Raw genomic sequence first — 115343 nt, 5'->3', positions numbered from 1 at the left:
CGCTACGCGCGCGTCAACACGTCGGTCGGCGAGCTCGACACCGTCCGCAGCATCAGCAACCCCGACCAGGTCGTGCAGACCGGTGAGGGTGCCTACCTCTTCAGCGACAGCTACAGCACCGTCACCCGCATCGACGAGTCGATGCCCGCCGACCTGGACGAGGAGACGCTGCAGTCCTCGCAGAAGACCCCCGCGGGCACGACCGAGGTCGTCACCGCGGGGGACTATGCGGCCTACCTCACCGACTCCGGCGCGGTCTACGCCGGACGCCTGTCGGGCGGCGACGCCACGAAGCTCGACCCGTTCCCGTCCGATGACGAGAACGCGCCGCAGTACACCGCCGACGCCATCGCCGTCGACACCCGCGGCATGCTGTTCGCATACTCCCGCGCCGACGGCTCGGTGCTGCGCTACGAGATCGGCGAGGCCGATGTGCGCGGTCGCGACGCGTTCGACCCCGAAGGTCTGTCGGCTCCGGCGATCACCGCCGCCGGCGACACGTGGGCGGTCGTCGACACCGAGGACGGCGACGTCTGGCTGCGGGGCCAGGATGCCGTCACGCAGGCGCCGATGACGAGCACCGTGGTGGTCGGGGCGCCCGACGCGCGCGGCTCGGACATCTACCTCGCCGATGACACCACACTCGTGCGGGTGCCGGTCGACGGGTCCGACATGCAGGTCGAGGTCGGCGGCGGCACCGGTGCCGTCGTGGGCACGCCCGCGCAGCCGATCACCCACGACGGCGTGACCTACGCGGCGTGGCTCGGCCAGGGCGACACCGGCGGCCTGCTGTGGCGCTCGGACGGAGGCACCGTCCCGCTCGACTACGACGGTGAGACGATGGGCGACGCCCGCCGCCCCGCCTTCGTCGCCGGCTCGTCGGCCGTCATCCTCAACGAGACGCGATCGGGCTGGGCATGGTCGGTGCCCGACGGCGCGCTGATCACGTCGAGCCAGGACTGGACGCTGGACGACCGCACCGACCCCGACGCCGTCCCCAGCGACGACCAGCTGCAAGTGGTCCTCGACCCGAAGCCGCCCATCGCCGAGCCGGACGCCTTCGGCGTGCGCCCCGGCGCGCTGGCGACCCTGCCGGTGCTGCTCAACGACCACGATCCGAACGAGGACGTGCTGACGATCGACCCGTCATCGGTCACGGGTCTCGACCCCGGGTTCGGCGCGGTGTCGGTCACCGACGACGGCCAGCGGTTCGCCGTGCAGGTCGCACCTGACGCGAGCGGGTCGGCGACCTTCTCGTACGCCGTCACCGACGGCACTGCCGAGAGCGGGCTGAACTCCGAGCCCACGACCGTGACGCTCACTGTCGCGGGCGCCGGCGCGGAGTCCGCACCGCAGTGGTGCGGCGTCGAACGCTGTCTCGTGGAGTGGCCTCAGCCGGAGGTCGCGCTCGGCGGCACCGTGACGGTGCCCGTTCTGAACGGCTGGGTCGACCCGGAGGGCGACCCGCTGCTGCTGCTGTCGGTCGAGAACCCGATGGGCGTCGGCAGCGTCGCGGCCACACCGGGCGGCGACGTCGTCTACCAGCACAGCGACGACGGCCAGACCGGCGAGCAGATGATCGAGCTGTCGGTCACCGTCGCCGATACGCAGGGGCAGACGGCGGTCAAGTCGCTCGTGGTGCGGGTGTCGCCGCAGCCGAAGCTCGCCGTCCAATCGTTCGCCGTCACCGACACGGTCGCGTCGAGCATCACCGTCGACGTGGCGGACCACGTCACAGGCACGGCGGGCACGCTCTCGCTCGACTCGGTGCGCGTGCTCGACGACGCGGCGGCGACCGCGACGGTCGTCGGCGGCTCGACGTCGTTCGACTTCACGTCCAAGAGCCCCGGAACCTACCGGATCGACTTCACCGTGACCGACGGCACGAGCGAGGCGACCGGCACGGCGCGGATCACGCTGCTGCCCGCCGATGCGCCCGCCCAGCTGGCGACGTCGCCGGTGGTGGCGTTCGTCCACCCGCAGGAGGACGCGACCCTCGAGGTCTTCGACGCCGTCTCGAACCCGACGCGACGCGTGCTGCTGCTGAGCGACGTGGTCGCCCGCGCCGACGACGGCGCCACCCTGTCGGTCGACGCGGTGGGGCAGAACCATCTGCGCGTGTCGGGCACGACGGCGGACGGCAGCCCCGGCCGGCTGGGCACCGTGACGTACCTCGTGAGCGACGGAACCGAGGACACCGGCTCGAGCGTGGAGGGCCAGGCGACCGTGTATCTCCTGCCGCCGGCTCCCGAGCTCGCGCCCATCGCCGTCGACGACACCGTGGTCGTGCGCGCCGGAGCCCAGATCGACATCCCCGTCCTCGACAACGACATCTCACCCGCGGGCGGACGCCCGACGCTCAACCCGGCGTCGGTGGCGTCGTCGACGCCCGACGCGCTCGCCTTCGCCTCGGGCGACGTGCTGCGCTATCTCGCCCCCGACGAGCCTGGGGAGTACGGCGTCGACTACTCGGTCTTCACCACCGGTTCGCCCTCGCTCGCCGACGCCGCGACCGTGCGCGTGCAGGTGATCGACGACGACGCCAACCGGGCGCCGACCGCCGACACGATGGAGGGGCGCGTGCTCAGCGGCCAGTCGGCCCAGATCGAGTTCGACGGCTTCGGCATGGACCCCGACGGCGACGTCGTGACCCTGGACCGCATCGTCGAGCAGCCGCAGCGGGGTGCCGCGACGATCGCGGCGGACGGGGCATCCATCATCTACACGAGCGTTCCGGGCGACAAGGGCCAGATCTCGTTCCGGTACCGGGTGGTCGATTCGTTCGGCGAGAGCGCCGAGGGCACGGTGCGCATCGGCGTGCTCGACAGCCAGGCGAACCCGAGCCCCATCACCTACACCGACTACGTGCAGGTGCAGGCCGGCGAGGGCAACACGATCCGCGTGAGCCCGCTGTCCAACGACGTCGACCCGACCATGGGCACGCTGGCGGTCACCGACATCCGCCCCGACGCGCCCACCACGCTGATGGATGGCAGCGAGAACCCCGAGTACGCGCGCCTGAACGACCGGATCCTCGACGTCGACGACGCCACTGTGGTGATCGCGGCAGGCGACGAGCCGGCGACGATGTCGTTCCTGTACGACGTCGAGTCGTCGTCGGGCAACACCGGTCGCGGACTCGTCGTCGTGCGCGTCGTGCGTGAGAGCGTGCCCGACTTCCCGGTGGTCGCCGACACGAACCTCACCGTGGAGACGCGCGACGACTTCCCGCGCGGGGTCGACGTGCTGGACGGCAAGGTCACGTGGTCCGGCGGCGACGTGAAGGACCTGACGCTGTCGCTGTGGGGCGAGCCCGACGACGTGTCGGTGCAGGGCTCCGAGCTGCGCGGCGAACTGCCCGAGAAGACCCGTCTGATCCCGTTCGCGGTGACCGGCACGAACTCGTCGGGCGACGAGGTCACGTCGTACGGCTTCCTGCGCGTGCCCGGCGACGACGACCTCGCCCTGACAATGCGGGCCGGCGCGCAGACGCCCGAGGTCACCGAGCAGGAGTCGACGTCGTTCGACATGGCGGACCTCGTGGCCCGTCCCAAGGGCACGCAGCTGGAGGTCGGCGCGGAGGTCAAGGCGTCCGGCGCCCGCCCCGAGGCGGTGTGCACGGTCGAGTCCGGCACGACGGTGCGCTACGACGCCGGCACCGGGGCCCCCTGGGTGGACGCGTGCCAGGTGCCGGTGCGCCTCGACGGCAAGACCGACTGGACCTACCTGTCGGTGCCGATCACGGTGAAGCCGCGCGACCCGCAGCCCGAGCTGCGCCCCGCATCGATCACCGTCGGCCCCGGTGAGACCGCGACCTACGACCTGAAGACCATGACGACCTGGCAGCTGCGGGCCGACTGGGACGGCATCGTCTACGCGACGGACCACTCCGGCGGCGCGTTCGAGGTCAGCCAGAACGGCTCCACCCTCACCGTCACCGGCGCCGACCGGGCCGTGCCGGGGTCGGAGGAGGTCGTCATCGTGTCGGTGACGAGCCACCCGGCCGTCGCTCCGGCGCGTCTCATCCTGCGCGTCGGCGCGGCGCCGTCGACGCTCCCGCAGGGCGGGTCGGTCGTGCAGCAGTGCACGCAGGCGTCGGGCTCGTCGTGCGGCATCCCTGTGATCGGCGCGAACGGAGAGGTCAATCCGCTGCCGGGCACGCCGCTCGAGCTCGTCGACGTACGGCCCACCGGCGCGTGCGCGGGTGTGAGCTTCGCCGTGGCGTCGGTCACGTCGGTCACCGCGACCTGGACGGGCGACGCCCCCGGTGCGACCTGCACGGCGTCGTTCTCGGTGCGGGACGCCCAGGGCCGCATCACCAACTCCGAGCGCGACGGGCGTGTGCTGCTCGACCTGCTCGGCTACCCCAAGGCGCCCGCGAGCGTCGCGCAGGCCTCCTATGCGAACGGCAGCGCGACGCTGCGCGTCGACCCGGGCGAGGCGCGACTCGCGTATCCGGCGCTGACCGGCTTCGTCATCCGCACGAACGGGCAGGAGGTCGCCCGCTGCACCGCCGACGGCGCGTGCCCGGCGATCCCCGCGCCCAACGGCGAGCAGCGCACGTACGAGGCATGGGCGGTCAACGCGGTCGGCGAGTCGAAGTCGAGCGTGCGCACCGTGGCGTGGGCGTACGACGCGCCGCCGGCGCCGCAGAGCGTCACGGCCGAGCCTGTCGTGACCGGCGACGGTCAGGGCGGCATCGTGTCGCTGATGATCGACGGCATCGACACCGGATCCACCGGCAGCCTCGAGATCACGAGCGACACCGGCGAGACGGTGCGAGTGCCGGTGAACGGCAACCGCCCGTCGGTCGAGGTGCCCTCGTACCGCGTCGGCACGAACCACGCGGCCCTCGTCAGGGTGACGCCGTTCTCGAAGTTCGACCTCCCGCCGGGACTCGGCGGCAGCACGTCGGGCGGCTCGGTCACCCTGCAGACGAACGGCGTCGGAACCCCGCAGTCGCCGCTGCTCACGCTGACGTCGGCGTCCAACGGCGACGGCACGTCGACGATCACCGCCAGCGCGTCGTCGATGATCAACGGCGACGGCTCGACGCGTCGCTACGGCGTCGTGCCGGACGGCCAGCGCTGCGTCGCCGAGAACCAGGCAGCGGGCACGTACACGACGACCTTCACGGTCAACGACGGCGACGAGTACACCTACCGCATGTGCGTCGAGTCGTTCTGGGGCGGCCGGTCCTACGGTCGCGCCGAAGACACTGAGAGCACTCGGGCCCAGCAGTCCGGCAGGACGCCGAAGGGGTGGACGTTCGCGGTGGATGCCACACCCAACGTCGACGCGAACGCCCGCCGTGCCGACTGGATCATCCGCGAGCAGCCCTCCACCACCGAGAAGATCCCGAACCGCAACCACGTCGAGTTCTCGGGCTGGAACAACGGCACGTCCGTCGTCGGCCAGGACCCCGGCATCCGGGTCCGCTACGTCCACGACTGGTGGGGGACCGCGACGGACTGGGCGACGGTGACTCCCAAGGCGGGCAGTGCGCCGTACCAGGTGCAGGCGACGTGGGGGATCACCTCGTGCGTCGGCGGTGGCCGGATCGCTGCGGCCGGGCAGTCCTCGGGCGGCGGAGCGACGATCACGTTCGACTACTCGGCGGCCCGCTACTTCAACAAGCGCGGCAAGGACATCACCGACACCGCCGACCGGACCGCGGTGCCCTTGGGCGCGGCCCGTGTCGAAGGCGTCGTGGTGACCGTCGACTGGAGCGCGCAGGGGTGGGGGCTGTCATCGGCGGGCGCCACGGTGCCGTCGTCCGGGTGCAGCTCCGTCGAGCCCCTTCCCACCGGGGTCGAGGCCGGATCACCGGGCCGCTTCATCTCCGACTACGACCGCATCCCCGGCAACCTCAGCGAGCTGCGCTCGATGGGCAGCCTCAGCCAGAGCGCCGCCTGGGCCGAGGGCCAGTACGTCGTGCTCGGCGACGGCAGCGAGGCCTACTGGGATGCCGCCGCCTGGCAGGCCGGCCGCGCTCCGGCGCCGCCGCCGGCGACCACCCCCTGAGCCCTGCCGCCGGGAACCCCCGTCCGCCGGCATCCACTCTCCCTCCCCGACCCCAAGGAACGACATGACCATCACGCAGGAGCAGGCCGACTGGTTCGCGCAGACGTTCGGCCAGATCGCCGACAACGTCGAGCGCGCGGTGCTCGGCAAGCGCCACGTCGTGGAGCTGGTGCTCACCGCCATGCTGAGCGACGGGCACGTGCTGCTGGAGGACGTGCCGGGCACGGGCAAGACGTCGCTCGCCCGCGCCATGGGTCAGTCGGTGCAGGGCACCAACACGCGCATCCAGTTCACGCCCGACCTGCTGCCGTCCGACATCACGGGCCTGAGCGTGTACGACCAGAAGGAGGGCGTGTTCGAGTTCCACGCGGGCCCGATCTTCGCCAACATCGTGCTGGCCGACGAGATCAACCGCGCGAGCCCGAAGACGCAGTCGGCGCTGCTGGAGGTCATGGAGGAGGGGCGCGTCACGATCGACGGCGTCTCGCGTCCGGTCGGCGTGCCGTTCCTCGTGCTGGCGACGCAGAACCCCGTCGAGCAGGCCGGCACCTACCGCCTGCCCGAGGCGCAGCTCGACCGCTTCATGATGCGCACGTCGCTCGGCTACCCGGACCACGCGGCGACCGTCCGCATCCTCGACGGCGCGGCCGTGGCGACCGACGAGCTCACGCCCATCATCACGCCGCAGGCCCTCGTGGGCATGGCCGATCTCGGCGCCCAGGTCTACGTGGACGCCCTCGTGCTCGACTACATCGCACGCCTCGTCGACAGCACGCGCACCGCCGACGAGGTGCGCCTCGGCGTCAGCATCCGCGGCGCGCTGGCGCTCACCCGGGCCGTCCGCACGCGCGCGGCGTCGCAGGCGCGCACCTACGCCACCCCCGACGACGTCAAGGCGCTCGCCGTGCCCGTGCTGTCGCACCGGCTGATCCTGCACCCCGAGGCCGAGTTCGACGGCGTCACGCAGGAGACCGTGGTCGGCCAGGTGCTGCTCGACGTCGCCCCGCCCTCACGACGCGAGACCGTATGACGCTCGAAGAGTCGCGGCTCACCCGCACCGTCCACTCCACCGGCACGGCCGGGCGCACGCACGTCACGGCGACGAGCACGGCGTTCGGCACCACGGGCCGGTCCCGGCGATCGCGCGCGTTCGTGCGCGCCGCCGTATGGTGGACGGGCGTGTGGCGTGCCACCGGCTCGGGCGTCCGGACCGCGGCTGACTGGGCCGCCGAGACCATCCGCCCCGCGGGCGCGCTCGTCGCGTTCGCGGCGAGCATCGGGCTCGTGCTCGGGATGCTGTTCGGCTGGGTCGAGTGGATGGTCGCGGGGGCGGCATCCCTTCTTCTCCTCGTCGCGGCGGTCCCGTTCCTGTTCGGTGCACGCTCGTACGACGTCGACCTGACGCTCACGCACGAGCGGGTCGTGGCGGGCGACGACGTCGCGGGCGAGATCGTGGTGCGCAACGACGGGCACCGGCTGTCGCTGCCGGGCCGCATCGACATCCCGGTCGGCGCGGGCCTCGTCGAGTTCGGCGTGCCGCTGCTGCGTCCCGGGCATCACATCTCGCAGCCGCTGGACATCCCCGGCATGCGCCGCGGGATCGTGACGGTGGGGCCGGCGACGACGGTGCGCAGCGATCCCATCGGTCTGCTGCGGCGCGAGCACGCGTTCGAGGACGTGCACGAGGTGTTCGTCCACCCGCGGACCGTGTCGCTGCCGTCGACGAGCGCGGGGCTCATCCGCGACCTCGAGGGCAGCCCGACGCGGCGGCTCGTCGACGCCGACATGTCCTTCCACGCGATCCGCGAGTACGCCCCGGGCGACTCGCGCCGGCAGATCCACTGGAAGTCGACCGCCAAGACCGGACGACTGATGGTGCGGCAGTACGAGGAGTCCCGGCGGTCGCGCATGGCCGTCGTGCTGGGGGTGTCCGAGGCGGAGTACGCCGACGCGGACGAGTTCGAGCTGGCCGTCTCGTGCGCCGCCTCGCTCGGCCTGCGTGCGGTGCACGACGCGCGTGACGTGCAGATCGTCGTAGGCTCCGAGATCCCGCGGGTGGTGCGCGGCCGGCTGCGCGCGATCCGCCACATCCCGTCGGCGGCGCCGCGCCCGATGCTCGACGGCTTCAGCGGCGTCGACCTGCTTCCGAGCACGATGCCGGTGGGCGACGTCTGCCGCCTGACCGCCGAGTCGGGGGAGCGGCTGTCGATCGCGTTCGTCGTGGTGGGCTCGCGCGTTCCGCTCACGCGGCTGCAGCAGGCGGCGCTCGCGTTCCCGGCGGACACCGAGGTCGTGGGCCTCATCTGCGACGAGCGCGCACACCCGCGCATGCAGCCGGTGTCGGGCATGACGGTGCTCACCGTCGGCACGCTCGACGACCTGGCGGGCCTGCTTCTGCGGGGAGCGACCTCGTGAGCGCCGGCATGGTCCCGGGCGCGGGCGCCCCGGGCACCGGAAAGGTGCCCGTCGTGGGCGGGCGAGCGGATGCCGCACCGCCTGCCGCGCCGTCGGACGGCCGCTCCACCCCTCGTCGCTTCGTGCCGCGCATCGCCGCCGGCGCCGTGTTCGCACTGGTCATCGTCGTCGTGGCAGCCGTGGCGGCGTGGCCGATCTATCACTCGGGGAGCTTCCTGCTGCTGGTGGGCGTCGGCTCCATCCTCGGCGGCGTCATCGCGACCGCCGCGCGGTGGCGCCGCTGGAACGCCGCGATCGTGGCGGGCGTGCTCGCGGTCACGGTGATGCTGGTCGGCGTGCCCCTCGCGGTGCCGTCGCGGCTGGGCGGCCTGCCCGAGCTTGCGCGCGGACTCGGCGAGCTCGCCAACGGCCTCGTGTTCGCCTGGAAGGACCTCGTCACCGTCGAGCTTCCGGTCGGCTCGTATCGCAACCTCCTGGTGCCGGCGCTCGTGGTGTTCCTCCTCGGCACGTGCCTCGTCCTGCTGCTGGCCTGGCGCGACGACCGCGCCGCCTACCTCGCGGTGCCGGTGGCTCTCGGCATGGTCTCGTTCGGCCTGTTCTTCGGGCGCACGTCCGTGAGCGCGCCGTGGCAGGTCGGGCCGGTCACGCTGTACGCGCCGGTAGAGACCGCCGTCGGGGTCGCCGGGCTCCTCGCATGCCTGCTGTGGCTCGCGTGGCGCACGCACGACCAGCGCATCCGCGCGCTGCAGCGGGCCGCGGCATCCAGCGGCGTCCGCATCTCGCGCAAGCCGACCGCGGCCGACCGTCGTCGCACGGTGCTCGGCACGGGCATGATGGTCGGGGCGCTCGTCATCGCGATCGCCGTCGTCCCGTACGCCGCGCGGGGCGCCGACCGTGACGTGCTGCGCTCGGCGGTCGGTCCCGACATCGATCTGTCGGCCGAGGTCAGCCCGCTCGCGCAGTACCGGTCCCTGTTCGCCGACGACCGCGCGGGCGACGTGCTGTTCACCGTCTCGGCGACGTCGGGAGACCTGCCCGAGCGCGTGCGCATCGCGACGCTCGACGCCTACGACGGCGAGGTGTTCCGCTCGGGCGGCGAGGGCGCCGTCGACGCCGGGCGCTTCGTCCGCGTGCCGTCGACCCTCGACGCGGGCCAGGGCGATGAGGTGGCCCTGACGGTGAAGATCGGCGCGTGGGACGAGATCTGGATGCCGACCGCGGGGCGGCTGCAGTCCGTGGACTTCGAGGGCGACCGGTCCGCGTCGCTCGCCGACCGCTTCTACTACAACGCGGCGGCGGCGGCCGGCGTGCAGACCGCCGGCGGCGGTCTCGCCGCGGGCGACGAGTATGTCGTGCATGCGGTCGCGCCGGCCGCGGCCGAGCTGGAGGGTCTCGACGCCCCCGGCAGCCCGGGCGGCGTCGCGGCCCCCGACAGCCTGCGGGCGTGGATGGATCAGCACGCCACCGGCTCGGGCGGCGCCGAGCTCGCCGGCCTCGTGAAGCTGCTGCGCGAACGCGGCTACCTGAGTCATGGGCTCGACGAGGGCGAGAGCGCGCCGGTGTGGACGCAGACGCTCGGCGACTACTCGTTCCAGCCGAGCGCGTCCGGCCATTCGCTCGCGCGCATCGACACGATGTTCTCTCGGCTGCTGGAGCGCGAGAGCGATCCGCGTGCCGCGGCCTCGGGCAACTACGTCGCCGCGATCGGCGACGACGAGCAGTTCGCCGTCGCGGTCGCGCTCATGGCCCGCGAGCTGGGCTTCCCGTCGCGTGTCGTGCTGGGAGCGCGGCTGGCGACGGCCGAGCCCGGGCTGTCGGCGTGCGACGACGGCGCGTGTCGCGCCGAGGACCTCACCGCGTGGACCGAGGTGCAGTCGGCCGACGGCGGCTGGACCGCGATCGACGTGACGCCCCAGTACCGGCAGAGCCCCAGCCTCGACGTGACGGAGCAGCGCGACCCCGAGAACGTCACCGAGGTGCGCCCCGACACCGTCCAGGAGGTCGTGCCGCCCGACCCGACGCAGGAGGACTCCGCGTCGGACGATCAGGACGAGCAGCAGACCGCGCTCGACCTGGCGTGGCTGTGGCCGATCCTGCGCGTCGGCGGCATCTCGCTCCTGGTGCTGCTGCTCGCGTTCGGCCCGTTCCTCGCGATCCTGTGGGCGAAGGCCTCCCGTCGTCGCCGCCGGCGGCGCACGGGCACCCCGGCGACTCGCGTCGCGGGTGGCTGGGACGAGTACGTCGACGCGGCCATCGACACCGGCCGCCCGGCGGGCCGCACCCTCACCCGCAGCGAGCTCGCCGCGTCGTTCGCGACGCCCGCCGGTGCGGACCTCGCCCGCGAGGCGGACCGCGCCGTGTTCTCGCCCGCGACGATGTCGGACGGCGACGCGGAACGCTACTGGCGTGCCGTCGATGCGGAGCGACGCGGGCTCCGTCGCGAAACAGGGTTCTGGCGCGCGGCCCGCGCGACCGTATCGTTGAGATCGTTGCTCCGCCCGCTGACGCCCGAAGCGGGCTCCCGCGCCCGATCCGCTGATCAGGCCCGACTTGCCGAAAGGGGGAGACGACGGGCCGAGCCCGTGCGTCCCACGCCATGAACGCCACCGATCCCACCGCCGCCCTCGTCGGGTCGCTGATCAGTCTGCTGCTCTCCGCGGCCGTCTACGTCTGGATCGCGCTCGCGCTGTCCGCGGTGTTCCGCAAGTCGGGTGTCGAGTCGTGGAAGGCCTGGGTGCCGATCCTCAACGCCGTCGTGCTGCTGCAGCTCGCGGGGCTGTCGGGCTGGTGGCTGCTGCTCATCTTCTTCCCGGTGCTGGGCGCCATCGCACTCGTCGTGGTGTTCGTGTTCGCGGTGTACCGCGTGAGCGTCGCGTTCGGCTTCGGCGTCGGCATGACCGTGCTGGGCGTGCTCGTCTTCCCCGTCTGGGCGTCGGTGATCGGCTGGGGCAGCGCCCGCTGGGTCGGACGAGAACTGGTCCCTTCGCCGTCGTCGCGCGGGGCCTCCGGGCGCGCCGCCGACGAGACCGCGGGGCTTCCGCCGCTTCCGCCGTTCCCCACCCCCGTGTCGCGCTCGGGCGCGCCTGCCGCGTTCCCCGCACCGGGTGCGGCGGATCCCGCGCTGAGCGGCTTCGCGCCGCCGCCCGCCTACACGCCGCCCGCGGCGCCGGCGCCGGCCGCTGCCGTGCCGGTCGCTCCGGAGACCCCGCCGGCTCCGGTCGCTGCCGCACCTGCCGAGGCCGCACCCGCCTCCGCCGTCCCGGCCGAGACTCCTGCCGCCGCTGCGGCGCCCGTGGTCGTCCCGCCCCCCGGCGGATGGACGCCGCCGCCGCTGCCGGGACGCCCCGTGTCGGCCGCGGCCGCTGAGGCGGCGCTGGACGGCGAGCCGGTACGGGCGGCATCCCCGGCTCCGGCCGGCGACACCGACCCGTGGCAGGGGTTCGGCCTCGACACCACCGACCGCAGCGCCGAGGTCACCGGCGCGTTCCCCGGCGCGCCCGCGCCGATCTCGGCCGTGCCGGCCGCCGGCCCCGAGTCGATCCCCGCGGTCCCCGCCGCCTATGACGTGCCCGAGGTGTACGCGCCGAAGCCGTCGTCGCCGATCACCCCCGGCGAGGGCATCACGCGCCCGCCGGTGACCGACGTGCCGCTCCCCGCGATCACGGGCGAGGACCGCGAGCCGTGGGCGCCCGCGCACTCGCCGATGGCCGAGGCGGACGCGTTCCCCGAGGCGTCGGGGCCCGTCTCGGCCGTGGCGGGTGTGGCAGGTGCCGGCATCCCGTTCTCGGCGCGGTCGTCGGTGTCGGCGCAGCACAGCCGCCCCGAGATCCCGGACGAGGACCCGGAGGTGTTCGACGAGACCGTCATCGCACGCCGCAAGCGCACCGAGTGGACGCTGCTGCCTCCGACAGGCGACCCGGTGGCGCTCACCTCGGACGTCGTGATCCTCGGCCGCCGTCCGTCGGCCGATGCCGCCTTCCCGACCGCGCAGCTCGTCCCCATCCAGGACGGCACGGTCTCGAAGACCCATGCGCGGCTGCAGCTGCGCGAGGACCGCTGGTACGTCGTCGACCTCGATTCCACCAACGGCGTGCTGTTCGCGACCGTCCTGGGCACCGAGGTGGAGGCGACGCCGGGCGTCGAGGTCGAGGCGGGTGACCGCTTCCTGCTCGGCGACGCCGAGGTCCGGCTGCAGCGGAGCGACGGGTGAGCGTCCCCGAGCCTCCACTCGCCGCTGGCGCGTCGAACGGAGCCTCCGACAGGGTGGGCCCACCCGACGACGCGCAGACGCCCCCCGCGTCGCCGGCGCCCCCTTCCGACCTGCCGGATGAGGCCACCGTGCTGTCGGCGCGCCGGCACCACGGAGACGACGTCGACGACGCCACGGAGCTCTCCGCGCGCCGTACCCCGCTCGGCGCTCCGGCGGACGATCTCGACGAGCACACCGTGCTGTCGACGCGACGGGCGCCCGGGACCGACGAGCTCGACGACCACACCGCGCTCGCGCCCCGGCGTGTCGAGGAGCCGGCCGACCCCGACGACCTCGACGCCACCTCGATCGCCCGACGCCGCCCCACGGCGCCCGAGCCGTTCCCGGGAACGTCCGCGCCGTCGGACACCCACACCGCCGGCGGGACGACGATCGAGGACCGCACCGACGAGACCGTGCTGCGCTCGGTGCGCCGCGCAAGACCGGCGGCGCCCCCTGCTGGGCTCGACGCCACGTCGGCCGCCGCGCGCCGCACCGCCTACGTGCCCGGCGAGGAGACATCCGATCGCCGCGCGCCGCGGTCGTCCGGGCCGGTGGTCGCGAGCAGGACGCCTGTCGCGCCGCCGTCGTCTGCCACACCGCCCCCCGCCCGCGACGGCGCCGCGTCGCGTCGTCGGCGCGACCGCCGCCGGCTGCTGGTCGCCGCCGTCGTGGCGGTCGTGGTGATCGTCGCCGCCGTCGTCGCGCTCGTGCTGCTGCTGACCTGATACCGAGGATTCCGATGACCCTCCCCGCATCCGCCCCGCCCCCGACCCTCCACGACTCCGGCCTCGACGAGGCGGCCGCGCTCGGCGTCGTGCCGGCGGCTCCCGGCATCCGCTCGCTCGCGTTCGCGATCGATGCGGGGATCTGGCTGCTCCTCGCGTCTCCGGCCGTCGTCGGGGCCGTCATGCTCGCGCTCGGCGACACCTCGTTCGTCGGCCTGCTGCTCGTGGTCATCGGCACCGCGCTGCCTCTGCTGTTCGGTCTGCTGCAGCTCGTGCTGCACGGGCGCCGCGGTGTCACCGCGGGCAAGGCCGCCATGCGGCTGCGCTCGGTCGCCGTCGACGACCTCGGCCGCGCCGGGTTCTGGCACGTCGTCCTTCGCGCGCTCGTGCTGTGGGCGAGCGGCATCGTGCCGCTCGTCGGCCCGGCGCTGATGTTCGCGTCGGGGCTGTGGGACCCGCAGGGCCGGGGACGCAGCATCCTGGACCGCGTCGGTGGATGCTGGGTCATCGACGCCCGCGCCGGCCTCGACCCGTTCGACGCCAAGGCCGTGCGCCACGCGCGTCGCGCCGCGGCCGGCCGCCCCGAGCAGAGCGAGGACCTGCCGTCGATGGCGAGCGACGCCGACGCGGCCACCGCGCTGCGGATCCCCGGCGCCCGCTCGCGCGCGGGCGTCGTCGGGCCGGGCAGCACCGGCGCCCAGTGGGAGGCCGTCGCCGACGGGATCGATGCCGGCGTCATCGCCCAGGTCCCCGGCGGAGCGGCCGCCGCCCACGCCGCCACCGGCCTCGTGACCGGCGCCCCGGGTGCCGCCTCTCCCGCGGCGACTCCGGTCGCATCCACGGCCGCGCCCGCGCCGGCCCCCCTCCCGGTCCCGGCGCCTGCTGCGGCGCCCGTGCGGACCCCGGCTCCGGCCGCCGCTCCGGCCCCGGCCCCGGCCCAGGCCGCCGCTCCTGCCCCGGCCCCCGCGCCCGCCGCGGCGTCCCCCGGCACCGGGCCGGTCGGCTCGCGCCGCGCGCAGGCGATGATCCGGTTCGACGACGGCTCGATCGTGCGCGTGCCGGCCCGCGGTCTCATCGGCCGCGACCCCGAGCCCGCCGCCGGCGAGCAGGTCGAGGCGCTCGTGCGCCTCGAGGACCCGCAGCGGCTGATGTCCAAGACCCACGCGGCGTTCGGGCAGGACACCGACGGCCTGTGGGTCGCCGACCGCGGCTCCCGCAACGGGACCCAGCTGGTGTCGCCCGGTGGCGACGTGGTCGACGTGCCCGCCGACCAGGCGGCGCGTGTGCCGATCGGCTGGTCCGTGCAGGTGGGCGGAAGGTCGTTCGAACTCGTGGCGAGAGGTGCCGATTCGTGAAGCTGAAGCTGAGCCTGCGTCGAGGCGTCGGGTCCTCCGTCGACGTCCTCGTGACCGCCGACGCGACGGCGACGGTGCAGGACGTCGCCCGCGCCCTGGCCGACGGCGATGCGCTCGCGGCGCCCGGCGGCGTGAACGCGAGCGACGTGCCGACCCTGCTGGTCGCGTCGCCTGCCGGTCAGCCGGTCCACCTGAACCCCGCCATGCCCATCGCCGATGCGCCCATCGGCTCAGGCTTCGACGCGTCCGTCGTCCCCGCGATCGCGACGGGGATGGATGCCGCAGCCACCGCCGCCGTCATGCGCATCCACAACGGGCCCGACGCGGGGCGGACGATCCCGCTGCCGGCGGGATCCAGCGTCATCGGCCGCGTCGCCCCGGCGCAGGTGCTGATCGATGACCCGCAGGTGTCGAAGCGGCACGCCCGCGTCGACATCGACCAGGGCATCGACCTCATCGACCTCAACTCCGCCAACGGGCTCATCGTCGACGGCGGGCTCGTGCAGCGCGTGCGCGTGCTGCCGGGGCAGCGCATCACGATCGGCTCGACCGAGGTGTCGTTCGCCCTCGCGCCGCGCGTGCAGACAGACGACTCGCTCGTGCTGGAGCGCGGCGGGGCGCTGATGTTCAACCGCTCGCCGCGGGTCGAGGACCGCTACACGGGCCGCGAGTTCCGGCATCCGATCATCCCCAACGAGGCCGACCCTCGCATCTTCCCGTGGCCGATGATCATGGCGCCGGTGCTGCTCGGGCTCGGGATGTTCGCGTTCACCGGCCGGGCCACGTCGCTGCTCATCGTGGTGATGGCGCCGCTCATGATGCTGGGCAACTTCATCGGCCAGCGCACCCAGCAGGGCAAGAAGCTCGAACTGGAGATCGAGACGTTCGAGACCCAGATCGACGAGCTCGAGGTGTCGCTCGAGGAGGAGGAGCGGCTCGAACGCGAGCGGCGACGGGCGGAGGCGCCCGCGACGGCGACCATCTACGAGAACGCGATGTCGCTCGGCCCGCTGCTGTGGACGCGTCGGCCCGAGCACTGGAACTTCCTCGGCCTGCGTCTCGGCGTCGGCACCGCCGACAGCCGCAACACCGTGCAGGAGCCCAACGACCAGCGCGGCATCGCACAGTACGCGCAGCAGGTGCGCGGTCTGCGCGAGCGGTTCACGCAGATCGACGACGTGCCCGCGATCGAGCTGCTGCCCTCGGCGGGCGCCATCGGCATCGCGGGTCCGCGCGAGCTCGCCGCCGACGTGGTCCGCGGCCTCGGGGTGCAGCTGTTCGGCCTGCACGCGCCGAACGAGGTCGTCACCGCCGCCATCATCGACCCGGCGTGGACGGGCGACATGGAGTGGATGAAGTGGCTGCCGCACACGACCAGCCCGCGGTCGCCGTTCGCCGAGATGGCCCTCGCCGACAGCCAGTCGGCGGGCACCGCGCTGCTCAACGGCCTGGAGGAGGCGATCCTCGAGCGACTCTCGGGCTCGGCGACGCGTCGAGGCCCGGTGGCCGAGGCCGACACGTCGATGGCGCTCGGCAAGAGCGTCGGCGAGGGGCGCGACGCCTCCGCCGTGAGCGATGTGTCGCTCGTGCTGTTCGTCACGCACGACGCGCCCGTCGACCGCCCGCGGCTGACGCAGGTCATCGAGCGCGGTCCGGATGCCGGCGTCTACACGATCTTCGTCGCCCCGACCGTCGAGTCGCTGCCGGCCGCGTGCCGCACGTTCATCGACGTCTCGGGAGGTCTCGACGACGCGATGGTCGGCTGGGTGCGCGCAGGGCATCGCGCCCGCACTGTGCAGATCGAGGGCGTCTCGCGCGGATACTCCGAGATCTTCGCGAAGCGGCTCGCGCCCGTGGTCGACTCCAGCTCGGTCGCCGCCGACTCGTCCGACCTGCCCGCCAACGTCTCGATGCTGCGCCTCATCGGCACCGACATGGCTGCGGAGCCGCAGGCCGCGATCGAACGGTGGCGGCAGAACAACTCGATCATCGACCGCCGTCGCGGGCCGCGTCCGCGGCTCAAGCGCGCCGGCACTCTCAAGGCCTACATCGGGCAGGGGAGTCCCGACGCGATGTCGCTCGACCTGCGCACGCAGGGTCCGCACGCGCTCGTCGGCGGCACGACCGGCTCGGGCAAGTCCGAGTTCCTGCAGGCGTGGGTGCTGGGCATGGCGGCCGAGTACAGCCCCGACCGCGTGACGTTCCTGTTCGTGGACTACAAGGGCGGCTCGGCGTTCGCCGATTGCGTCGACCTGCCGCACACGGTGGGCCTCGTGACGGACCTGTCGCCGCACCTGGTGCGGCGGGCGCTCACGAGCCTGCGCGCGGAGCTGCATCACCGCGAGCACCTGTTCAACCGCAAGAAGGCGAAGGACCTGCTCGAACTCGAGAAGCGGCAGGATCCCGACACGCCGCCGGCGCTCATCCTCGTCATCGACGAGTTCGCGGCGCTGGCCACCGAGGTGCCCGAGTTCGTGGACGGCGTCGTCGACATCGCCCAGCGAGGCCGGTCTCTCGGCATCCACCTGATCATGGCCACCCAGCGGCCCGCCGGTGTCATCAAGGACAACCTGCGCGCCAACACGAACCTGCGCGTGGCGCTGCGCATGGCCGACGCGGCGGACTCCAACGACGTCGTCGGCGATGTCGTCGCCTCGACGTTCAACCCCTCGCTGCCCGGCCGCGGCATCGCCAAGACCGGCCCTGGCCGTCTCGTGCCGTTCCAGTCCGGTTATGCCGGTGGCTGGACGACCGAGGAGCCCGACCGCGCGCAGGTGCGGGTCGCCGAGCTGCGCTTCGGCTCGGTGACGCTGTGGGAGGCCGACGGCGAGGGCGACTCCGAGACGCACGACGAAGACCTCGGTCCCAACGACCAGAAGCGCCTCGTGGCGAACCTGGTCTCGGCGGCGACGGATGCCGGCATCCCTGCTCCCCGTCGCCCGTGGCTCGACGACCTGGCGACGACCATCGACCTGCGGGATCTGCCCATGTCGGGCGACGAGCGCATCCCGCTGGGGCTCGCCGACATCCCGCAGCGGCAGCTGCAGGAGGCCGTGTTCTTCAGCCCCGACACCGACGGCCACATGCTCGTCTACGGCACGAGCGGAGCGGGCAAGTCCGCGACGCTGCGCTCCATCGGCATCGCCGCCGGCGCCCGGCCGCAGTCCGGCCGCGTCGCGGTGTACGGCATCGACTTCGGCACCGGCGCGCTGCGCTCGCTCGAGATCATGCCCCAGGTGGGTTCGGTGGTCTCAGGCGACGACGTCGAGCGCGTGCAGCGTCTGCTGCGCACGATCCGGCAGATGCTCGACGACCGCGGCAAGCGGTTCTCCGAGGTCAACGCCGCGTCGCTCACCGAGTACCGCACCATCACCGGCGACGCGAGCGAGCCCCGCATCATCCTGCTTCTCGACGGCTTCGGCGTCTTCAAGCAGGACTGGGAGACCACGTCGGCGCGCGCCGCGTACTACGCGATCTTCATGCGCATCCTCGGCGAGGGCCGCCCGCTCGGCATCCACGTCGTCGCCACCGCCGACCGCTACGGCGCGGTGCCCACCGCGGTGAGCGCGAACGTCACCAAGCGCGTCGTGCTGCGCATGTCGGACGAGGGGGCGTACTCCATCCTCGGCGTGCCGAAGGACGTGCTGAACGAGCGCAGCGTCCCCGGCCGCGCGATCGTCGACGGCCTCGAGACGCAGATCGCGGTCATCGGCGGCACCACCAACGTGGCCGAGCAGAACGCCGCCGGCGAGCAGTTCGCCGCGGCGCTGCGGGCCGCCGGCGCGGTGGAGGCGCGCAACATCGGCTCGCTTCCGACCGAATTGGATGCCGCCACCCTGCCCGCGAGCATCGACGCGCTCCCCGTGCTCGGCATCGGCGACGACACGCTCGGCCCCAAGGGCTTCGAGCCGGTGGGCACCTTCGTCGTGGCCGGTCCGCCGCAGTCCGGCAAGACGACGGCCGTGCGCGGCATCGTGCGGGCCCTGCAGCGGTTCGACCCGAAGGTGGAGCTGTTCCACTTCGGCGGACGCCGTGCGGTGCTCCGCGACGAGACCGCCTGGCGACGCTCGGCGATCGGCATCGAGGATGTCCGGACCCTCGCCAAGGAGCTGAAGGACATCGTCGCCGATGAGGCCGTGGGCGGTCGCATCGCGATCGTGGTGGAGAACATCACGGAGTTCGGCGACACCGATGCCGAGCGGCCGCTGAAGGAGCTGTTCCAGGCGGTCAACCGCAGCGATCACTTCCTCATCGCCGACGGCGACGTGACGCAGCTCTCGGGCGGCTACGGACTGATCGGCGAGCTCAAGGCCGGCCGGCACGGCATCGCGCTGCGCCCCGAGAGCTACGACGGCGAGTCGCTCTTCAAGGTGCCGTTCCCCAAGGTGCAGCGCCACGAGTTCCCGGCGGGCCGAGGCCTGTTCGTCGAGAACGGGCGCTTCGTCACGGTGCAGCTCCCGCTGGTCGGGTGACCATGGGGAATGGTCCCCATGTCGGTGTGAGCTCACGGTTGGTTAGCCTGTGCGAGGGCCTGATCGGGTCCGTGGGTTTTGACAAAGGGACGGATCATGGCTGATTTCAAGGCTTCTTACGGCGAGATGGAGTCGATGGCGGGCAAGCTCGACTCGGGTCGTGAGGAGATCGGCGACGTGCTGCGTCGCCTGAAGAGCGACGTGGACCGTCTGCTCGGCGACGACTTCAAGACGCAGCACGCGTCGGGCAAGTTCGGTGAGGGCTACAACGAGCTGACCACCGGTCTGGAGAAGGCCATCGAGGGCATCTCCGACATGGGCGAGTCGCTGCGCAAGATGATGCAGGCCATCAAGGACACCGACCAGGCCCTCGCCGGCAACTGACACCGATGCTGAGGGATGCCGGCGGCCGCGGCCGCCGGCATCCACCTGTCCATCTCGAGAGGGGAAACGCGCATGGCCGGTGACGGAATGGACGTCGACCTCGACGACCTGCGGACGATGGTGACACGACTCGGAGCGTTCAAGACCGAGTTCGAAGAGATCGGCGGCAACACCGACGACGTGTCGGGGGCGGTCGGTCGTCCGGCGGGGCGCTCGGAGCTGCGCGACAAGGTCGACGAGTTCCAGGGCGGCTGGGACGGCAACCGCGAGGTCGTCGTGGAGGACCTCGACAAGGTGTACCAGCACCTCAAAGGCTTCGTCGACACCATCGGCGACCTCGACGTAGAGATGGCGAAGGACCCGGAATGACCTACTCACCGAACCGTCACTTCCGCCTCGAGGCGCTCGACGGCGACCCGGGCGACATCCAGGCCGCCGGGCAGACCTACACCCACGTGGGCCAGCGCATGGAGTGGACCTCGGGCGAGCTCAAGAAGCTGTCGAGCGAGGAGCGCTACAAGGCCGAGGGTCTCGACGCCATCCGCGAGGACGCGGGGGAGCTGTCGCACCTGCTCGGCCAGGTGGCCAAGCGCTACACCGCGTCGGGCCCCGTGCTCGTGACCTACGCGGGCGCACTGCTGACCGCGCAGACCCGCACGGTGAACCCGCTCATCGACGACATCTGGCGCGCGATCGAGCGTCACGACGCGGCCGTCGCGGCGCGCGAAGAGGCCGAGGGCACGGCGCACGACCTGCGCCATCCGTGGCCGTGGCAGGACGACGCCACCGACCAGCAGCTCGCGAACGCCGACGACGCCGTCTCCGACACGCGCTACACCGAGGGCCTGCGCGAGGGCGAACTGGACGGCCTGTGGACGTCGTTCGAGTCGGGCTACGGCATCTGGGAGGACGCGTACGAGGCCGCCGTCCGCGACCTCGAGAGCGCGTACACGACCTCGGGCATCGACGACAACCCGTGGGAGGACGCGTTCGACTTCATCGCGCAGGCGCTCACGATCATCGGCACCATCGCCGTCATCGTGGCCATGTGCATCCCCGGTGTCGCCGCGATCGCCCTCGTCATCGCCACCGTCGCGGCAGTGCTCACCCTCGTCATCCACCTCAGCATGATGGCCGCGGGCTCCAAACGTGTCAGCGTCGGCGATCTCATCTTCGACGTCGTCGCCGTGCTGCCGTTCGCGGGCGGCGTGTTCAAGGCGATGCGCGGCGGAACCGCGTTCTTCCCTGCCCTGCGTGCCGCCGCCGGAATGGGGACGGCCACCCAGGGCACCATCAGCGCCGGCCGCAACGCCGTCGAGGACGGTCTGCGGACGATCGCCGGTGCCGGCGGCCGCGCGGGCGGGCAGGCGACGCGCGCGCAGAACGCGGTGGGCCTGGCCGACGACTTCCTCCGCAACAGCATCGGCAACTGGGGCCGCGGGGCGTGGAACGCGATCCGTTCGGGCGGGTCGGCTCTGGACGGGCAGGCCCTCTCGATGTCTGAGAGGATCTTCTCGGCGTGGCCGACGAGTGGCGTGCCGCGAGTCGCGGCGGTCAACTGGGTCACCCAGGTCGCCGCGCCCGGGCGGTTCTTCCAGGGCGTGAACGCGTTCAACCTCGGCTACGGCATCGAGCAGTCGGCGAGCGTCGGAGTGGGCTGGGCGGGCGGCGAGCTGCCGACGCTGTCGGACCTGCCGTTCTTCAACATCACCCGCTAGGAAGGCCCCATGCCAGATCTGGAATCGACCGTCCGCGCCGAGATCGACCGGCGGTCGCCCGAGCTCACGAAGGCCAAGCGCCTGGATGCCGTCGTCGACGCCTCGCGTCAGGCGCTGCTGGCTGTCGTGCCGCGTCTGCAGCCGGGTCTGGCGGCCGCGACCGCGCGGCAGGCAGAGCTTCCTCCGCGTCCTGCCGACACCTCCCGCGGTCATGTCACCCTGGTGGTCTTCGCCCTGCTGTTCGGCGCCTTCGCGCCGGCGATGGTGCTGCCGTCGCCTCGCAACGGACGCCCGGTGATCGATGTCGACCAGGGCGCGCTCTGGGTGGGGATCTGGGCGGTCGCGTCCCTTGTCTGCTTCGCCCTGCTCAGCCGCAGGCAGCTGACGTCGAAGTACCTGAACCCCCGTGTGAAGGGCTCGCGAATCTTCATCGTGTTCGCGGTCATCTGGATCGTCACCCTCGTGTACATCCTCTTCAACTGGGACGAGGTCGACATGTGGGAGCCGTTCCTGCCGATCCTCGGAACGGTCATGCTCGTCCTGTCGATCGTCGGGATGATCGTGCTGTGGGTGCGCGCCAAGGGCGTCGAGAAGCGGTACTGGGCAGAGGTGGCAGCGGCCGGAGGCGTCGACCCGGCAGCAGAGGGTGACCCGGTCGCCGAGTGGTGGGCGGGCGTTGCGGCTCAGCTGACCCCGGCCGAGCGGGGCGCGGGAGACACGTCGTACGGCGTCACGCTCCGGGCTCTGGAGGAGCGGGGCATCATCCGCGCGCAGGATGCCGCGCGCCTGCGTCGCAAGAATCCTCCGGTGGTGTGGGCGGGCGACGCCTCATGACGCTCGTCGATGTCGAGTACGACTCGAACCGCTGGATCCGCGTGCCACTCGACTACGTCGACACCCGATGGCCGGACGCGGCGGCATGGGCGGACTGGCTCGCCGACGAGGCGACGCGCGGCCGCCCCGACGCCGACACCGTCGCGCCGCTCGTCCGCGACAGCGCCCACGCGGTGGCGCTGTTCCCGGCCGCGCACGTCTGGGGCCGCTTCTGGCACTACCCCATCGACGACATGCCGACCGGTTTCGTCGACGTGTACCTCGAGACCCGCACACCGGACGGGACGCATGCCGCCGACCTGCTGCCCGACGCCGGGTTCACGGCTGTGACCCCGGTGCTGGAGCGGCTCGAAGTCCCCGGGTTCACCACCGCGGTGCGTCGGCGCAGCCTCGTGCTCGTGCTGCGCGACGAGGCCGACGAAGACCCGATGCCGATGCCGCGCGTCGAATGGCTCGGCGTCGGCCCCCAGTGGGTCTGCTACATCATCACGAACGACCACGACCCGGCCGCCGCGAACGCCCGTGCCGTCGACACCGACGCGCTGTTCGCCGCGGTCGGCGCCGAGGCGCACGCCGCCGCCTCGTCCGCCGGATCCGACGGAGGCCGCTGATGTCGCTGCGAGACGAGCTGCTCGGTGTCGAGAAGCCGCCGACCGCGGCGACGCCGTACCGCCTCCTGTGCCCGGCCGGCTGGCGGCGTGTGCCGACCTCGGTGCTCGCCGACGAGCTCGCCGAGTCCGTCGTCGCACAGTTCAAGGAGGCCGGGCGTCCCGACCTCGTGCTGCAGATGCGTGGCCTCATCTCCCAGCTGCGGTCGGCGCTGCGCGCGTCGCGTGCGTTCGACGCGTATCTTCCGCCGCTCATCCAGGGCCAGCCGCTGCCGGCCGTGCTCACCGTGGCGCCCCTCGTGCGTCCGGTCGACGTCTCGTGGGATGCCGCGATCGGCCGCCTCGCCCGCCACGCACCGGTCGACGTGCCGGAGTTCACCGAGACCCGCATGTGGCGGTGGACACGTGACGAGCAGATGGAGGGCGAACCGGGGGAGCCGGCGCTGCGCACCCGCGTGCGACACTACGTGGTGCCCGTCGTGGGCGAGGACGACACCCGGCGCGCGCTGCATTTCGTCTTCACCGTCATGAACCTCGACGGGGTGTCGCTGCCCGGCGAACCCGCCCGCGACGACGCGGCGGCGATCACCGAACTCCTGCTGGAGACGGGCGACGTGATCCTCAGCACGATGCGCTGGCTGCCGCCGAAGGCGTGACCCGCGTCGTGGATCGGGGGCCCAGGGGGGTGCCGGGGCGCCGGCATCCACCCCGCGTTTGCCCGACCCCCGAAACCCACGTATCATAGAGCGGGTGTGCGCTCACGCGCGCCGTCCGACGCGCCTCGGCGTGTCGGCGGACGGGTGGGCGCCGCATTCCGGGAACGGCCTGCGAACAGGCCACCCCCACGGCATACCCACCAAGAAACGCACGGCAGGTTCCTGTCGCGCCGGTGGGTTTGTGGTGAAACCACGACGCTGTCACCGTGCAGCACAATGAGGAGAGAACGTGCCAACTATTCAGCAGTTGGTTCGCAAGGGTCGCTCGCCCAAGGTCTCGAAGACCAAGGCGCCGGCGCTCAAGGCGAACCCGCAGCAGGCGGGTGTCTGCACCCGCGTGTACACGACCACGCCCAAGAAGCCGAACTCGGCGATGCGCAAGGTCGCCCGTGTCAAGCTCCGCAACGGCACCGAGGTCACCGCGTACATCCCCGGTGAGGGTCACAACCTGCAGGAGCACTCGCTCGTGCTGGTCCGTGGCGGCCGTGTGAAGGACCTTCCGGGTGTCCGCTACAAGATCGTCCGGGGTGCGCTCGACACCCAGGCTGTCAAGAACCGTAAGCAGGCTCGCAGCCGCTACGGCGCGAAGAAGGGCTGAGTCAGATGCCTCGTAAGGGTCCCGCCCCCAAGCGTCCCGTCGCCAACGACCCGGTCTACGGCGCTCCGATCGTCAGCCAGCTGGTGAACAAGATCCTCGTCGACGGCAAGAAGTCGCTCGCCGAGTCGATCGTCTACGGCGCCCTCCAGGGCGTCGAGGCGAAGAACGGCCAGGACGCCGTCGCCACGCTCAAGAAGGCGCTCGACAACGTGCGCCCCACGCTCGAGGTCAAGAGCCGCCGCGTCGGTGGTTCGACCTACCAGGTGCCGGTCGAGGTCAAGCCTCACCGCGCCAACACGCTCGCGCTCCGCTGGCTCGTGAGCTACGCGAAGGGTCGTCGTGAGAAGACGATGACCGAGCGTCTCCAGAACGAGATCCTGGACGCCTCGAACGGCCTCGGTGCCGCGGTCAAGCGCCGCGAAGACACCCACAAGATGGCCGAGTCGAACCGCGCCTTCGCGCACTACCGCTGGTAAGCCGCTTCGACGGGCTCAGCGACCGGGTGACCGGTCCCTGAGCCCGTCGAAGGGCCGCCCGCCCAGAACCACCTTCAACCCGTAAGGACACCCCGTGGCACAAGAAGTGCTCACCGACCTCAACAAGGTCCGCAACATCGGCATCATGGCGCACATCGATGCCGGCAAGACGACGACGACCGAGCGCATCCTGTTCTACACGGGCGTCAACCACAAGATCGGCGAGACGCACGACGGCGCTGCGACCACCGACTGGATGGAGCAGGAGCAGGAGCGCGGCATCACGATCACGTCGGCCGCCGTCACGTGCTTCTGGAACAAGAACCAGATCAACATCATCGACACGCCCGGCCACGTCGACTTCACGGTCGAGGTCGAGCGGTCGCTCCGCGTCCTCGACGGCGCTGTCGCCGTCTTCGACGGCAAGGAGGGCGTCGAGCCCCAGTCCGAGACGGTGTGGCGTCAGGCCGACAAGTACGACGTCCCCCGCATCTGCTTCGTCAACAAGATGGACAAGCTGGGCGCCGACTTCTACTTCACGGTCGACACGATCGTCAACCGCCTGAAGGCCAAGCCGCTCGTGCTGCAGCTGCCGATCGGCGCCGAGAACGACTTCGTGGGCGTCATCGACCTCGTCGAGATGCGTGCGCTGGTCTGGCCCGGCGATGCCAAGGGCGACGTGACCATGGGCGCGAAGTACGAGATCCAGGAGATCCCGGCCGACCTCGCCGACAAGGCCGCCGAGTACCGCGAGATCCTCCTCGAGACCGTCGCCGAGACCGACGAGGAGCTTCTCGAGAAGCACTTCGGCGGCGAGGAGCTCACGGTCGCCGAGATCAAGGCCGCGATCCGCAAGCTCACCATCGCCTCGGAGATCTACCCGGTCCTCTGCGGCTCGGCGTTCAAGAACCGCGGTGTGCAGCCGATGCTCGACGCGGTCGTGGACTACCTCCCGTCGCCGCTCGACGTCCCCGCCATCGAGGCGAAGGACCCGAAGAACGAAGAGATCATCATCGAGCGTCACGCCGACCGTGAGGAGCCGTTCGCGGCGCTCGCGTTCAAGATCGTGACGCACCCGTTCTTCGGTCGCCTCACCTACATCCGCGTCTACTCGGGCCACCTCGACTCCGGCGCCCAGGTCGTCAACGCGACCAAGGGCAAGAAGGAGCGCATCGGGAAGATCTTCCAGATGCACGCCAACAAGGAGATGCCGGTCGACTCGGTCACCGCCGGTCACATCTACGCCGTCATCGGCCTCAAGGACACCACCACGGGTGACACGCTGTCCGACAGCGCCAACCAGGTCGTCCTCGAGTCGATGACGTTCCCGGAGCCGGTCATCGAGGTCGCCATCGAGCCCAAGACGAAGGCCGACCAGGAGAAGCTGGGTCTCGCGATCCAGAAGCTCGCCGAAGAGGACCCGACGTTCCGCGTCGAGCAGAACGCCGAGACCGGTCAGACCGTCATCAAGGGCATGGGCGAGCTGCACCTCGACATCCTCGTGGACCGCATGAAGCGCGAGTTCAAGGTCGAGGCCAACGTCGGCAAGCCGCAGGTCGCGTACCGCGAGACGATCCGCAAGGTCGTCGAGCGTCACGACTACACGCACAAGAAGCAGACCGGTGGTTCGGGTCAGTTCGCGAAGATCCAGTTCGCGCTCGAGCCGCTCGAGGTCACGGCCGACAAGATCTACGAGTTCGAGAACAAGGTCAGCGGTGGCCGCATCCCGCGCGAGTACATCGGCCCCACCGACCAGGGCTTCCAGGACGCCATGAACGTCGGCGTGCTCGCCGGCTACCCCATGGTGGGCGTGAAGGCGATCCTGCTCGACGGCGCGTCGCACGACGTCGACTCGTCCGAGATGGCGTTCAAGATCGCCGGCTCGATGGGCTTCAAGGAGGCCGTCCGCAAGGCGAACCCCGTCATCCTCGAGCCGCTCATGGCGGTCGAGGTCCGTACTCCCGAGGAGTACATGGGCGACGTCATCGGCGACCTGAACTCGCGTCGTGGCCAGATCCAGTCGATGGAGGACGCCCAGGGCGTCAAGGTCGTCCGCGCGCTGGTCCCGCTCTCGGAGATGTTCGGCTACATCGGCGACCTGCGCTCGAAGACCTCGGGCCGCGCCGTGTACTCGATGGAGTTCGACAGCTACGCCGAGGTTCCTCGCAACGTGGCTGACGAGATCATCCAGAAGGTCAAGGGCGAGTAACCCTTTTCCACCGGGATGCCTCGGTGACGAGGCATCCCGGCGGCACAACTTCACACAGAATCAACAGAACCGTCTCTACTAAGGTGGAGATATCCCCGTAGACGACCGACGCACACCAGCGTCCGGAACCTCTACACGAACGTCCTGAGGAGGACCCAGTGGCTAAGGCCAAGTTCGAGCGCACCAAGCCGCACGTGAACATCGGAACGATCGGTCACGTCGACCACGGCAAGACCACGCTCACCGCAGCTATCTCGAAGGTGCTCGCCGACAAGTACCCGTCGGCCACCAACGTGCAGCGCGACTTCGCGTCGATCGACTCGGCTCCCGAGGAGCGTCAGCGCGGTATCACGATCAACATCTCGCACGTCGAGTACGAGACCCCGAAGCGTCACTACGCTCACGTCGACGCCCCGGGTCACGCCGACTACATCAAGAACATGATCACCGGTGCCGCTCAGATGGACGGCGCGATCCTCGTGGTCGCCGCCACCGACGGCCCGATGGCTCAGACGCGTGAGCACGTGCTGCTCGCCAAGCAGGTCGGCGTTCCGTACCTGCTGGTCGCGCTGAACAAGTCGGACATGGTCGACGACGAGGAGATCCTGGAGCTCGTCGAGCTCGAGGTCCGCGAGCTGCTGTCGTCGCAGGACTTCGACGGCGACAACGCTCCCGTCGTGCGCGTCTCGGGCCTCAAGGCTCTCGAGGGCGACGAGCAGTGGACGCAGGCGATCCTCGACCTCATGGAGGCCGTCGACTCGTCGATCCCCGACCCGGTGCGTGACAAGGACAAGCCGTTCCTCATGCCCATCGAGGACGTCTTCACCATCACGGGCCGTGGCACGGTCGTCACGGGCCGCGCCGAGCGTGGCACGCTGGCCATCAACTCCGAGGTCGAGATCGTGGGTCTGCGCCCGACGCAGAAGACGATCGTCACCGGTATCGAGATGTTCCACAAGCAGCTCGACGAGGCCTGGGCTGGCGAGAACTGTGGTCTGCTCCTCCGCGGCACCAAGCGTGACGACGTCGAGCGCGGCCAGGTCGTCGTGAAGCCCGGTTCGGTCACCCCGCACACCAACTTCGAGGGCACGGCGTACATCCTGTCCAAGGAGGAGGGCGGCCGTCACAACCCGTTCTTCACGAACTACCGTCCGCAGTTCTACTTCCGCACCACCGACGTCACCGGCGTCATCACGCTGCCCGAGGGCACCGAGATGGTCATGCCCGGCGACACCACCGACATGACGGTCGAGCTGATCCAGCCGATCGCCATGGAGGAGGGCCTCGGCTACGCGATCCGTGAGGGTGGCCGCACCGTCGGCGCCGGCACGGTCACGAAGATCCTCAAGTAAGTCTTCTGACTCACTGACGAACGCCCCCGAGCTGTGCTCGGGGGCGTTCGGCGTTCGCGGGGGTGGGGCCGGTCCTGGGATGCCGTATCCACGCGCGGGCAATACCGGATCTGTGCAGCAACCGCAAGTGGGCCGCACCCGGTCCGGGTGCGTCCCACTTGCCGTCTGGTGCGTTCGAGGCCCGGGGTTCAGACCTTTGCCGCGCGGTACCCGGCGGCGACCGCTGCGCTTTCGGTGCTGAAGCAATCCTCGGGCTTCGTCGCGTTGTAGTAGCGCTGCCACGGCATGTGGTAAATCATCGAGTTGGCGTTGCCCTTGATCGGCGCCCAGGACGGGCAGGTCCAGACATCCGCAGGACTGGTGCGGCTCGGGTAACCGATGGTCGCGGTCGCGGCCGAGGACTTCGTGATCGTCGCGTAGCCGGTGAGCCGGCCCGTCACTTTCACGTGGATGGTCTTTCCTGCTTGCGCGGCGGAGATCGTGTAGGTCTTCCCGGTTGCGCCGCTGATCGCGGCTCCGTTCGCGTACCACTGGTACGTCAGCGCAGTGCCGCCCGTCCATGTTCCCGCGGACGCGCTGAGCGTGCGCGTGACCTGCGCGGTGCCCACGACGGTTGTGGTCCCTGCGCGCATGATCTTCGTGGTCGGCGCCGAGCTCTTGACGAGCGTCGTGTAGCCGGACTTGCGTCCCGTCAGCGTGACGGTGATCTGCCTCGACTCGGTGCCGGAACTCAGGACGTACGAGGCTCCCGTCGCACCGCTGATCGGCGCGCCGTTCGCGTACCACTGGTATGCGAACGTGGTGCCTGACGTCCAGGCGCCGGGGACGGCTGTCAGCCGCGCGCCGACGGCGCGGATACCCGAGATCGTCGGCGTGACGGCAGTCGAGACTCGTGAGGTCGGAGAGGACGTCTGGGCGACAGAGGTGAAACCGTTTTGCGTGCCGGTGAGCTTGACCGAGATCCGCTTGTCCTTGAGCGCGGTGGACAGCTTGACGGAGGATCCTGTGGCACCGGAGATGGCAGCGCCATCGGCGTACCACTGGTAGGTGAAGGCGGTGCCCGTCGACCACGTGCCCCTGCTCACGGTGAGCGTCGAGCCGTAGCCGACCGTGCCGGTGACCTTGGGCGTCGTCCACCGGGTGACGCGCAGCGTCGTCTTCGAAGTCTTGACGACGGTCGCCCACCCGCTCTTCGTTCCTGTGACCCTCACTGTGATCCCTTTGCCGTCCTGAGCCGTTCCCGGAGTGAACGTCGACGAGGTGGCGCCGACGATGGGCACGCCGTCGGCGTTCCATTGGTAGGTGAACTTCGTATCAGGTGTCCAGGTGTTCGTGATGGCCGTCAGGCGCACGCCGGCCGCGGCTGCACCGGTGATCGCCGGGGTTGCAGCGGTGGCCACCTTCGCGGTGGCGGCGCTGGTACGGGCTGCGTCGGTGTAACCCGTGTTCGTGCCGGTGACGCGGACCGAGATCGCTTTGTCCTTCAACGCCGTGCTGAGGGTGAGCTTCGTGGAGGTCGCGCCGCTGACGATCGCTCCGTTCGCGAGCCACTGGTATGTGAGCTTCGTTCCCGACGTCCATGCGCCGGTCGACAACGTCAGTGTCGACCCGACGGCCGCAGTGCCCGAGATCGACGGAGTCCCGACCGTCAGGGATCCCGGCTTCACCGCCGTGGTCGATGTGGAGCGTCGTGTGAACGTCGCATACCCGGCCTGCGTGCCCGTGACCTCCACCGAGATCTTCTTCCCGTACAGCGCGCTGGTGAGCGTCAGCGTCGACGTTGTGGCCCCGCTGATCACCGTGGCGTCGGCGAGCCACCGATAGGTCAGGGTCGAGCCCGGGGACCAGGCGCCGGGAGTCGCGGTCAGGACGGCTCCGACGGTGATGGAGCCCGAGATCGTCGGAGCTGCCGAAGCCAGCTCGCCCGCGGCAATGCCCGCCGTCGTTGAGGAGGTGCGGCTCACCGCTTCGAATCCGGGCTTCGATCCCGTAACTGTCACCGCGACGGATTTGCCCAGCGCCTGGGGGGTGAGTGGGAAGGTGTCCGAGGTGGCGCCCGCCACCGGCATCCCATCGATACTCCACTGGAACGCGAACTCGGTGCCCTCGGTCCACGAGCCGGGCAGGGCCGTCAGCGTTCGGCCGACGCGAGCGACGCCCTCGACGACGGGCACGCTCGACTCGACAGGGACGATCGCCGTAGACCGGAGCACTGCCGATACGTCTGCGAGCTGCTCGCCCCCGGCGAGGTCGATGACCGTCGCACTCGCGAACTCGTCGGCTCCGTCCCAGTAACGCGTGACGACCTCGTCGCCGAACGACGCCGTGAACGAGACCACGTAGCGTCCTGCCGCCATCTTGTCGAAGCTCCACCTGCCCTCGGCGTCGGTGGAGGTCTCGTCGCCGGCGGAGCCATCTGCCTCGATGATGTCCACCTGCACGCCCTCGAGTGGCGCGCCGGCGCCGTCCGTCACCCGTCCCGAGAGGGCAGCGGTGAACGTCTCCAACGATGAGCCGTCCGACTCGGCGAGGACGACGTCGATGCCGTCGGTGCTCGCGCCTTGTGCGACGGTGACAGCATCGGCCGTCTCGGCTGTGGTCGCGTTGTCCCACCACTCGCTGAGCAGGCCCTCGTCAGTCGACGCGCTGAACTGCAGCGTGTAGCTGCCCGGTCGCAGCTGCGGGACCTCGAAGCGTCCCTCGCTCGTCGTCACAACCCTCGCGATCATCCTGCTATCGCTGTAAACGGAGACGGATGCGCCGGGAATCGGCGAATGGTTGTCATCGCTCACGATGCCCGTGATGTTGCCGCCGTCTGCGAGTGTCGCGTCCATCGGCTCGAGCGGAGCATCGGCGTCGACATGAACGACCGCGGCGGACTCTCGCGTCTGTGCGTCGTCCCACCATTCACTCAGAGCAGTCGACGACGCCATCCCCGCCGAGAACTGGACCTTGTACGAGCCCTCAGGCAGGTTATCGATGCGATAGACGCCGTTCTCATCCGTCAAAGTGCCGAACGACTGAACGGGGTCATGCCCGGCTACCGCTTCGACATACGCGGTCACTGACGCGCCGGAGAGCGGCGCCCCTGCGGCATCCCGCACGGTGCCGGTCATGCCTCCCGCGACGGACTCCACCGGCCCCTGGTCGGCGGCGGCGAGTGGCGCCTCGTTGACGGGCGTCGCGTGAGCGGCGGGCGGGATGAGAACGACGGAGGCGAGAGCGACAGCCGACGCGAGTGCGGCCGCTATGGCGCGCGAAAGGTAGCGGTGCGAGACCGATGGCATGAGGAACCCCAGGAGAGTGCGCGGAGTGGTCGGCCCCCTGCCGTCCGCGTCAGCCCATCCTGGCAGAGATCAGGTGGTCAGGCGACAATTCCAGGTTGATCTCCGGGGCTCGCGGGGCAGATCACCAGGTAAGCAGTCTTCGGCTATGCGAGAGTGGCCGCGTTGTCGGCGTCGGCATGATCACGAAGATGCTCAAGCACTCGTCTGCTGCTCACGGATGCGGAGGCGGGTACTGGATTCGGGGGATCATCCGGCCTCTTCGTGTTCGCGGGAGCGGCTTGCCTAGGATGGGGGAGACATGGACAACGCATCGGGCTCGCCTGGAACAGAGGCGGGGACGCACCTCGTGCGCGCCGGGGTGGCATTGATCGCCACCGTCTGGAATGAAGAGTCATCCATTCGCGCGTTCCTGGCAGGGCTCGAGAGCCAGACTGTCCATCCGCAGGAGATCGTCGTCGTCGACGGCGGATCCGCCGATCGTACCGTCGACATCCTGCACGCCTGGGCGCCGTGGTGCGGCTGTGCGGTCAACGTCATCGTTCAGCCGGGCGCCGGAATCTCCGCAGGTCGGAACGGCGCGATCACCGCCGCGAGCATGCCCGTGATCGCAGTGACCGACGCGGGTACCGAGCTGCGTCGCGACTGGTTCGAGCGCCTGACGGAGCCCCTGTCGCGCGAAGACCCGCCCGATGTCGTCAGCGGGTTCTTCGAACCGGTTGGAACCACCCTGATCGAGCGTGCCATCGCCGTGACCATCACGCCCACGGCTAGCGAGATCCGTCCCGAGAACTTCATGCCTTCCAGCCGATCGGTGCTCTTCAGCCGCACGGCGTGGGCGCGCGCGGGCGGATACCCGGAGTGGCTCGACTACTGTGAGGATCTCGTCTTCGACCTCGCGCTGAAAGGCACGGGGGCGCGCTTCGAGTTCCAGCCGCGCGCGATCGCGGGCTGGATCGGCCGACCGAGTCTGAGCGCCTTCGCGAAGCAGTACTACCGCTACGCCCGAGGCGACGGGAAGTCGGACCTCTTTCCGCGGCGCCACGCTGCGAGGTACATCGCGTACGCATACGCGCTCGTGGCCGCACTCTTCCTCACGAGACTCCCTGTGCTGTTGCTCGTCGGTTGCGGGGGCTTCGTCGTCTACATGGCCCGCCCTGTGAAGCGCGTCCTCGCCCGGCGTGCGAAGTTCCGAGGGTTCGAACTGGCGTGCGCCGTGATCCTGTCCCCGGTGATCGTGGTCGTCGGGGACGTTGCGAAGATGGTCGGCTATCCGGTGGGACGGATCTGGCGCCGCAGACATGCGAGCGAGATCCCGGCATGACGCGTCGTCCTGCTCCAACGACAGGTCCCGGGCGTGCTCTGGTGTGGCGCGATCGGGTTCTTCCGGGCTCTGAGACGTTCATCCGCAATCAGTTGGATGCGATGACGCGGTGGGATCCCATCCTGGTGGGCAGCTACGACGTCGAGTCCCCCCTGCGACGGGACACCGACGTGGTGCTCTTCGGTGACTCGCTGCGCGGGCGGATCGAGAGACGCCTCTTCACTGTGTCGGGATGGTCCCCGAGACTCGATCGCCTGCTGCGGAGGCGTGGTATCACGCTCATCCATGCCCATTTCGGGATGGGGGCGGTCAGCGTCGCGCGCACCGCGCGACGTCTGGGCATCCCCCTTGTGGTGACCGTGCACGGGAATGATGTGACCCGCACGGACCTGCGGGCGGACGCGGAGGCCAGAGCTGGGCGAGCGTATGCCCGGCGATTGACGAGCGCTCTGCGGTACGCGAGCAGCGTCCTGGCGGTGTCTCAGTTCATCGCGCAGGAGACGCGCTCCGGCTACGACGTGCCGGAGCACAAGGTGAAGGTGATGCATATCGGTATCCCGGTCGGCACTCCGCCTCCGGAGCGCGACCCGGAGTGGGACCTCCTCTTCGTAGGGCGGCTGGTCGCTAAGAAGGGCGTCAGCGACCTCTTGGCTGCGGTTGAGCGGCTCGGGCTCCGCGGGTCGCCACCCTCCGTGCGGATCATCGGCGATGGCAACCTCCGCTCAACCCTCGAGGCGGAGGCTGCGGCAGGGCGAGTGAGCGCGACGTTCACCGGCGCTCAGAGTCCCGACCAGGTCGCCGTGGCGATGGAACGCGCCCGGGTCTTCGTCGCGCCATCTCGGACCGCCCCTGACGGGGACGCAGAGGGCTTCGGCATGGTCTTCCTGGAGGCCGCGCGGGCGGGGCGCCCCGTGGTCGCTTACAATCACGGGGGTGTCGGAGAGGCCGTCGTCGACGGTGTCACCGGCATTCTGGTGCCCGAAGGCGACGTTGCGGGACTCGCCGACGCGATCGAGCGTCTGCGCGACGACGTCGAGCTCCGGCGTGTGATGGGCGACGCGGGGCGACGACGGCTTGTGGAGGAGTTCGACATCGTTCAGTGCACAGCGGAACTGGAAGACGAGTTCGACCGTGTGGTCGGCGCGGGACGACGGCGATGACTCCCGACGGCGACACCGGAGGCCCGCCGAGGGTCTCAGTGGTCATCCCCACTCATCTCCGCGCAGACCTGCTGCCGCGGGCGATTCGCTCGGCCTTCGGGCAGAGCGTCGCCCCTCTCGAGGTGATCGTCGTGGATGACGCGGACGACGCGGCGACACGGACGCGCATCGAGCAGCTCTCGAGGGAGTGGGGCCCATCTCTTGTCTACGTGCGCAGCGTGTCCGACGAGCACGGGGCATCCATCTCCAGGAATGCCGGCGCACGGGTGGCGCGGGGTGAAGTGCTGGCGTTCCTCGATGATGATGACTGGTGGGATGCCGAGTACCTGGCGCAGGCGACGACCACCCTCGTGGCCGCCGACGTCGAGATGGTGGTGACTCCGAACTGGATCGTCGTCGACGGGGAGCAGCGTCCCTTCATGACCCCCACCACGCAGAGCTTCTCGACGTTCCGCCCGGGGATGACCGGTTCGAACATCGTGCTCACGAGGGCGGCATTCGACCGGATCGACGGATTCGATCCGGCGATGTGGGTGATGAACGACGTCGACTTCTTCGTCCGCGCGCGAGCGGCTCGCACTCGTATCGCCGCCGCGGTGGAGCGTCTCGTCTTCCTTGAAGGCCGGGGGGCGGGACACCTGTCATCGGCTTCCGAGCGACGGGCGCTCGGGCTTGAGCACTTCCTCGAGGTTCATCGGTCGGAGATGGATCGCGGCGCGATCCGGCTTGTGAGGCGTCGAGTCAGCGTCGCCAGGGCGGCGTCCGCGCAGGATCTCCGGTCGCGGGTGCGCCACGGCGTGGCAGTGATGTGGTACTCGTCGATGAGTGACTATGTCGGAACGGTGAAGCGGAGGCTCGGTGGACGCCGTCGATCCTATTGACGTGGTGATCCTGTGGGTGGACGTCAGCGACCCCGCGTGGCGCGCGGCCCGGGCGGAGGCGCTGGGAGGCTCGTCCGAGTCGCGGTACACGGGCGCGAACAACGACTGGGACTCTCTTCGATACCTGTTGCGCAGCATCGAGCGGTACTGTCCCTGGGCGCGTCGGGTTCATCTCGTGACGCCGGATCAGGTGCCTCGCTGGCTGGTTGTGGATCATCCGCGGATCTCGGTGGTCGACCAGCGGGATCTTCTGCCGCCGGACGCGTCGCCGTCGTTCAATTCCATGGCTGTCGAGGTGAACCTCGACAGAATCCCGGGCCTTGCTCCGACTTTCGTGTACTTCAACGACGACATGCTCGTCCTGAAGGAGACGTCGGCGGAAGATCTGGTTCCCCGCGGCCGGCCGGCCGGATTCGCGGTTCAGAATGCGCTCAGCGCATCCAACGACTGGTCGCACTGGGTGCTGAACGCGGTTGGGGCGGTGAACGCCGTCTTCGACAAGCGCAGCGTCATGAGAGCGCGCCCGTGGCAGTGGTTCAGCCTTCGCTACGGTCGGCATCTCGTGCGCAATGTCGCCCTCCTTCCATGGGGGGCGTTCACGGGCTTCTTCGAGCCGCATGTTCCGATGGTGCTGCACACGGAGACGTTCAGGCAGGTGCGATGCCGACTGCCTGAGCTGATCGAGGCGACCTCACGCTCGCGCGTGCGGTCTCTGACCGACGTCAGTCCATTCCTGTTCCGCTACTGGCAGCTCTGCACGGGAGACTTCACGCCGGTCTCTCCGGATGCGTACGGTCGATTCTTCGAAGTCGGCATCGACACGCTGGATGCCATCGACGCGCATCTGCGTGCGAACGGGTCGATGTTCGTCTGCCTGAACGACGGGCCGGCTGCCGAAGAAGAGGGCGCTCACGAACGACTGCACGCGATTCTCGATGCGCGGTTCCCTGCGCCTTCGACCTTCGAGCGCGCTCGGGTGGATCACGACGAGTAGACGGCCTCGGTGATGGCAGGGTGGGTCCGTTTGGCGACCTTGTAGGAGAAGAGAAGCTCGGGGTATCGCGTGTAGAACTTCGCCATCGAAGCCACCTCTCTGACCCAGGGCATCACACGGAACCGCCCGGATGTCTCGCGGGCCCAGCCGTGCATGGCGCTTGCCTCGGGGGCGAGAAGGACGGGGATCCCCGCCTTCCACGCACGCAGGCCGAAGTCGGAGTCCTCGTAGTAGATGAAGAAGCGCGAATCCCAGCCGTGGATCCTGTCCACGGTCTGGCGCGTCGCGAACACCGCGGCGCCCATCAGCCAGACCACCGGATATGGAGCGGTGTGAGCAGACGACAGCAGGTAGTCCGCATCGTCGGCGGTGATCCGGTTGCGCACCTTCGCCGTGAGGAGCGGGAATCCGCGCCCGTTCGGTTGAACCGAACCATCGGGATGCAGGAGCTGGGGGCCGACGACAGCGCCGGTAGCGTGGGCGATCTCTTCGAGCCGATCGATCGACGCTGCCGTGATGCCGATGTCGGGGTTGACGAATCCGACGAAGCTGCCGCGTGCCTCGGCGAGGCCCGCGTTGTTCGCGGCCGAGAAGCCGACATTCTTCGGCAGCCTCACAACCCGGGCGCCGAGAGTCTCAGCGAGATCCGCGGAGCCGTCGCTGGAACAGTTGTCGACCACGATCCACTCCGTGGCCACATCCAGTTCGTGGTCGCCCCAGAACCGCGACAGATCCTCGCGGCTGTTGTAGGTGACCGTGATGAGGGAACGGCGTTTGACCGAATGCGGAGACGGAGGGGGTAGACGCATGAAGGAAGGGCTCGGTGAAGCAGGACACGGACTCGCCTGGCTGGACCGTCTGAGTATACGTGTGTGCAGGGCGAGCCGAACTTGGGCACGCGAGGCCTGGTGGATCCGCCTCGGTAGCTTACCGGCCCGCTCGTAGGGACAATTGCCGTTCGCATACCCTCTTTGAGCGCGTGGAACCCTGTCGTCAGCGCAACTTCGCGCGCGATGGTGGCCCTTGCCGGCGGGGTAGACTCTCCGGTGACGACCACGGCCCAGCGACGGACTAACGCGCGGAGAAGGATCAACCTACGGTGAAGATGGTCCTGGCGCTTTGTGCGCGCGAGGAGAGCGGTGCGTCCCGTGACGATAGGGAGCGCGCGGTTGACGAAGGAGTAGCCCGCGCCCGGCAGTACGCGAAGTGGGCGTTCCCCGCGCGCGAGCTGCCTACGCCGACTATCCGGCGATTTGAGGAAACCGCGCTGATCAGCTGGAGCAACGAGCCATCAGCCTGGAGCATCGCTGGATATGTGAGCGCAAATCGCACTGCAATAGATGGCATTGGTTACGTTGACTCGGAGTACCGTTCCACGGTGGCCGCACAGGTCGACGATCTGCTCGCCTATTCAGGCGATCTGGGAGGATGCTTCAACCTCTTTCGAGCATCTGATCGGAGGATCGAAGCGGCGACTGACGCCACCAAATCCAACTCGGTCTACGTGAGCAAGTCGGATCGGCTCTGGGTGCTCTCTTCGCGTGCCATTCTGGCGCACATGATCGGATCGGGGGCTGTGCAGCCCGAGTTCGATCTCGCCGCGCTGGTAACCATGCCGTCCAAGGGCTACATCGTGGGCAGCGGGACGCCGTACGGGGGCGTCTCGACACTCGGAGTTGCCGAGCAGGCGATCATGACTCCTCGGGGCGAGCGTCGACACTCGGCGGTACCAGTCTCGGAAGCAGGACGAGCTGACCTCGGACTGGCCGACTGGGACCGCACCGTCAGCGCCACGGCGGATGCGCTTGTGCGCGCATTTGATCCGCTCGCCGGTGGGGATGTTCACCTGGCGTTGACTGGCGGCCGTGACTCACGTGTGATCGCAGCCGCGCTCGCTCACCACACGGGGATTGGTGTGACTACACACACGATGGGCGTCCCCCGGGATCCCGACGTGATTCTCGCCGCAGAAATCGCCGCATTGTCGGGTTGGTCACACGAAATCAAGGCGCCCAATCGCAGTGCTACCGAGGGTTCAACGCTGCTGGCAGAGCACCCGATTGACCGGATCACGCGAGTTCTTGATGTGCACGACGCGATGAACTCGGCTTGGGATGATATTGAAGATTATGGTGACGTCGTCCCGTTGCCGATCATGTCCGGGGTGGGAGGGGAGATCCTCAGGGGCGGCCTGGTCTTGACCTCGCATGCGCGAATGACGCCCGCCCTCGCACAAAAGGAAGTTGCCGCGGCTCTCGGCAATGGCAAGTTCATCTCCCAATCGTATGTTTCTTCATATGGGCTGAACTATGTAGGAATGGCAGAGACCTCGCCATTCCAGGCAATCGACGATTTCTACTACCATGAGCGAAACGGGCGCTGGGTGGCAAGTCGCCGCATGGGTGCGCGCTTCCGCCGACGGGTGATTGACCCGCTTCTCGATAATCGATTCATTCGAGAGACCCGCCAGATAGATCCGAGCATTCGCTGGGCTGAAATGCTGGCCTTCGAACTGATCGATCGGCTTCATCCCTCGCTTCGAGACCTCAGGATGGAAGGAAATCGTTGGCGATTCGAGCGTGAGCAGCCACACCCGTTGCATGCGGAGGGTTGGGGCGCTCGAGGCGCCATCTACCGCGATCCAACGGTTGCCTCGTTCAACTGGAAGAACCTCACGGATCCAGCCATGCGTGCGCGGGTAGACGAGGTCATCCGCGACGGCGTGACCACGGGGGCGGCAGCCGAGCTGTTAGATCGCCAACAGGTCGAGACATTCCTCGCGTCGGACGTCAAGTACCCCGGTGTCAGGTGGCACCTTGCTACAACTACGGTGATGTTGCTGACCCCGTGGTGGCGGACAGCTCGCCGTGAACGGCGTGAATCTATTGAGATTCGTGTGCCAGCACCGGCTGGGGAGGAGACTGAATTGACCAGGTCTGAAAACGATGATGCGCGTCCGGCCGGACCGCTCGTGTCTGTCATTGTTCCGATGTACAACGCCGAACGCTTCATTCACGACACACTCGAGAGCCTTGCGGCTCAGTCGCTCCTCGACTTCGAGGTCATCGTTGTCGATGATGGCTCAACTGATCGTTCGTCGCTAATCGTCGACGAGTTCGCAGCACGCGATGACAGGTTCTCCCGCGTCGATGGCCCAGCTGTGGGGAGCGCGGGTGCTGCACGGAACGTCGGACTTGATATTGCGCGAGGTGAGTATCTCGCCTTCCTTGACGCCGATGACTTGTTCGCCCCGAGTATGCTCGAGAAACTCTATCGCAAAGCGAAGGCAGACGAGGCGGACGTCGTCCTCACTGGGTTTCAGACTTTTGACGACACTACCGGTGCGGTGCAACCTCAGCGCTGGGCCCTCCGCACGCAGTACTTGCCCGCTCAAACCCCGTTTCCTCCGAGCGCTATCGCTGATCACCTCTTCTACGTAACCAATCCTTCAAATTGGAACAAACTCTTCCGGAGAGCGTTCGTCGATCAGCAGGGGATAAGGTTCCAGCCGCTGAGACGTGCGAACGACGCCTACTTCACCTTTATCTCGCTCGCAACGGCACAAAGAGTTACTTACGTCTCCGAAGATCTCGTTCTATATCGCGTTGGCAACTCTTCCAGCCTGCAGGGATCGATTCAGGAGACGCCACTCGAGTTCCTAGACGCCATAGCAGGCATACATGACTCGCTCCGATCCGCGGATCTCGACGGGCGCTTCCGACGGGCCTTCATAAACCTGATCGCCACGATGTCGCTCGGAGCACTCGCCCGCGCCAGTTCCGCGCCCGTCTTTCTCGCCACCTACTCTGCTGTGCGCGAGACGCTGTTTCCGAAGTTCGCAATCGCGGCTGCGAGTCCTGAAACGTTCCTCACCGCCAATCTTGCGCGCCGGGTTGCGGAGGTGTTGGAGAAGCCTGCCGACGTCTGGCTCTTCGACCGCGTAGCGGGTCAGCGTGACGACGAGCCCGCGTCCGCGGATGGGAGCGGCGCGCCGACGGACGATGTGGTGACGGAGCAACTGTCCAGCGAGAACGGTACTTTCCCTGTCGTCGAGGATTCACGTCCGGATGTCTCTGTGGTTGTGCCTGTTTACAACTCGGCTGCCTGGTTGCATGAGTGCTTGCTCAGCATCTTGGCGCAGTCGGGCGTCTCGATGGAAGTCATTTGTGTGAATGATGGGTCGACTGATGACTCGTCTCGCATTCTCCGTGAGTACGCGACGAGCGACAGCCGTGTCATTGTTGTGGATCAACCCAACGCAGGATTGTCAGCAGCGCGAAACACTGGTCTCGACCTCGCCCGAGGACGCTATGTCTGTCTCATTGACAGCGATGACTACTGGCGCATCGACGAGTTGGCGGAGTTCGTTGATCGTGCCGATCGCGATGCATTGGACGTCCTCCTGTTCGACGCGGACTCATTCTTCGAGCCGGGAGTCTCCGCTGAAACCCGAAATGCTTACGCGACGTATTACGCGCGGAGCGCGTCCTACGCACACATTACAACCGGGGTTGAACTCATCGCCTCCATGCGCGAAAAGGGCGAGTATCGTGCGAGTGCGTGCCTCTATCTAGTTCGAATGGACCTCATTCGCGACACCCGGTTGCGATTCATCCCCGGAATCGTACACGAGGACAACCCCTTCACGTTTGCTCTGCTCATGAATGCAAACCGCGTCGTTCATGAAAATGTAGCAATGTATGCGCGGCGGGTGCGTCCAGGCTCCATCATGACTACGGCGTCATCCGAGCGTTCGTTGCGTGGATACGTCGCATCGTATCTGGAAATGAATCGGCACCTGGCGGGTCGGAGTTTGCCTTCCGAGTCGGCGACCCACATTGGGGATGTCGTGCATCAGATGTACGCATCAGCTCGTCGACTATTCATTCAGCTTCCAGCAGCGAACGGCGATCGAGTTCTGGAGGCGGAGCTCAGCCCCGAAGCGCACTGCACATATCTGATGTTGCGCTATGACCGTGGTCAAGCGCAGAAGATTCGTCGACTCGCCAAGGAGACGTGAGATGCGTGTACTTGTTACCGGCGGCGCGGGCTATGTTGGTTCCCATACTGTTCTTGCGCTTGCCGAGGCGGGGCACGACGTTGTCATCGCGGATGATTTCAGCAACTCAAAGAGATCCGTTGTCGACCGGCTATCGCATCTGTCGGGCATTGATATCGAGTGCCATGAGGTCGATCTCGTTCAGAGCGGATCCGCCGACGGCATTCTCGTGGGTGGTTCAATCGATGCGGTGATTCATTGCGCAGGGCTAAAAGCTGTCGGGGAGTCCGTCGCGAATCCTACTCACTATTACCGGACTAACCTGGCGAGCACTCTGTCGGTGTTGGAGTCGATGGAGAAGTACGGGGTGCGGCGGCTTGTTTTCTCATCGTCTGCCACCGTGTATGGGAGCGACGCGAATCCGCCATTCGAGGAGGATCGCTACCCGCTCGATTCCGCGAGCCCCTACGGTCAGTCCAAAGTGATGATCGAACGCATTCTGGCTGATGTCGCGAAGGCGCGGGAGGGGTGGAAGGTTGCCCTGCTGCGTTACTTCAATCCCGTGGGCGCGCATGAGTCCGGAATGCTGGGCGAGGATCCGCAGGGGACGCCCAACAACCTGATGCCATATATTGCACAGGTCGCCGTCGGCCGTCGCCCTCATTTGACGATTCATGGCGACGACTACGAGACAGTTGATGGCACAGGCGAGCGCGACTATATACATGTCGCGGATTTGGCGGCCGGTCACGTTGCGGCGCTGCAACACCTCGACACGATGCTGCTTCCGGTTCGCGCGTTCAATCTCGGTACTGGCAAGCCCACGTCTGTATTGCAGTTGGTCCGTGCTTTTGAAGAGGAAAGTGGTCAGCGGATACCGTTCTCGATCGGGCCGCGGCGCGAGGGGGATCTAGCGGTCGCTTTCGCGAACCCAGCGCGCGCGCATGCCGAGCTCGGGTGGACCGCATCTCGCACAGTGAACCAGATGTGTGCAGACACGTGGCGGTGGCAGTCCGCTAACCCGATGGGTCTACGGGAATCGATTGGCTCCGCTGTTCATGAGCGCGACGTTCGCTAGCCAGCCGTTCGTGTGCGGCGCTCTAGGCGTGGTACGCGAAGACGAATGGCTTCAGCTCATCGGGTCCGCGCCGGCTGGAACCGTCACGCTGGATATTGGGGCTGGTGCTCGTTTCGCTGCGACTGGAAACTCTCGCGGTTTGGAGCGTGTACCGCAGGGCTGGTGCTGGGGCCGCTACATCGGTCGAAGCACCCGAGCGACGTCCATCGATTCGGCGGCAAACGAACTCGGCCTCGCTGGGTACTGGCGCGGGCATACGGACACGGCCGTTGTCCATGGTGACGCTCTCGGCTTCCAGGACCTCTACTATCGGCGACTAGAGAGCGCGGTGTACTTCTCGAACCGCATCGAGCCTCTCCTCGCAATTCGGCCCGCACAGCGCATCCATGCAGACTGGGGCGCCTGGGCGCGCTTCTTCACCTTTCTCGGCTTCACCGGGAGCGATACCGGCTTCGCTGAAGTGCGACGTCTGGAGCGCAGCGGACGCTTGACGCTCACCGCGGCGGGCGTCGAGATCATTGCCGCCCCAGGTCCCAGGTGGCTGACCTCTCCGAACGCCTCGGAACCTATCAGTGGAGTCGCCGAGGCGCTTGCAGAGGTCGTACGTGATGTTAGCCCGGGAATGTCGGCCGACGGTGTCGACTTGACGCTCAGCGGCGGGCATGACTCGCGGCTGGTGCTTGCCGCGCTTCAGCGAAGCGAAGCGCGCGGTTTGCGCGCTAGCGTGACCCCGCATGAGAACGGCTGGGACGCCGACGTTCGTGTAGCGCGACAGGTCGCCAAGGCGTCGCGGATCGGGTTGCGCGAAGTAGGTTGGTCCGCAGAAGACTGGATCGTCGCCCGTGGTGAAGTCGCCAGCCGGCTCGAGTTCCAGACGGCACTCCACAACTGGTTCAGCCCGCTCGCCCGATCACTGTATGGCTCCCGTAGACCGCTCCTGGACGGTCTCGCCGGTGACAAGCTGCTGCACTACCACGCGCTGCAGACTGGCTCAGATCCTCAGGCCCACAGGACGGACGTGCTGCGACGTATCGGAGGATGGCGGATATCTAAGCCGGACATCCTCAACCGAGACGTGGAGGAGACATTCTCCGAGATCACGAGCTCGTACTGGATGGAGAGGACGGCACATTGGGGGCTGCATCCCTACGCAGAAGTCCTCTACTGGCTGGAGCATCGAACAAACCGTGTCATTGCGGCGGCACCATTTCGATTGTTCGGACCGGAGCGAATGGTCGTGACGCCGCTCATCGATCCCACCTTCGTCGCGGCGGTTTTCAACTCTCGACATTCTCAGCCCGGCGAACCAGACATTCGGCAGCGCCTGTTGCAGATCCTTGATCCGACGCTCGCAAAAATGGAAACAACGAACACAATGCGGAGTGATCCGCGTTCCTTCGTTCCACGCGGGCTTTCGTTGCCGATGGCGCGGCTGGAGCTTGCAAGCGTTGTCGGTCGCCTTCCCTTCGCGCGTACCATCTTTCGGGGGCAGACGCTGGACCGTTTGGTTGCGGGCAAAGAGCTGAGCCCTGACGCGCTCGTCTTGTTGCGTGCGACGGCAGTCTTGTCCGATTGGTACTCGGCATACCACGACCGCCTTGCCAACGCCGAGCCAGACTGGACCTAACACCCGCGCTGTCGACAGATAGCATCATTAGCGCCCATCGTGGGCAAAAGGAGGAACCACATGCCCCGGGTCACTGTCCGAGATCTCGTCGCGATCGCAGTCTTTCTCGGTCTCGTGGCCATCGTTGCAATCTTCGCGCTGATGGGGAACACCGCTTGGGCGCTCGCCGCGCTCGCGTGCCTGATGGCAATGGTTGGCGTGGTCTCTCGAATCGAATTCGCGACTCGACGCGGAGATTTGAAGTCGCAGCGCAGAGACCTGCAGGACGTGCGTCGCACCGTCGAGCGCATCCACCGCGGCGCTGAGCAGATGAAGGTCAGCCGCGCTGCGGATGTCGAGCAGGCAACGCAGCTGGTGACCAGCGTGGCTGCTCTTCATTCCGAGATCCGCGGGATGCGAGTCGCGCAGCAACTGACCTCCCAAACTATAACGGCCACAAAGAGTGGCGTACTGGAGTCGGCGCATTCGATGGCTGAGCTTGAGCGGCGGACGGCGGCGATATACGACGGGATCCGGGCTCGCGTTCGCCAGCCGGAGGTGGAATACCTAGACGACCTGCAAGGTTTGTACCAACTGTTCAGTCGGTTCACTCCGGTTGCCCCGTTGCCCTCGATGGCGGGTTCGAGCTTGGGCGCGGCGGGAATCTATTTCGTGACCGACATCATCGAACAGCGCCAGGTCGATTGCGTCGTCCACCGAGGGAATCGACTGACCGCGCTATGGATGGCATATGCGTTGCGGCTACGAGGAACCGGGATGCTTATCGTCCTGGAGGACGACGACGACGGCGTCGCGCGAACGCTTGCCTTGCTCACCGAACACCAACTGGCAGGGTTGGCGGATGTGCGCAGGGTCGGAACTGTCACCGCGACCCCGGCGGACAGTGATGCCGAGGTGGAAGGACTCCCGCGAGGGGTGGATCTACTCGTCCTTGATAGGGACGCGAACGACATGAATGGCGTCGATCTCTACCCGGACGCAGCTCTGCTGCGGTGGATGCTGAGGTCAGATGCGCTGCTCGTCGTCTCCGATGCTGAACGGATCGATGTCGGTGAGGTTATTCGGTCGTGGGAGGAGGCCAACTCCGAGCTAAAGCGGGTGCTTTCGCCCCGAAGCGATACCGCGGTGCTGTCGTGGGGCATGGAAGCTACCAGCTAGGCAGCGAGCGCGTCAGGTGGCCAAGGGCCACCTGACGCTTGATCCGTCGGCACGACGGCTGCGCTACCGACCGCTTCAACGGGGTGTCGCTCAGAGCGCGGAGACGCGAGGAAGAACTCCTTGCGAACGCGGTGACCACGGAGTGTCCATGGCGCGGCGGAAATGGTGCCGTTGCGCGCGGGTTGACCTTTCGCGGTACGCGAGCCAGCGCATACCCCCGACGAGCTGATCAGCGGCGGAGGATGGCGTGCTTGGCCTTGACTGCGAGAGGGTGAAGTCCCGGAACGACCCTCATCAGGGCTCGCGCCGGCGGGGTGACCAGACGAACAAGCAGGTCCGCACTGTCGCTCGTCGGCTCTGTCGCGGCTGACGTGGGCGATTCGGCAGGCTTCCTCGGTGTGGTGCGGCGCGCCTCGGCGTTCAGCTCCGCGAAGCTGATCAGCAGGTCGATCAACGCAGCGGAGTCCTGCAGGCTGGGCTCGGGTGACCACGAGCTGGGGAGAGCGCCCGTGACGAGTTCGCGGTAGAGCGTCGCGAAGTCGTACGTACGCTCGCGCTCAGCTGCCGTGAGTGAAGCGTGCGACATCGTCGCGAACAGCTCCGGATCCGATGCGATACGAGCGATCGCGGCAGCGAGCGCCTCAGCCTCGCCCTGCGCCACGGTCGCGACCCCGTCGTTGTCGTGCACGAGGGCCAGCCACGGAAGCTCGTACATTGCGATCGGCAGTCCGCGCGATTGCGCCTCGGGAATCGTGAGCGGATACCCCTCGATGACACTGGTGTTCACGAACACATCCGCACGGTCCATTGCCGCGAGCAGATCGTCACCATACAACGGTCCGACCACCTCGACGCGATCGCCGACACCCTTGTCGCCCGCGAGCGCGGTGAGGGTCGCCTTCGTCGTCTCTTCCCAATCGGGCCCGATGATCCTCATCCGGAAGTCGGCGCCGAGGCGATCCAACTGCGACGCGACTTCGACCAACTCGCTCACGCGCTTGGTCGGTTCCTCCAGTCGTCCCCACCAGATCAGCTCGACCGGGCGATCAGCGGGAGCGCTCTTGCGGATGGCGGCAGCGGGTGACACGGCCAACAGCGGTGAAGGGGGGTTGGGCAGGTACGATACGCGCGGCATCCCCTGCAACTTCCAGAACGCGACATCCAGGGGCGACAGGACAACCAGGTGAGCCAGCGCGTCGAGATGGCGCGTCTGAAACTCGAGGCGTTCGAGCCCACGCAGCACGGAGCGGCCTGCGAAGTTGTGCGCCCAACCGATCGTCGGGACGCCCTCGGCGGAAGACGTAAGAGCGAATGCGGGCCACTTCGTCGTGTACAGCCAGTGGTGGTCGATCACCACGTCGATCTCACGTTCCGTGCAGATCTTTGCCCACTGACTGAGCTGGCCAGACAGGTCGCTCCCCGACAGCTCGAAGAAGGTGACCCCTGAGGGGATCGCGGACCGGTCGCTGCCCTCGTCGCGGGCCACAACGGTGACGCCGAAGCCGGCATTCATCAGCTGCCGCGCCTGGGCGAGGAGCACGCCCGAGATCCCGCCTGTCCGAACGATGTTCGTGGTGAGGAGTACGTTCCGGACCGGGCGAGCACCCAGGTCGGCCCTTCGCATGTGCGCGGCGAGAGTGCCCAGCGCACCAGGCCACAACGCTGCCGTCGCGTGGACGATGTCGTGCGGGGCGGCACGGGTGGACAGGTGCTCGAGCGCCGCGGGGAGCAGATCCTCGCGAGTGTGCTCCGCGAGGTAGTACGTGGTGTAGCCGATGATCGCCAGACGCACCGAGTCGTAGGTGTCGCGGACCAGCTGGGGGTCGCTACTGCGCGACGCGATCTCGGCTGCCGCCGTCGCGACGGTGTCGATCGAGTGGATTGCGCTCGCGTAGAACTTCACCCACTCGAGATCATGCACTTTCTGTCCACTGCCACCGCGGCCGAAGTGATACCGGTAGAGCCGATCTGGGACCGATTCGAACGACGTCGCCAGCGCGGCTGCGAGGAACGCGATCGGAAGGTCATTCACCCGCGGAAGCACCAGATCCTCCGGCATGAGCGCGTACGCGCTGCGGAGGAGATCGGTGCGGAACAGGTACCGCCAGAGTTGCCCCTGTGCTGCCTGACCGATCGGGAAGAGACCACGCAGCACGTCGGTTCCCCGCAGTGACCCCAGCTGCGGTTGCAACCGAGTCTCGAACGGACCGCCGGTGCTGCCGTCCGGGCGCACGACTTCAACCCCGAACTGCACGAGATCGGCGCCGGTCGCCGTCGCTCTGGCAAGCGTGGTCGCTGCCGCGTCGCCGGCCAGCTCGTCATCACCGTCGAGGAATAGAAGGTACTCCCCGCGAGCAGCATGGATGCCGACACGACGGGCCTGATAGGCGGACTTGTTGCCGTCCTGACGGAACAGGCGAACGCGCGCGTCGACCTCGGCGAACTCCTGGACGATCTCCGCGGTGTCGTCGGTGGACGCGTCATCGACGACGACCACCTCGACGTTGCTGAGAGTCTGGCGCAGGCAGCTCCGGATGGCGGCAGCGACGACATCCGCGTCGTTGAAGACGGGGATGACGATCGAGACGAGCGGGGTCGTGTCCATGTGCTTCGGGTCGTTGCTCTCTGGGAGGGGCGTCGCTGCCGGTCGATGTGGCTAGCCACTGGATTCGGCCGAGTCAGAGACGGCGGATGCCGTGCTTGATCTTTCGGAGTGCAGGCCGGACCCAGGGGGCGACCCCGAGGATCCGGTGTCCGGCTTCGGTCAGCGATCCCTCGATTCGGCGTCCAACGGACGGCGGGGCGGCTCGCCGGCGCGCCCTTCGGGCTGCGCGCGCAGCGATCGATTGCGGGCTGCTGCTCCGCTCCGCGAAGAAGACCAGCAGTCTGACCAGCTGTCGCCCGTCGTCGAGGGTCGGCTCGGGCGAATACTCCTCCGGCAACGCTCCAGTGATGAGCTGTCGGTAGAGCTGCGCGAAGTCATGAGTCGTCGCGCGCTCGGCCGATTCAACGGCCGCCCGGGACATCGCTTCGTAGCGCTCAGGATCTGCCGCGACATCCGATATCGCGGTTGCAAGGGCGACGGCATCCCCTTGCGGCACGGCGACCACACCCTTGTTGTCGCGCGTGAGGGCCAGCCAGGGCAGGTCGTACATGGCGACCGGTAGGCCGTACGACTGCGCCTCCGGCAGGGTGAGCGGATACCCCTCGATGATGCTCGTATTGACGAACATATCCGAAGAGGTGATGGCGTCGAGCAGGTCCTGCCCATGGCGGGGGCCTGTGACCTCGACGAACCCGTCAAGGTTGCGCGCGGAGACCAGGCTCGACAGTCGGGCGCTCGTCATGTCTGTCCAGTCCGGGCCGATCACCCGCATCCGGAAGTCGACACCCAGCCGCTTGAGTTCTGCCGCGACGCTGACGAGCTCCGTCACCTTCTTCGTGTGCTCCTCCAGGCGCCCCCACCACACGAGTTCGAGCCGACGGCCGGCTGGCGCCGTCTTCGGCGTGATCTTGCCGATCGAGTCGAGAAGCAGCGGCGAGGGCGGGTTCGGCAGGTACGTGACATGGCCGACTCCGCGAAGCTTCCAGAAGGCGACGTCCAGCGGGGAGAGGACGACGAGCTTCGCCAGAGCATCCATGTTGTCGCGCATGAGCGTGTGAAGATCGTTGCCGTTGTACGTCGGTCGACCCGCGAAGTTGTGGATCCAGCCGATAGTCGCCGCACCGCCCTCGCGGGCAGCCAGCGCGTACGCAGGCCAATCGCGCGAATACAGGATCCGATGGTCGATAATGACGTCGATCCCACCGGTCCGGCAGAGTTCGGCCCACTGGTGCAGCCGATTCCTCGGCGATCCGGCCATCTGCACGAGGGCCGCACCGTCGGGGACCGCAGAGAGATCGGTTCCCGGGCGATGCGTCGCGATCGTGACCTCGTAGCCGGCGTCGAGGAACATGCGAGCCTGTGTGCGGAGCACCCCGGAGACGCCGCCGGTGGTGAGCACATTGGTGGTGAGCAGCAGGCGTCGCACCGGCTTCTGGCCGAGGCGAATGTGGTCTCCGTCCCGTGAGAGCGCGCTCAGCGCGCGGGGGGAGAACCTGGATGCTGCCGCGATGATGTCGACGGTGTTCGTCGAGGAACCCAGCTGATCCTGGCCGCGCCTGCGGTTGTCGTCAGGGAGATCGGCCAGAGCATCTGCGGCTCGTGCGATCGTCGCGAGGCGAAGGGATTCGAAGCCCTCGACGAGTGGCTCCGGGTTGGGGACGTTGCGCGCAAGTTCGCGAACCTTCCCCTCGATGTTCGATAGAGCGGCAGCCTCGTCGAGGGCGAGTCCAGCATCGGAGCCCGGAAGCTCGGATCCGGCTTCCGCGACTCGGTGGTACAGAGGCGCCCAGAGGGTGACATGTGTACGAGCGGTGGCGCACGCGAGGAATACGACGGGAAGGGGGCTGGCAGGCGCGGGTGTCGATGCTGCGGGCATCGACTCGCATACCTCCCGCAGCAGCTCGGTCCGGAACAGGTGACGCCAGGTGCGATGATCGACGACGGCGCTATCCGGGAAGACTTGACGGAGGATGTCATCCCCTCGGAGCGTGCGGCGACCCCCACTGATGCGACGTTGCGGTGTCACTGCGCTGGGCGCCTTGCGCCGATCATCATGCGCGAGGATGCGAATGATGTCGGCATCCAGTTCGACGCCGGTGCGATGCGCCAGTCGCACGGCGTCATCGTCGAGCACGTCGGAGGCGCTCAACGGCAGCACATGCGCGGCGAGTGCCGCGAACGCGCCTGCTCGGTGTGCCGCGACGAGCGAGGTCGCGTCGGGGGCATGGATGATCCGCACGCGCCGATCGGAACTCACGTCTGCTTCGATCGTGGCTGGGGCGGATGCGACGACGATGATCTCGATCTGCTCCAGCGTCTGCGAGGTACACGCACGCAGAGCGTCTGCGAGCAAGGGGCTGTCGGAGAAAGCGGGGAGGACGATTGAGACGAGAGGTGTCGAAGGCATCTGAGATTCGTGGACCCTGTGGTGAAGGAGCTTCGTTCAGGCGGACGATGCGGCTGCGCGGAAGACATCCGCGTACTGAGCGGCGATCGCATTCGGGTCGCGTGCGTCGAGATCGGGGCGGCCCGCGGCAGGATGCTCCCGGAACCGCACGAGCTCGTGCTCGAGTGTCGCCGAGGTCAGTGGCCCCCGGTGCAGACGCACCCAGTCGTGACCCACTTCATCCGCCAGCAGACGGTTCGAGGGCGTGTCCTCGGCCAGCACGGGCCGATCGAGTGACAGTGCGAGCATGGTGACGGCGAGCGACTCCTGGGTTCCTGACGCGACGACGACGAGCTCCGCCGCACCCACTTCGGTCACAAGCGCTGCGTCCGAGAGCGGTTCATCGCACAGCGAGATCGTAGCCGGATATCGATTGACAGTGCGGGCGAACGACGATGCCAGATCCTGCGGGACCTGTCCCACAACGCGCAGCGACCACCCGTCCGGAGCGGCCGCGGCGAACACCTTGAGCGGTCCTTCGTACGCGCCCGGCAGGGTTCCCGAAGCCAGGAAGAGGAGTCGCCCAGCCACCGCATCCGTGCGCGGATAGCCGAGGAAGCGCGAGCGGAGATGGCTGTGTGGGATGACGGTAGTGGTTCGCGCCGACCGCGTCGGGACTGCCGGACTCATCACAATGGACGTCATTGCGAACTGATCGAGGATGGCCTCGGCGCGTGAGCCCGAGTTCGACGCCGCAGCGGAGTCTCCGCTCAGTGACCTCACGAGCGCGATGCGGCGACGCCTGAGTGCTCTGACGAATCGACGTGCCCGACGCTCTCTCTCGCCGACCGGGACCCGTCGGTCGCCGACCACGGCGCTGACGGATGTCAGGACCACGACGTCGGCATCCGGTGCGTCGCGAAGGCTGTCTCGAAACTCGAGGTGGATGTCGGCGGGTGCGCCGCCCGCCGAGTCGTCGCCGACGAGTTGGTCGACGTATCTCACGCGGTGTGAAGGCGGTCGCTGCGTCACGACGACACGCAACGGAGCTTGCGGTGTCGAAGCGACGCGCGCGGCGGATTCGGCCTCTCGTCGCCTTGCGGGGCGCAGGAGTCTGGACGGCGAGAGCACGCGCCAAGAATAGACTCGTGCGCGGTGAATACGAAAACGACCCAGCACGTCTTCGCGCATCTGAGCGGGCAGGACGACAACCTTGGTGACTCCGCCCTGCGAGTAGCGTACCTCGACGCGCTCCGGGGACCGGGGCGGCATGTCCACGTCTTTCTCGGGCCGGCGTCGACCGACTATCTCTCAGCGTTCACGACAGCGCCTGATCTGACGTTCCATGAGGAGCGGGCGACGTGGATCGGGGCGGAGCAAGAAGCGACTCGTCCGGTTCATGCGTTCAACGCGGGGGAGACGAATCCGCGAGGCGGCGTCTTTCCGGTCGCTCGTCGTGCCGCAGAGTGCGCTCGCGTGCTTGATGCAGGCGGCGCACTGATCTTCGCGGGGTTGGGTATCAAGAGCGTCGAGACCGCAGCGAACGTCACCTTCGATGCGTCGATGCACAACGCGACGATCATGTCTTGGCGCGACCAAGGCTCACGTGACGCAGCCGGCTTCGGCGAGTTCGCGCCCGACTGGGCGTATTCGCTGGGAACCCCCGCCGAGGAGTGGCGATCGTCTTTCGATCGGCCCTGGCTCGCCGTCACCATGCGGTTCGACCGGCTGTGGCCGGATGCCGACTGGTTCGCGGCGATGCGGGCGTTCGCCGAGGACACCGGCACGAAGATCGTCACGCTGGCCCAGGTTGCCCGCGACGCGCCGCGTGCCGTGCATCTCGCGGAGGCGCTCGGGGGCGAGTACCTCCCTCCGCCCAGCATGCGTCACGCCGACCTCGACGCTCACGTCCGCATGGTGTATCAGCGCTCGTTGGCTGTCGTCAGCGACCGTGCGCACGGGCTGATCATCGCGGCGACCGAGGGGGCCTACCCCATCGGATCCGGAAGCGATCCACAGAAGATCGCGCGGCTGCTGGCGGCGGCAGGATTGGGCGGTCTGGTGGGTCGTTACGACGAACTCGGCGAATTCGCCGACAGGTTCGAGGCGCACCTGCCGGGGCTCGCGCCAGCAGTTCATGCCGCTCGGGCCGACATCTCCGATCTGACGGCGCGCATCCGCACCGCCATGGGGTCAGTCGCCTGACCTGCGCGCCCGACGCGCCCAGATTCGGTATCACGAGTCGGGGTATGATCGGGCGAGTTATGCCCTCGCGGGAAAGTCCCACGAAAGTGTGGCGACCAGAGAGGTGGCGGATTCCTTGGTGGATGCACGCCTTCGCGCCGTAGAAGAGGGCCTCTTCGAGGTGGGTCGCCGACCTCCGCTCGGAGCGTATCTGGCTGAGGCGTGGCGCCGCCGGACGTTCGCCTATACATTCGCCGGCTACCGCCTGATCGGCGGGCTCCTCGACAATCGTCTCGGGGTGCTGTGGATCATTCTGAAGCCCGTTCTCACCGCGGTGATCTATGGAACGATCTTCGGCTTCGTGCTTTCGAGCGCTGCCCGCCCGGATGATTGGGTTCCTTACCTTCTCACCGGCGTATTCGTCTTCGAGTTCTTCACCGGTTGCTTCTCCGGCGGCTCGCGTGCCATCACCAGCAACACGAAGCTGGTCCAGAGCCTCGGCTTCCCTCGCATCCTGCTGCCGGTGGCAGTCGTGATCGAGCAGGCGATGCGCATGGTTCCGATCACGCTGATGCTCGGAGTCCTGCTGCTCGTCTTCGGCGTGCCCATCAGCTGGTCGTGGCTCCTGGTCATTCCGATCCTGGCGATGATGGCCGTCTTCAATCTGGGTGCCGCGCTGATCGTCGCACGCATGTCGGTCTGGGTCCGCGACGTACAGCAGTTCATTCCGACCATCAACCGGGTGCTGTTCTACGCGAGCGCGATCTTCTTCCAGGTCGATCTCATCTTCGCGGACAATCCAGTGCTCCTGACGATCGCGCATCTCATCCCGACCTACGATTTCATCGCGCTCGCTCGTGGAGCCCTCCTGGTGACGCATCCGGCGCCGTTGCTCGCCGTCATCGCGGCGCCCATCTGGACGGTGCTGGCCATCGGGTTCGGCGTCGTGTACTTCTGGAGGGCCGAGGCGAGGTATGGGCTCAGTGAGTGAGTTGATGTTGCCGGGGGAGTCCGTGCACTCCGATCGTCGGCCCATGATGGTCGTGGACGACGCGCACGTCACCTACCGTGTGTACGCGTCGGGCAAGCGCATGAGCGCTCGTGACAGCGTTTTCAGCGTGCGCGCACTGCGTGGTGGACGTGGCCTGAAGACCGTTCCCGCCCTCCGCGGAGTCTCGTTCACCGCCTCCGAGGGTGAGACGATCGGCGTCATCGGACACAACGGATCGGGTAAGTCGACGCTGTTCCGTGCGATGAGCGGCCTGATTCCCACCTCGCAGGGAAGCATCTGGGCTGCTGACCGTCCCGTGCTGCTCGGAGTCAACGCGGCGCTCGTGCCCGGGCTCTCGGGCGAGAACAACATCAAGCTCGGTCTGCTCGCGATGGGCTTCTCTCCCGAGGAAGCATCGGCGCACGTGGACGAGATCGCCGACTTCGCCGAACTGAACGAGTTCATACATCACCCGATGCGCACGTACTCCTCTGGAATGGGCGCGCGGCTACGGTTCGCGATCGCCTCTGCGAAGGCGCACTCGATCCTGCTGATCGATGAGGCGCTGTCGGTGGGTGATCGTCGGTTCAAGCTCAAGAGCGAGGAGCGCATCCGCGAACTGCGGGACAGCGCCGGCCTGGTCATGATCGTCAGTCACTCGGCGGGCTCGCTCCGTGACACCTGCGAGCGCGTGCTGTGGATCCACAAGGGCGAACTGCGCGCCGACGGTCCCACCAAGGACGTCATCGATGACTATGTGAAGTGGACCAAGCAGCCGGGCGGCGGCGCCGTCGGCGCTGCCTCGGCGACGCCGGCGCCATCGTCAGCGGCAGCGAGGCGGCGTGCACGCGCGGCAAGGGTCGCACGCAATGGCGAGCTGACGGAAGTGTCGCCGGCCGCACGACCGGCCGAGTCCCCTGCGCAGCTGGCTGACGAGCTACAGCCGGCGGCCGCTCCCGCCGCCGCAGGACCCCCGGAACCCGCGGGGTCCACACAGGCGACGGCTCTGCCTGCCCCGCCCGAGAACCCCCGGGTCCTCGCCCGACGCGAGCGCTTCTATCGCGCCGCCCGCGCGCAGTCGCGCCGCCGCATCATCGCGCTTGCGATCACCGCTGCAGCGATCCTGATCGCGATCGGCGCTGGTGCGGCGCTCGCCCTGGTCGCGCTCTTGTCGCACGTAGACGTCGCCTCAGACGTGGCCTCGCAAGTGTCGGCGTCTGCTGCTTCGATCGTCGTCGTCGAACCTGCTGGCGTCGCCGACGGCGCCGCGATCGAACTCCCGCTCTGAGGGATCGGCGTGGACCCGCCGGCACCAGGGGGCCGCACCGGCTTCGCCTTCAACGGGCGCGCAACAAGCCCTTCGCGCGATCCGCGAGGGGGCGCAGACGCGGGAACCGCCGCAATGTCGCGCGGCCGAGGGGCGCCGCGGACCGCCATAGCCGGGCGCTGAGCGAGGCGTTCGGTGCGCGCCCGGCACCTCTGCCCCGCTCAGCGAAGAACACGAGCAGCCGCAGCAGCTCACGAGCATCGTCCAAACTCGGCTCGGGTGAGAACTCGGGCGGCAGTGTGCCCGCCGCTACGTCGCGATACAGGGCGGCGAAGTCGTAGGAGAGCGCTCGGCGTGCAGCATCCACCGACGAGGCCGAGAGCTCTGCGTACCGGTCTGGATCTTCGACGGCCTGAGCGATCGCGCGCGCGAGGGCGGGAGCGTCGCCCTGGGGCGCCGTGACGATTCCGGCGTTGTCCTGAGCGAGCGTCAGCCACGGAAGCTCGTACATGAAGACGGGCAGGCCGCGTGCCTGCGCTTCGGCGATGGTGAGCTGATAGCCCTCGATGATGCTGGTGGACACGAATGCATCCGCCGCGTCGATCAGGTCGATCAGGTCCCGCCCATGGCGAGGTCCGACCGCGACCACTACGTCGCCGACACCGCGTCGACGAGCCTCGGCGTTGAACCTCTTCTGAGCCGAGTCGTCCCAGTCCGGTCCGATCACCTGCAGCCGGAAGTCGACCCGGAGCTTTCGCAGCTGGACACCGACGTCGATGAGTTCGGAGATCTGCTTCGTGCGCTGCTCCAGGCGACCCCACCACACGAGGTCGATGCGGCCATGTGTGCGTGTCTTCGCTGCAGAGTGAGAGGAGGATTCGAGCAGGAGCGGCGAAGGGGGATTGGGCAGGAAGGAGGTGTGGGCGACGCCACGCAGCTTGAAGTATGCGACATCGAGCGGGGAGAGCACGATGAGCCGGGCAAGGGTGTTGCTGCACCGCTCGAGGAGCGAGAGGCGGCGGTTCCCGTCGTACAGCGGCCTGCCGACGAAGTTGTGGACCCATCCGATGGTCGCGGCCCCCTCGGCACGGGCCGCGAGCGCGTACTCCGGCCACTGATCCGTGTAGAGCAGCTGGTGGTCGATGACCAGGTCGATCTCGTTGCTGCGGCAGAGCGCGGACCACTCCCGCAGGCGCGCGTCCAGGTCCCGGCCGGCCAGCTCGACGAAATCGACTCCCGCCGGGACGGCGGAGCGATCGCTGCCCCGGTTGCGCGCGACGATCGTCACGCGGCATCCCGAGTCACGCAGAGCGCGGGCCTGCGACGTGAGCACGGCAGACACCCCTCCCGTGCGCAGCGACGACGTGGCCAGCAGGATGCTGCGCACCGGCCGATCAGGATCGCCCTGCCACGGCAGGTGGAACCTCAACGTCGACAGCGTCGCGGGGCGGAAGGTCGCCGCCGCGCGGATGATGTCACGCGTCGACGTCAGCGTCTGGAGGTGCCCGAGTGCGGCGTCGAGGATCGAGCTGTCAGAGCCGGCGACCAGCTGGAAGCACACGTGGGCGATGATCGACAGCCGAGCGGATTCGTACGTCGCGAGGATCGAGTCCGCGTCCTGTCTCTCGAGCGCGAGGCTCTCGATCGCCGGGCGGATGCTGTCGATCGAGCGGATCGCCGACGCGTAGAACTCCGCGCGCTCCACGCTGTCGACCGCCTGACCGCTTCCGCCCCGCCCGTAGTGGTAGCGATACAGCTTGTCGGGGATGGCGACGAGCTTCGTGGCCGAGGCGGCGGCGAGGAACAGGAGCGGGAGGTCGTTGACCCGCGGCAGCGAGAGGTCTTCAGGCACCAAGGAGTATGCGTGGCGCAGCAGGCTCGTCCGGAACAGGTACCGCCAGAGCTGGCCCTGAGCCGGTGCACCGATGGGAAACAGCCCTTGTAGTACCGCACCGTCCGTCAGAGCCTGGTGAGCGTGCCGCAGACGGTTCTCGTACGCTCCGCCTGTGCGGCCGCTCTTCTCGACGACCGTGACTCCGAAGCCGACGAGGTCTGCTCGCGTAGCCTCAGCCTGCGCGAGGGCCTTCTCCGCGGCATCCACGACGAGCTCGTCGTCTCCGTCGAGGAAGAGCACGTAGGCGGCCTCGGCAGCCAGGATGCCGACGCGCCTTGACTGGAAGGCCGACTGGTTGCGGTCCTGGCGGATCAGCCGAACGCGAGGGTCGCGGGCGACGAACGACTCGATTATCGCGGGAGTGCCGTCGGTCGACGCGTCGTCCACGCAGATGACCTCGATGTCGCGGAGCGATTGATCCAGTGCGCTCTGGAGCGCCGCGGCGACAGTCGATTCGTCGTCGAACACCGGCATGACGATCGATACAAGGGGCGCGGGCGACATCGGCGTCGATTCTATTCGGTGCACGTGCCGCGGCTAGTCTTGCGCCATGAAGATCGCCATCGTCGGCACAGGCTATGTCGGCCTGTCGAACGCCGTCGTCCTCGCGCAGCACCACGAAGTGGTCGCCGTCGATGTCGACCCGCGCAAGGTCGACCTGCTGAGCCGGCGAGTTTCGCCGATCGTCGACGCCGAGCTCGAGGACTACCTCGCGTCGCGCGAGCTCGACCTGACCGCCACCCTCGACGCCGAATCGGCGTACCGGGGTGCGGATTTCGTCGTTGTCGCGACGCCGACGAACTACGACGAAGAGACCAATTTCTTCGACACGTCGTCGGTGGAGTCCGTGATCGAGGGCGTCCTGGCGATCACCGCTCACGCGACGATCGTCGTCAAGTCGACCGTGCCCGTCGGATTCACCGAGCGCGTGCGTTCCGAGCATCCCGGCGCCTCGATCATCTTCTCGCCCGAGTTCCTGCGCGAAGGTCGCGCGCTGTACGACAACCTGCACCCGTCGCGCATCGTCGTCGGGGACCGCGGCCCGTCGGGGCGGCGATTCGCGGACCTGCTGCTCGAAGGTGCGGTCGACACGGACGTGCCGGTGCTGCTCACGGACTCGACAGAGGCCGAAGCGATCAAGCTGTTCGCCAACACCTACCTCGCGCTGCGCGTCGCGTACTTCAACGAGCTCGACACCTACGCAGCCGTGCACGGCCTTGATGCGCGGCAGATCATCGAGGGGGTGGGCCTCGATCCGCGCATCGGCTCGCACTACAACAACCCGTCGTTCGGCTACGGCGGCTACTGCCTGCCGAAGGACACGAAGCAGCTGCTCGCGAACTACTCCGAGGTGCCGCAGAACCTCATCGCCGCGATCGTCGACGCCAACCGGACCCGCAAGGACTTCGTGGCCTCCGACATCCTCGCGCGCGGACCCAAGACGGTGGGTGTCTACCGCCTGGTCATGAAGTCGGGGTCCGACAACTTCCGGGCGTCGTCGATCCAGGGGATCATGAAGCGCATCAAGGCCAAGGGCATCGACGTCATCGTGTACGAGCCGACCCTCGAGGAAGAAGACTTCTTCCACTCCGAGGTCGTGCGCGACCTCGATGACTTCAAGTCGCGCGCGGACGTCATCATCGCGAACCGCTCGACGGACGTGCTCGACGATGTCGCGCACAAGGTCTATACGCGCGACATCTATGGTCGCGACTGACCGACCGTCCGCCCCCGCCGGTGAAGCGGAGCGGGGCGTCCGGTTGCTTTGGTAGGCTTCACGGCGTGTCGGTGACGACACCGACCGACGAAGTTCGGCTGCCAACCCGTCGCTTATCGCCCCCAGGGCGAATGTCCCCCCGTGCGATGACCGAGACCTCAAGATCCCCGCGTGACGCCGACTGGCCGCGTCGCTATGCCAGCCGGCTCTTCTATTCCGACGCGCTGGTCGTCGCGGCGACCCTCGCCGTCTATGGCTGGATCGCGCTGGAGCAGCTCACACAGCCGGTGTCGTGGCCCGACGGGCCCGACATCCCGTACTGGGTGTTCCTCATACTGCTCGGCGTGGTGTGGCTGCTCTCGCTCGACGTGATCGACACGCGTGATCGTCATACCATCGGCCACGGCATCACCGAGTACCGCCGCATCGTCAACGCCACGGTGATCGTGTTCGCGCTCGTCGTCATCGTCGCGTTCTTCGCGCGCATCGAGATCGCGCGATCGATCTTCATCGTCGCGCTGCCGATCGGCGTGGCAGCGCTCGTGCTGTCGCGCTGGCTGTGGAGGCAATGGCTGCGCCGCAGGCAGCGGCACGGCAGTTATGTCTACCGCGCCGTCGTCGTCGGAGAACGCTCGAAGATCGCGCACATCGCACGTCAGATCCAGCGTGCTCCCGACTCCGGTTACGTCCTGATCGGCGCACTGACCCGGGGCGGCGAAGGCATGGTCGGACACCTGCCGGTGCTGGGCGACTTTGCAGACGCTGGGACCGCCGTCGAGCAGGCGGGGGCGGACACGCTGATCGTCGCAGGCTCGGACGAGCTCGATCCGCAGACGATGCGCCGCCTCGGCTGGGAGATGGCGGACCGCGACGTCAACTGGGTCGTGGCGCCGACCGTCACCGATGTCGCGGGCCCCCGCATTCACGCTCGCCCGGTCGCCGGCCTGCCGCTCGTCCACATCGACTTCCCGACTCTGGAGGGATACAAGCGGGTGTCGAAGCGGGCCTTCGATCTGGTCGGCTCATCGCTGCTGCTGCTGTTCCTCTCCCCGCTCATGGTGGTCACGGCCATCGCCATCCGCGTGGACGGGAGCGGTCCCGTCTTCTACCGCCAGGCGCGTGTCGGGCGAGGCGGGCGCGAGTTCGGGATGCTCAAGTTCCGGTCGATGGTTGCCAATGCCGACGACCAGCTCGCCAGTCTGCTCGACGTGCAGGGGACCACCGATCGCCCTCTGTTCAAGGTGACGAACGACCCTCGTATCACCCGGGTCGGGTTCTTCATCCGCAAGCACTCGATCGACGAGCTGCCGCAGCTCGTCAACGTGTTCCTCGGAGAGATGAGTCTGGTCGGGCCCCGGCCGCAGCGCGAAGCCGAGGTGGCGCTCTATGACGACGACGCGCATCGCCGCATGCTCGTCAAGCCTGGCATGAGCGGACTGTGGCAGGTCAGCGGCCGCTCGAAGCTGTCGTGGGAGGACTCGATCCGACTCGACCTCTACTACGTGGAGAACTGGTCGTTCACGCAAGACATCCAGATTCTGTTCCGCACCATCAAGGCCGTCGTCGCCCCCGGCGAGACAGCGCATTGAGCGCGTCTCTCGGCGTCGTCACAGGCCCTGCCCGGTAGCATCCTGACGTGTCTTCCAAGCCCGTTCCCGGACGCTTCCGTCAAGGTCGCGCCGGCAATCACGCCCCGGCCCCGCGCCGGAGGCGGCGATGGCCGTGGGTTCTGCTGGGCACGTTCGTCGTGCTCGGCGGGATCGCGGCGGTCGGCGGGGTGTTCGCGCTTCAGGCGCTGCAGGTCAAGGACGACCTGATGGCGGCCAAGTCGCAGCTGACGTCTTTGACGGACGCCTACAAGGACGGCGACGCGGCCGAGATGCAGGCGATCGGCGCGGAGGCGCTGCGCTTGACGACCGAAGCCGAGAGCACGGTGCAGGGCCCGCTGTGGGGACTGGCGGCCGGCATCCCCGTTGTGGGGACCAACATCACGGCCGTGCGGGCGGCGACGGAAGCCACCCACATCATCGTGCGGGACGCCTTGCCGTCAGGCATCCAGCTGCTCTCGACGATGTCTCCCGACAAGCTGAAGGTCGAAGGCGGCGGCATCAACCTGGTGCCCTTCCAAGAGGCGCAGCAGACGTTGCCCGAGCTGAAGAGCGTGCTCGCCGCAGCGCAGACGAAGGTGTCGAACATCGACCGCGGCGACTTGTTGCCGGTCGTGGACGATGCTGTCGAGCAGTTGTCGTCGGTCGTCGACCAGGCAGGACCGCTGCTGGACACGGTGGAGCAGCTGCTTCCCATCGCCCTGCGCATGGCTGGGTCCGAAGGCCCGCGGAACTACCTCGTGATCTTCCAGAACAACGCCGAGATCCGGGCGACGGGCGGCAACGCCGCGACGTCGACGGTCATCCATGCGGAGAACGGGAAGATCGAGAAGGTCGAGGACGAGACGGTCGAGGACTTCTACCTCGCCGGTGTCAGCGGATGGCTCGATTCGGACCTGCCCGACGAGACGCTTGCGCTGTACGAGGAGGACTTCGACCGGAACGCACAGAACTTCTCGCGCACCCCCGACTTCCCGACGACGGCGCACATGTTCTCTCAGCTCTGGGAGCAGACGAACGGTACGCAGCTGGACGGCGTCATCTCGCTCGACCCGGTCGCGCTGTCGTACATGCTCGCGGCGACCGGGCCGGTGGAACTCGAAGACGGTTCGGAGATCAACGGGAAGAACGCTGTCAAGCTGCTCCTGAGTGACGCGTACGAGAAGTTCGGCACCAACGGCAAGGCTGCCGACGCGTACTTCGCCGACGTCTCGTCCCGTGTCTTCGACAAGATCGCGAGCGGTTCGTGGGCACCGACTGCGATGATCAAGATGCTGGAGAGATCGGTCAACGAAGACCGCATCTACGCCTATTTCCCCCGCGAGGACGAGAACGCGCTCGCGACCGAGTTCAAGGTCGACGGTGCGCTCACGGCGGACAACACGAAGGCCACCCAGGTCGGGATCTATCTCAACGACGCGTCGTACAGCAAGCTCGAGTACTACCTGTCGACGACGATGAATGTCACGTGCGACGCCGCGTCGCGTACGATGACCACCACGCTCACGATGACCTCGACCGTGCCCGGGAACAACCTGAGCGGCTACACGCTCGCCTGGCGCAACCCGTCGATGAACCTTCCGCGCACGACGATGATCCTCGACACGCTGTACGTGGCGCCGCCCGGGTCGACCATCACGGCGATCAACCCGGCCGATGGCGATATCAGGCGCTGGAACCGCGACGGCGCCGAGAAGGGGCATCCGCTTGCCAGCCGCACGATGCTGCTGAAGATGGGGGAGACCAAGACGGTGTCGTTCACCACCCAGCTGCCCGAGGGTGAGCTCGGGCCGCTCGAAGTGCGCTACTCGCCGACCGTCACCCAGACGCCCGTCACGATCGACGCGTCGTGCTCGGCGCTGTTCCCCGAGAGCAAGTGACGCGGGTCGCGTGACGTCCGAACGGCTGCCGTCCACGAGCGGGCCGAGGCACGCCATCATCCTGCTGATGGCGCTCGGCTACGGGGTGTTCCTCGCATTCATGGTGTTCTGGCCGAGTCCCATCGACGAGCCGATCCAGGGGCTGCTGGAGCGCGCGATCTCCGAGCTGCATGAGCGTGGGGTGCCCGGTTTCATCGACTACGACTTCATCGAGTCGTTCTCGAACGTCCTGCTGTTCATCCCCGTCGGATTCCTGTTCGCGCTCATGGTGCCGCTGCGGTGGTGGCCGGTCGCGCTGCTCCTCGGACCGGCGCTCTCGGTCGGCATCGAGCTGATCCAGCGCTACCTCCTCGACGCACGGGTCTCGACCGTGGATGACGTGATCGCGAACTCGATCGGCGCGACGATCGGTGTGCTCCTCGCCGTCGTCATCCGCGCGGTCGTCAAGGCGAGGGACGAGAAGGTCATCGAGCGGCACGAGGCGCTTCGGCGAACGCGCGGCGCACGCTGACGCCCCGTGGTCGAGGGGTTCCGTCGGCGGCATCCATCCCGACAGAATGTGACGTGACGCCGCACTCGGGGGCGCGAAGGAGTGAGCATGAGCGGATTCGACGACCTGGTCAACCAGGGCAAGGAACTCTACGAGCAGAACAAGGACAAGATCGACGACTTCCTCAAGTCCGAGCAGGCGGAGGGGATCAGCGACAAGGTCCTCGACGGGGCGTCCGACCTCGCCAAGAAGGTGCTTCCGGACGAGCACGACGCGACCATCGACGGCGTGCGCGACAACATCGACGGAGCTGTCGGCGACAAATGACCTGAACGACGGAGGCGGCCCGGGGCGACCCGGGCCGCTTTCGTGTTTCCTGAGCCGATCGTGATCCGGGCGTGACCAGGGGCGCTTGACGCCGTCGCAGAATCGCCGCTAGCTTGACCGTGGGCTACGTGTGGCCGGCGCAACTGGGGAGTTAACGCCGGAGGGACCGCACACTTGGGGAGTCCGACCGGGAAATTCGGGGTCCCCTTGAGCTGACATCAGCGAGAAGGGGAACCTTGATGTCCGGGTACTGGGGAAATGATGGTTCGGCACGTGTGGGCGTCCGCCGCAAGGCGCGGGCGGCTCGGGAGCGTGACCGCAGACTGACGATGCGGCACCGGTGGTACGCCGGTGGCATCGCGACGCTCCTCTCGGGCGCGCTGATCTTCGCGGGCATGTCGCCGGCGCTCGCAGAGGAGACTCCGGCGCCGTCGCCGACCGACACCTCTGCGGCGGCCGACACGTCGACGGGCTCGGACGATGCGGGAACGGATGCCGCCACTCCGACGCCGCCGTCGGAGGAGGCCGGCACGCCCGACGAGACGACCCCACCCGCGGAGCAGGCGCCTGAAGAGCAGCCGCCCGCCGAAGAGCCCCCCGCCGAGGAGCCTCCGGCGACCGACACGCCCGCGCCGTCTCCCTCCGAGTCGACCCCCGCGAAGGATGCAGGCACGCAGAAGCCGCAGTCGCGTGTGGCTCCGCAGGCCGAGGTCGCGCCGCTGGCGGTGCTGCCGGGCTGTACCGGCAGCTGTCTCACGATCACCCGCAACGTGACGATCTCCGGCGGCGGGCCCGCCGCAGCCTCCGACTGGGAGTACCGCGCGACCAACGGCGCCGACTGGGCAGTGATCCCGAGCGGCGCGACCGGCGTCGACGTGGCCACCGGCTCCTACGTCGTTTCGGCGGTGTCGCTGAACGCCAACACGGCGAACTACCTCACGACGGTCACATGCAGCGACGCAGGATCGGGACTCACCTGGAGCAGCGGATCGTCGACCCTCTCGTACACGTCGGGGAGCGACCGGGCATCGACCTGCTCCTTCACCCACACGTACCAGGCGCCCGGCACGATCACGATCCAGAAGGGCGGCCTCCGCACCGGCGGCCAGACCGTCGCCGGCCTGCAGGACGCGGTGTTCGAGGTCTACAAGGGCGGCAGCGCCAGCGCACCCGACACGACCCCGGCGAACCTGGTCGGCACGTGCACGACGGCCGCCAACGGCCAGTGCTCGGTGAGCGTGCCCAGCGGCGCGCAGTACTGGATCGTCGAGAAGACGGCGCCGAGCGGCTACAGCATCCTCGACGAGCTGAACGTCGGAAGCTCGGCCTCGAACGTGACGTACCAGTTCCGCACGAACTCGGTCGCTGCGGGCAGCAACACGACCTACCCGCAGGTGGGCACCGGCAACGATGCGAACGCCTCCGGCGGCTTCTGGGCCGACATCAAGAACAACCCGACGGCGATCCAGGCGTGCGGCATCCGCGTCGGCCTGCTCATCGACCTCTCGAACTCGATCGACGACGGCGAGTTCACGTCGCTGAAGACGGCCGCGACCGGATTCGTGGACGCTCTTCAGGGCACGCCCTCGTCGCTCGCGGTGTGGACCTTCGCGACGAACGCCCCCGCGAGCGGGGGCGGCAACGGCACGCTCGGGCTGACCTCTGTCGCCACGGCTGCCGGCGGCACGACGGTGAAGAACAAGATCAACGGGCTGTCGCGGCCCGGCGGCAACGCCGGCGCGACGAACTGGGACCAGGGCCTCTGGCAGGTCGCGGGCGACGCCGCCAACAAGGTCGACGTCCTGCTCGTGCTCACGGACGGCACGCCGACGGTCTACGGCCCGAACGGCGAAGGCCCCGGCAGCTTCTCCCGCTTCCGCGAGGTGGAGAACGCGGTCTTCTCGGCGAACTCGGTGAAGAACCTCGGCACGCGCGTGGTGCCGGTGGGCATCGGCGTCGGCGGCGCCGAGCCGAACCTGCAGGCCATCTCGGGCCCGACGATCGACAGCGACTACTACCTGGTCGCGAACTACGCAGCCCTCGCCGCGTTCCTTCAGAACCTCGCGAAGGGTCAGTGCGACAGCACGATCAACGTCACCAAGATGGTGATCCCCAACGGCGGCACGACTGCGAACGCGACGGCCACGCCCGGGTGGGGCTTCACCGCTGCAAACGGCAGCAACACGGTGACCCCGACGAGCGGGCAGACCAACCAGTCGGGCGCGATCAGCTTCAAGGTGTCTGGACTGAGCTCCGGTCAGACCTCCGCGGTCACCGTCACGGAAGAGAACCGTGCAACCTACACACCGGCGCCGCAGGGCGGCAAGAACGCCGTCTGCAAGGACGACACCGGAGCCACCGTCACGGTGACGAACGTGGGCAGCTACGGCTTCACCGCGAACGCCACGGGTGGGCGCATCGTGACCTGTACGGTCTACAACCAGGCTCCGAACCCGAAGGTCGACCTGCAGGTCGTGAAGAAGTGGGTCATCAACGGCACCGCGTACGACAACGGCTCGCAGCCGTTCGGTGCGGCGCAGCTGACCCTCGACGGACAGAACCGCAACTTCGGCACGAACTACTCGTACGACGTCGGAGCCGCCGTCGCGATCGGCGAGACCGTCACCGGACTGCCCCCGTTCTGCACGAACACGTCGACCGGCACCGGCTCGCACACGATGACGGCGACGCCGAACCCGAACGTGGTCACGCTCACGAACACCGTGACGTGCACGACGCAGCTCAAGCTCACCAAGAAGGTCGTGGGCGGCACGGCCGACCCGACCACGTGGACTCTCACCGGCACCGGACCTGGTGGATCGCTCCCCGGTCCGAACGCCGCCTCGCCGACGGCGCTGGTGAACGTCACGCCGGGCGTGATCTACACGCTCGCCGAGTCGGGCGGTGACCCCCGCTACACGCAGGAGGTCGTGGCAGGCGCCAACCCGCGGCCGGGGTCGACCGGATCGTGGCACTGCTACCTGCTCAACGCGAACGGCAGCCGCGGCACCGAGTACGACGGCCTCAACGGCGGCGTGACGGTCCAGCTCGGCCAGCACGTCGAGTGTGAGGCGATCAACCAGACCGCGAGCCTCGTGCTGCTGAAGCAGGTCGTCAACGACAACGGCGGTGCCGCGGTTCCGGGCGACTGGAACCTGAAGGCGACGCCCGCTGCGCTGAGCGGCCTCGTGGCGACCACGGTGGCCGGCGCCGACACCGCCAGCTCGGCCAACACCATCCAGGTGCGTCCGAACCACACGTACACGATCAGCGAGACCGGCGTCACCGGATACCAGCAGGTGAAGCTGCAGCGGCTCGACGGCGTGAACTGGGTCGACGTCGCCGGGTGGGACGTGACCGTTCCCGCCAACGGCACCGGCACGTACCGCATCGTCAACGACGACATCGCGCCGAAGCTCACGCTGAAGAAGATCGTCGTCAAGAACAACGGCGGCACGGCGCCCGACACGGCGTGGACGCTGACGGCGACCTCGGCGGACGGCCCGAACCTGAGCGGGCAGACCGGTGTCAACGGCACCGTGGCCGCGGGCGACGCCTACACCCTCGCCGAGGCGAACGGACCCAGCGGCTACGACTGGACCACCCTGTCGTGCACGGGCTACCCGAACACGACGAAGGCGGCCCCGACGCTGACCCTCAAGCCGGGTGACGACGTCACCTGTACGTTCACGAACGACGACCAGCCGGGACACCTGACCCTCGTCAAGGTGGTCGACAACGCGAACGGTGGCGACAAGGCCGCTGCGGACTGGAACCAGCACCTGACCGCCACGCTCGGCGCGACGACGCTGACGTTCAACCACAACGAGACCAAGGACGTCGCCGCGGGCACGTTCACGCTCGCCGAGATCAACCAGCTCGCCGGCTACCAGCTCACGAACCTCGTGTGCTCGACCGGCGGCACGTCGCTCGCGAACCCGACGGTCACCGTCGGCAACGGCCAGAACGTCACCTGCACGTTCACCAACACGTCGCAGAAGCCGACGCTGACGCTCGAGAAGAAGGTCGTCAACGACGGCGGCGGCTCGGCCACGGCGAACCAGTGGACGCTGACGGCGAAGAACGAGGCCAACAGCGACACCCCGATCAACGGCACCGGCACGCAGGTAGGCGGCGACCCGCTGCTCGCCGCGATCAGCGGCCAGGTGGTCGCGGGCCGTGCCTACGTCCTCAGCGAGTCCGGTCCGTCCGGGTACTCGCAGGACGGCGCGTGGTCGTGTGTCCTCACCGGCACGCAGACGCCGGTGGCGCTCACGGACGGCGCCGTCAAGGTGCCGCTCGCGACGAACGTCACCTGCCGCGTCGTGAACAACGACACCGATGCGACGGGCTCGATCGCCAAGACGGCATCCGCTCCCGTCCAGCAGCCCGACGGCAAGTGGTCGATCGACTACACCGTCACGGTGACGAACAACTCGGCCACCGCGTCGTACGCCTACAAGGTGAACGACACCTTCCAGTTCGGCGCCGGGATCACCGTGGGGTCGGCGACCGTCGACGCGTCCGGCGCCCCGGGGGCGACGCTCACGCCGGGCTGGAACGGCGCCGCGCAGCCGCAGCTGGCGACCGGCTCCGTGTCCGCGGGCATCGGGAACGCGCACGTGTTCGTCATCCACGTCACGGGGATCACGATCGCGGACGCCGTGGCAGACGGAGACGCATGGAAGTGCGTGACCCCCGAGCCCGGCGGATTCGCCAACCGGACCGACCTGTTCAAGGCCACCGGCACCACCCCGGTGGGCACGGCGTACGCCTGCAAGGAGCCCGCGTTCCCGACGATCACCAAGACGGGCACGAACCCGGCTTCGCAGAACGCGGACGGCTCGTTCAACATCGAGTACACGATCACGGTCACGAACCCGAGTGCCACACTGCCGCTTCAGGTGAACGTGCTCGACACCTTCCCGGCGGTGCCGGCAGGCTGGACGCTGACCACCGACGGCGGCAACTGGAAGGTGGTCGCCCAAGGGTCGGCACCCGCACCGGTCAGCCCGACGTTCGCGCCCGGCGGTGGGGGCCTGCTCTGGCAGGGCCCGCTCCCCGCGAACACGAGCTACGTCTACAAGGTGACCGGCACGCTGCTGCCGTCGACGGATGCCGCGAGCATCGGTGACTGCGCGGCCCAGGCAGGCCTCAAGAACAAGGCACGGGTCGTATCCGGCGAGGTGACGAAGGACGCCGAAGGCTGCGTCACCGTCGTCCTCCCGCCGGTCTCGGTCTCGAAGACGGACGGCACGGTCACGCAGCTCGACGGCGGTGACTGGCAGATCGACTACACCGTCACGGTGACGAACTCCAGCCTCACCACGGGCACGGTCTACACGCTCTCCGACAACCCCGACCTCGGGAACGGCTGGGACGTCGTGAGCGCGGACTGGCAGGGCACCGCCCCGGCGGCGAACACGCCGATCGAGGCGGGCGGATCCGACCAGTACGTCTACCGCATCGTCGCCTCGGTGATCCCGCCGGACGACGAGTCGCCGGCACCGTCGCTGGAGTGCGTCCCGGGTGAGGGAGGGGCATTCCACAACATCGCCGAGGTGGTGTACCCCGGCGGTTCGAAGACCGACGACGGGTGTGCAGAGCCCGCCTCGCCTGAGGTGACCAAGGACTCCGGTTCGATCACGCAGGACGGCACCGACTGGGTGCTGGCCTACACCGTGACGGTCAAGAACCCGAGCACGATCGGGCTGTGGTACTCCCTGTCCGACACACCGCTGGCGCTGCCGGCCGGTGTGACGGCGCAGAGCTGGACCGCAGCGGGGCCGGCCGCCCTGAACGGCGGCACCTTCACGGCGCCGGGCACGGCCTTCGACGGCGGCGCGAACCAGCTCGTCGGCACGGGCACGCTCCCGGCCGGGGCATCCCACGTCTTCACGATCACCGCCAAGGTGAGCCTCGCGAATGACGTCAAGGCCGCCGACCTGGTGTGCGGTCAGCGCCCGGGCACGGGCGTCTGGAACAGCGCCACCGTCGACAACGGCGTCGGTTCCGACACCGATGACGCGTGTGACGGCATCCAGCTGCCGAAGGTGGGCATCGAGAAGTCGGATGCCGTCGTTCAGCAGAACGTCGCCGGTGAGTGGGAGCTCGCGTACGAGGTCACGGTGACGAACCTCGACCCGTCGCTGGCCGCCGCGTACAAGATCACCGACACGCCGCAGTTCGACGCGAGCTTCGCCGTCGTCCCCGGCTCGGAGTCGTGGACGCAGGGCGGGTCGGCGGGTACGCCCGAGGGCGTGCTGCCGGGCGGCGGATCGATCACGTGGGTGTACCACGTGAAGGCGGTCGTGGTGCCGGCGGAGTTCGATCCCGAGACGGCGCTGGAGTGCACCACCGAGGGTGAGAACCCCGGCGGCGGCTTCTACAACGTCGCCACGGTGGCCTTCCCGGGCGGCACCGCCACCGACGACGGCTGCGGCGTGCCCGCGAAGCCGCTCGTCGAGAAGACCAAGCTCGACGCGGTGCAGGACACGACCACCGGTGAGTGGACCCTCGCGTACAACGTGAAGGTGTACAACCCGACGGCGATCCCGCTGCAGTACACGGTGCACGACACTCCGGGGGCGCTGCCGTCGGGTGTGACGGCGACGGGTGCGTGGGAGGCGATGCTGCCGACGATCGCTGACGGCAACGTCGGCTCGGTCAACGGGGCCTGGGTCTCCGACAACGCGCAGCCGCTCGGCACAGGCTGGCTGCAGCCCGGCTCGGCCAACGTGTACCTCGTGGTGCTGAAGGTGAAGATCGCGGCATCCGTCCCCGACGACGCCCTCGACTGCGAGGTCAAGGACGGCGGATTCTGGAACGGCTCCCTGATCACGAACGGCCTGGGCGACAGCCGGTCCGACGACTGCATCACGATCGTCCGTCCGGCGACCGACCAGTCCAAGACGGTCACCCGCACGTCCCAGGACGAGGACGGCACGTGGGAGATCACGTACGACATCGTCGTGGAGAACACGTCGACGACGCAGGCGGCGGTGTACAGCCTGACCGATGCCCTGGACTTCGGCGGCGACATCGAGGTGCAGGATGCCTCGTGGAGCGGCCCCGGCGGCACGGACGTGGCGTTCACCCACGCCGGTGACGACTGGACCGCGCTGATGGCCACGGATGCCGTGCTCGCTCCGAAGAGCGACACGACCGGTAAGGCGACCTACACGGTGACGGTGCACGCGATCGTGCCCGCCGCCGCGTGGGACGGCGACACGCTGGGCTGCTACCCCGACAACGAAGACCCGTCGGGCGGCTTCCTCAACACGGCGGTCATCACGTCCGCCGGCGAGCCGCACCCGGTCGACGCCTGCTCGGAGCCCGAGCTGCCGACGATCGACAAGACGGCGACGAGCGCGACCCAGGACCCGGACGACCCGGACAGCTGGACGGTCACGTACCAGCTGACGGTGCACCCGAGCGGGTTCGACACGTTCTACACGCTGACCGATGTGCCGGGCTTCCCGTCGGGCATCACGCTCGGCGACGGCACCGCGCAGCGCACCACGCCTGCTGGTGACGAGCCGATCGACATCGAGTCGGGCGCATCGTTCCCCGACGCCCCGGTCGCGCTCGGCGCGAACGAGACGCAGGTGTGGACGGTCACGTGGAAGGCGAACGTCACGGGTGACGTGGCTTCGGGCGACCTGAAGTGCGGCGAAGGACCCGGCCAGGGCTACTACAACGCGGCGTACCTGTACGTCGGCGAGGACCAGGTCGACGACGGCACCGCGTGCATCCCGGTCAAGGAGGCGGTCTACCCGACCACCGCGAAGACCGTGACCTCGTCGACGCAGGACCCCGAGACCGGGCAGTGGACGATCGTCTACAGCCTCACGGCGTCGCTCGCAGCCGCGGGCACGCCGGAGAACCCGGACGGCCTGTCGGCGAAGTACAGCCTCAACGACCAGCTCGACTTCGGTGCCGGCATCGACATCGACTCGGCCACCTGGAGCGGTGAAGGACAGACGAATGTCGCCTTCGACGACTCCGACTGGTCGGCCGCGATCGCCACAGGCAAGGCGATCACGGCGGGCGCGACGCACACCTACACCATCACGGTGAAGGCGGACGTCACGGCCGAGGCCATCGATGAGCACACCACGACCTGTGAAGAGGGTGAAGGGCCGTACGGCGGCTTCCTCAACACGGCGTGGCTGCGCAGCGGCGGTCAGCGCGACGACGTGCACGCGTGTGCCGAGCCGGTGTTCCCGACGGTCGAGAAGACGGCCGGCGCCTACACGCAGAACGACGACGGCACGCAGACCATCTCGTACATCGTGACGGTCACCTACCCCGACACCGACCAGGAGCCGAAGCCGGCCGAGGTGGGCTATACGCTCACCGATGCCCCGACGCTCCCGGACGGCGTGGAGCTCGACGGCGACTGGACGGCGGAGGCTGCGGATGCCGCGACGCCTGCGGTGCCGGCATCCGGGGCGTCCTGGAACGGCGAGGGGGAGTGGACCATCGTGCCGGCGGGAACGCTGACGCCCGAGGGCCCGGTCCACACCTACGTCGTGTCGGCCACGGTCAAGGTGACCGCACCGCCGAGCACCGAGCAGCCGCGCGCGTGCTTCGAGGCTCAGGAGGACGGGTACTTCGTCTGGAACGAGGCCGTGGTCCACTCCGGTGGCTGGATCGACCGCGACGACGCGTGCCAGACGGTGCACTTCGACGACGTCGGCATCGAGAAGACCGCGACGAACCTCCCCGAGGAGGGCTCCATCGACCCGGGCACGGTGTTCGACTACGAGCTCACGGTCACCAACCACGGGACCCGGGACGCCAAGAACGTCGTGGTCACGGACCCGCTGCACGAGCGGCTCGAGGTGACGGGGCTGACGCTGCCCGCCGGTTGGACCAACGGCAACGCACCCGCGTTCGTCGATGAGGACAACACGCTGTCGGTGAGCATCCCGACCCTGGCTGTCGGGGCGAGCGCGAAGATCGTGGTGCAGGTGAAGTTCCTGCCGCAGACGACCTCCGCGGAGCTGCCCGAGGTGGTCGGCGACGAGGAGCCGCCGGTCGCGCCGACGCCGCTCGACGAGATCCTCAACGAGGCGTGCGTCGCCGCGGATCTCGACGGCGACCCGAGCAACGACTGCGACGACGTGACGGTCCCGACGCGTGACATCTCGGCACTCGTCTACACCCGCTGCGTCGCGGATGCGCCGTTCCTCGGCTGGGTCGTGACGAAGTCCGAGTCGCTGAAGGACGAGCCGATCGACTTCCTCTGGAAGCCGGTGAACGGCGCGGTCACCCCGGAGACGACGCCGGCTCAGGTCACGCTGTCGAACAACAACGGGACGACCTGGAGCGACGAGATCCCGTGGGTGGGGTCGGCCTTCACCCCGTCCGGCGTGTCGATCGACTACCCGGGATGGCGGCCGATCGAGTCCAGCGACATCGTCCCCGGCACGAGCCCGACGCAGTACTACCTGCCCGGGACGACGACGGTGATGACGCCCGGACAGCAGGCTCAGTTCGTGTTCAACGGGCTGATCCTCGACCCGAGCGAGCTCGACTACTCGTGGCGCCTCAACACGGAGATCACGTTCACCGTGAACCCGACCCTCACCTTCTCCACCTCCTATCCGGATGCCACGCCGCAGTGCTTCGTGGCGCGCCACACCGAGGTGCAGGTCGAGAAGTCGGCGAGTGTCGAGCGCACCGAGCCGGGCAAGTCGTTCAGCTACACGCTCGATGTCGCGAATGTGAGCGACGACGCGGCTGCCGAGGATGTGGTGGTGACCGACACGATCCCCGCCGACATCAAGATCACCGCGGTGAACTGGCCGGGCAAGGGCGACGCCGATGCGTTCCCGAACTGGCAGTCGTGCGAGGTGACGGGTCAGAACAGTGGAGGCTACGGCGGAACGCTCACGTGCTCGCTGTTCGGACCGCTGCAGCCGATCAACTCCGACAACGGAGGGGCGACGGTGGCGCCGAGGATCACCCTCGACGCGACGGTCAACCCGAAGTCGGCGGCGAACACGATCACCAACGTGGCCGTGGTGGACTACCACACGTTCGGCGACCCGGACGACCCGGGCCGTGACTCGGATGACGCGACGGTGCTGCTGTCGGGTCTGCCGGCGACGGGTGGCGGTGCGACCCTGCCGCTCATCGTTCTGGGACTCGTGGTGATGCTGACGGGCGCCTCGGTGCTGATCATGTCGCGCCGGCGCCGCGGAGAGCCGAAGCCGCAGCTCTGATCCCGTAGGTCCCCGCGAGGGGGCGGGCCGTCACACCGACGGTTCGCCCCCTTGCGGCGTTCTGTGCTGTTGCCGAGCCGTTACTTGACGGGACTCTGTCGGCGGCATAGCTTTAGCCCCGGGAACACGTGTCGGCTCGTGTTTGGGGAGAACGCCGACCCGCTTGGGGAAGCAGTCGCATTTCTTTTCACCTGCCGTTGCGTGATTGGGAGGGGCTCCATCTGGGGCGCCCTGTGTCGTAACGACCAAGGGTGAAATGATGTTCAGTCGTACTTTCGTGCGCGCTTCCGGCAACGGGGGAATGCGCCGCCGCATGCGTCAACAGCGAAATGAGGAGCGCAGGATCGCGCTCCAGAACCGCTGGTACGTCGGAGGGATCGCGGCCGTCGTGTCGACGACCCTCGTGTTCTCGGGCCTCTCGCCCGCCATCGCGGAGGAGGTGAACCCAGACCCCGCCGCCACCACGCAGGCAGCGGACACTCCGACCGAAACCTCGGCCACGGATGCCTCGGCGACGGATGCCGCTGACGCAGCCGCGACGGATGCCGCTGACGCAGCCGCGACGGATGCCGCTGACGCAGCCGCGACGGATGCCGCTGACGCTGCCGCGACGGATGCCGCCGACGCTGCTGCGACGGACACGTCGGCATCCGACACCTCGGCCGCGGATGCCGCGACGACGCCCACCGACTCCCCGGCGGCGCCCGACGCCACGACTCCGCAGAGGATCGCTCCGCTGGCTGCGCCGAACGCCGACATCAGTCCTCTGGCCCTCGTCTGCGGCCAGTTGAACGGTGGCTTCGAGATCGACGGCAACTACACTCCTGGCGACTGCGGCGGGAACAAGGACTGGACGAGCGTCGCCTACACGACCACGACCCAGGGAGGCACGTACAACACCGGCCGCAAGGACGACGACCCGACGGAGACCTGGTCGGAGGGCGGCGGCACTCCGCCGAAGGTCCAGTTCGACCGCGTCTACTCCTTCGCAGAGACGGTCGGCGGGGACTATCTGCTCAACATGGCGTGGGAGCGCCCCAGCAACTCCGGCACCGGCGGCTTCGCGATCGAGGTGACCAACCTCGGCATCCGCATGGGCAACAACGTGCCTCAGCCCAACCGCAGTGCGGGCGGCTACGTCTTCTTCTTCACGATGCAGGGCAACGGTCTGCCCGTGCTCGAGCTGACCTGCACGTACACCTCGCAGGCCGACTACCCGACGTCCGGTGCATCCCCGAACTGTCATGCTCCCGTCGCCGGCGCCTTCTTCGCGGCCGCCAGCGATGCGCCGCTTGCGAGCCCTCAGGGCGGTACGATCCCGGCCGGCGCGTTCTTCGAGATCGGGCTGAACGTCACCGATCTCACCGGCGGCGTGATCCAGCCTGGCTGCCCCGCCCCTTCGGCGGCCACTGCGTACCTGCGCAGCTTCACCGGTGAGTCGTCGGGCCCCGGCTCGAACCCCAAGGGCTGGGTCGGACCGCTCGAGGTCACCCCGCCGTCGACCTGTGTGCCGCTGACCGCGACGAAGACGGCGACGCCGTCGTTCGTCCGTGACTATGACTGGACGATCGAGAAGACGGTCGACCACGACAGCGCCAAGGTCAAGCCGGGTCAGAGCGCCACGTTCGACTACACCGTCACGGTCACGCCGTCGGCGCCGCAGGACTCGGGCTTCACCGTGACCGGTGTGATCACGGTCAAGAACACCAACCCGATCGACGTGCCGATCACGGGCGTGACCGACTCGATCCCCGGCGCGACATGCGTCATCAACGGATCGCAGACCCCGGTCGTCGCCAAGAACGGCGGCACGGCGAACATCGCCTACACCTGCACGCTGCCCACGGGCGCCGCGGGCACGAACACCGCGACGGTGACGTGGGGCGACACGGCGATCCCCGCGGGATCGACTCAGGCCACGGCGAACTACACCTTCGCGGGACTGGCGCCGAAGGCGACGACCGACGCGTCGGTGACGGTGTCCGACACCGCGGCGGCGTTCGGCGGCTCCAAGGTCGTCACCAAGCTCGACGGGCCGACCAAGTTCCAGTACTCCCGCAGCCTCGGCTCCGAACTGGGGTCGGACGTCTGCAAGAACTACGACAACACCGCCTCGATCGCTGCGACGAGCGACCAGCCCAAGCTGGAGGACAGCGTCACCGTGCAGGTGTGCACCGGCGCCGACCTCACGATCGAGAAGAACGTGGTCGTCAGCCTGACGCGGACCTACGCGTGGGACATCGAGAAGAGCGTCGACAAGACGGTCAAGACGGTCGACCCCGTGACGGGCAAGGCGACGTTCGACTACACCGTGCTCGTCACCCCCGGTGACGCGACCGACTCCGACTGGGCCATGAGCGGCCAGATCACGGTCGCGAACCCGAACGACTGGGACGTCGTGGCCACGGTCACCGACCTGCCGTCGTTCGCCGACGTGTCGTGCACGGTCACCGGCGGCGCCGGTGCGACGATCCCGGCGAACTCGTCGAAGGTGTTCGACTACGACTGCACGTTCCCCGACGACGGGCTGTTCGCGCAGGGCTCGAACAAGGCCAAGGTCACGTGGGACGACGATGCGGCGTACAGCCCGAACTCGAGCGTGACCGACACGGTCCAGATCTCGACGGCCGACTGGCACGTCTCGCCGATCAACAAGACGGTGACGGTCGTGGACGACAAGACCGACCCCGCCCACCCCGTCACTCTCGGCACGGTGGACTGGGCCGGTGGTCCGAAGGAGTTCCACTACTCGATCACGTTCGACGGCACGCCGGGTTCGTGCGTGGATTACACCAACATCGCCAAGATCGTCGAGACCGGCGACACCGACGACGTGAAGGTGACGGTCTGCGACTACCAGGACCTCACCGTCTCCAAGACGGCGAACCCGACGTTCGACCGGAGCTACTCGTTCGACATCGACAAGACGGCGAAGGCGACCAAGCTGGTCGTCGACCCGGTGACGGGCAAGGCGACCGCGACCTACACGGTCACGGTCACCGACGGTGCGGCATCCGACTCGAACTTCGCGGTGTCGGGTGAGATCGCGGTGACGAACCCGAACAAGGTCGGCGTTCCGCTCACGACGCTCACCGACAAGATCGGTGCGACCAGCTGCACGCTCGACCTGCCGGCCGACCTCACCGTTCCTGCCCAGAGCACGATCCTCGTGGACTACACCTGCGCGCCGTCGGCGACCGCCGACACGTCGGGTACGAACACGGCGACGGCCACGTGGGACAAGAGCAGGCTGCTCGGCACGAGCGGCACGGCGACGGGGACGAAGGACTTCGACTTCGCCGACGCGGTCGTCACCGATCTCAACGACAAGACCGTCACGGTCACCGACCAGTTCACGAACCCCGCCGGCCCCGCAGTGGTCCTCGGCGAGCACACGTGGACCGGTGAGGGCGAGGTCCAGAAGTGGACGTATGACCGGGAGCTGCAGGGCACCGTCGGCGCGTGCGTCGAGGTGGACAACACCGCGACGATCGTCGAGACCGAGCAGTCCGACGATGCCACCGTCGAGCTGTGCGGCTACCAGGACCTGACGATCGCCAAGACGGCGACCGGCTCGTTCGACCGCGACTACGACTGGAGCATCACCAAGGACGTCAACGACAACGCGATCACGGTGCCGGTCGGCGGAACGGCCGACTTCAAGTACACGGTGACGGTCACTCCGACCGCAGCCCAGGACTCGAACTTCGTGGTCGAGGGCACCATCACGGTGAACAACCCGAACAGCGTCCCGGTCACGATCACGCTCGACGACCAGCTCGAGGGCTGTGTCGTCACGGGCACGGCGAACCTGACGATCCCCGCGAAGGGCATGCGCGAGTTCCCGTACACGTGCGACCTCGACGACGCCACAGCATCGTCCGAGATCACGAACACGGTCGACATCACGTGGCCGAAGGCGACGCTCCCGAACACCTCGGGCGCGGCGTCGACGAGCGCCTCGGTCGACTTCGGCGAGGTGACGCCGGCGACGACGGATGCCACGGCCACCGTGTCTGACACGGCCGCGGAGTTCGGCGGCAGCAAGGTGCTGAACGCGGCGGACGGCCCGAAGTCGTACGAGTACACACGGACGCTCGGAACCCCCGACGGCGTGTGCACCGAATACCCGAACACCGCGACGGTCGACCCGTCCGACGAGTCGTCGAAGTCCGACAGTGAGACCGTCGAGGTCTGCGCCCCGACGATCACCAAGGAGATCGAGGCCTCGGTCCAGGATCAGACCGATCCTGACCTGTGGGATGTCTCGTACCTGATCACGGTCACGCTGGCAGGAGGGGAGCGCACCTACGATCTGGGTGACGAGCCGGACTTCGCTCCGGGCGTCGAGGTCGTCTCGGGTGACGCGCAGCGCATCCTGCCCGCACCCGCGGGCACGGTGATCGAGGGCATCGCGCCGGACGGCACGCCCTTCGTCACCGGTGTCGCGATCGGCGGTGAGGACAACACCACGCACGTGTACCGCGTCACGTGGCATGTCCGCATCCCGGCGCAGATCCCCGCGGACGAGCGCGCATGCGAGGGACCGGGGACCGGGTTCTACAACACCGGCATCCTGACGGTCGAGCACATCGTCCAGGAGGACGACGCGTGCGGCCCGATCGCCGAGAAGGTGTACCCGACGGTCACCAAGACGGTGAGCGACATCTCGCGTGATCCCGACACCAAGGAATGGGAGATCCAGTACGAGCTGAAGGTCACTCTCTCGAACGACCCGGCGGTCAACCCCGGCCACCTGTCGTCGAAGTACAACCTGTCCGACACTCTCGACTACGGCGTCATCGACGTCGTCGACGCGAGCTGGAGCGGCCAGGGGACCACGGACGAGCCGTTCGACCACGTCGGCGACGTCTGGTCGGCGCAGATCGCGACCGGCAAGACGATCACGGCGGGCGCGACCCACACCTACACGGTGACGGTGCACGCGACGCTCGACGTGACCGACCTGCAGCAGAACACGGTCGGCTGCACGAAGAACGGCGAGCAGCGCGGCCTCGGCTTCTTCAACGAGGCGACGCTCTCGTTCACCGAGCAGCTGCCGCCGGTGACCGTCGAAGCCTGCACCCCGCCGGTCTACCCGACGGTGGCCAAGACGGCCGAGGGGACCACGGAGGATCCCGAGACCGGTCTGCAGCGGGTGTCGTACCTCGTGAAGGTGACCGCTCCGGCGGCGCCGGCCGAGGGCCCGGTGACGAACGTGCTCTACACGCTCGTCGAGAAGCCGGACGCCCTGCCCGCGAACGTGGAACTCGAGGGCGACTGGCACGCCGAGGCGGTCGGGGCCGACACCCCTGATCCGACCGAGGCCACCTGGGACGGCACCGGGACGTGGCTGCTGAAGGCGATCGGCGCGTTCAGCGCGCAGGATCGGATCGACGGCATCCTCACCCACACGTACCGGATCTGGGCCGACCTGCGGGTGACCGGCGTGCCGGAATACCCGTCGGCACCGGCACCGTGCACCACCGCCGACGACGAAGGGTCTCCGATCTGGAACACCGTGTCGCTGGTCTTCGGTGAGCAGTCGCAGGACGCGACGGCCTGCGACGAGGTCAACTACGACGACGTCTCGATCGTGAAGACGGGCATGCTCCAGGTCTTCGACGGGGAGGTGGGCGAGTGGGTTCCGTTCGAGGACGGCGACTCGGTCGAACCGGGCGACGCGTTCCGGTACGAGCTGACCGTCACCAACAACGGCACGCGCGACGCCGAGGACGTCGTGGTGACGGATCCGATCCCCGAGCGTCTGGACGTCACCGGGCTCACGCTGCCCGCCGGATGGACGAACGAGAACGACCCGGACTACGTCGATGCCGACAACACCGTGATCGCGAGCATCCCGACCTTCGCGAAGGGTGCGACGGCGACGATCCTCGTCGACGTGACGTTCACGGCCACGCCGGTGCCGCCGGTGGTGCCCGGTGACGAATCGTCGCAGCCGGCGGATCCGCTCGAGTCGCTCACCAACACCGCGTGTGTCGCGGCCGAGCGCGACCAGGTCGAGGAGAACAACTGCTCGACGGTCGAGATCCCGGTGCGCGAGATCACGGCGATCGTGTGGACCAAGTGCGTGGCGGATGCCCCGTTCCTGGGTTGGACGATCAGCAAGTCGCAGGCGCTCATCGATGAGGACATCCACTTCCTGTGGACGCCCGACACCGGTACGGCGACCACCGAACCCGAGAACGTGGACATCACGCACGCGGGCGGCACGGCGACGTGGAGCGACGAGATCGCCTGGCCGGGCGCGGCGTTCAGCCCCTCGGGCGTGAGCATCGACTACCCGGGCTGGCGTCCGATCGAGCTGAGCGACATCGTGCCCGGTTCGAGCCCGACGCAGTACTACTACCCGGGCACGACCGACATCATCCCGGCCGCGGATCAGGCGAACTACATCTTCAACGGCCTGATCCTCGACGACAGCGAGCTGGACTACGCGTGGCGCCTCGGCTCCACCATCACGTTCTCTGTCAACCCGGAGCTGGTGTTCTCGACCGAGTACCCGGCGGCCACGGCCGGCTGCGCGGTGGCACGTCACTCCAACGTGCAGATCGAGAAGACGGCGAGCGTCGAGAAGACCGACCCGGGCGCGTCGTTCACGTACACCCTGGCGGTGGCCAACGTGAGCGATGACTCGGCAGCCGATGGGGTCGTCGTCACCGACGCGATCCCGGCCGACCTGAAGATCACCGACGTGAGCTGGCCGGGCGAGGGCGACGCGACCGCGTTCCCGAGCTGGTCCTCCTGCGCGGTGGCCGGTCAGGACGGCTCGGGTTACGGCGGGACGCTCACCTGCACGCTGAACGGACCTCTGCAGCCGCAGGGTGCGGAAGGCGTGTCGGTCGCTCCGACCATCACGCTGTCGGCGACGGTGAACCCGAAGTCGACCAGCAGCTCGATCACCAACATCGGTGTCGTGGACTACTACACCTTCGGTGACCCGAGCGACACGGGTCGCGACGCGGACGACGCCATCGTCCTGCTGTCGGCCCTGCCGGCAACGGGTGGCGAGCCGTCGCCCCTGCTGGCGATGCTCGGCCTGCTGGCGCTGCTGGCCGGAACGACGATGTTCGTCGTCACCCGCCGTCGCCGCGGCGAGGCCAAGCCCACCGTGTGAGCGTGAGAGAGGGTGGGCTACCCCAAGGTCCGCCCTCTCCCACCCCATCTTCGTCGAGCCTGTGTCGACGGAGGTCCGAGCCCCTCAGCCGCCCCGATGGCGAGGGGCTCGGTCGCGTGCGCGGCAGGTTCGAGACGTGGATGCCGGGGCCCCGGCATCCACTCGTCACGGCACGCGGAGAATGACCTGGGGCCCCGATTTCGCTCTCGGTGACCGCGCGCGATAGCCTGCACACAAGACGGCTTGCCGTCCTCCGCCGTACCACCCGAAAGGACGGCGGATCAGGGTCGCCCGGAGTGGGTTCCGACGCGATCCGAAAACGACGTGCCCCCGCATGTCGCTGGGATGTACGGCGCCTCACGCGCCGAAGAGTACGGCGCGCCCCCGCGCGTCGCTGGGAACGGCGCTGCAGCGTCGCTATGGGGAGGACAGTCGTGCCTGAAGCACGCCATAAGAAGACATTGAAGGCGCTCGCGGGCGCCCTGATCGCCGCCGCGCTCGTCGTGGCACCGCTGGTCACCGCCGGCGCATCCGCGACCACGACGCTCAAGGGCGTCGAAGGCCAGATGCAGACGTGGACGCCGCAGACCAACCAGGTGGGGTACTGGGAGAAGCTCTACGCGGCGCACGATGCGAAGTGCTACAAGTACGACGCGTCGCAGCGCTCCGACCACGGCAAGGTCACCGACGGCGGCAAGACCGTCACTCTGAACGCGTACCAGGACTCCTGGCCCGGCGACCACTGGGAGCTGCTGGTCATCAAGGGCGGCAGCCTCTACAACAACGTGATCGAGCACCCCACCGCGGGCGTCGCCTACGCGTCGCCGCTCAACAAGGGCGGTCAGCAGTCCGATGTGTCGCACTGGATCGTCTGCAAGGGGACCACTCCTGAGGAGCCCCAGACCCCGAATCCGACCCAGGACCTGGACTGCGTCGCCGTCACGATCGACTACGGTCGCGCGCTGACCAACGGCGATCACATCAACATCACGTACAACGAGGCGAAGGGCAAGCAGGTCAACGCCTACGTGGACCTCAACGTCGCAGGCGGCTGGAACGGTCTCGGCCTGCGCTTCTCGGACGGCACGACCAAGCCCCTCACCCAGGCGCAGGTCACGGCGGGCACGATCTCGTGGGCCTACTCGGCGCTGATCCCGGATGCCTCTTACACGGTGTCGTTCGTGCAGACGAACCAGACCGACACGTACCCGAACCTCGAGTGCGGCGTCGTGGACGAGCCCGAGGTCGTCACCCCGACGCTCACCTACACGCCCGGCACCTGCCTGGTGGAGGGCACCCTGACGCTCAGCGCGAACGCGGATTGGACGTCGGCACCCGGCGAGGACGGATTCACGGTATGGACGGCCGCGCCCAAGGACGGCACGGTGTTCGCCGCAGACGCCACGATCTCGTGGCCGGTTCCCACGCTGGCGAAGCTGTCGGCGGACGCCGACGACTGCCGTCCGGCCCCGCCCGCGCCCACGGTGAAGACCACGGAGAAGACCACGGTCGACTGCACGGCGACGAAGGCCGTCGTGGTGACCACGACCACGACCACGGAGCCCGTGTGGGACGTCGAGACCCACGCGTGGGTGCCCGGCAAGCCGACCTCCGTCGACACCACCGCCGAGCGCGCGCTGACGCCCGAGGAGATGGAGACCTGCCCGCCGGTCACGACCGTCGAGACGAGCGAATGGACCGACGGCGTCTGGGCGTGCGGTGACACCGCTGTCGTGCAGACCCGCACGGTCACGACCACGATCGGCGACGCCGAGCCGACCGTCGTCACCGAGACGCGCAACCGCGACCTCACGCAGGCCGAGATCGGCACGTGCCCGCTCGTGCCGGGTGACATCGAGTCGGTGTGCGTCGGCGACGTGCCCTACCTCGGCTACACGCTGACTCTGCCGGCGGGCTTCGTCGCGCCGAGCGCGAACCCCGTCACGATCACGTTCCTGAACCCGGAAGGTGAGGACTACGTCGTCACCGGCCAGCCGCTGAGCGGCGAACTGCTGTGGCCGGGTGCTTCGGACGGCGAGCCCAAGATGTGGCCGGGCTGGGAGCTCGTCGACGGTGAGTACGCGCAGACCGACGGCAACTTCGCCTGGACCCGTCAGGGCGTCACGGTGCGCTTCGATGTGAACCCGACGTACTCCACCGAGGTCGAGTACCCGGAGGCGAGCGCCGAGTGCGCCAACCCGCCGATCGGCGGTCCCGAGACGCCGACGACCCCGACGGAGCAGACGCCGACCGACGACACGCCCAGCGGTGACACCCCGACGGCGGGGACGCCGGCCGATGCGTCGAGCGGTGACCTGGCCACCACGGGTGGCGGCGTGAGCCCCCTGCTCGTCGCCGCGGGCGGTGCGACCCTCGCAGCCGGCATCGCCGTCGTCGCGATCGCGGCCTACCGCCGCCGTCGCGCCGCGTCCGAGTGACCCGGCAGCACTGACGCCGAGAGGGGCGGTCGCGCACAGCGCGGCCGCCCCTCTCGCCGTGCTGCGGCATCCTGTCCGCCGGGGGAGGGGCCGCCGCCTGAGAAACGCCCGAGCATACCCGCGTCACGACACGCCCGAGTTTGCGACACGCCCGGGCCGCACGTAGACTAGTGAGGTTCCACATTCCGGCGCCCCTCTTGGCGTGCGCTGGATCACTGCCAGGGCAGTGCATAGGCGGCGCAACGCGCAGGGTCCTAGGCCGCGGGCAGCAGAACCACCACATCCAGAATCCACCTCCAGCGGAGCCATGCTTCGCGCGGGCGGAGAACGGATGCCGGGAGCGGCGCTTCGGCGCGGCATCCGGATTGACAGCAGAACAGCGGTGCAGCACGCCCCGCGCAAAGCGGTGCAGAAGTGCCAGGGCGCTCAGCGCCCACGTGCGTCCAATGCCACAGGGGTATGACGCGAGAAAGAGAGTGAGCAGACAATGGCGGGACAGAAGATCCGCATTCGCCTGAAGTCGTACGACCACGAGGTCATCGACTCGTCGGCGCGCAAGATCGTCGACACCGTGACCCGTGCGGGCGCGACGGTTGTGGGCCCGGTGCCCCTTCCGACCGAGAAGAACGTGATCGCTGTGATCCGTTCGCCTCACAAGTACAAGGACAGCCGCGAGCACTTCGAGATGCGCACCCACAAGCGTCTGATCGACATCATCGACCCGACGCCCAAGGCTGTCGACTCGCTGATGCGCCTCGACCTGCCGGCCGATGTCAACATCGAGATCAAGCTCTGAGGTTCGACATGGCTGACATCAACAACAAGGTTTCCAAGGGCCTGCTGGGCACCAAGCTCGGCATGACCCAGGTCTGGGACGAGAACGGCAAGCTCGTTCCCGTCACCGTCATCGAGATCGCGCCGAACGTCGTCACCCAGGTGCGCACGCCCGAGAAGGACGGCTACAAGGCCGTTCAGATCGCCTACGGCCAGATCGACCCCCGCAAGGTGAACAAGCCCCAGACGGCCCACTTCGAGGCCGCTGGCGTGACCCCGCGTCGCCACCTCACCGAGGTCCGCACCGCTGACGCCGCTGACTACTCACTCGGTCAGGAGCTCACGGTCGACGGCACGTTCGAGGCCGGCCAGCTGGTCGACGTCGTCGGCACCAGCAAGGGCAAGGGCTTCGCGGGTGTCATGAAGCGTCACAACTTCAAGGGTGTCTCCGCTTCGCACGGTGCGCACCGCAACCACCGCAAGCCCGGCTCGATCGGCGCATCGTCGACCCCGAGCCGCGTGTTCAAGGGCATGCGCATGGCCGGCCGTATGGGTGGCGAGCGCGTGACCGTCCTCAACCTCAAGGTGCACGCCGTCGACGCCGAGAAGGGTCTGCTGCTCGTCAAGGGCGCCGTCCCCGGTGCTCGTGGCCGCATCGTCTACGTCCGCAACGCAGTGAAGGGTGCCTGATCTCATGGCTGACTCGACTCTCGCGCTCGACGTCGTGAAGGCAGACGGCAAGAAGGCCGGCTCGGTTGAGCTGCCCGCCGCTCTGTTCGACGTCAAGACGAACATCCCGCTCATCCACCAGGTCGTCGTCGCGCAGCTCGCGGCGGCTCGCCAGGGCACCCACTCGACCAAGCGTCGCGGTGAGGTCTCGGGCGCCGGCCGCAAGCCCTTCAAGCAGAAGGGCACGGGTAACGCCCGCCAGGGCTCGATCCGCGCGCCGCACATGACCGGCGGTGGAATCGTGCACGGCCCGAAGCCGCGCGACTACTCGCAGCGCACCCCCAAGAAGATGATCGCGGCCGCCCTCCTGGGCGCGCTCAGCGACCGTGCTCGCGGCGAGCGTCTGCACGTCGTCGAGTCCTTCGCGATCGAGGGTGCTCCGTCGACCAAGGCCGCTGTCGCGGTCCTGAACGCGCTCGGCGCCACCAAGAACGTGCTCGTGGTCGTGGACCGCACGGACGACATCAGCGTGCTGAGCGTCCGCAACATCCCGTTCGCGCACGTGCTGCCGTCCGACCAGCTCAACGCCTACGACGTGCTCGTCTCGGACGACATCGTCTTCACCAAGGCTGCTTACGACGCGTTCGTCTCGTCGAAGACCGCCGCCACCGAGGAGGCCTCGGCATGACCGCCGTCAACAAGGACCCGCGCGACATCATCCTGAAGCCGGTCGTTTCGGAGAAGAGCTACTCGCTCATCGACGAGGGCAAGTACACCTTCCTCGTCGACCCGCGTGCCTCGAAGACCGAGATCAAGCTCGCGATCGAGAAGATCTTCGGCGTCAAGGTCGCCGCGGTGAACACGCTCAACCGCACGGGCAAGGCCCGCCGCACCCGCTTCGGCACCGGCAAGCGCAAGGACACCAAGCGCGCCATCGTGACCCTGAAGTCGGGCACCATCGACATCTTCACGGCAGTCGGCTGACGGTCGGGAACGAGGACTAGAGAACTATGGCTATTCGCAAGTACAAGCCCACGACCCCGGGTCGCCGCGGCTCGTCGGTGGCCGACTTCGCCGAGATCACGCGATCGACGCCGGAGAAGTCGCTCCTCCGCCCGCTCAGCAAGACCGGTGGCCGCAACAACCAGGGCCGCATCACCACCCGCCACATCGGCGGTGGCCACAAGCGCCAGTACCGTGTCATCGACTTCCGTCGCAATGACAAGGACGGCGTCAACGCCAAGGTCGCGCACATCGAGTACGACCCCAACCGCACCGCGCGCATCGCGCTGCTGCACTACTTCGACGGCGAGAAGCGCTACATCATCGCCCCGAACAAGCTCCAGCAGGGCGACATCGTCGAGTCGGGTCCCTCGGCCGACATCAAGCCGGGCAACAACCTGCCGCTGAAGAACATCCCCACCGGTACCGTGATCCACGCCATCGAGCTCCGCCCCGGCGGCGGCGCGAAGCTGGCGCGTTCGGCCGGTGCGTCGGTGCGTCTCGTCGCCAAGGACGGCCCCTACGCCCAGCTGCGTCTCCCCTCGGGTGAGATCCGCAACGTCGACGCGCGCTGCCGCGCGACCGTCGGCGAGGTCGGCAACGCCGAGCAGTCGAACATCAACTGGGGCAAGGCCGGCCGCAACCGCTGGAAGGGCATCCGCCCGACCGTCCGCGGTGTCGCGATGAACCCGGTCGACCACCCGCACGGTGGTGGTGAGGGCAAGACGTCCGGTGGTCGTCACCCCGTTTCGCCGTGGGGCCAGGCCGAAGGCCGCACCCGCCACGCGAACAAGGAAAGCGACAAGTACATCGTCCGTCGTCGCAACGCCGGCAAGAAGCGCAAGTAGGAGTAGAGGAAGATGCCTCGCAGCCTTAAGAAGGGCCCCTTCGTCGACGAGCACCTGCTTCGCAAGGTCGTCGTCCAGAACGAAGCCGGCACCAAGAACGTCATCAAGACCTGGTCGCGCCGTTCGATGATCATCCCGGCCATGCTGGGTCACACCATCGCCGTGCACGACGGTCGCAAGCACATCCCCGTGTTCGTGACCGAGACCATGGTCGGCCACAAGCTGGGCGAATTCGCGCCCACCCGCACCTTCCGCGGCCACGTGAAGGACGACAAGAAGGGCCGCCGCCGCTGACGCGGGGGCAGAGGAGAGAGAAATGGTGGAGTCCATCGCACGCGTGCGACACATCCGCGTGACCCCTCAGAAGGCTCGTCGTGTCGTCGCGCTCATCAAGGGCAAGCAGGCTGAGGAGGCCCTGGCCATCCTCAAGTTCGCACCGCAGAGTGCGAGCGAGCCGATCTACAAGCTCGTCGCCTCGGCGATCGCGAACGCTCGCGTGAAGGCCGACAAGGACGGCGAGTACCTGGACGAGCAGGACCTGTACGTGGCGAACGCGTACGTCGACGAGGGCACGACGCTCAAGCGTTTCCAGCCCCGCGCGCAGGGTCGTGCTTTCCAGATCAAGAAGCGCACCAGCCACATCACCGTCGTGCTGTCGACCCCCGAGGTCGCGGAGACGGCGGAGGCCGGCAAGAGCAAGAAGGCGAGCAAGTAATGGGACAGAAGGTTCACCCGTACGGCTTCCGTCTCGGCGTCACCACCGACCACGTGTCGCGTTGGTTCTCGGACTCGACGAAGCCCGGACAGCGCTACGCCGACTACGTCGCCGAGGACATCCGTATCCGCAAGCTGCTGCAGACGCAGCTCGACCGCGCCGGTGTCAGCAACATCGAGATCGAGCGCACGCGTGACCGCGTCCGCGTCGACATCCACACCGCCCGCCCGGGCATCGTGATCGGTCGTCGCGGCGCCGAGGCCGAGCGCATCCGCGCCGACCTCGAGAAGCTCACCGGCAAGCAGATCCAGCTGAACATCCTCGAGGTCAAGAACCCCGAGGCCGACGCTCAGCTCGTCGCGCAGGGCATCGCCGAGCAGCTCACCGCTCGCGTGGCGTTCCGCCGCGCGATGCGCAAGGGCCTGCAGGGCGCGCAGCGCGCCGGCGCCAAGGGCGTCCGCATCCAGGTCTCCGGCCGCCTCGGCGGCGCCGAGATGAGCCGCTCGGAGTTCTACCGCGAGGGTCGTGTGCCGCTGCACACGCTGCGCGCGAACATCGACTACGGCTTCTACGAGGCGAAGACCACCTTCGGCCGCATCGGCGTGAAGGTCTGGATCTACAAGGGCGACCTGACCAACAAGGAGCTCGCTCGCGAGCAGGCCAACGCGCCGAAGTCGGACCGTCGTCGTGACGACCGTCGTGGCGGCCCGCGTGGCGACCGCGGCGAGCGTGGCGGAGACCGCCGCAACGAGGCCCCCGTGGCAGAAGGAGCGTCGGCGTAATGCTCATCCCCCGCAAGGTCAAGTACCGCAAGCAGCACCACCCCGGCCGTAGCGGCCAGGCCACCGGCGGCACGAAGGTCTCCTTCGGCGAGTTCGGCATCCAGGCCCTGACGCCCGCTTACGTGACGAACCGTCAGATCGAGTCCGCTCGTATCGCGATGACGCGTCACATCAAGCGTGGCGGCAAGGTGTGGATCAACATCTACCCCGACCGTCCGCTCACGAAGAAGCCTGCCGAGACCCGCATGGGTTCCGGTAAGGGTTCGCCCGAGTGGTGGGTCGCAAACGTCAAGCCGGGTCGCGTCCTCTTCGAGGTCGCCGGCGTCAACGAGGAACTCGCTCGTGAGGCCCTGACCCGTGCCATCCACAAGCTGCCTCTCAAGGCACGCATCATCAAGCGCGAGGAGGGCGACGCGTAATGGCGATCGGCACCAAGACGCTCGCCCCGAGCGAGCTCGACACGTTCGAAGACCAGCGCCTCGTCGAGGAGCTGCGCAAGGCCAAGGAAGAGCTGTTCAACCTGCGCTTCCAGTCGGCGACCGGCCAGCTCGAGAGCCACGGCCGCATCCGTGCGGTCAAGCGCGACATCGCGCGGCTCTACACCGTGATCCGTGAGCGCGAGCTCGGCATCCGTGCCACGCCCGCGCCGCTGGAGACCGCGACGAAGGCGAAGAAGACCAAGGCCAAGAAGGCGGACGCCGCCGACGAGGCTGCGAAGGAAGAGGCCGAGTGATGGCTGAGAAGAAGCAGGCCGCTGAGGTCGAGCACGGCGCGCACGACGTGCGCGACGCCGACGCCCGTGGCTACCGCAAGGCGCGCCGCGGCTACGTCGTCAGCGACAAGATGGACAAGACCATCGTCGTCGAGGTCGAGGACCGCGTGAAGCACCCGCTGTACGGCAAGGTCATCCGCCGCACCTCCAAGGTCAAGGCGCACGACGAGGGCAACACTGCCGGCATCGGCGACCTCGTCCTCATCAACGAGACCCGCCCGCTGAGCGCCACCAAGCGCTGGCGTCTGGTGGAGATTCTGGAGAAGGCCAAGTGATTCAGACTGAGTCCCGCCTCAAGGTCGCCGACAACACCGGCGCCAAGGAGCTGCTCACGATCCGCGTGCTCGGCGGCTCCAACCGTCGCTACGCCGGCCTGGGTGACATCATCGTCGCCACGGTCAAGGACGCGATCCCGGGCGGAAACGTCAAGAAGGGCGACGTGGTCAAGGCCGTCGTCGTCCGCACCGTCAAGCAGACCCGTCGTGCCGACGGTTCGTACATCAAGTTCGACGAGAACGCCGCCGTCATCCTGAAGAACGACGGGGAGCCCCGCGGCACCCGCATCTTCGGCCCGGTCGGTCGTGAGCTTCGCGACAAGAAGTTCATGAAGATCGTCTCGCTCGCCCCGGAGGTCATCTGATCATGGCGAACATCAAGAAGGGTGACCTGGTCCAGGTCATCACGGGCAAGAAGCAGGACAAGGGCGGCGACCGCGGCAAGCAGGGCAAGGTCCTCGAGATCCTTGCCGAGCAGAACCGTGTGATCGTCGAAGGCGTCAACTTCGTCACGAAGCACAACCGTGTCGGCCAGTCGCAGCGCGGCACCAAGACGGGTGGCATCGAGACGATGGAAGCCCCCATCCACATCTCCAACGTCCAGGTCGTCGACCCCTCGACCAAGAAGCCGACCCGTGTCGGCCACCGTGTCGAGGAGCAGACGAAGGACGGCGTGAAGCGCACGGTCCGCGTGCGCTACGCGAAGAAGTCAGGCAAGGACCTCTGAACATGAGCACCCCCACTGCCGTGGAGGCTGGCAAGATCCAGCCCCGCCTGAAGCAGAAGTACAACGCCGAGATCAAGAAGGCGATGCAGGACGAGTTCGGCTACGAGAACGTCATGCAGATCCCCGGCCTGGTCAAGGTCGTCGTGAACACCGGTGTCGGCGAGGCAGCTCGCGACAGCAAGGTGATCGACGGTGCGGTCGACGACCTCACCAAGATCACCGGCCAGAAGCCGGTCGTCACCAAGGCTCGCAAGTCGATCGCGCAGTTCAAGCTGCGCGAGGGCCAGGCCATCGGCGCGCACGTCACCCTCCGCGGTGACCGCGCGTGGGAGTTCCTGGACCGCCTGGTGAACCTCGCCCTGCCCCGCATCCGCGACTTCCGCGGTCTGTCGGCCAAGCAGTTCGACGGTCACGGCAACTACACCTTCGGTCTCCAGGAGCAGTCCGTGTTCCACGAGATCAACCAGGACAAGATCGACCGCGTGCGCGGCTTCGACATCACTGTGGTGACGTCGGCTTCGACGGACGACGAGGGCCGTGCGCTGCTGCGCCACCTCGGCTTCCCGTTCAAGACCGAGGACGCCCAGGCGTGACCCGTGGATGCCTCGGCCGGCGCGCGAGCTCCGGCCGAGGCATCCGCTCACACAACTGAATACGGCCATCATGGAAGGTCGTCTGGCGTGTAACGCCAGCCGATACCTCGTGAACGAAGGAATCAACTCATGACAATGACAGACCCGGTCGCAGACATGCTGACCCGTCTGCGCAACGCGAATTCGGCGCACCACGACACCGTGTCGCTGCCGAGCTCCAAGCTCAAGACCCACATCGCCGACATCCTCAAGCAGGAGGGCTACATCTCGTCGTGGGAGGTCAGCGACGCGCGCGTCGGCCAGACCCTCACCCTGACGCTGAAGTACGGCCCGAACCGCGAGCGGTCGATCGCCGGCATCAAGCGCGTCTCGAAGCCCGGCCTCCGCGTCTACGCGAAGTCGACCGAGATCCCCCGCGTCCTCGGCGGGCTCGGCGTCGCCATCCTGTCCACCTCCTCTGGCCTCCTGACGGACCGCCAGGCCGAGCAGAAGGGCGTGGGTGGGGAAGTCCTCGCCTACGTGTGGTGATCTGACATGTCGCGTATCGGTCGTCTTCCGATCGACATCCCCGCCGGTGTGACCGTTTCGGTCGAGGGCCAGGATGTCGCCGTCAAGGGCCCCAAGGGTGAGCTCGTGCTCTCCGTGGCCCGTCCCATCGAGGTCAAGGTCGAAGAGGCGCAGGTCGTCGTGACCCGTCCCGACGACGAGCGCGAGTCGCGCTCGCTGCACGGCCTGACCCGCACGCTCATCAACAACAACATCATCGGTGTCACCCAGGGCTACTCCAAGGGCCTTGAGGTCGTCGGCACGGGTTACCGCGTCGCGCAGAAGGGCACGGCTGTCGAGTTCGCGCTCGGCTTCTCGCACCCGGTGCTCGTCGAGGCGCCCGCCGGCATCACGCTGACCGTCGAGGGCAACAACAAGCTCACGGTGTCGGGCATCGACAAGCAGGCTGTCGGCGAGGCAGCGGCCAACATCCGCAAGATCCGCAAGCCCGAGCCGTACAAGGGCAAGGGTGTGCGGTACGCCGGCGAGGTCGTTCGTCGCAAGGCCGGAAAGAGTGGTAAGTAACCATGGCTGTCAAGACAAAGACCCAGGCGCGCACGCGTCGTCACGCCCGTCTGCGCAAGAAGGTCGTCGGCACCGAGCTGCGTCCGCGCCTCGTCGTCACCCGTTCGGCCCGCCACGTCTTCGTGCAGGTCGTCGACGACAGCAAGGGCCACACGCTGGCCTCGGCCTCGACGCTCGAGACCGACCTGCGCGTGTTCGACGGTGACAAGACCGCCAAGGCCCGCAAGGTCGGCGAGCTGCTCGCCGAGCGCGCGAAGGCCGCCGGCGTCTCGGACGTCGTGTTCGACCGTGGCGGCAACCGCTACGCAGGCCGTGTCGCGGCGATCGCCGACGGCGCCCGTGAGGGAGGTCTGAACCTGTGAGCGAGAACAAGGAGAGCAACGTGACCGAGCAGGCTGCTGCCGAGGCTCCGGCCGAGGGAACCACGGCGCCCGCCGAGCGCGAGCGCGAGCCGCGCCGCGGTGGTCGCGAGCGCAACCAGACCCGCGGTGACCGCGGTGGCCGTGACCGCAACGAGAGCCAGTTCCTCGAGCGTGTCGTGACCATCAACCGCGTGTCGAAGGTCGTCAAGGGTGGTCGTCGCTTCAGCTTCACCGCGCTCGTCGTCGTCGGCGACGGCAACGGTGTGGTCGGCGTCGGCTACGGCAAGGCCCGTGAGGTGCCGCTGGCGATCTCGAAGGGTGTCGAAGAGGCCAAGCGCAACTTCTTCCGCGTGCCGCGCGTCGGCTCGACCATCCCGCACCCCGTGCAGGGTGAGGCCGCTGCCGGTGTGGTGCTGCTGCGCCCCGCCGCCGCCGGTACCGGTGTCATCGCCGGTGGCCCGGTGCGTGCCGTCCTCGAGTGCGCCGGCATCCACGACGTGCTGTCGAAGTCGCTCGGCTCGTCGAACACGATCAACATCGTCCACGCGACGGTGGAGGCCCTGAAGCAGCTCGAGGAGCCCCGTGCGGTCGCCGCGCGTCGCGGTCTCGACTTCGACCAGGTCGCCCCCGCACGTCTCGTCCGTGCCGAGGCCGAAGCGGCCGAGGCCGCCCGTGCTGCGAAGGCAGGTGTCTGATGGCTGCGCGCCTGAAGGTTACCCAGGTCAAGTCCAAGGTGAGCGAGAAGCAGAACCAGCGTGACACGCTGCGTTCGCTCGGTCTGAAGCGGATCGGCGATTCCGTCGTCCGTCCCGACGACGCGCAGACGCGCGGTTACGTCCGGACCGTCGCGCACCTCGTGAAGGTTGAGGAGATCGACTGATGGCCGAGAAGGCTGAGAAGAAGGCTGAGACGGTCGAGACCGTCGAGGCTCCGAAGAAGGCCGCCGCCAAGAAGCCGGCTGCTGCGAAGAAAGCCCCCGCGAAGGCGGCTGCCCCGAAGAAGGATGCCCCGGCCGCGCGCCCGGGTGTGCTGAAGGTGCACCACCTGCGTCCGGTCCCCGGTTCGAACCAGGCCAAGACCCGTGTGGGTCGCGGTGAGGGCTCGAAGGGCAAGACCGCGGGCCGCGGTACCAAGGGTACGAAGGCTCGCTACCAGGTCAAGGTCGGCTTCGAGGGTGGGCAGATGCCTCTGCACATGCGCACCCCGAAGCTCCGCGGCTTCAAGAACCCGTTCCGCGTCGAGTACCAGGTCGTGAACCTGGACAAGCTCGCGGAGCTGTACCCGACCGGTGGCGACGTCACCATCGGCGACCTGGTCGCCAAGGGTGCAGTGCGCAAGAACGAGAAGGTCAAGGTGCTCGGCACCGGCGACATCTCGGTGAAGCTCAACGTGTCGGTCGACAAGGTCTCGGGTTCTGCCGAGCAGAAGATCGTCGCTGCGGGCGGCACCGTCAAGTAAGACAGCACAGTGGGGGTCGGAGCATTTGCTCCGGCCCCCACTGGGTTACCCTGGACGCGGCACATCGACTGTGCCGGCATCCCCTCTGGAGGAATCCTCTTGTTCAGCGCCATCGCGCGGGTCTTCCGCACTCCCGACCTTCGGCGGAAGATCGCATTCACTCTGGCGATCATCGCCCTGTACCGCTTCGGCGCGCATGTGCCGGCGCCGTTCGTCGACTTCCCGAACGTGCAGGAGTGTCTGCGCCAGTCTTCGGGGACCGAGGGCCTGCTGTCGCTCGTCAACCTGTTCTCCGGCGGCGCACTGCTGCAGCTGTCGATCTTCGCGCTCGGCGTCATGCCGTACATCACCGCGACGATCATCGTGCAGCTGCTGCGCGTGGTCATCCCGCACTTCGAGACCCTCTACAAGGAGGGCCAGGCGGGCCAGGCCAAGCTGACGCAGTACACGCGCTACCTCACGATCGCGCTGGCTCTCCTCCAGTCCACGACGCTCGTCACGGTCGCCCGCAGCGGTCAGCTGTTCGGCACGACCAACATCCCCGAGTGCGACCAGCTCCTCACCAACGACGTGTGGTGGGCGCAGCTGCTGATGATCATCACGATGACCGCCGGCACCGGCCTCATCATGTGGTTCGCCGAGCTCGTCACCGAGCGCGGCATCGGCAACGGCATGTCGCTGCTCATCTTCACGTCGATCGCGGCGCAGTTCCCGGTGTCGATGTGGGCCATCTGGCAGTCCAAGGGCTTCGAGGTCTTCCTGCTCGTGCTGGCCGTCGGCATCGTCGTCGTCGCGCTCGTCGTCTTCGTCGAACAGTCGCAGCGCCGCATCCCGGTGCAGTACGCCAAGCGCATGGTCGGACGTCGCACGTACGGCGGCACGAACACGTACATCCCGATCAAGGTCAACATGGCCGGCGTCGTGCCCGTCATCTTCGCGTCGTCGCTGCTGTACATCCCGGCGCTCATCGCACAGTTCAACCAGCCGCAGGCCGGCCAGGACGTGCCGGGCTGGGTCACCTGGATCAACCTGTACCTGGTCAAGGGCGACCACCCGCTGTACATGATCCTGTACTTCCTGCTCATCGTCGGGTTCACGTACTTCTACGTCGCGATCACGTTCAACCCCGTCGAGGTCGCCGACAACATGAAGAAGTACGGCGGCTTCATCCCGGGCATCCGCGCGGGTCGTCCGACGGCGGAGTACCTCGACTACGTGCTGACGCGCATCACGCTGCCGGGCTCGATCTACCTGGGTCTCATCGCCCTGCTGCCGCTCATCGCCCTGGCGACGGTCGGCGCCAACCAGAACTTCCCGTTCGGCGGCGCCTCGATCCTCATCATCGTCGGCGTCGGCCTCGAGACGGTGAAGCAGATCGACGCACAGCTCCAGCAGCGCCACTACGAAGGGCTTCTCCGATGACGCGACTCCTGATCGTCGGCCCGCAGGGCTCGGGCAAGGGCACCCAGGGCATCCGCATCGCGGAGGCGTTCGGCATCCCCGCGATCTCGACGGGCGACGTCTTCCGCGGCGCGGTCGCGGCGGGCACCGACCTGGGCCGGCAGGTGAAGGCCATCATCGAGGCCGGCGACCTGGTGCCCGACGAGCTGACCAGCGCGATCGTGCGCGAGCGGCTGTCGGAGCCCGACGCCGAGGGCGGCTTCCTGCTCGACGGATACCCGCGCAACCTCGTGCAGGTCATGCACCTCGACGAGTTCCTCGAGGGCGTCGACGAGGCGCTGGACGCCGTCATCGAGCTCGACGTGCCCCGTGACGAGAGCATCGCCCGCATCGCCCGCCGCGCGGCCGAGCAGGGGCGCAGCGACGACACCGAAGAGGTCATCGCGAACCGTCTGGCGATCTACGAGCGCGAGACGGCCCCGATCCTCGACATCTACCGCACGCGCGGGGTCGTCGACCGCATCGACGGCGTCGGCACGCTCGACGAGATCACCGATCGCATCATCGCGTCGCTGCAGGCCCGTGGCCTCGGCCGCGGCGCGGCCGCCTGAGCCGTGGCACTGCGTCGCTCGATCTACAAGTCGCCCGCTCAGCTGCGGGCGATGGTCGAGCCTGGTCTCATCACGGCGGCGGCTCTCGAGGCCGCACGTGCGCTGGTGGCGCCCGGGGTGACCACGCTGGAGCTGGATGCCGCGGCTTCGGCGGTCATCACTGCCCGGGGTGCAAAGTCGAACTTCCAGATGGTCCGGGGCTACCGCCACACGATCTGCTCGTCTGTGAACGAGGAGGTCGTCCACGGCATCCCGGGTGACCGTGTGCTGGCGGCGGGCGACATCCTGTCGATCGACGCCGGTGCCGAGTTCAAGGGCTGGAACGGCGACTCCGCCTTCACGATCGTGCTGCCCGACGAGGCCCGACCCGAGGTCGTGGCCGAGCGGCAGCGCCTGTCGGACGCGACCGAGGGGTCGATGTGGGCCGGGATCGCGGCTCTCGCGACGGCGAAGCACATCGGCGAGATCGGCGCGGCCATCCAGGCCCACATCGAGGCGAACTCGCCCGACCCTTCGACGGGATCAGGAGGGACGTACGGGATCCTGCGCGAGTACGTCGGTCACGGCATCGGACGCAAGATGCACGAGTCGCCGTCGGTGTTCAACTACCGCGTGCCCGACCCGGGTCCCGAAGTCCGTCCGGGCCTCGTGCTCGCGATCGAGCCCATGGTCGTCATCGGCGATCAGGCGACGTTCGTCGAGGACGACGGCTGGACGGTGTCCACGATCGACGGCACAGCCGGTTCACATTGGGAACATAGCGTCGCCGTGCACGATGACGGTATCTGGGTGCTCACCGCACCCGACGGGGGAGCCGCGGGACTTGCACCCTTCGGCGTGACCCCGCGCGCGATCGCCTAGGAGGCTCGACACACATGGCACAGGCTGCAAAGAAGACGAACTGGTTCGCGATCTGGGTGACGGCGGGCGTCGTGATCGCCCTCGTCCTGGTGACGGTCCTGGTCGTGACCCTGAACAACGCCGCGGCCCCGAAGCCGCTGCCGACGGAGGTGAACACGCCGTCCGCGTCGAACATCGACGCTGAGACGGGTGCGATCCACGTCGGCGAGGGCGCGGACAACCTCGCGACGTACGTCGACTTCATGTGCCCCATCTGCGGCCAGTTCGAAGAGACCTACGGCTCCGAGATCCAGGGGATGGTCGACGACGGCAGCATCACGCTCGACATCCACCCGATCTCGATCCTCGACTCGCAGTCGCAGAACACGCAGTACTCGACCCGCGCCGCGAACGCCGCTTACTGCGTCGCCGTGGCGGATGCCGACAAGTCGCTGCCGTTCCTGCAGCAGATGTTCGCGAACCAGCCCACCGAGGGTTCGAAGGGTCTCACGAACAAGGAGATCCTCGGCATCGCCTCGGACGTGGGCGTGAGCGGCATCGATTCGTGCGTCAACGACGGCACGTACGCCGGCTACGTGACCGAGATCACGCTCAAGACCCCGATCCAGCCGGGCTCGTCGGGCATCGGCACGCCGACCATCGCGGTCAACGGCGAGGTCATCGCGAACTCGCAGCTCCCGGCCGCGGGTCAGCTGAACACGCTGTTCCAGTAAGACCTCTCGGAAGGGGGATGCCGCGGGCCGTGGCATCCCCCTTCCGCTCTGTCGGCGGGGTCCCGCGTGGCCGCGCTGATAATCTCGGACCATGTCTATCCCGAGGACTGCCGCTCATCGTCGCGCCACCGGAGCGACCGTCGTCGCCGGGATCATCGGCGCTCTGCTCGTGCCGGCCGGCCTCGTCGGGGCGGCGTCGCCCGCGGTCGCCGTGCAGGGGGAGTGCCCGCCCGGATACCTGCCGGGGCCGCACGTGCCGGACGGTGACGACATCTTCACCGACGACAACGTCGCGGTCTACGCCGGGGGCGACTTCCTCGCGGATGCCGCGGCCGCCGAGTCCGAGGGGCTCATGGTCGTGATGGGCGACGCCACGTTCGACAAGGACGCCGGCGGACGATTCAACGTCGGCTGGGTCGGCGTAGGATCTCAGGTCGCGCCGACGCCCGGAAGCGTCATGCTGGCGGTCGGCAACGGCCTCACCGTCGGAGCGACCACCGTGCTCGACGTGGGCTCGGGTGCGATCGACGCGAACACCGGCGAGCTGCTCGGCGGCGGTGTCCAGGTGGGCGGAACGGCCACACCGGGATTCCCGGCGCCGCAGTACGAGGTCAACAACGGCACGTTCCAGGTCGGCATGGGGGCCGACGCCGTGTCGGAGTGGACGACGTTCGGCGACAGCCTGGTGTCGAACTCCACCGCGTGGGCGGCATTGCCCGACACCGCTCCGGGTGTCGTGGCGGGCGCGTCCATCACGCTCACCGGCGACGGCACGACGGCGCTGCAGGTGTTCAGCATCAGCGCTGCGACGCTGAACACGATCACCGAGGTGAACTTCGTCGGCATCGCCGACGGCGCGAGCGTCGTGATCAACGTGACCGGTCCCGGTCCGGTGACCTTCAGCCCGAACTACTTCTCCGACGACGGGGTGCGCGCCGACGACCTGACGTCGACGCTGTTCGGCCAGGTCGCCCAGCGCACGATGTGGAACTTCGTGGATGCCACCAGCGTCACCTTCGGCGGCTCCAGCCAGTTCCTCGGCTCGGTGATGGCGCCGGCCGGCTCGTTCGACATCACCGCGAGCATGAACGGCCGTGTGTACGCGGGCGCCGACATCCACATGCACGGCGTCGGCAACGAGCTCCACAACTATCCGTGGAACGGCGACGAGTACGACTGCATCCCGATCCCTGACCCGGGTGGGACCGGCTCGGTGCAGATCACGAAGGTGCTCGACAGCACCGGCGTGGTCGAGGCGGACCGCGTGTTCTACGGGTGGATGCAGTGCACCGGCGAGGGGATCGACGGCGACTTCTACTCGGAGGGCGAGATCCGCGCGGGCGAGACCATCACGGTGAGCGATCTGCCGATCGGCGCGGAGTGCGAGGTCTTCGAGGACCTCACGCGCGCGCGGTCCGGTCAGGAGCCGGTGCCGGCCGGCTTCCTCTGGGCGGAACCGGTCTGGATGATCAACGGAGAGGTGGTCGACGAGCCGATCTTCACGGTGGTCGACCCGGACGCGCCCGTTCAGGTCGCGATCACGCTCACGAACACGCTGCTGGGACGCTTCTCGGTCACCAAGACCGTCGACGGCACGGACGGCACGTACATCGGCGACCGCGCCTTCGCGATCGACTACACGTGCGACGCGGAGGGATTCGACGACGCGGGCGTGCCTCTGGGAGAGGGCTCGGACGCCGGCACGTTCAGCGTCGCCGCCGGCCAGACCGTGACGAGTGCGTGGTACCCGGTCGGAACGACCTGCCAGGTCTCGGAGCCGACGCCCGAGTCCCAGGACGGCGACTTCGCCGACGACGGCACCCACTGGAACGCGCCGACGATCACCCCGTCGTCGTTCACGATCGGAGACGACGACGCGACGCCGCTCATGGTCACGGTGGCCAACACGTTCACGGGTCCGACGCCCACGCCGACGCCGACGCCGACCCCGACCCCGACCCCGACCCCGACCCCGACGGTCACGCCGACGCCTCCTGCGCCGCTTCCCGCGACGGGCGGTACGGTGCCGTGGTGGGCGCTCGCGCTGGGTGGCGGCCTCCTCGTCGCCGGTGCCGCCGTGGTCGCCGTGACTCTGGCGCGGCGCCGGCGCTGATGCGATGAGGGATGCCGCGGCCAGGGGCCGCGGCATCCCCCTCCCGTCGGGCTGCGGCCAGGTTGCCGAGGCATCCACTATCACGTATGCTTGATCTTTGGTGCGTTGCGCCTGTATTGGCGTGTCGTCGCACCGAATCCCATCCACCGCAGATCGACCGGTCTGCACAAGTGTTAGCGAGCGTATGGCGAAGAAAGACGGTGTCATCGAGATCGAGGGCGTCGTGTCCGAGGCCCTGCCCAACGCGATGTTCCGTGTTGAGTTGAGCAACGGCCACAAGGTGCTCGCCACGATCTCCGGCAAGATGCGGCAGAACTACATCCGCATCATCCCCGAGGACCGTGTCGTCGTGGAGCTGTCGCCCTACGACCTCACCCGCGGGCGCATCGTCTACCGCTACCGCTAGACCGGTCGAGAAGTAACGCCCCAGGTGCTTCGACGGGCTCAGCAACCGAGCCCCCGAGCCTGCCCGGCGAAGACAGCGAAGAGAAGAAGTCATGAAGGTCAACCCCTCCGTCAAGCCCATCTGCGACCACTGCAAGGTCATCCGCCGCCACGGCCGCGTCATGGTGATCTGCAAGAGCAACCCGCGCCACAAGCAGCGCCAGGGCTGAGATCCGGCTTGGTGGATGCCGCGAGCTGCGGCATCCACTCCCCACAACTGAATACGAACCTCAGGCAGGATCAGAACCCGCCCCTCGACGAACTCGGGGAACCGGCGGGGGACACCTCGGGCGGAGGCCCGGGCACCGATCCTGCTCCACACCTCCACTCACTCTCAGGAGAACCGCATGGCACGTCTTGCCGGCGTTGACATCCCGCGCGACAAGCGCGTGGTGATCGCCCTCACGTACATCTACGGCGTGGGCCGTACCCGCTCGAACGAGATCCTCACCGCGACGGAGATCGACGAGAACATCCGCGTCAAGGACCTCACCGACGACCAGCTCGTCGCGCTCCGCGACTACATCGAAGGCAACTACAAGGTGGAGGGTGACCTCCGTCGCGAGGTCGCCGCCGACATCCGCCGCAAGGTCGAGATCGGTTCCTACGAGGGCCTGCGCCACCGCCGCGGCCTCCCGGTGCGCGGTCAGCGCACGAAGACGAACGCGCGTACCCGCAAGGGCCCGAAGCGCACCGTCGCCGGCAAGAAGAAGGCGCGCTAAGGCGCGGCCCCCAGGGTTTAGGAGAGCAAAGCAATGGCACAGGCCAAGTCCGCTGCGCGCAAGCCGCGCCGCAAGGAGAAGAAGAACATCGCGCTGGGCCAGGCCCACATCAAGTCGACGTTCAACAACACGATCGTCTCGATCACCGACCCGTCGGGCGCCGTCATCAGCTGGGCGTCGTCGGGTGGCGTGGGCTTCAAGGGCTCGCGCAAGTCGACGCCGTACGCCGCCGGCATGGCCGCGGAGTCCGCTGCCCGCCAGGCGCAGGAGCACGGTGTCAAGAAGGTCGACGTCTTCGTCAAGGGTCCGGGCTCGGGCCGCGAGACCGCGATCCGCTCGCTGACGGCTGCCGGCCTCGAGGTCGGCTCCATCCAGGACGTGACGCCGCAGGCCCACAACGGCTGCCGTCCGCCCAAGCGCCGCCGCGTCTGACATTCCGCCCTTCGACGGGCTCGGGGAGCACCCTGGGCCCGTCGAAAGGCAGGCACGCTTACGGATGCCTCGCCTCGAGGCATCCCGATCAAAACTCAACACCTCACTCACCGCACGTGTCATATAGCGGGCACGTGATCGAAAGGAACACATAGTGCTCATCGCACAGCGTCCCACTCTGACCGAGGAGAAGATCGGGGAGTTCCGCAGCCGTTTCGTCGTCGAGCCGCTGGAGCCTGGCTTCGGCTACACGATCGGCAACGCGCTGCGTCGCAGCCTCCTGTCGTCGATCCCCGGCGCGGCCGTGACGTCGATCCGCATCGACGGCGTCCTCCACGAGTTCAGCACCATTCCGGGTGTCAAGGAGGATGTCACCGAGATCATCCTCAACATCAAGCAGCTGGTCGTCTCCAGCGAGCGTGACGAGCCCATCACCGCGTACCTGCGCAAGACCGGCGCCGGTGAGGTCACCGCCGCCGACATCTCTGCTCCGGCCGGTGTCGAGGTGCACAACCCCGAGCTCGTCATCGCGACGCTCAACGACACCGCCAAGTTCGAGCTCGAGCTCACCATCGAGCGCGGCCGCGGCTACGTGTCGGCGACGCAGAACCGCAACGAGTACGCCGAGGCCGGCCAGATCCCGGTCGACTCGATCTACTCGCCGGTCCTGAAGGTCTCGTACCGCGTCGACGCGACGCGTGCGGGCGAGCGCACCGACTTCGACAAGCTCGTGCTGGACGTCGAGACGAAGCCCTCGATCACCCCGCGCGACGCCGTCGCCTCGGCCGGTCGCACGCTGACCGAGCTGTTCGGCCTGGCCCGTGAGCTCAACGTCGAGGCCGAGGGCATCGAGATCGGCCCCGCGCCGGTCGAGACCGTCCTCTCGAACGAGCTGTCGATGCCGATCGAGGACCTCGACCTGTCGGTCCGTTCGTACAACTGCCTCAAGCGTGAGGGCATCAACACCGTGTCGGAGCTCGTCGCCCTCTCGGAGACGCAGCTCATGAACATCCGCAACTTCGGTCAGAAGTCGGTCGACGAGGTGCGCGACAAGCTCATCTCGCTCGGCCTGTCGCTGAAGGACTCGGTCCCCGGGTTCGACGGCGCGCACTTCTACGGCGGATACGACGACGAGACCGTCTGATCCCCCCGATCGACTTTTCACACTGGAGTAACTGAGAATGCCCAAGCCCACGAAGGGTCCCCGCCTCGGAGGCGGCCCCGCCCACGAGCGTCTGCTGCTTGCCAACCTGGCCGCTGCGCTGTTCACCCACAAGTCGATCAAGACGACCGAGACCAAGGCCAAGCGCCTGCGTCCGCTCGCCGAGCGTCTGATCACGTTCGCGAAGCGCGGCGACCTGCACGCGCGTCGTCGCGTGCTCTCGGTCATCGGTGACAAGGAAGTCGTGCACGTCCTGTTCACCGAGATCGCGCCGCTGGTCGCGGACCGTGAGGGCGGCTACACCCGCATCACGAAGGTCGGCAACCGCAAGGGCGACAACGCGCCCATGGCCGTCATCGAGCTCGTCCTCGAGCCCGTGACCAAGAAGCCGTCGGCGAAGAAGGCCGCTGCCGCCAAGGCCGCGCCCGTCGCCGAGGAGGCCCCGGTCGAGGAGGCTCCCGCCGAGGAGACCGTCGAGGCCGGCGCCGAGTCGCAGGACGAGGGCGCCGCCGCCGAGGCTGCGGCCGAGGAGGCCGTCGAGGCCCCCGCCGAGGAGAAGTCCGAGTAATCGGATCGCCGGGCGTCGCCGCCCGGCAGGCCGCGGCCTCTGGCCCGGCCACCCTTGCACCGCGAGACCCGCCACCCGTCAGGGTGGCGGGTCTCGCTGCGTTGCGGGGGAGGGATGCCGCCGGCCCTGCCCCTGTCCTCATTCGAGGAACTGAGCCGAGATGCGGAGAGCCGCTCGGCGTGTCGGTCCGCATCCGGGCTCTGCTCCTCGGCTGAGGACCGGCGGCGCCGCGGGGCCGCGTCAGCGGTCGGCGTCGAGGCGCGCCTGCTGCAGGCGCACGAAGAGCTCGGCGCGCTCGCGGCGCTCATCGGCGACGCGGTCGACGGCCGCGGCCACGGTGTCGGCGAAGATGCGCCCGCCGCCGGCGCCGGGGTGGATGCGGTCGCCCGCCAGCAGGTCCTCATGCGGAGCGATGGCACCGGCCCAGTCGGCGACGACCACGTCGGGGTGCGCGGCGGCGAACGTCTGCAGATCGGCGTTCACGCCGGGGATCCAGTCCCGCGGCGCGTAGGCGTTGACGAGCACGAGGCTGCGGTCGGGGCCGAGGTCGTCGGCGATGCGGTCGAGAGCGTCGTGGTCGACGGGGCCGTTGGTGCCGAGCGCGACCACGACGTAGCGGCGCAGCTGCCCGTCGGCGGCGAGCGACTCCACGATGCCGGGCCCCGCGCGCATCGGGCGCGACACCTCGGCGTCGACGTCGATTCCCGGCAGCCGGTCCATGAGGCCGCCGGCCGAGGCCAGCATGACCGAGTCGCCGATCGCACTGATCTGGTCGCCGGGTACGCCGCCGTCGGCCGGCGCGGGCGGCGCCGTGGGAGCCGGCGTGAACTCCGGCGAGACGCGAGCCCGGTCGAGGGCACGCCGGCCGGCCTCGACAGCGGCCTCGGCGCTCGACTCGTCCGGAGCGGCGGCCACAGCGGCACCGGTGCCGGCGAGCATCAGGACCCCCGCGAGTGCGGCGCCCAGCACACGCAGGCGGGCGCGGGGCCCGCCCTGCAGGCGGCGCCACAGCGCGCGCAGCGACGCGCGGAAACCGTGGCGGCGCACCGGCGTCTCGACGAACCGATACGACGCCGTGGATGCCGCCAGCGTGAGCGCCAGAACCCCGAGGCCGATCGGCACCGGCACGACGGAGGTCGTCGTCGCACCCCGCAGCACCGCCATGGCGAGGACGAGCAGCGGCCAGTGCCACAGGTAGATGCCGTAGGAGCGGTCGCCGACCCAGCGCAGCGGGGCGACGTCGATCGCGCGACCGAACCGGCCGCCCGGCCATACGCCCGCGGTGATGGCGACGGCGCTCAGCACGCTGGCGGCGAGCAGGGCACCGGGGAACGCGGCGCCGGAGTCCGCCGTCGGCAGCGACGCGACCGCGACGACACCGGACAGTGCGACGACGCCCGCGACATCGGCGGTCCTGCGTGCGGTGCCCGTCCGCGTCCAGTGGGGGCGGGTGGCGGCGTCCCGGGACGAGGTCGGCACGTGAAGGAAGGGCACGAGCAGGAACGCGAGCCCGACACCCAGCAGCAGCCCGAAGGCGTGGGTGTCCGTCCCGAAGTACGCGCGCGTGAGGTCGCCTCCGTGTGCCGCCACGACGCCCATCCAGGCAGCCGACGCGGCTGCCAGTGCGAAGGCGGCGGCGGCCCTGCCCCACGTGCGGGGCAGCAGCAGGAACAGCGGGAAGACCAGGGGCCACAGCACGTAGAACTGCTCCTCGACGGCGAGCGACCAGAAGTTGCGGAACAGCTCGGGCGCGGCGGCGGAGAAGTAGCCTCCTCCGCCCGCGATCGACAGCCAGTTGGAGCTGAAGGTGGCCGCCCCCAGCACCTGGGCGTCCAGGCGCACCAGGACGTCGCCGCCGACGAGCCAGGCGAGGGTCGAGCACACCGCCACCACCAGCGCGAGTGCGGGCAGCAGTCGCCGGGCGCGACGCTGCCAGAAGCGCCCGAGCGCCACCCGGCCCGTCGCGGCGCGCTCGCGCAGCAGCAGGCTCGTGATGAGGAACCCGCTGATCACGAAGAACACGTCGACGCCGACGAAGCCGCCGGGCAGTACGGCGGGCGGGAACAGGTGGTAGCCGACGACGAGGATCACGGCGATGGCCCGAAGACCGTCCAGTCCCCGGAAGCGGGCGGACGGCTGGGTGGAGGGCGCGATCGACGACATCAGTTCTGCAGGAACGGGAGAAGGGGGAAACGGCAAGTCTACGTCGCCGAGCGCGACGTATCACCTCAGCGGCACGCGCCTCTATGCCCGCGAGGGACCGAGCGCTAAGGTGGGGCCAAATCGGGGTTATGGGGACCTCCGAGGGGCCTGGGGACGCGCGTGAGGGAGCGCGCGGCACACAGGGCGCGCGAAGGGAGAATGCGTGTCCGCATCTGGGGTGTCGAGCGAGCCTGCCGCACGCGCGGAGCCTGCCGGCTCGGCGGCGCAGTGGGTGGGTGCTCCGCGCGCCCGGTCACGAGGTGGGCTGTCGATCTACTCCATCCTGCTGATCATGCTGCTGTCGGTCAGCGTGCTGTCGAGCATCGTGGTCGGCGTCATCGGATACGTGAACGGCACCCAGGCGCTGCGGGGGATCGCCTACGAGCGGCTCGTCGAGATCCGCGAGAACCGCGCCCGCGAGGTCACGCAGCTGTTCGACGGCATCGAGAGCGCCGTGCGACTCGCCGCCCTCGGCGACACCAGCAAGCAGGCCGTGCGGGCGTTCGCCGACGGATACGCGCAGCTGCAGGGCGTGTCCCTCGACGGCGCGGCGTCCACCGCGGTCGACGGGTACTACCGCGACGTCTTCGCGGCGCAGCTGGCGGAGGCGACCGGCGCGACCGTCGACGGGGCGAGCTTCGCCCCGCACACCGCGGCGCAGCGCTACCTGCAGTACTACTACGTCACCCCGTACGACGACTGGGCCGACGCGATCCGCAACGACGGGGCCGACGATCCGAGCGCGTGGACGCAGGCGCACCGCGACTACCACCCGTACTTCCGTGCGATGACCCAGCTGCAGGACTTCGAGGACGTGCTGCTCATCGACACCGAGGGCGATGTCGTCTACACCGCCTACAAGGGCGTCGACCTCGGCACGAACCTGTTCGACGGGCCGTACCGGCTGTCGAACCTCGCCGACGCCTACCGCGAGGCGATGGCCCGCAACATCGTCGGCAACGTCGTCCTCGCCGACTTCGCGCCCTACAACCCGAGCCTGGGCACCCCCGCCGGGTGGGCGGTGACCCCCATCGCCGATGACGGGGAGATCATCGGCGCGCTGGCCGTCGAGCTGCCGATCGATCGCATCAACGACGTGATGACCGTCGACGGGGCGTTCGCCCTCAACGGGCTGGGCGCCACCGGCGAGACCTACCTCGTGGGCGAGGACGGCTACATGCGCTCGGTCTCACGCGCCCTGCAGGACGATCCCGCGGCGTACGAGAAGGCCGCCGTCGCGGCGGGGCTCGCTCCGGAGGCCGCGCGCCTGAGCGTGGAGAACGGCGACACGCTGCTGCAGCAGTCGATCGGAGCGGACGGCGTCACGCGCGCGATCGCGGGCGACACCGGAACCGTGCTCGAGACCGACTACCTGGGCCGCGAGAGCCTCACCGCGTATGCACCGCTCGACATCGACGGGCTCGACTGGGTCATCGTGGCGCAGCAGACCGAGGCGGAGGCGATGGTGCCGGTCGAGGACTTCACGCGCAACCTCATCCTCTCGACCGCCGGCATGATCATCTTCGTCTGCCTGCTGTCGCTCGTGCTCGCGCAGGTGTTCGTGCGCCCGCTGCGCCGCCTCAAGACCGCGGCGCAGCGCATCGCCGCGGGCGAGGAGGGCGTGCAGGTCGACGCCGGGTCCAGCGACGAGCTCGCGGACGTCGCCGACGCGTTCAACGACATGAGTCGCAGCCTGCAGGTGAAGTCGCAGCTCATCGAGGACCAGGAGCGCGCCAACGAGGAGCTCATCCTGTCGTTCATGCCCGAGGGCATGGCGAGCCGGTACAAGCCGGGGGACGAGGCATCCATCACCCAGGACAGCGACGACGTGACCGTCGTCTTCGCCGACATCGTCGGGTTCGAGGCGTGGGCGCTGTCGCTGTCGTCCGACGACGCGATCGCACGCCTGAACGACCTCGTGCGCTCGTTCGACGAGGCCGCGGAACGGCACGGCGTCGAGCGGGTCCGCACGACGCGGCAGAGTTACCTCGCGAGCTGCGGGCTCGCCACGCCGCGCGTCGACAACGCCCGCCGCGCGGTCGAGTTCGCGCGCGAGCTCGATGCGATCCTGGAGCGCTACTCGGCGCAGCAGGGCGTGGAGCTGACCCTGCGGGCGGGCCTGGACTCGGGCAAGGTGACGAGCGGCCTCATCGGTCGTGCGAGGGTCGTCTATGACATGTGGGGGGATGCCGTCAATCTGGCGTTCCGCGTGCAGGGCGACTCCGACGAACCGGGCATCTACATCACCCAGCGGGTCGCGGACCATCTGCCCGACTCGATCCCGGTGCGACCGGCCGGCGAGATCGAGACGCAGAGCGGCGGTCAGCGGGTGTGGAAGGTCGAGACCCCGGCCGTCGTGCCGGTGAACACGGCCGCAGAGGCGTGAGGCGGAGACCGTGTCCGACATCGCACAGCAGCCCTGGTTCTGGCCCGCGGTCATCGTCTCGGTAGGTCTGCCGCTCACGCTCATCGGGCTGACCGAGCTCTACAACGCGCTCGTCCGTCGTGGCAGCAGGGCGGCGCCGATCGTCGCGATGGTGCGGAACTACGTCGTGCCGGTGGCAGGTGTGCTCGTCCTGCTGAGCCAGCCCGGCGCGTGGCAGGGCTCGGGCACGTGGCCCAAGGTCGTCTGGACGGTGTTCGGCCTGCTGGTGATCGTGGTGACGATCAACGCGGTCAACCACCTCGTGTTCCACCGTGCCGAGAAGGGGTCGTGGCGCGACCGGTTCCCGACGATCTTCAGCGACCTGATCCGATTCGTGTTCATCGTCGTCGGCATCGCGCTGCTCTTCTGGTGGGTGTGGGGCGCCGACGTCGCCGGTGTGTTCGCGGCGCTCGGGATCACCTCGATCGTGGTCGGCCTCGCGCTGCAGAACGCCGTCGGCTCGATCGTGTCGGGGCTCTTCCTCATCTTCGAGGCGCCCTTCGAGCTCGGCGACTGGATCGAGATGGGCAGCACGCGCGGGCAGATCGTCGAGGTCAACTGGCGCGCCGTGCATCTGGAGACGGGCAACGGCACGATCGTGGTGCCGACCGCGGAGCTCGCCGGCGGCACCTTCACGAACCTGTCGCGCAACCCCGAGCCGTACGCCGCGACGATGGCGTTCGAGTTCGGCAGCGACGATCCGCCCGGCCGGGTGCGCGAGCTGCTGGTGGCGGTGGCCCGCGACATCCCGCTCATCGCCGCCGGCCCCGAGCCGACCGCGAAGACGCTCGGCGGCTCGCGCTACGAGGTCGCGATCCCGCTGCGCACGCCAGGGGATCGGGATGCCGTGGCCGATGCGTTCGCGACGCGGCTCTGGTACGCGGCGCGCCGCGCCGACCTGCACCTCGACGGCGATCTCACCGACGAGTGGCGCACGCCCTCGCGCCTGCAGGACGCGCTGCGGCAGATCGCGCCGGCGCTGAGTCTCGCCCCGGGCGACACCGACACCCTCGCCGCGCACACGCGGCTGGAACGGTACTGCGCCGGCGAGTCCCTGCTGCGCCCCGGCGTCGTGCCGGTGGAGACCCGGTTCATCCTCGCGGGGAGCGTCGTGCTCGGCATCTCCACCGACGACGACGGGTTCGTGCAGGTGGGGGTGCTGGGCGTCGACGATCCGGTCGGGCTCACCGCGCTGTCGCGCACGCACACGATCTCGCGGGCCGTCGCGACGACCGAGGTCGACGTGCTCGTGGTGCCGGTGGGTGTCCTCGACGACATCGTGCGTGCGCATCCGGTGGTGGCGCGCGAGATGGTGCGCGAGAGCGACAACCGGGTGCGGCAGGCCGCTGCGGCGCTGCAGGCGGTGGGCCGTCAGCTGCCGCGCGGCCGGGCGGTCGTCGGGTGAGGCATCCCCTCTCCGGCGCATAGAGTGGGCACGTGCGCATCCGGCTCGACATCGCCTATGACGGCACGCATTTCCGGGGGTGGGCGCGCCAGCCGGGCCTGCGCACCGTGCAGGAGACCCTCGAGACGGCGCTCGCCCGCGTCGTCGGCGGCAGCCCGCGGCTCGTGGTCGCCGGTCGTACCGACGCCGGCGTCCACGCGAGCGATCAGGTCGCCCACGTCGACCTCGACGAAGCCCAGAGCGAGCGGATGCTGGCACGGCATGCCCGCCCGTCGGCTGCGGCTCAGACCCCCGAGGACCGTGCGCACGCGCTCGCCGCGCGGATCACGGGCGTCCTGGGGGCGTACTCCGATGTCGCGGTGACCGGGTCGCGCCTTGCGCCCGAAGGCTTCGACGCACGCTTCTCCGCGGTGTGGCGGCGCTACGAGTACCGCATCGCCGACACCGTCACCGGCTACGATCCGCTCGAGCGCAACCGCACGACCACGGTGCGCGCGGCCCTCGACGAGACCGCGATGGATGCCGCCGCCCGTGCCCTCATCGGGCTGCACGACTTCGCGGCCTACTGCAAACCGCGCGAAGAGGCGACCACCATCCGCACGCTGCTGGAGTTCGACTGGCATCGCGACGCGGCCGGCGTGCTCGTCGCGAACGTCAAGGCCGACGCGTTCTGCCACAGCATGGTGCGCGCCCTCGTGGGCGCGTGCGTGGCCGTCGGCGAAGGGCGCCTCGACGTCGACGATGTGGTCGACATCCGCGACGCGCAGGAGCGCGTGCCCGAGGTGAAGGTGCTCGCCGCACGCGGGCTCACGCTGACCGAGGTCGGATACCCCGCGGACGACCTGCTGGCCCGGCGCGCCGAGCAGACCCGCGCGCGGCGCGCCCTGGACTGAGCCGCCGCGCGCGAGCGCGAAGCTAGACTGACCGGACGTTTCCCGCCGGGGGTGGATACGGGGGTCGCATGCGCAGGGTCAATCGATACGTCACGGTCGTCGCCGTCGGTATGGTCGCCGCCGCGCTGCTCGCCGGGTGCGGACCCGCTCCGTGGGACCAGGGTGGCGGCAGCAGTCCGAGTGCGACGTCCACGGCGGTGCCGACGCCCGTGCCCAACGACCTGTCGGGCGGTGCCACGCAGCGAGAGTTGACCGCCGGGTCGGTGACGGCGACAGTCGACTACTGGTCGACGCTCTCGATGGACAAGTGGACGCCGGAGGCGGTCAAGCCGGTCAGCATCGCGCTGAAGACGACGGTCCAGCCCGCGGACGGCCAGAAGGTGTACCTGCAGCGCGCGTCGATGACCGCAGTGCCGTCCTCCGCGGCAGGGCCGCTGGATCCCCTCGAACCCCAGGTGGACGCCGCGACCGTGAGCCCGGGGTACCTCGTGCTCGACCCGTACAGCTACTCGCAGACGTTCAACGTCGGACCGGTGCCCGCCGAGGCCACCTCCGTCACGCTGCAGTTCAGCTACGACTTCCTCGTGCAGACCACGCCGACGTCGAGCGAGTATGCCAAACAGACCGCGACCGACACGATCACAGTTGCTCTGACTGACTGATCAGGCGCTCGACGACCGTCGCCCCGACGCGCTCCCACCGGTCGCCGCCCTTGCCGCTGGCGAGGCGCGCTGCCTCCCTCGCGGTGTACACCAGCGTGTCGAGGTCATAGCCGAGCACCGAGGCCGGCGCCCATCCGGCGCTCGCGGTGGGTCGGATGGGGAGTGCACCGTCCACATCCAGCTCTGTGATCCGCTCGAGGACGGTGCGCAGCAGGTCTCGCACAGCCGCCTCCGGACGCGGGACCAATGCCACGACGGCGCCCGCCGTGGGGGAGCCGACGTCGGACTCGGCGGGGAACACCTCCTGCACGGTGGCCTCCAGCCGCTCCGACAGACGTGAGAACGCCGGCGCACCCGCGCTCTGCCGGATGTCGGCGGCGTCGTCGATCGCGAGGAAGACGACCGACCAGGGCTCGGAGGACTTCTGCGCCCGCAGCAGGCGTTCGCCGGCGGTGTGCTCGAACTGCTGCCACGCCGTCGAGACGGTGGTGGTGCGTCCGAGACCGCTGTCGCGCGCCGTGGCGCCCACGACCGCGACCTGCGCGCACGCCACGTAGACCAGCATCCCTGCCGAAGAGATCAGGCGCACCAGCGTGAAATCGTCGCCGCCCGAAGGCGGGAACACGAGACCCGCGACGAAGGTCGCGGCTCCCGTGACGAAGAACGCGATCGACACGATCACGAGCGGCAGCAGCAGACGGTCCCCGCGCGCGGCCGCGCCGCGGCGCGCCCAGTCCACGACGAACAGTGCCGCGAACACGGACGCCGCGAAGAAGACCGTGCGATAGGTCACCGTGAACCACGCCACATCACCGGCCAGCGCCAGGGCGAGAGCCGAGGCCGCCGAGACGAGCGGCCCCGCCCACACGTGCGGACGCATGCCCCAGTCGGCGCGGAACCCCGACCACAGCAGCGCCGGCGATCCCATCAGCAGACCCAGCGAGGCGCGGCGCAGGGTCTCCATGTCCGCCACTTCGCCGGCGACGACGCCGTACGTCGCGATCATCGCGAGTGCGAACGCGAAGCTCCAGTAGAGCGTCGCGCGTCCGGGCTTCACGAGGAAGGCGACGCCGATCGTGAGCATCGTCGCGAGCGTGGTGATCACCGCCTGCGCGATGCCGAGGTCGACCCCCGAGTCGGAGATGGGATCGGTCATGACGATTCCCTCCCGGTGCGCGGCGGAGCGGCGTCCGGCGCCGGGGCGAGCGGGAGCGTCACGGTCACCGTCGTGCCCGCGCCGGTCTCGCTCTCGACCGACAGGGTGCCGCCGTGGGCCCGCACGATGTCGTTGCTGATGCCGAGGCCGAGTCCCGTCCCGCCGGCCTTCTCCTTCGCCTCCGCGGCGCGGAAGTAGGGCGTGAGAACCAGGGGCAGATCGTCGGCATCGATGCCGATGCCCGTATCGGCGATCGTCAGCACCACGCTGGCGCGATCGATCGCCGCGAGGATGCGCACCTCGCCGTCCCGCTGCGTGTATTTGATGGCGTTGCTCACGACGTTGTCGACGACCTGCCGCAGCCGGAAGCCGTCGGCGGCGATCGGCAGGGCCTCGTCGGCACGCACGTCGATCGTGATGTCCGCCGCGGCCGCTGTCGCCCGGAACGACGCGACGGAGTCGAGGACGATCTGCCGCAGGTCGATGTCGTCCACCTCGTCGCGCCCGCCGAAGCCGCGTCGCGACGTGGTCACCAGACTCTCGGTCATGGTCAGCATGCGGTCGCTCGCGGCGATGATCGACTCGAACCGCTCGCGGGTCCGCGGGGCGAGGTCGTCGAGCTCGAGGGCGAGCTCGGCGTTGCCGATCATCACGGTGAGCGGGTGCTTGAGCTCGTGCGAGGCCATCGCGGTGAACCGTTCGCGCTCGCGCTGGGCGTAGGTGAGCGCCGTGACGTCGTGCACGAGCAGCAGGACGCCGGCATCCTCGTCACCGCGAGCCGCCAGCCGCTTCGCGGTCACCGACAGCGCACGCCACTCGCCCTCGGCGGTGAACAGCCACACGGAGGCATCGGTGAAGGTCTCGCCGCGGGTGGCGCGCGAGAAGGGACGCTCGGAGTAGGGGACCGGCATCCCCCGCAGCCCGGTGTACTCGACGGAGCGGGCGGGGAGGGTCGGATCGAGGAGGTCGAGTCCGTACAGCCGTGAGTAGGCGTCGTTGACGGCGAGGATGGTGCCGGCCTCGGACAGCCGGACGATGCCGGTGTCGATCCCGTTGAGGATCTCCATCGTGCGCCGCTCCTGGTCGGAACGGCGGCCGAGCGTGGCCGTCAGACGTCCCGCCTGCCGGCGCATCAGCCGCCGCAGCGAGCGCGTGCGGCGGAGGGCGAGATGTGCGGTGATCCCGATGAACGTGAGGGAGATCAGCACGACGAACACGCGCAGCGCCGCGATGCTGCTGGAGGCGATCGAGGAGTCGACGAGGAGGATGAGCCCGATCAGCGCGAGCAGGGCCGCCAGCGCGGTGGCCCGGAAGTGCATCGCCACCCACATCACCGGGAACACCCACAGATACCCGAGGCGCAGTTCGGTGCCGCTGGAGACGAGTCCGATCGCCAGCGCATCCGCGAAGGGCACGGCGAGCACCGTGGGCGCCGGCATGCGGGACCACGGGACGGCGAGCGTCGCGAGCGTCAGCACGACGACGGCGAGCGTTCCCAGGAGGAAGTTCCACCGGCCGAAGGTCGCGGGCTGCAGCACCATCACGAGGACCGCGGTGATCAGAACGCTGGCGGCGAGCACGAGCTGGGTGAGCCAGATCGACCGGGTGCGGGCATCGGGCGTGCCGACGACGAACGTCGTCTCTGCCGCCCCGATCCGCATGAATCGATTCTATTTGGCCGTTCATCCGGGATTTCGGGTCGTGCGCCGGGTGTCGGCGAACACGTCTTGCGGATGCCTTGCGCAAACCTTGCGGGAGCGCTCGCCGTCTCTCAGACGGGTGTTGCGGTCGGCGAGGGAGGCTGGAGCCACTCCCGAGAGCCCGGGACCGAGAGATGAAAGCGACGAACGTGACCGACCTGGTGCCCCTCAGCCGCAGTACGCGGACCGCGCGACCCCTGCCGGGCGCGACGGCGCTCGAGGTCATCGCCGACCCGTCGCACGGGTTCGCGGACGACTTCGAGGCCGTGCTCGACGACGGCCCGCTGCACCGGTCGACGATCGGCTGCGTCATCCCCGCGTACAACGAGGAGGCCTCGATCGCGCAGGTCATCGAGGGGCTCCTCGCCCAGACCCGGGTGCCCGACGTCATCCACGTGGTCGTCAACAACACGTCCGACGCGACCGTGCGGATCGCGTCGGAGTTCGCGGGCCCCCACGAGGTCGTGACGGAGCTCGGCGAGCAGTTCACCGAGGTCTTCGTCCACGACATCGGCAAGAACCCCGACAAGAAGGTCGGCGCCCTCAACTACGGCTACGCGCTCGTCGAAGGCTACGACTATCTGCTCGGCGTCGACGGTGACACCGTCGCCGACCCGCGAGCAGTCGAGTACCTCGAGTCGGAGGCGGTCTCGGACACCCGCATCGGCGGCATCTCGGCGATCTATTCGATCGACGATCGCCCGATCAAGGGCACTGTCGCGAGGTTCCTCATCACGGGGCAGCGCTCGCAGTTCGCCGCCTTCAACCTGCACAACCTGCTGCGGGGACGCAACATGGCGGTCCTCGGCGGGCAGTTCTCGATCTTCTCCACGCAGGCCCTGCGCGATGTGATGGCGGCCAACCGGCAGTCCACGCCGTGGGTGAAGGACTCCGAGGTCGAGGACTCGCTGCTGTCGCTGCAGATCAAGAGCGCCGGCTACCTCACGAAGATCAGTCCGTTCGCGCGCGCCGACGTCGGCGGCATGACCACCCTGCGTGCCCTGGACGCTCAGCAGGTGAAGTGGACCTACGGTGCGATCGAGCTCATGTGGCCGGGCCAGCGAGGCGACACCAAGGGGCAGCCGTTCCACCCGAACCTCCGGGTGCGCTGGCTGGAGAACTTCGGCATGCTCACCAACCTCTTCGTGCGCGTGGCGTTCGTCCTGCTCCTGGCAGGGTCCCTGTCGATCGGCGCGTTCGTGTTCTCGCCGTGGTGGCTGCTGGCACCGGCGGTCGCGATCGCCCTGAACACGCGTATGGCGCTCACGATGGGCAACCGCAACGTGCGCGACATCCTGTTCGCCGTGACCCTCGTGCCCGCCGAGATCTACATGTGGCTGCGACTGAGCTACTTCGCGCGGTCGTGGACCCGGTTTCTCTCGCGCAAGAAGGTCGACAACTGGGCGATGCAGGCGAAGGCGGAACGCGGTGCGGGGCTCGGCCACTGGACGCCCCTGATCGTGGTCATCGCGGTGATCGTCGCGACGTCCGTCATCTGGTCGATGCTCGGCCCGATGGTGCAGTCCACGATCCTCTGGATCGGCTGGCCGATCGTGGGTGTCGTGACGGTGCTGCAGACACTGTCCATGTTCTTCAAGCTCATCCGTCGACAGCACGGATACAAGGTCTGACCCGTACCCGAACGGGTCGGAATCCGGGGAGAGGCGCTGGTCCGCGGAATCAGCGCCGGGGGAGGAGACACGGGGATGGCCGCCTGTGGGAGGCGGCCATCCCCGGGCCGGCGAGGAGACGCCTGCTCGTCTGGGGCGAGCGGGCGTCTCGTCGTTCGTCAGGCCGACTCGGCCGTGAGGCGGTAGCCGACGCCGCGCACGGTCTCGATGTAGCGGGGGTTCGCCGCGCTGTCGCCGAGCTTGCGGCGCAGATTCGTCATGTGCGCCTCGACAGCCCGTTTGTCGGCATCCCCGACGTAGTAGCTGGTCACGTAGGACTCTCCGCGGAGGACCAGCGTCAGGTCGGCCTTGCTGCGCACGCGGCGCTTGGACTCCAGCAGCGTCGCGAGCAGGTCGAACTCCGTACGGGTGAGGTCGAGTTCGTCGCCGCCGATCAGCACGACCCGGTTCTCGGGATGCAGCCGCAGATCTCGATGCTCGAGCCATTCCCCGTCCGCGTCGACGGGAACCCGGCCGGCCGCCCCGCCGGAACCGGATGCGGGTGCCACGACGAGCGGGGCCGGCGCGTCGACGTCGCCGACGGCCGGCGCGGTGGGGACCGCCGAGGTGGCGGTGCGCACCGGGAAGGACGGTCCCACGTCGCCCTGTGTGGCCGGAGCAGGCGACGGCGCCGCAGGCACGCCGCGCGATCGGCGCAGCAGCGCCTCGACGCGGGCGCGGAGCTCGCGCGGACGGAACGGCTTGAGCAGATAGTCGTCGGCACCGGCGCCGAGGCCCGCGATCACGTCCGCCTCCTCGCTCAGCCCCGTCAGCATGATGATGAAGGTGTCGGACTGGGCCCGGATGCGCTTGGCCGCCTCGATGCCGTCGATGCCGGGCATGTTGACGTCGATCGTGGTCAGCAGCGGCTTGTAGGTCAGGACGGCGCGCACGCCGTCGATCCCGTTGCCGACGGACACCGTCGAGAATCCGGACGATTCGAGCACCTCGGCCAGGATGTGGCGGATCTCGGCGTCGTCCTCGATGATGACGGCCGTCTTCAGCTCGTCAGCAGGGGTGCTCATGCGTGCGTTCTCTTTCCGGGCGAAGGCGGCGGCTGCGACGATGACCGACCCCAGCCGCGGCCCCCGACGCATGCGCAAGTACCCCTGATGCTACACAGCGGGCCAAATGCCCGGTCCTGCGTCATTCTGCGACCGCGTCCCGCGTGAGCTCCACGGCGCCCGCGGGCCACCACCGGCCGGCGGGTGGACCGCCGTTGCACTCGCCATCGCTCTCGCCGGGCGGCTTCACCCACAGATTGGTGTCGACGACGTCGTCGCCGACGGTGCCGCCGGGGTCGCCGATGCGACGACCCGGAGGGTTGCACCATTCGCCGTTCGATCCGGCGCCGTTGCGTGAGGTGTCGATGATCGCGTGGAGACCGTCCAGGTGCGACGCGACCTCGTGGGCGTACGCGACCTCGTCGGCGGTCGCCATGAAGTTCGAGACGTTGGTGACGAAGCCCCGGATGCCGCTTCCGCCGGCCGTCCGCGACGCGCTGTCGACCCGTCCGATGAGCTCTGCCATCTGCTCGGCAGGGAGCCAATCGGAGTGACCGCCGTCGACGTAGATCCATGTGCTGTCCGCGACGAGGGATTCGACGGCCGCGGCCAGCTGCTCGACGCGTTCCGGGGCGTTCCCGCACTCCGGGGCGAGCGCCAGGCTGTCGGGCTCCAGCAGCACGATCGGCGACGTGTCGGCGGCGTCCCGCAGCGCCTGGCCGATCGCCGTCGTCCAGTCTGCGTACGCGTGCGCGTCGAGGCCGCCGGCCGAGTGCCCGCCGCAGTCGCGGCCGGGAAGGCCGTACACGACGACGGCGATGCGGGCCGACTGCTCGCGCGCCTCGACGGCCAGCTGCGCGATGCGCTCGCCGACCCGGTCGACGGGCTCGCCCTCGGGCGTGAGCCACACCGCCGTGGGCTGCTCGCTCAGATACTGCGCCGCGGCGTGCTCCGGACTGCCGGCTGCCGTCTCGCCGGCGGCATCGCTCGCCTTCGACAGTGCGGAGGCCACCACCGCGGTGCCCCGCGCGGGCGGCTGAGGGGCCTGCGCAGCGCGCACGAGGACGACGGCCACGACGATCGCCGCCACGATGAGCAGGCCTGCGGCTGCGAGGAACGCTGCGGTTCGTCGCGAGAGGGCCACGACCAGACTCTACGAGAGCGCACCCGCACGGTGCGACCGGGGCTCAGGCGGTTCGCGGACGCGAGGCGTTCACGCGAGCAGGCGCGGTGCGCCGTGCCGACGTGCGCCCCGTGCGCCCCCGCGAGGCGGTGCGGCCCGTCTGCGAGCCGATCAGCTCGAGCAGCGCCGCGGCGAGCGGGCTCGCGGTCGACGCCTCGGCGTCGAAGGC

84 protein-coding genes (1 of these 84 running past the window's edge) are annotated in these 115343 nt (G+C 68.6%); 73 read left to right on the top strand and 11 right to left on the bottom strand.

Features of this window, described 5'->3' with window-relative positions; genetic code table 11:
• From ACFWJ8_RS13540 to tuf, 18 genes are all read left to right on the top strand, one after another.
• Positions 1–6024, top strand: partial view of an Ig-like domain-containing protein gene (locus tag ACFWJ8_RS13540; protein ID WP_378812209.1) — the 3' portion only. 150 nt of this gene lie to the left of the window's left edge; the window shows 6024 of its 6174 coding nt (coding positions 151–6174); the start codon falls outside the window, past its left edge; its stop codon occupies positions 6022–6024.
• A gap of 64 nt (positions 6025–6088) precedes the next feature.
• Positions 6089–7054, top strand: coding sequence for an AAA family ATPase (locus ACFWJ8_RS13535; RefSeq protein ID WP_378812207.1), 966 nt, complete (start codon positions 6089–6091; stop codon positions 7052–7054).
• A complete protein-coding gene (locus ACFWJ8_RS13530) occupies positions 7051–8439 on the top strand; it encodes a DUF58 domain-containing protein (protein ID WP_378812205.1) in 1389 nt (462 codons plus the stop codon). The genes ACFWJ8_RS13535 and ACFWJ8_RS13530 overlap by 4 nt, the downstream gene beginning before the upstream one ends.
• Positions 8436–11039 (top strand): transglutaminaseTgpA domain-containing protein, encoded by a 2604-nt coding sequence (locus ACFWJ8_RS13525; RefSeq protein ID WP_378812202.1) that lies wholly within the window; start codon positions 8436–8438, stop codon positions 11037–11039. Before ACFWJ8_RS13530 ends, ACFWJ8_RS13525 begins: the two co-directional genes overlap by 4 nt.
• A complete protein-coding gene (locus ACFWJ8_RS13520) occupies positions 11036–12649 on the top strand; it encodes a DUF5684 domain-containing protein (RefSeq protein WP_378812200.1) in 1614 nt (537 codons plus the stop codon). The genes ACFWJ8_RS13525 and ACFWJ8_RS13520 overlap by 4 nt, the downstream gene beginning before the upstream one ends.
• A gap of 53 nt (positions 12650–12702) precedes the next feature.
• The gene (locus ACFWJ8_RS13515; protein ID WP_378812197.1) at positions 12703–13416 is read left to right on the top strand and encodes a hypothetical protein; all 714 of its coding nucleotides are present in this window, start codon (positions 12703–12705) and stop codon (positions 13414–13416) included.
• A 14-nt stretch (positions 13417–13430) separates the two neighbouring features.
• Positions 13431–14771, top strand: coding sequence for an RDD family protein (locus tag ACFWJ8_RS13510; RefSeq protein ID WP_378812195.1), 1341 nt, complete (start codon positions 13431–13433; stop codon positions 14769–14771).
• A complete protein-coding gene (locus tag ACFWJ8_RS13505; protein ID WP_378812192.1) occupies positions 14768–19243 on the top strand; it encodes an FtsK/SpoIIIE domain-containing protein in 4476 nt (1491 codons plus the stop codon). Before ACFWJ8_RS13510 ends, ACFWJ8_RS13505 begins: the two co-directional genes overlap by 4 nt.
• Before the next feature lie 96 nt (positions 19244–19339).
• Positions 19340–19627, top strand: coding sequence for a WXG100 family type VII secretion target (locus ACFWJ8_RS13500; RefSeq protein WP_018171432.1), 288 nt, complete (start codon positions 19340–19342; stop codon positions 19625–19627).
• A 72-nt stretch (positions 19628–19699) separates the two neighbouring features.
• Positions 19700–19996, top strand: a complete 297-nt coding sequence (locus ACFWJ8_RS13495; protein ID WP_378812189.1) for a hypothetical protein — start codon at positions 19700–19702, stop codon at positions 19994–19996.
• Positions 19993–21345 (top strand): hypothetical protein, encoded by a 1353-nt coding sequence (locus ACFWJ8_RS13490; RefSeq protein WP_378812186.1) that lies wholly within the window; start codon positions 19993–19995, stop codon positions 21343–21345. The genes ACFWJ8_RS13495 and ACFWJ8_RS13490 overlap by 4 nt, the downstream gene beginning before the upstream one ends.
• A gap of 9 nt (positions 21346–21354) precedes the next feature.
• Positions 21355–22179, top strand: a complete 825-nt coding sequence (locus ACFWJ8_RS13485; protein ID WP_378812185.1) for a hypothetical protein — start codon at positions 21355–21357, stop codon at positions 22177–22179.
• Positions 22176–22790, top strand: a complete 615-nt coding sequence (locus ACFWJ8_RS13480; RefSeq protein ID WP_378812182.1) for a hypothetical protein — start codon at positions 22176–22178, stop codon at positions 22788–22790. Before ACFWJ8_RS13485 ends, ACFWJ8_RS13480 begins: the two co-directional genes overlap by 4 nt.
• A complete protein-coding gene (locus ACFWJ8_RS13475) occupies positions 22790–23443 on the top strand; it encodes a hypothetical protein (RefSeq protein WP_378812180.1) in 654 nt (217 codons plus the stop codon). The genes ACFWJ8_RS13480 and ACFWJ8_RS13475 overlap by 1 nt, the downstream gene beginning before the upstream one ends.
• A 289-nt stretch (positions 23444–23732) precedes the next feature.
• On the top strand, positions 23733–24101 hold the full coding sequence (gene rpsL, locus ACFWJ8_RS13470; RefSeq protein ID WP_018171438.1) for a 30S ribosomal protein S12: 369 nt from the start codon (positions 23733–23735) through the stop codon (positions 24099–24101).
• A gap of 5 nt (positions 24102–24106) precedes the next feature.
• Positions 24107–24577 (top strand): 30S ribosomal protein S7, encoded by a 471-nt coding sequence (gene rpsG, locus ACFWJ8_RS13465; RefSeq protein WP_018171439.1) that lies wholly within the window; start codon positions 24107–24109, stop codon positions 24575–24577.
• Between the two features lie 94 nt (positions 24578–24671).
• Positions 24672–26786 carry an elongation factor G gene (gene fusA, locus ACFWJ8_RS13460; RefSeq protein ID WP_378812176.1) on the top strand — a complete coding sequence of 705 codons (2115 nt, stop codon included), beginning with the start codon at positions 24672–24674 and terminating at the stop codon, positions 26784–26786.
• A 158-nt stretch (positions 26787–26944) separates the two neighbouring features.
• Positions 26945–28138 carry an elongation factor Tu gene (gene tuf, locus ACFWJ8_RS13455; protein ID WP_378812173.1) on the top strand — a complete coding sequence of 398 codons (1194 nt, stop codon included), beginning with the start codon at positions 26945–26947 and terminating at the stop codon, positions 28136–28138.
• Between the two features lie 188 nt (positions 28139–28326).
• On the opposite strand, the gene ACFWJ8_RS13450 is transcribed toward tuf, so the two are convergent.
• A complete protein-coding gene (locus ACFWJ8_RS13450) occupies positions 28327–31425 on the bottom strand; it encodes a carboxypeptidase regulatory-like domain-containing protein (protein ID WP_378812170.1) in 3099 nt (1032 codons plus the stop codon).
• A gap of 298 nt (positions 31426–31723) precedes the next feature.
• Here ACFWJ8_RS13450 and ACFWJ8_RS13445 point away from each other — a divergent pair, with 298 nt between their 5' ends.
• From ACFWJ8_RS13445 to ACFWJ8_RS13430, 4 genes are read left to right on the top strand one after another with little or no spacing between them, the layout of a single operon-like run.
• The gene (locus ACFWJ8_RS13445; RefSeq protein WP_378812167.1) at positions 31724–32746 is read left to right on the top strand and encodes a glycosyltransferase; all 1023 of its coding nucleotides are present in this window, start codon (positions 31724–31726) and stop codon (positions 32744–32746) included.
• Positions 32743–33906 carry a glycosyltransferase gene (locus tag ACFWJ8_RS13440; RefSeq protein ID WP_378812164.1) on the top strand — a complete coding sequence of 388 codons (1164 nt, stop codon included), beginning with the start codon at positions 32743–32745 and terminating at the stop codon, positions 33904–33906. Before ACFWJ8_RS13445 ends, ACFWJ8_RS13440 begins: the two co-directional genes overlap by 4 nt.
• The gene (locus ACFWJ8_RS13435; RefSeq protein WP_378812161.1) at positions 33903–34787 is read left to right on the top strand and encodes a glycosyltransferase family 2 protein; all 885 of its coding nucleotides are present in this window, start codon (positions 33903–33905) and stop codon (positions 34785–34787) included. The genes ACFWJ8_RS13440 and ACFWJ8_RS13435 overlap by 4 nt, the downstream gene beginning before the upstream one ends.
• The gene (locus tag ACFWJ8_RS13430) at positions 34765–35781 is read left to right on the top strand and encodes a Stealth CR1 domain-containing protein (protein ID WP_378812159.1); all 1017 of its coding nucleotides are present in this window, start codon (positions 34765–34767) and stop codon (positions 35779–35781) included. The genes ACFWJ8_RS13435 and ACFWJ8_RS13430 overlap by 23 nt, the downstream gene beginning before the upstream one ends.
• Here the strand turns inward: ACFWJ8_RS13430 and ACFWJ8_RS13425 are convergent.
• Complete coding sequence (locus ACFWJ8_RS13425) at positions 35769–36590, bottom strand: glycosyltransferase family 2 protein (RefSeq protein ID WP_378812156.1); 822 nt, start codon at positions 36588–36590, stop codon at positions 35769–35771. The genes ACFWJ8_RS13430 and ACFWJ8_RS13425 overlap by 13 nt on opposite strands.
• 569 nt (positions 36591–37159) lie before the next feature.
• Here ACFWJ8_RS13425 and ACFWJ8_RS13420 point away from each other — a divergent pair.
• From ACFWJ8_RS13420 to ACFWJ8_RS13405, 4 genes are read left to right on the top strand one after another with little or no spacing between them, the layout of a single operon-like run.
• Positions 37160–40801: a glycosyltransferase gene (locus ACFWJ8_RS13420; protein WP_378812154.1), complete on the top strand. Its 3642-nt coding sequence runs from the start codon at positions 37160–37162 to the stop codon at positions 40799–40801.
• 1 nt (position 40802) lies between these two features.
• On the top strand, positions 40803–41858 hold the full coding sequence (gene galE, locus ACFWJ8_RS13415) for a UDP-glucose 4-epimerase GalE (RefSeq protein ID WP_378812318.1): 1056 nt from the start codon (positions 40803–40805) through the stop codon (positions 41856–41858).
• Complete coding sequence (locus ACFWJ8_RS13410) at positions 41839–43485, top strand: hypothetical protein (RefSeq protein ID WP_378812151.1); 1647 nt, start codon at positions 41839–41841, stop codon at positions 43483–43485. Before galE ends, ACFWJ8_RS13410 begins: the two co-directional genes overlap by 20 nt.
• A 60-nt stretch (positions 43486–43545) precedes the next feature.
• A complete protein-coding gene (locus ACFWJ8_RS13405; RefSeq protein WP_378812149.1) occupies positions 43546–44643 on the top strand; it encodes a hypothetical protein in 1098 nt (365 codons plus the stop codon).
• A gap of 229 nt (positions 44644–44872) precedes the next feature.
• Here the strand turns inward: ACFWJ8_RS13405 and ACFWJ8_RS13400 are convergent, their stop codons facing one another.
• The 3 genes from ACFWJ8_RS13400 to ACFWJ8_RS13390 all read right to left on the bottom strand — a co-directional run bounded on the left by ACFWJ8_RS13400 (position 44873) and on the right by ACFWJ8_RS13390 (position 50825).
• Positions 44873–47248, bottom strand: coding sequence for a glycosyltransferase (locus tag ACFWJ8_RS13400; RefSeq protein WP_378812146.1), 2376 nt, complete (start codon positions 47246–47248; stop codon positions 44873–44875).
• 73 nt (positions 47249–47321) lie between these two features.
• A complete protein-coding gene (locus ACFWJ8_RS13395) occupies positions 47322–49655 on the bottom strand; it encodes a glycosyltransferase (protein ID WP_378812144.1) in 2334 nt (777 codons plus the stop codon).
• 36 nt (positions 49656–49691) lie between these two features.
• The gene (locus tag ACFWJ8_RS13390) at positions 49692–50825 is read right to left on the bottom strand and encodes a hypothetical protein (RefSeq protein ID WP_378812141.1); all 1134 of its coding nucleotides are present in this window, start codon (positions 50823–50825) and stop codon (positions 49692–49694) included.
• On the opposite strand from ACFWJ8_RS13390, the gene ACFWJ8_RS13385 reads away from it, so the two are divergent.
• The 3 genes from ACFWJ8_RS13385 (at position 50790) to ACFWJ8_RS13375 (ending at position 54097) form a co-directional block, all read left to right on the top strand.
• Positions 50790–51839 (top strand): hypothetical protein, encoded by a 1050-nt coding sequence (locus ACFWJ8_RS13385; protein WP_378812139.1) that lies wholly within the window; start codon positions 50790–50792, stop codon positions 51837–51839. The two genes, ACFWJ8_RS13390 and ACFWJ8_RS13385, sit on opposite strands and share 36 nt — an antisense overlap.
• Positions 51840–51957: 118 nt before the next feature.
• Positions 51958–52809: an ABC transporter permease gene (locus tag ACFWJ8_RS13380; RefSeq protein ID WP_378812136.1), complete on the top strand. Its 852-nt coding sequence runs from the start codon at positions 51958–51960 to the stop codon at positions 52807–52809.
• 43 nt (positions 52810–52852) lie between these two features.
• Positions 52853–54097, top strand: coding sequence for an ABC transporter ATP-binding protein (locus ACFWJ8_RS13375; RefSeq protein ID WP_378812134.1), 1245 nt, complete (start codon positions 52853–52855; stop codon positions 54095–54097).
• A 49-nt stretch (positions 54098–54146) separates the two neighbouring features.
• Here the strand turns inward: ACFWJ8_RS13375 and ACFWJ8_RS13370 are convergent, their stop codons facing one another.
• Entirely contained in the window at positions 54147–56474 is a 2328-nt protein-coding gene (locus tag ACFWJ8_RS13370) for a glycosyltransferase (RefSeq protein WP_378812132.1), read from the bottom strand.
• Positions 56475–56520: 46 nt separating this feature from the next.
• Between ACFWJ8_RS13370 and ACFWJ8_RS13365 the strand changes: the two genes are divergently transcribed.
• The 39 genes from ACFWJ8_RS13365 (at position 56521) to rplQ (ending at position 100874) form a co-directional block, all read left to right on the top strand.
• Entirely contained in the window at positions 56521–57687 is a 1167-nt protein-coding gene (locus tag ACFWJ8_RS13365; protein WP_378812130.1) for a nucleotide sugar dehydrogenase, read from the top strand.
• Between the two features lie 146 nt (positions 57688–57833).
• Positions 57834–59276 carry a sugar transferase gene (locus ACFWJ8_RS13360; RefSeq protein ID WP_378812127.1) on the top strand — a complete coding sequence of 481 codons (1443 nt, stop codon included), beginning with the start codon at positions 57834–57836 and terminating at the stop codon, positions 59274–59276.
• Positions 59277–59323: 47 nt separating this feature from the next.
• Positions 59324–61174, top strand: a complete 1851-nt coding sequence (locus ACFWJ8_RS13355) for a DUF4012 domain-containing protein (protein ID WP_378812125.1) — start codon at positions 59324–59326, stop codon at positions 61172–61174.
• A gap of 10 nt (positions 61175–61184) precedes the next feature.
• Positions 61185–61685 (top strand): VanZ family protein, encoded by a 501-nt coding sequence (locus tag ACFWJ8_RS13350; protein WP_378812122.1) that lies wholly within the window; start codon positions 61185–61187, stop codon positions 61683–61685.
• 87 nt (positions 61686–61772) lie between these two features.
• Positions 61773–61991 (top strand): hypothetical protein, encoded by a 219-nt coding sequence (locus tag ACFWJ8_RS13345; RefSeq protein WP_378812119.1) that lies wholly within the window; start codon positions 61773–61775, stop codon positions 61989–61991.
• Positions 61992–62320: 329 nt separating this feature from the next.
• Positions 62321–72223, top strand: coding sequence for a SpaA isopeptide-forming pilin-related protein (locus tag ACFWJ8_RS13340; protein ID WP_378812118.1), 9903 nt, complete (start codon positions 62321–62323; stop codon positions 72221–72223).
• 313 nt (positions 72224–72536) lie between these two features.
• Positions 72537–79361 carry an LPXTG cell wall anchor domain-containing protein gene (locus ACFWJ8_RS13335; protein ID WP_378812115.1) on the top strand — a complete coding sequence of 2275 codons (6825 nt, stop codon included), beginning with the start codon at positions 72537–72539 and terminating at the stop codon, positions 79359–79361.
• A 434-nt stretch (positions 79362–79795) separates the two neighbouring features.
• Positions 79796–81799, top strand: coding sequence for a hypothetical protein (locus ACFWJ8_RS13330; RefSeq protein WP_378812112.1), 2004 nt, complete (start codon positions 79796–79798; stop codon positions 81797–81799).
• Between the two features lie 487 nt (positions 81800–82286).
• Positions 82287–82595 (top strand): 30S ribosomal protein S10, encoded by a 309-nt coding sequence (gene rpsJ, locus ACFWJ8_RS13325; protein WP_018171443.1) that lies wholly within the window; start codon positions 82287–82289, stop codon positions 82593–82595.
• Positions 82596–82603: 8 nt separating this feature from the next.
• Complete coding sequence (gene rplC, locus ACFWJ8_RS13320; protein ID WP_018171444.1) at positions 82604–83263, top strand: 50S ribosomal protein L3; 660 nt, start codon at positions 82604–82606, stop codon at positions 83261–83263.
• Between the two features lie 4 nt (positions 83264–83267).
• Positions 83268–83930, top strand: a complete 663-nt coding sequence (gene rplD, locus ACFWJ8_RS13315; RefSeq protein WP_378812110.1) for a 50S ribosomal protein L4 — start codon at positions 83268–83270, stop codon at positions 83928–83930.
• Positions 83927–84226, top strand: coding sequence for a 50S ribosomal protein L23 (gene rplW / locus ACFWJ8_RS13310; RefSeq protein WP_378812107.1), 300 nt, complete (start codon positions 83927–83929; stop codon positions 84224–84226). Before rplD ends, rplW begins: the two co-directional genes overlap by 4 nt.
• A 26-nt stretch (positions 84227–84252) precedes the next feature.
• Positions 84253–85092: a 50S ribosomal protein L2 gene (rplB, locus tag ACFWJ8_RS13305; protein WP_026305525.1), complete on the top strand. Its 840-nt coding sequence runs from the start codon at positions 84253–84255 to the stop codon at positions 85090–85092.
• A gap of 12 nt (positions 85093–85104) precedes the next feature.
• Entirely contained in the window at positions 85105–85386 is a 282-nt protein-coding gene (gene rpsS, locus ACFWJ8_RS13300; RefSeq protein WP_018171448.1) for a 30S ribosomal protein S19, read from the top strand.
• Between the two features lie 22 nt (positions 85387–85408).
• Positions 85409–85807, top strand: a complete 399-nt coding sequence (rplV, locus tag ACFWJ8_RS13295; RefSeq protein WP_378812103.1) for a 50S ribosomal protein L22 — start codon at positions 85409–85411, stop codon at positions 85805–85807.
• A complete protein-coding gene (gene rpsC / locus ACFWJ8_RS13290; protein ID WP_141892562.1) occupies positions 85807–86589 on the top strand; it encodes a 30S ribosomal protein S3 in 783 nt (260 codons plus the stop codon). The genes rplV and rpsC overlap by 1 nt, the downstream gene beginning before the upstream one ends.
• Positions 86589–87008 (top strand): 50S ribosomal protein L16, encoded by a 420-nt coding sequence (rplP, locus tag ACFWJ8_RS13285; protein WP_018171451.1) that lies wholly within the window; start codon positions 86589–86591, stop codon positions 87006–87008. The genes rpsC and rplP overlap by 1 nt, the downstream gene beginning before the upstream one ends.
• Positions 87008–87322 carry a 50S ribosomal protein L29 gene (gene rpmC, locus ACFWJ8_RS13280; protein ID WP_045301493.1) on the top strand — a complete coding sequence of 105 codons (315 nt, stop codon included), beginning with the start codon at positions 87008–87010 and terminating at the stop codon, positions 87320–87322. The genes rplP and rpmC overlap by 1 nt, the downstream gene beginning before the upstream one ends.
• Positions 87322–87636: a 30S ribosomal protein S17 gene (rpsQ, locus tag ACFWJ8_RS13275; protein WP_191172193.1), complete on the top strand. Its 315-nt coding sequence runs from the start codon at positions 87322–87324 to the stop codon at positions 87634–87636. Before rpmC ends, rpsQ begins: the two co-directional genes overlap by 1 nt.
• Entirely contained in the window at positions 87633–88001 is a 369-nt protein-coding gene (rplN, locus tag ACFWJ8_RS13270; RefSeq protein WP_018171454.1) for a 50S ribosomal protein L14, read from the top strand. Before rpsQ ends, rplN begins: the two co-directional genes overlap by 4 nt.
• Positions 88002–88003: 2 nt before the next feature.
• Positions 88004–88363 carry a 50S ribosomal protein L24 gene (rplX, locus tag ACFWJ8_RS13265; RefSeq protein WP_378812098.1) on the top strand — a complete coding sequence of 120 codons (360 nt, stop codon included), beginning with the start codon at positions 88004–88006 and terminating at the stop codon, positions 88361–88363.
• A gap of 2 nt (positions 88364–88365) precedes the next feature.
• Entirely contained in the window at positions 88366–88956 is a 591-nt protein-coding gene (gene rplE / locus ACFWJ8_RS13260; RefSeq protein WP_378812095.1) for a 50S ribosomal protein L5, read from the top strand.
• Positions 88957–89085: 129 nt separating this feature from the next.
• On the top strand, positions 89086–89484 hold the full coding sequence (rpsH, locus tag ACFWJ8_RS13255; RefSeq protein WP_018171457.1) for a 30S ribosomal protein S8: 399 nt from the start codon (positions 89086–89088) through the stop codon (positions 89482–89484).
• Positions 89485–89490: 6 nt separating this feature from the next.
• On the top strand, positions 89491–90027 hold the full coding sequence (gene rplF, locus ACFWJ8_RS13250) for a 50S ribosomal protein L6 (RefSeq protein ID WP_378812092.1): 537 nt from the start codon (positions 89491–89493) through the stop codon (positions 90025–90027).
• Positions 90028–90029: 2 nt separating this feature from the next.
• A complete protein-coding gene (gene rplR / locus ACFWJ8_RS13245) occupies positions 90030–90389 on the top strand; it encodes a 50S ribosomal protein L18 (RefSeq protein ID WP_378812089.1) in 360 nt (119 codons plus the stop codon).
• A complete protein-coding gene (rpsE, locus tag ACFWJ8_RS13240) occupies positions 90386–91084 on the top strand; it encodes a 30S ribosomal protein S5 (protein ID WP_378812087.1) in 699 nt (232 codons plus the stop codon). Before rplR ends, rpsE begins: the two co-directional genes overlap by 4 nt.
• Positions 91084–91269 (top strand): 50S ribosomal protein L30, encoded by a 186-nt coding sequence (gene rpmD / locus ACFWJ8_RS13235; protein WP_018171461.1) that lies wholly within the window; start codon positions 91084–91086, stop codon positions 91267–91269. The genes rpsE and rpmD overlap by 1 nt, the downstream gene beginning before the upstream one ends.
• Entirely contained in the window at positions 91269–91847 is a 579-nt protein-coding gene (rplO, locus tag ACFWJ8_RS13230; RefSeq protein ID WP_378812085.1) for a 50S ribosomal protein L15, read from the top strand. Before rpmD ends, rplO begins: the two co-directional genes overlap by 1 nt.
• A 99-nt stretch (positions 91848–91946) precedes the next feature.
• On the top strand, positions 91947–93269 hold the full coding sequence (gene secY / locus ACFWJ8_RS13225; protein WP_378812082.1) for a preprotein translocase subunit SecY: 1323 nt from the start codon (positions 91947–91949) through the stop codon (positions 93267–93269).
• Positions 93266–93859 (top strand): adenylate kinase, encoded by a 594-nt coding sequence (locus ACFWJ8_RS13220; protein WP_378812080.1) that lies wholly within the window; start codon positions 93266–93268, stop codon positions 93857–93859. The genes secY and ACFWJ8_RS13220 overlap by 4 nt, the downstream gene beginning before the upstream one ends.
• Positions 93860–93862: 3 nt before the next feature.
• The gene (map, locus tag ACFWJ8_RS13215) at positions 93863–94720 is read left to right on the top strand and encodes a type I methionyl aminopeptidase (protein WP_378812078.1); all 858 of its coding nucleotides are present in this window, start codon (positions 93863–93865) and stop codon (positions 94718–94720) included.
• 14 nt (positions 94721–94734) lie between these two features.
• Positions 94735–95433 (top strand): DsbA family protein, encoded by a 699-nt coding sequence (locus ACFWJ8_RS13210; RefSeq protein WP_378812075.1) that lies wholly within the window; start codon positions 94735–94737, stop codon positions 95431–95433.
• A 91-nt stretch (positions 95434–95524) separates the two neighbouring features.
• A complete protein-coding gene (locus ACFWJ8_RS13205) occupies positions 95525–97546 on the top strand; it encodes a choice-of-anchor A family protein (protein ID WP_378812073.1) in 2022 nt (673 codons plus the stop codon).
• 184 nt (positions 97547–97730) lie between these two features.
• Entirely contained in the window at positions 97731–97952 is a 222-nt protein-coding gene (infA, locus tag ACFWJ8_RS13200) for a translation initiation factor IF-1 (protein WP_018171468.1), read from the top strand.
• Between the two features lie 91 nt (positions 97953–98043).
• Positions 98044–98160, top strand: a complete 117-nt coding sequence (rpmJ, locus tag ACFWJ8_RS13195) for a 50S ribosomal protein L36 (RefSeq protein ID WP_005050492.1) — start codon at positions 98044–98046, stop codon at positions 98158–98160.
• A 177-nt stretch (positions 98161–98337) separates the two neighbouring features.
• Positions 98338–98712 carry a 30S ribosomal protein S13 gene (rpsM, locus tag ACFWJ8_RS13190; RefSeq protein ID WP_345544200.1) on the top strand — a complete coding sequence of 125 codons (375 nt, stop codon included), beginning with the start codon at positions 98338–98340 and terminating at the stop codon, positions 98710–98712.
• 33 nt (positions 98713–98745) lie between these two features.
• Complete coding sequence (gene rpsK / locus ACFWJ8_RS13185) at positions 98746–99144, top strand: 30S ribosomal protein S11 (protein WP_018171470.1); 399 nt, start codon at positions 98746–98748, stop codon at positions 99142–99144.
• A gap of 154 nt (positions 99145–99298) precedes the next feature.
• On the top strand, positions 99299–100288 hold the full coding sequence (locus ACFWJ8_RS13180; RefSeq protein ID WP_018171471.1) for a DNA-directed RNA polymerase subunit alpha: 990 nt from the start codon (positions 99299–99301) through the stop codon (positions 100286–100288).
• A gap of 37 nt (positions 100289–100325) precedes the next feature.
• Positions 100326–100874 carry a 50S ribosomal protein L17 gene (gene rplQ, locus ACFWJ8_RS13175; RefSeq protein ID WP_378812069.1) on the top strand — a complete coding sequence of 183 codons (549 nt, stop codon included), beginning with the start codon at positions 100326–100328 and terminating at the stop codon, positions 100872–100874.
• A 240-nt stretch (positions 100875–101114) separates the two neighbouring features.
• Here rplQ and ACFWJ8_RS13170 read toward each other — a convergent pair whose 3' ends face one another.
• Positions 101115–103037, bottom strand: a complete 1923-nt coding sequence (locus ACFWJ8_RS13170) for an acyltransferase family protein (protein ID WP_378812067.1) — start codon at positions 103035–103037, stop codon at positions 101115–101117.
• Between the two features lie 202 nt (positions 103038–103239).
• On the opposite strand from ACFWJ8_RS13170, the gene ACFWJ8_RS13165 reads away from it, so the two are divergent.
• The 4 genes from ACFWJ8_RS13165 to ACFWJ8_RS13150 all read left to right on the top strand — a co-directional run bounded on the left by ACFWJ8_RS13165 (position 103240) and on the right by ACFWJ8_RS13150 (position 108461).
• Positions 103240–105462 (top strand): adenylate/guanylate cyclase domain-containing protein, encoded by a 2223-nt coding sequence (locus tag ACFWJ8_RS13165; protein WP_378812065.1) that lies wholly within the window; start codon positions 103240–103242, stop codon positions 105460–105462.
• Between the two features lie 10 nt (positions 105463–105472).
• Entirely contained in the window at positions 105473–106906 is a 1434-nt protein-coding gene (locus ACFWJ8_RS13160) for a mechanosensitive ion channel domain-containing protein (RefSeq protein WP_378812063.1), read from the top strand.
• Positions 106907–106938: 32 nt separating this feature from the next.
• Complete coding sequence (gene truA, locus ACFWJ8_RS13155) at positions 106939–107799, top strand: tRNA pseudouridine(38-40) synthase TruA (RefSeq protein WP_378812061.1); 861 nt, start codon at positions 106939–106941, stop codon at positions 107797–107799.
• A 68-nt stretch (positions 107800–107867) separates the two neighbouring features.
• Positions 107868–108461 (top strand): hypothetical protein, encoded by a 594-nt coding sequence (locus ACFWJ8_RS13150; protein ID WP_378812058.1) that lies wholly within the window; start codon positions 107868–107870, stop codon positions 108459–108461.
• Here ACFWJ8_RS13150 and ACFWJ8_RS13145 read toward each other — a convergent pair.
• The gene (locus ACFWJ8_RS13145) at positions 108439–109617 is read right to left on the bottom strand and encodes a hypothetical protein (protein ID WP_378812055.1); all 1179 of its coding nucleotides are present in this window, start codon (positions 109615–109617) and stop codon (positions 108439–108441) included. The two genes, ACFWJ8_RS13150 and ACFWJ8_RS13145, sit on opposite strands and share 23 nt — an antisense overlap.
• Positions 109614–111278, bottom strand: coding sequence for a sensor histidine kinase (locus ACFWJ8_RS13140; RefSeq protein ID WP_378812052.1), 1665 nt, complete (start codon positions 111276–111278; stop codon positions 109614–109616). Before ACFWJ8_RS13140 ends, ACFWJ8_RS13145 begins: the two co-directional genes overlap by 4 nt.
• A gap of 188 nt (positions 111279–111466) precedes the next feature.
• Here ACFWJ8_RS13140 and ACFWJ8_RS13135 point away from each other — a divergent pair, with 188 nt between their 5' ends.
• The gene (locus tag ACFWJ8_RS13135; RefSeq protein ID WP_378812049.1) at positions 111467–112948 is read left to right on the top strand and encodes a glycosyltransferase family 2 protein; all 1482 of its coding nucleotides are present in this window, start codon (positions 111467–111469) and stop codon (positions 112946–112948) included.
• Positions 112949–113106: 158 nt separating this feature from the next.
• Here the strand turns inward: ACFWJ8_RS13135 and ACFWJ8_RS13130 are convergent, their stop codons facing one another.
• Together ACFWJ8_RS13130 and ACFWJ8_RS13125 are read right to left on the bottom strand one after the other, a co-directional pair.
• Complete coding sequence (locus tag ACFWJ8_RS13130; protein ID WP_378812046.1) at positions 113107–114012, bottom strand: response regulator transcription factor; 906 nt, start codon at positions 114010–114012, stop codon at positions 113107–113109.
• A gap of 121 nt (positions 114013–114133) precedes the next feature.
• On the bottom strand, positions 114134–115135 hold the full coding sequence (locus tag ACFWJ8_RS13125; RefSeq protein WP_378812044.1) for a glycoside hydrolase family 6 protein: 1002 nt from the start codon (positions 115133–115135) through the stop codon (positions 114134–114136).
• Positions 115136–115343 lie beyond the last annotated feature (208 nt).

The organism is Microbacterium sp. NPDC058389, from assembly GCF_042722305.1.
GTDB lineage: Bacteria > Actinomycetota > Actinomycetes > Actinomycetales > Microbacteriaceae > Microbacterium.
This window is presented reverse-complemented; position numbering and strand designations above follow the sequence as displayed.

Excerpts from the sequence above, each read along its gene's own strand:
- ACFWJ8_RS13170 (WP_378812067.1), bottom strand. The coding sequence starts at position 103,037 with ATGTCGTCGATCGCGCCCTCCACCCAGCCGTCCGCCCGCTTCCGGGGA.
- ACFWJ8_RS13410 (WP_378812151.1), top strand. The coding sequence starts at position 41,839 with ATGAGCGCGACGTTCGCTAGCCAGCCGTTCGTGTGCGGCGCTCTAGGC.
- ACFWJ8_RS13450 (WP_378812170.1), bottom strand. The coding sequence starts at position 31,425 with ATGCCATCGGTCTCGCACCGCTACCTTTCGCGCGCCATAGCGGCCGCA.
- rplW (WP_378812107.1), top strand. The coding sequence starts at position 83,927 with ATGACCGCCGTCAACAAGGACCCGCGCGACATCATCCTGAAGCCGGTC.
- rpsJ (WP_018171443.1), top strand. The coding sequence starts at position 82,287 with ATGGCGGGACAGAAGATCCGCATTCGCCTGAAGTCGTACGACCACGAG.
- rplO (WP_378812085.1), top strand. The coding sequence starts at position 91,269 with ATGGCCGAGAAGGCTGAGAAGAAGGCTGAGACGGTCGAGACCGTCGAG.
- rpsQ (WP_191172193.1), top strand. The coding sequence starts at position 87,322 with ATGGCTGAGAAGAAGCAGGCCGCTGAGGTCGAGCACGGCGCGCACGAC.
- ACFWJ8_RS13440 (WP_378812164.1), top strand. The coding sequence starts at position 32,743 with ATGACGCGTCGTCCTGCTCCAACGACAGGTCCCGGGCGTGCTCTGGTG.
- rpsS (WP_018171448.1), top strand. The coding sequence starts at position 85,105 with ATGCCTCGCAGCCTTAAGAAGGGCCCCTTCGTCGACGAGCACCTGCTT.
- ACFWJ8_RS13210 (WP_378812075.1), top strand. The coding sequence starts at position 94,735 with ATGGCACAGGCTGCAAAGAAGACGAACTGGTTCGCGATCTGGGTGACG.
- rpsH (WP_018171457.1), top strand. The coding sequence starts at position 89,086 with ATGACAATGACAGACCCGGTCGCAGACATGCTGACCCGTCTGCGCAAC.
- ACFWJ8_RS13495 (WP_378812189.1), top strand. The coding sequence starts at position 19,700 with ATGGCCGGTGACGGAATGGACGTCGACCTCGACGACCTGCGGACGATG.
- ACFWJ8_RS13535 (WP_378812207.1), top strand. The coding sequence starts at position 6,089 with ATGACCATCACGCAGGAGCAGGCCGACTGGTTCGCGCAGACGTTCGGC.
- ACFWJ8_RS13390 (WP_378812141.1), bottom strand. The coding sequence starts at position 50,825 with ATGCGCGAAGACGTGCTGGGTCGTTTTCGTATTCACCGCGCACGAGTC.
- ACFWJ8_RS13375 (WP_378812134.1), top strand. The coding sequence starts at position 52,853 with ATGATGGTCGTGGACGACGCGCACGTCACCTACCGTGTGTACGCGTCG.
- infA (WP_018171468.1), top strand. The coding sequence starts at position 97,731 with ATGGCGAAGAAAGACGGTGTCATCGAGATCGAGGGCGTCGTGTCCGAG.
- rpmC (WP_045301493.1), top strand. The coding sequence starts at position 87,008 with ATGGCGATCGGCACCAAGACGCTCGCCCCGAGCGAGCTCGACACGTTC.
- galE (WP_378812318.1), top strand. The coding sequence starts at position 40,803 with ATGCGTGTACTTGTTACCGGCGGCGCGGGCTATGTTGGTTCCCATACT.
- ACFWJ8_RS13205 (WP_378812073.1), top strand. The coding sequence starts at position 95,525 with ATGTCTATCCCGAGGACTGCCGCTCATCGTCGCGCCACCGGAGCGACC.
- rplB (WP_026305525.1), top strand. The coding sequence starts at position 84,253 with ATGGCTATTCGCAAGTACAAGCCCACGACCCCGGGTCGCCGCGGCTCG.
- ACFWJ8_RS13335 (WP_378812115.1), top strand. The coding sequence starts at position 72,537 with ATGCGTCAACAGCGAAATGAGGAGCGCAGGATCGCGCTCCAGAACCGC.
- rplP (WP_018171451.1), top strand. The coding sequence starts at position 86,589 with ATGCTCATCCCCCGCAAGGTCAAGTACCGCAAGCAGCACCACCCCGGC.
- rplD (WP_378812110.1), top strand. The coding sequence starts at position 83,268 with ATGGCTGACTCGACTCTCGCGCTCGACGTCGTGAAGGCAGACGGCAAG.
- ACFWJ8_RS13150 (WP_378812058.1), top strand. The coding sequence starts at position 107,868 with ATGCGCAGGGTCAATCGATACGTCACGGTCGTCGCCGTCGGTATGGTC.
- ACFWJ8_RS13130 (WP_378812046.1), bottom strand. The coding sequence starts at position 114,012 with ATGAGCACCCCTGCTGACGAGCTGAAGACGGCCGTCATCATCGAGGAC.
- ACFWJ8_RS13475 (WP_378812180.1), top strand. The coding sequence starts at position 22,790 with ATGTCGCTGCGAGACGAGCTGCTCGGTGTCGAGAAGCCGCCGACCGCG.
- ACFWJ8_RS13370 (WP_378812132.1), bottom strand. The coding sequence starts at position 56,474 with ATGTCGCCCGCGCCCCTTGTATCGATCGTCATGCCGGTGTTCGACGAC.
- rplR (WP_378812089.1), top strand. The coding sequence starts at position 90,030 with ATGGCTGTCAAGACAAAGACCCAGGCGCGCACGCGTCGTCACGCCCGT.
- ACFWJ8_RS13435 (WP_378812161.1), top strand. The coding sequence starts at position 33,903 with ATGACTCCCGACGGCGACACCGGAGGCCCGCCGAGGGTCTCAGTGGTC.
- rpsM (WP_345544200.1), top strand. The coding sequence starts at position 98,338 with ATGGCACGTCTTGCCGGCGTTGACATCCCGCGCGACAAGCGCGTGGTG.
- ACFWJ8_RS13500 (WP_018171432.1), top strand. The coding sequence starts at position 19,340 with ATGGCTGATTTCAAGGCTTCTTACGGCGAGATGGAGTCGATGGCGGGC.
- ACFWJ8_RS13480 (WP_378812182.1), top strand. The coding sequence starts at position 22,176 with ATGACGCTCGTCGATGTCGAGTACGACTCGAACCGCTGGATCCGCGTG.
- rplX (WP_378812098.1), top strand. The coding sequence starts at position 88,004 with ATGGCGAACATCAAGAAGGGTGACCTGGTCCAGGTCATCACGGGCAAG.
- ACFWJ8_RS13340 (WP_378812118.1), top strand. The coding sequence starts at position 62,321 with ATGCGGCACCGGTGGTACGCCGGTGGCATCGCGACGCTCCTCTCGGGC.
- rpmD (WP_018171461.1), top strand. The coding sequence starts at position 91,084 with ATGGCTGCGCGCCTGAAGGTTACCCAGGTCAAGTCCAAGGTGAGCGAG.
- ACFWJ8_RS13145 (WP_378812055.1), bottom strand. The coding sequence starts at position 109,617 with ATGACCGATCCCATCTCCGACTCGGGGGTCGACCTCGGCATCGCGCAG.
- ACFWJ8_RS13425 (WP_378812156.1), bottom strand. The coding sequence starts at position 36,590 with ATGCGTCTACCCCCTCCGTCTCCGCATTCGGTCAAACGCCGTTCCCTC.
- ACFWJ8_RS13520 (WP_378812200.1), top strand. The coding sequence starts at position 11,036 with ATGAACGCCACCGATCCCACCGCCGCCCTCGTCGGGTCGCTGATCAGT.
- ACFWJ8_RS13140 (WP_378812052.1), bottom strand. The coding sequence starts at position 111,278 with ATGCGGATCGGGGCGGCAGAGACGACGTTCGTCGTCGGCACGCCCGAT.
- rplV (WP_378812103.1), top strand. The coding sequence starts at position 85,409 with ATGGTGGAGTCCATCGCACGCGTGCGACACATCCGCGTGACCCCTCAG.
- ACFWJ8_RS13490 (WP_378812186.1), top strand. The coding sequence starts at position 19,993 with ATGACCTACTCACCGAACCGTCACTTCCGCCTCGAGGCGCTCGACGGC.
- rplF (WP_378812092.1), top strand. The coding sequence starts at position 89,491 with ATGTCGCGTATCGGTCGTCTTCCGATCGACATCCCCGCCGGTGTGACC.
- rpsG (WP_018171439.1), top strand. The coding sequence starts at position 24,107 with ATGCCTCGTAAGGGTCCCGCCCCCAAGCGTCCCGTCGCCAACGACCCG.
- rpsK (WP_018171470.1), top strand. The coding sequence starts at position 98,746 with ATGGCACAGGCCAAGTCCGCTGCGCGCAAGCCGCGCCGCAAGGAGAAG.
- ACFWJ8_RS13445 (WP_378812167.1), top strand. The coding sequence starts at position 31,724 with ATGGACAACGCATCGGGCTCGCCTGGAACAGAGGCGGGGACGCACCTC.
- rpmJ (WP_005050492.1), top strand. The coding sequence starts at position 98,044 with ATGAAGGTCAACCCCTCCGTCAAGCCCATCTGCGACCACTGCAAGGTC.
- ACFWJ8_RS13530 (WP_378812205.1), top strand. The coding sequence starts at position 7,051 with ATGACGCTCGAAGAGTCGCGGCTCACCCGCACCGTCCACTCCACCGGC.
- ACFWJ8_RS13365 (WP_378812130.1), top strand. The coding sequence starts at position 56,521 with ATGAAGATCGCCATCGTCGGCACAGGCTATGTCGGCCTGTCGAACGCC.
- ACFWJ8_RS13400 (WP_378812146.1), bottom strand. The coding sequence starts at position 47,248 with ATGGACACGACCCCGCTCGTCTCGATCGTCATCCCCGTCTTCAACGAC.
- rplC (WP_018171444.1), top strand. The coding sequence starts at position 82,604 with ATGGCTGACATCAACAACAAGGTTTCCAAGGGCCTGCTGGGCACCAAG.
- ACFWJ8_RS13345 (WP_378812119.1), top strand. The coding sequence starts at position 61,773 with ATGAGCGGATTCGACGACCTGGTCAACCAGGGCAAGGAACTCTACGAG.
- ACFWJ8_RS13220 (WP_378812080.1), top strand. The coding sequence starts at position 93,266 with ATGACGCGACTCCTGATCGTCGGCCCGCAGGGCTCGGGCAAGGGCACC.
- ACFWJ8_RS13360 (WP_378812127.1), top strand. The coding sequence starts at position 57,834 with ATGACCGAGACCTCAAGATCCCCGCGTGACGCCGACTGGCCGCGTCGC.
- ACFWJ8_RS13405 (WP_378812149.1), top strand. The coding sequence starts at position 43,546 with ATGCCCCGGGTCACTGTCCGAGATCTCGTCGCGATCGCAGTCTTTCTC.
- rplE (WP_378812095.1), top strand. The coding sequence starts at position 88,366 with ATGAGCACCCCCACTGCCGTGGAGGCTGGCAAGATCCAGCCCCGCCTG.
- rplQ (WP_378812069.1), top strand. The coding sequence starts at position 100,326 with ATGCCCAAGCCCACGAAGGGTCCCCGCCTCGGAGGCGGCCCCGCCCAC.
- ACFWJ8_RS13485 (WP_378812185.1), top strand. The coding sequence starts at position 21,355 with ATGCCAGATCTGGAATCGACCGTCCGCGCCGAGATCGACCGGCGGTCG.
- rpsC (WP_141892562.1), top strand. The coding sequence starts at position 85,807 with ATGGGACAGAAGGTTCACCCGTACGGCTTCCGTCTCGGCGTCACCACC.
- ACFWJ8_RS13510 (WP_378812195.1), top strand. The coding sequence starts at position 13,431 with ATGACCCTCCCCGCATCCGCCCCGCCCCCGACCCTCCACGACTCCGGC.
- ACFWJ8_RS13395 (WP_378812144.1), bottom strand. The coding sequence starts at position 49,655 with ATGCCTTCGACACCTCTCGTCTCAATCGTCCTCCCCGCTTTCTCCGAC.